Genomic DNA, 112,571 nt, shown 5'->3' on the forward strand with positions numbered 1-112,571 from the left:
CTGAAACAATCAATTATTTTTTGAGGTTGTAGAACGACTTGATGCCGTCGTATTTCGCTACATCGCCGAGCATGTCTTCGATGCGGAGAAGTTGGTTGTATTTCGCGATACGATCTGTACGTGAAAGTGAACCAGTTTTGATTTGTCCAGCGTTTGTCGCAACAGCGATGTCCGCGATTGTCGCGTCTTCTGTTTCACCAGAACGGTGTGAGACAACTGCTGTGTAACCAGCTTTTTTAGCCATTTCGATCGCGTCGAATGTTTCTGTGAGCGTACCGATTTGGTTAACTTTGATGAGGATCGAGTTTGCGATTCCTTTTTCGATACCTTCAGCAAGTTTAGATGTGTTCGTTACGAAGAGGTCATCCCCAACGAGTTGAACTTTGTGTCCGATTTTGTCTGTGAGAAGCTTGTGGCCATCCCAGTCGTTTTCGTCACAACCATCTTCGATTGAGAGGATTGGATACTTGTCAACGAGCTCAGCGTAGAAGTCTACAAGCTCAGCAGTTGTGAGTGACTTACCTTCGCCAGCGAGTTCGTATTTACCAGTTGACTTGTCGTAGAACTCAGAAGATGCAACGTCCATTGCAAGGTAGACGTCTTCGCCTGGTTTGTAACCAGCTTTTTCGATCGCTTCAAGGATAACTGTGATCGCTTCTTCGTTCGATTTCAAGTTTGGTGCGAAACCACCTTCGTCACCAACAGCTGTGTTAAGACCCATACCAGAAAGAACTGATTTGAGGGCGTGGAATACTTCAGCACCCATACGGAGCGCTTCACGGAATGTTGGCGCGCCAACAGGCATGATCATGAACTCTTGGAAGTCCACGTTGTTGTCCGCGTGCGAACCACCGTTGATGATGTTCATCATTGGTGTTGGAAGTGTCTTCGCGTTGAATCCACCGAGGTATGTGTAAAGTGGGAGACCAAGCTCATCTGCTGCTGCATGAGCTGCTGCCATTGACACACCGAGAATTGCGTTTGCACCAAGTTTAGCTTTGTTTGGCGTACCGTCGAGTTCGATCATTTTCGCATCGATTGCGTTTTGGTCGAAAACATCGTAGCCGATGAGTTCTGGTGCAATCGTATCGTTTACGTTTGCAACTGCTTTCAAGACACCTTTACCGAGGTAACGTGACTTGTCGCCATCGCGAAGCTCAACTGCTTCGTGCTCACCTGTTGATGCGCCTGATGGGACGAGGGCACGGCCGAAACCGCCGTCTTCTGTGAAGACTTCTACTTCTACTGATGGGTTACCGCGTGAATCTAAAATCTCGCGTGCGTAAATTTCTGTAATCATTGACATGAAAAATCGCTCCTTTTCGTATGAAAAATAGTTTTATGATTTTGTAACGATTGATGAACCAGTCATTTCAGCTGGTTGCTCTCCACCTAGAAGGTCGAGAAGCGTTGGGGCGAGGTCGCAAAGTGCGCCTTCGAGAACTGGTTTCAGTTCGACTCCCTCTTTTGTGATGATACATGGAACAGGTTCCGTCGTATGCGCCGTCATCGGCGAGCCGTCCGGGTTCGTGACGATGTCTGCGTTCCCGTGGTCTGCTGTGATGATGGCCGCGCCACCTTTAGCAAGTAATGCGTCCACTACTTTACCGAGGCATTCATCGACTGCTTCGATCGCTTTCTTCGTCGGCTCAAGCTTACCTGAGTGACCAACCATATCCGGGTTCGCGAAGTTGATGATGTATGCATCATACTCATCCGACTCGATACGCTCGAGCAAGCCGTCTGTGAGTTCGTACGCACTCATTTCTGGTTGCAAGTCGTATGTCGCGACTTTCGGTGAAGGTACGAGGAGACGATCCTCGCCTTCGAATGGCTGTTCTTTTTGTCCATTCAAGAAGAACGTGACGTGTGGGTACTTCTCTGTTTCTGCGGCACGGAGCTGTTTATATCCTTGCGCAGAGAGTGTCTCCCCGAGTGTGTTTTTCAAATCTTCCGGTGGGAAGACGATGTCCGTGTCGATATCATCTGAGTACTTCGTCATCGAGACGAGAAGAAGGTTCTCAGGATGGTTTTCAGAGAGTTTAAAGCCTTCGAATCCAGCTTTCTCTTTGAATACTTTCGACAACTGGATCGCCCGGTCCGGACGGAAGTTGAAGAACATGATGGCATCGTTGTCTTGAATTGTTGCGACCGGCTTGCCATCTTTTTCGATGACTGTCGGTAAGACGAACTCATCCGTCAAGTCGTTCTCATACGACTTCTTGAGAACCTCGACTGGGTCCGTACCGACTTCACCTTTTCCGTTTACGAGGACGTCGTATACTTTCTCGACGCGCTCCCAACGGTTGTCGCGGTCCATGGCATAGTAGCGACCAGACACGCTAGCGACTTGACCGACACCGAGTTCAGCGAGCTTTTCTTCAGTTTCCTTGAGGAAACCAGCACCTGACTTCGGATCACAGTCACGGCCGTCCGTGAAAGCGTGAATGTACACTTTTTCGATGCCGTGGAGTTTTGCGAACTCAACGATGGCAAACATGTGTTTGATGTGCGAGTGAATCCCGCCATCTGACACGAGACCCATGATATGAAGGCTCGAGTCATGTTTCTTCACATGTCCTGCCAAATGGTTCATCGCTTGACGATCAAAAAGCGAACGGTCTTTGATTGCGTTGTTGACGCGTGAAAGTGACTGATAGACGACTCGACCGGCACCGATATTCAAGTGACCGACTTCCGAGTTCCCCATCTGTCCTTCTGGAAGACCGACGTACTCGCCTTTTGCGTTTAAGAGCGTATGTGGATACTGCTCCCAGTAGCGATCGAAGTTCGGTTTGTCCGCAGCCATGACCGCGTTACCGAACGATTCGTCACGCATCCCGAAACCATCTAAGATGATGAGTGCGACTGGTCTAGCCATTTAAATCGCCTCCAACAATTTGAGGAACGAAGCGGCTTCAAGTGAAGCACCGCCGACGAGTGCGCCGTCGATATCTTCTTGTGCCATGTACTCTTTGATGTTCTCAGGTTTGACAGATCCACCGTATTGGATGCGTACTGCAGCCGCTACGTCTTCACCGTAAAGACCTTTCACCACGTCGCGAACATACTTACAAGAGCTTTGTGCGTCAGCTTCGTCTGCTGATTTACCTGTACCGATTGCCCAAACTGGCTCGTACGCGATGACGAGTTGTTTGACTTGGTCAGCAGAGAGGTCAGCGAGACCGCCTTCGACTTGTGTTTTGATGACTTCTTCGAACTTGTCGCCTTCGCGCTCTTCAAGTGTTTCACCGACACAAACGATTGGCGTAAGACCGTGTTCGAACGCTTTTTTCGTTTTGCTGTTGATGAACGCATCTGATTCGCCGAAGTACTCGCGACGTTCTGAGTGACCGAGGATGACGTAAGTCACGCCGAGGTCAGCGACCATAGCTGGGCTGATTTCGCCAGTGTATGCACCGCTATCTTTGTCGTACATGTTTTGTGCACCGAGCTTCAAGTTTGACCCTTTAGCTGCTTCTACCATCGGTGCGAGGAAAAGTGCCGGAGCACCAATCGCTGCATCTACTTTGTCAGTAGACGGAATGTTGTTTTTAACTTCCTCTACGAAAGCGACAGCTTCCGAGAGTGTTTTGTTCATTTTCCAGTTACCTGCAATAATCGGTTTACGCATCGATAACCCTCCTCTAAATTACTTGTCGTTAAGCGCCTCGACACCTGGAAGTTTCTTGCCTTCCATGAATTCGAGTGACGCGCCACCACCAGTTGAAATGTGACTCATCTTGTCAGCAAGACCAAACTTGGCTGCTGCAGCGGCTGAGTCGCCACCACCGATGATTGAATATGCATCGCTATCCGCAAGTGCTTGAGCGACACCTTTCGTTCCGTTTGCGTATTTATCGAGTTCGAATACGCCCATCGGTCCGTTCCATACGACAAGTTTCGATTCGCGAATCGCATCCGCGTAAAGTTCGACTGTCTTCGGTCCGATATCAAGACTCATGTGATCCGCTGGGATCGAGTCGATATCGACTGGGCCGACATACGTTTCTTCGCCGAATTCTTTCGTGATGACGCAGTCGATTGGCATTAAGAATTTCACACCTTTGTCTTCTGCTTTCTTCATGAATTGACGAGCGAGGTCAAGCTTATCCTCTTCAAGGAGTGACGTTCCGACTTCGTGCCCGAGTGCTTTCGAGAACGTGTACGAGAGTCCGCCACCGATGATGAGTGTGTCAACGATGTCAAGAAGGTGGTCGATGACCCCGATCTTGTCCGCTACTTTCGACCCGCCGATAATCGCCGTGAACGGACGGTCTGGGTTAGAAAGAGCTTTACCGAGAACTTCAAGTTCTTTTTCCATCAAGAGACCAGCAACGGCTGTGTCCACGTGGTGTGCAATCCCTTCAGTTGAAGCGTGTGCACGGTGAGCCGCGCCGAACGCGTCATTGACGTATACGTCAGCAAGTGCTGCGAATCCTTTTGCAAGTTCAGGGTCGTTTTTCGTTTCACCTGGGTAGAAACGAACGTTCTCTAAAACGACGACATCGCCTTCAGAGAGTTTAGCGACCGCTTCTTCTGCGACCGGTCCGTATGCTTCTTCGACGAGCGGCACATCTTTTCCGAGGAGCTCAGCGAGACGCTTCGCTACTGGAGCAAGTGAGAACTCAGGGTTCTTCTCGCCTTTCGGACGGCCGAGGTGGCTCGCAAGGACGAGTTTCGCACCACCGTCAAGCAAGTGCTTGATCGTTGGAAGTGCGGCTTGGATCCGAGTTTCGTCTTGGATGACGCCATCTTTGAGTGGAACGTTGAAGTCAACGCGGCAAAAGACGCGTTTCCCTTTTACATCGATGTCACGAATAGACTGTTTGTTCATAACTTTCGCCTCCATATGTCGTGCGTGTCATTTCATAAATAGAGCGGAGAACAATCTCTTGTTTCCGCTCCTATTTGATTCTATTTAGTTCACGAAATTACTTCGCGATGTTAGCGAAGTGCTTAACTGTGCGAACCAATTGTGCAGTGTAAGACATTTCGTTGTCGTACCAAGAAACTGTTTTAACGAGTTGCTTGTCGCCAACTGTCATAACTTTTGTTTGAGTCGCATCGAAGAGTGAACCGTATGTGATTCCAACGATGTCAGAAGAAACGATTTCGTCTTCAGTGTAACCGAATGACTCGTTTGCTGCTGCTTTCATCGCTGCGTTTACTTCGTCAACAGATACTTGCTTGTCGAGTACAGTTACGAGCTCAGTGAGTGAACCTGTAGCAACTGGTACACGTTGTGCAGCACCGTCAAGTTTTCCTTGAAGTTCAGGGATTACGAGACCGATTGCTTTAGCAGCTCCTGTTGTGTTAGGAACGATGTTCGCTGCAGCTGCACGCGCACGACGGAAGTCACCTTTCGGGTGTGGAGCGTCAAGCGTGTTTTGGTCGCCAGTGTAAGCGTGGATTGTCGTCATGAGACCTTCAACGATTCCGAACTGGTCTTGAAGTACTTTAGCCATTGGAGCCAAGCAGTTTGTTGTACAAGAAGCACCTGAGATGACTGTTTCAGTACCATCGAGGATGTCGTGGTTTGTGTTGTAAACAACAGTCTTCATGTCACCTGTAGCAGGAGCCGAGATAACAACTTTCTTCGCGCCAGCTTTCAAGTGAAGCTCAGCTTTTTCTTTAGAAGTGAAGAATCCAGTACATTCGAGAACGATGTCTACACCGAGGTCTCCCCATGGAAGTTCTTCAGGGTTACGGTTAGCGAGCGTGATAACTTTCTCTCCGTTTACGAGGAAGTGATCGTCGTGTACTTCAACTTCTCCGTCGAAACGACCTTGAGTCGTGTCATACTTGAGAAGGTGCGCAAGCATCTTCGTGTCTGTCAAGTCGTTGATTGCAACAACTTCGATTCCTTCGTTTTTGATGATCTCGCGGAATGCCAAACGACCGATACGTCCAAATCCGTTAATACCAACTTTTACTGCCATGTTAATTTCCTCCTTAGGGTAGAAGCTATTTATTGAAGAGCCAACGGGGGGTCAACTCTTTAATAACAAGTTAATAATTCTTTCGCCGCACCTTCGTCTGTGACGAGGATGATGTTCGACGTGTGTTTCGCATAAGCGGCGATCGCCTGTGCCTTCGATTTTCCTCCGGCAACCGCGATGACGGTATCCATGTCATCCAGCTCTTCGAGTTGGATCCCGACCGTCTTGACGCGATGGACGATCTCACCTTCCGCATTGAAATAATATCCGAATGCTTCGGCGACGGCGTCATGCCGTTCAATCATCCGCAAATGCTCCGGTGATGCGTGACGGCGTTTTGCCATCGTTTCTGCCTCACCAATTCCATGTACCACAATTCGCGCCGCTCTAATCATTTCCAGTACATTTTTAATACTAGGTTCCTCCACCATCCGGTCGAATGTCTCTTGTGACACCTCATCCGGAATATGTAGAAGATGATAGTCTGCGTGGGCCCGGTCCGCCATGCGTGAACAGACGGTATTCGCTTGAAGTTCAAGCGTTTCTCCAAGACCTCCGCGTGCGGGCACAAAATGCATTGGGCGTTCTTTTTTATCGGGCGACATCATCGCCGCAACCGATGCCATTGTCGTTCCACCTGTTACCGCAATCACGTTATCATCCGGTGCGAGCCGCGCTTTTAACTGCGTGACCGCTGCCCGTCCGATATCGCGTTGGACCCAGAATGTCTCATCTGAATCACCCGGTACGATGACGACTTGGCGAACCCCTAATTTCTCTTCGAGCTCTCTTGCCACTTCTGAGATCCCGAGAAGTTCTCCCATGATCTCGTGCAAGTCCCGTAAGACGTTTCGTCCCGTCTCACTGAGGGAAATTCCTTGAGTAGCGACGTAAAGAAGACCTTGGTCTTTCAAAAAGTCGACTTCTCGTCTGAGTACCCGTTCGGTCAGTCCCAAACTCGTTGCGAGTGTCCTGCGGCCAATCGGCTGCATCAAGCGGACATAGTGTAAGATATCGTAACGATGTCGGAGCGTATCGAGCAGGTCAGGGACAATTTGCTTCTGAACGTGAATCAGTTGCTGGATCATGCTCTTACCCCCTCGACTTTCAGTGTGGACAATTTTTGTCCCACTTTTTTATTTGCGTCCCACCGCTACGAGTTCATCTTATCAATCACTTTTCCGTCTGGCAACCCCTTCAAACGTTTTTTTTCGATGTAAGCGTATACTTAACAAAATCTTCAACTTTGTTGTCATCATATCGCCCTTGACTGATGACTTCTCCTTCATGTATGAGAACGGGGATTTCAAAGAGGTACTTTGCCTCGAGATCCTCATCTCCCGTAATATCAATCTGTTCGAGTTCGATCGGATAATCCTCCTGTAGCCATTCGAGCATGACAAGCGCCTCGTCACAGAGCGAACAATTGTCACGTTTATATAAAGTTAGTTTCATTTTCGTCATCCCTTCCATAACTGGCGCTCGCGTTCTCGCGAGTTGCCGAATCCGAGTTCTTCCCGATAATTCGTCACGGTCCGTCTCGTCACTGGATAGCCGTATCGGGCGAGTTCGTCCGCCAGTGCCTGATCACTTTGCGGGGTCTTCTCTCGTTGAATCAGTTCTGCGAGCGTCCGCTTGATCATAAACGGTGAATGTCCATGACTCGTCGACCTTACGAAAAAGTGTTTCCATTCCATGATCCCGCCTTCAGTCTTCGCGAACTTCCCTTGAATGGCACGTCCGACCGTCGATTCGTGCTTGCCGATTTGTTGTGCGACGGTCCGACGGGTCAGCGGATTGAGGACAAGTTCTCCTTTCAGCCACTCGGTCTGACGTGACGCGATGATAGCCCATATCTCACGTAACGTCTCGTTCCGCATCGCAAGGGACGTCATCCACCATTTCGCCTCGCGGTCATTGCCGACTTTCGTCGCGTCAAGTTCCGGGCTGAGCCACGTCGTGACAAGCTCTCCATCTTCGTAACGTACTTCGACTTCGGGGAACACGTGCCCCGTTTCTTCATATAATAATGGACGTTTTGGTAGTGTCGCGACAATTCGCTCTAAACGGGCGAGCTCTTCATCTGAAATCGCGAGCACGCTCGCCATCTGTTTTTGGCTCACGCCACTCTCAATCGCATCAAATACATCGACGACGCGTGGGTCCTCATGTTCAATTGCATGGCGGTACTGACACTCTCGTTCCGTTCTCGCCCCGATTCCCGTCGGTTCAAGAAATAAGAGTGCCTGTCTCGCCTGTTCGATTTGAGTCACGTCGACACCGAACCGCTCCGCCAACACCTCATTCGTATCCGGCAATAATCCTCGATGGTCGAGCAACAAGACGAGTTGCCGTCTCAGCTCTTTCTCCGAGTCGCTGCCGCTTCCTTCTCGAATCTGGGTGAACAGCTTCTCTTCGAACGCGCTCGCCGCATCCGCTACCCATCCGAGATCCCCGCTCCCGATATGAATGTTTGGATTATGGCGCGCCAGACGTGCGAGACGAAACGAGAGCGCCAGACGGTCCGCCTCGAGCACCGGTAGCCGTTGCACAAGGTCTTGCGTCATCTGTTGCTGTTGTACCTGTTTTTGTTCTTGCCGTTGCATCGTTCTCCCCCCTCTTCTCTATTGTAACGAACCCGCTCCGCTTGCGCTCAAAAAAGGATAATGAACAGGATTGCTTTTTCAATAAAACAAATGTATAATAAATTCGTGTCACACACATGCACCCGTAGCTCAGGGGATAGAGCACTGGTTTCCGGTGCCAGGTGTCGGGAGTTCGAATCTCTCCGGGTGTATCAGATGTAGAGGTCAGGCAGATTGCCTGGCCTCTTTTTCGTTTCAGGACGCGAAAATCGTGGAATAGGTGAAAAACGATGACTATCGTTTGACCAACATTGACTATACAGGTATGATGAACTTACAACCTACATAAAGGAGGCAGATTCAATGTTAATTCCAACAGTTATCGAACAGACAGGCCGTGGGGAGCGCGCGTACGACATCTACTCACGCTTGCTCAAAGACCGTATCATCCTTCTCGGAAGTGCGATTGACGACAACGTCGCGAACTCAATCGTCGCACAGCTTCTCTTCCTCGCAGCTGAGGATCCAGAAAAGGACATCTCGCTCTACATCAACAGCCCAGGTGGTTCGATCACAGCGGGCATGGCGATTTACGACACGATGAACTTCATCAAGCCGAACGTGTCGACGATTTGTATCGGAATGGCTGCATCGATGGGTGCCTTCTTGCTCCAAGCCGGTGAAAAAGGAAAACGCTTCGCACTTCCGAACGCAGAAATCATGATTCACCAACCGCTCGGCGGCACACAAGGCCAAGCGTCAGACATTAAGATTCACGCAGAACGCATCATCAAAATGCGTGAGAAATTGAACCAAATCATGGCAGAGAACACTGGACAGCCACTTGAAGTCATCGAGCGCGACACAGAGCGTGACTACTTCATGGCAGCTGACCAAGCGAAAGACTACGGTCTCATCGACAAAGTCATGACACGCTAATCATACAAAAGACGTTTCCCGATCAATCGGGAAACGTCTTTTTCTATTCGATTGGCATCCAGACTTCAATCATGTCGTCCGCTCCACCTTGACCGTGAATGTAACGTTCAAAGTCGACCGCATCGCGAAGCGTCACGTCTGGAACGTTCAACAGTTGTTCGTACGTTGTAGGAATCATCGGGATCCCCCCTTCGACCGTCGCGACGATATAGTTCCCTTCGGTCAGTTCGACTTGTCGCGATCCTTCCCCACTCACAGGCTTCGTCATGCCAGCCACATAGCCGTTCTCTTGTGGGAGGCAGACGCCGTATGACTCATCTGTCGTCAATTCTGGTTGGAGTCTGGCCCAAACCTTCGGGATTTCTTCTAACGTACTCCCATATCCATAGACTGTAATCGGTTCACGTAATGTTTCGTATCGAATGTTCATGTCATCCCCTCCTGACTGCATCGACCGAATCTGTCTCTCGATTTGGCAAAGCTGTTCGATTTCTTTCCTGACTTCACATAACCGTGTTTCAAGTAGCGTATCAGTCGACTGACCTGATTGAATCTGCTCTAAACTGAGCCCGATTTGACGTAATCGTTTAATTTCACTCAAGCGTCGAATCTCTTCCATCCCGTACATCCGATACTGGTTGCCCGATCGTGTCGGTCGAATCAACCCGCGCCCTTCGTAAAATTTGATGGCTTTGACCGACAATCCGGTCACATGCGAAACTCTTCCAATCGGAATCACTGTGTTCCCACCTCCTATCTTCACTGTACAGCCGTCCCTAAGAGGCAGGTCAACCATTAGTTTTCAGGCACGCTGACACCGAATACGTATCGGCTATCCCCTTGCGCCCATTCCCCGCCGATTTTGAATAGATAAATCCCGGGTTCGTCCGGCACGACCGGTTCAGCCGGGACGAGCTCTCCGTCCTCAATCTGAAAGAAACTCGATTCCATCGGGTCGGCATGGTAGACGACGTCAATCGCATCACCCGGTTTGACCGTGATGAGTTGCAGGTCATCCGCTTCTGGCAAGCCATAGTCGGCGCACGTCGCACGACTGCCGGCTTCCCAACAATACGTCGATTGCTCCACTTCCGCCGTCACCGAACCGACACGAACCGTCGGGAGCGGCGGTTTGACGGGGTCCTCCCCCTCACCGAACCAAGACACGGCGACATAAATCACCCCCACACCGACAAGTAACCCAATCAATACAATCCAAAAATGTCGATTACGCTTCACGGTCTCATCTCCTTTCCTCACTCATTCCCTGTCGTGCAGTAAAATCCCTACTCCAACAAAAAAAGACCCACTTCCGTGAGTCTTGTGCGTCATTTCGGACGACGCAGTCCTTTCATCATATAGCCGCCTTTGAAGTCGATCGGGTCGAATGCGACGAGAAACGCCTTCGGTTCATGCTTCTCGACGAGTTCACGCAATTCTTTCATCCGTGTACGGGCTGCCAAAACGTCCAGACGATAACGGACACCGTCTCGCCCTTGTCCTTGGTAATGCGTCACCCCGTAACCATTGTCGCGCATCTGTTGAATGAGCTCTGCCGGATATTCTTTCGTGTGGACTTGGATCATGTTGTAGCCGATGGCGAGTTTACGTTCAACATAGCCACCGAGTAAAATCCCGAGTCCGAATCCGACCGCGTACACGATCATACCGAGCGTCGTCAAATCTTGGAATACGATTCCGAGTGCGAAGATGTAGATGAGTGTCTCAAGCGTCCCGAACAAACCCGCGATGACGGTCTTCCCTTTCACGAGCATGATTGTCCGGAGCGTGAGCACCGGGACGTAGATAAGTTGTAGCAATAGGATGAGTAAGATTTGACCCATTCGATCGACCTCCGTTCAAATTCATTACCACCACTATTCCAAATTTCAGAGTGAGATGCAACTAAAAAAGGCTGACCGAAGTCAACCTTATTATTTCGTATCTAGATTTTTCACGCTCGTGAGCAATTCATAGTCTTTACGAATCACTTCGTAGATCGCGTTCTTATCTCCGTTCAACAACTCTTCTGCACGAAGCTGGTTCAAGAGAAGGCTTGTTGCGAACGTGACGAGTGCACTCTTCGGAATTCCGATTTCTTTTGCGCGCTCCGTGATGACTTGGTCGAGCTTAGCGTCAATCGTGAGCGATAATCTTTTCTTTTCATTCGACATAGTGATGAAGCTCCTTTAATTCCTATTCAGTAAACCTATTCCAGTTGCTTATTATATAGGAAGAATGGTTTTGGTGCAACCGCGTCACGATGAGGCGATCTCGTCGCCACTCCGCACACGCTCGGCAATTTGGTCAATTTTACGAAGTCGATGGTTAATTCCAGACTTCGAGATCGGTCCTGACTCGAGCATCTCCCCGAGTTCTTGTAACGAGACGTCTTGATGCGTGACACGCAGTTCGGCGATTTCCCGGAGTTTTTTCGGCAAGACATCGAGTCCGACCGTCCGCTCCAAGAACTTGATGTTCTCCACTTGGCGTAACGCCGCCCCGACCGTCTTGTTCAAGTTGGCCGTCTCACAGTTGACGAGACGGTTGACGGAGTTGCGCATGTCCTTGATGATGCGTGCATCCTCAAATTCGAGCATTCCGCGTGTCGCACCAATCAACTTGAGGAAGTCGGATATTTTCTCGCTCTCCTTCATATAGAGAATGTGCCCTTTTTTCCGTTCGAGCGTCTTCGCATTCAAATCAAACCGATTCGCCAAATCGCGTAGCGCCTGGTTATGGTTTTCATATAAGCTGTAGACTTCGAGGTGATACGACGACGTCTTCGGATGGTTGATGGATCCTCCAGCGAGGAAAGCCCCACGCAAGTAGGCGCGTGCCAAGTTCTCGTCACGTGTCATATCCGAGTTCAGTGTTCGGATCATCTCATAATGTTCCCCGAGAATCTCGAGGTCACGAAGCATCGTCTCCGCGTGCTGTGACACCCGGACGATATAGACGTTATTCTTTTTCAGACGCATTTTCTTCCGTACGAACAAATCTAATGGATGGTCGTAGAGACGTTTCATCAACGAATACATCCGACGGGCGATTGAGGCGTTTTCGGTCGAGACGTCGAGCGTCATGCCTCGTCCTAGGGCGAGCGAGATGACCCCGTTCATCCGAACGAGTGCCGACAATTCCGCTTTCGCCTCGGCGTCATTCACTTCAAGTTGTGTCAGTTCTTTCTTCACATCTGATGCAAAGCTCATCGAGTCCCCCTCCTTTCTGTCTTTCAAACGATTCTTATTTCAATTCTAACTGTTGGAACGAGCGCGGCTTCTTGATTCGAAGCACCCGTTGCATGACGAGTCCAGCGATAGCGTCGGAGTCGTGACGGATATAATCCCGATTGTAATCGACGATATCTCCCGCAAGGACGTTCGTTCCATAGTTTCGGAGTTTCTTCCGGTCGAAGCGGACCTCTTCCGATCCGTCCTCGAGGTAACGCTCTAAATATTCTTCATCGATTGGCTCGTTATTGACGACAATCGTATCAATCGACGCCTTCCCGAGATAAGCTTCGATGGATTTTAAATGTTTCATGGCGTCATAGCCCTTCGTCTCGCCCGGTTGTGTCATGACGTTACAAATATAGACGACCGGGACTTGTGAACGGACGATGGCTTCTCGCACGTCTGGGATGAGTAGGTTCGGGATGATGCTCGTATAGAGACTCCCGGGACCGAGCACGATGACATCTGCCGACTCGATCGCTTCCACGACCCCTGGGGCCGGCTTGATGCCTTCTTCGAGTAAAAACAGGCGTTTGATTGGCTGCTGATGGAGTGGGATCTTCGATTCGCCTTTGACGATCGTCCCATCCTCAAACTCCGCCGCGAGCGTCATGAGCGTCTCCGTCACCGGCAACACTTTCCCTTGTGCGTTCAAGAGCTGCGACATGACGTCAATCGCTTTGACGAACGAGCCTTCACAAATATGTGTCGCCGCCGTCAGCATCAAGTTCCCGAGCGAGTGACCTTCTAGGCCATACCCCGTGTCGAAACGATACTGTAAGATTTTATCCATCAACGGCTCGACTTCTGACAGGGCCAAGATGACATTTCGGATGTCGCCCGGGGGCAACATATGAAATTCGTCACGAAGGCGTCCTGAGCTGCCTCCGTCGTCCCCGACCGTGACGATAGCGGTGATGTCGAGCGGATAATGCTTCAAGCCTCGGACGAGGGTGGACAAACCTGTCCCCCCACCGATGGCCACTACTTTCCGATCTCGTCTCATATCATTTCTCCTTCGTCGCGTGGGCAAGGTCACGGTGGACCGTCTTCACGTTGTAGCGCTCCGCGAAATGCTCCGACACTTTCTCGGCGAACGTGATCGAGCGGTGTTTCCCACCCGTACAACCGAACGCCACGACAATCTGTGTCTTCCCTTCCCGCTTATATTGTGGAAGCAGGAATTCGAGCATATCGATCAACTTCTTATAAAACGCCCGCGCTTCCGGGTGTGACATGACATAGTCTTGCACTTCCGTCGTCTGACCCGTGAGCGGCCGAAGCTCAGGGATATAGAACGGGTTCGTGATAAAGCGGACATCGAACAGTAAATCCACATCGAGTGGGACCCCGTGTTTGAATCCGAACGACATAAAGTTGACCGTGAACGGGATGCGTTCCTCGTTGAACTGTTGCAAGATGCGGTCCTTCAGCATCTGCGGCTTCAAATCACTCGTGTCATAAAGCGTATGGGCACGGTCGCGGAACCCTTCCAACAGTTCGCGCTCCATCTGGATGCCGACGAGTGGCGCGTCCTCTGGTGCGAGCGGATGTGAGCGTCGCGTCTCTTTGTAGCGACGAACGAGCACATCGTCACGCGTCTCTAAGTACAAAAGATGTGGGTGTACGTTCTTCTTTTCTAAATCGTCGATGACGATGAACAGGCTATCGATAAAATCTCTCGTACGTGTATCAATGGCGACCGCGATTTTCGGTCGGACCGAGCTGATGACATCAATCAATTGTGGCAAAAGAACCGGTGGCAAGTTATCGACACAGAAATAGCCGAGATCCTCGAAACTATTCATCGCGACCGACTTCCCAGCCCCGCTCATTCCGCTGATGATGATCAATTCTTCTAATCCTTTAAAATCTTCCATCTCGCTGACGCCCCCTTAAAATTGACAACCGAGCCGTGTGTGTAGCTCTCTCCATCTAGTATAACGAACGTCCGAAAAAAAGAGAAGGACCGCGGTTCCCCGCAGTCCTACCTTCTTGAATCATGCGTTTTGTTCTTGCAACGATTCGAGGAGCCCCTCGATGAAGTGCTGAGCGTTCTGAGCGGCAATCGATCCGTCGTTCGTCGCCGTGACGACTTGGCGGAGCGTTTTGTCACGAACGTCACCGGCAGCAAAGATTCCAGGAATCTTCGTTTCCATCGCCTCGTTCGTGACGATATAGCCTTGCTCGTTCGTGATCCCGAGGTCTTGGACGAATCCAGTGATCGGGTTCATGCCGATATAGATGAAGACGCCGTCGATTTCATGGTCTGTCTCTGTACCGTCAACCGTGCTGACGAGACGAGCGCCACCGACTTTACCGTCTTTCTCTGTGATTTCTTTCAATGTGTGGTTCCAAATGAAATCAATTTTCTCATTGTCGAACGCACGTTTTTGAAGAATCTTTTGAGCGCGGAGCTCATCTCGACGGTGAACGATCGTCACCTTGTTCGCGAAACGTGTCAAGAAGACACCTTCTTCAACGGCTGAGTCGCCACCACCGATGACGAAGAGATCTTTTCCTTTGAAGAATGCTCCGTCACATACCGCACAGTACGATACGCCACGGCCGCCGAGTTCTTCTTCACCCGGTACACCGATTTTCTTATACTGAGCACCAGAGGCGAGGATGATGGCACGCGCTTTATAGTCGCGGTTGTGCGCATGCACGATTTTGTATTCTGTTTCATCCGAGATGCTTTGTACGTCCCCATACGCATACTCCGCACCGAACGCTTTCGAATGGTCGAACATTTTTTGAGACAAGTCAGGACCGAGAATGCTGTCGTATCCTGGGTAGTTCTCGATGTCTTCCGTGTTGGCCATCTGACCACCAGGAATTCCGCGTTCGATCATAAGTGTTGAAAGGTTCGCACGTGAAGCATATAGCGCAGCGGTCATTCCGGCAGGGCCGGCACCGATGATAATGACGTCATAAATTTTTTCTTCTGTCATGTTGATTCCACCTCTGCAAAATATTGATTGCCTTTAGTATAAGAAACCTGTATGGGTATCGTCTATCTTTATGCTTGTTCGAGTGTCCGTTTGAACGAACGAACCGTCTCCGTCAACGTGTCGACCGGGAGATGGAAGGCGTTCGCACAGTCCTCGAGAATCAAGGCGTCTCGTTTCGTATAAAACATCCAGACGAGCGCAGCGGCCGATGCCGTTACGTCCATGAATGCTTCGTCCGATAACAGAAGCGTAGCAAATCGTTCATAAAAATCACCTTCTAAGCTCATCCGTTCCGCTTCCGAAACATGTGATTCGGCAAGGACAAGGGCATCAAACGCGCGTTTGACACGAGCGTCTCCTTGGAACGATTGCTGACAAAGGTCGGCACGACACATTTCCGCAAACGCACGGACCGTCTCGTTCTCCGTCACGGCGTTCGTCAGCGCGAGCGCTTCAAACGCCTCATCGTCTTTCAAGTTAGAAATGATTCGAATGATCTCGACCCGGGCCAAGTCCGTCTCTTGACGAAGTCCTTGGACGAGCGCCGAACGAAACTCGAGGTTTTCTCGAATATCGAAACTTTGCTTCTCTTCAAACCGTTTCATCTCATCTTTGTTCAAGTAGGTGGCTGCCTCTTCTAATCGTCCTGTCTTATAGGCAGACACGCTGAGCCAATGCCCGAACAATGCGTCACCGCGAAACCCGCGTTCTTTCAATAGACGTAACTCTTCATACGCACGGTCATAATGACCGACGAGCGCGAGTGTCGTCGCCAATTTGTAACGTAAATCAAACTGGAGTGGACGAACACGTGTGAGTGGCGTCGATAATTGCATCGCCGCTTCGGATTGTCCTGCTTCATGCAGCAAGAGAATCGTGTTCAAGATCGCATGCAAGTTGCCAGGGTTTTGGTCGAGCACGTACTCGAGCGTCCGAAACGCCGCTTGGTCGTCGCCGAGATAAAAACTGACGACGGATAGATTATTATAGGCCGGCCAAAACGATGGATACTGCCCGATTAAACGCTCGAGCGTCGCCTTTGCCGCAAATAGCCGTCCTTTGTCGATTTGACGCTGCGCCTCTGAATGCCATGTGATCAATTCGTCTTCTTCCTCGTCCTCGAGCTCTTGTTCGAGTTCGATTAGTTCGAGAAGGGATTGCACGGCTTCCGCGTAGTGACCTTTCGTGTCACGTGCGAGATATTCAGATGCATAGTTCGCCGCTTCTTCATATTGAGAGACATAGGCACAGTTGCTCGCTAAGTGATAGAGCGCCTCTGTCGCGGTCTCGTCGAGCTCTAATACTCGTTTCCACACGTCATTGGCGTGGTAGACCTCCCCTACTTCAAATAACAGTTCTGCGTACTGTTTATGATAGTCGACGCGATGCGTGGCTGCCGCTGTCGCTTCAGCCATGAAAAAAGTCGCTTCATCTAGGCGACCTTCCCGTAACGCACGACGACCTCTATAGTAGTGGAGCTCCGCAGCGAGCGGAGATTCTGGTTCGGGTAGCGTCATTACTGCTTCATAGTTCGCTTCCATATTCTAAATCCTCCACATCATCTCTAAATCTTTTTTTAGTTGCAGGGATAAGAATACCGCACTCGAACAACGAGGGCAACTGAAAAAGTTAAAAAAAATTGCGACTATATTCCCTCTATAATGAATATTTTTTACTAGGTTCAAAAATTGTTTTTGAGCGAAAATATGATTCCTTCATTTCGGTTCATTTTCCCATTAAAAAGCGGTATCCCTTTTAAAAAAAGTGATACCGCTCAAGTATTCTTTCATGTCTCTATACAAAAGAGGCATAAAAACATTTTGCGAAAAATTGTGTCAAATATGTGTCAGCGACTGGAGTTTCGAACCGACGACCCGCTCTCCCGGCAAGACGTCGCGATGCACGACCGCTCCTGCACCGACGACGGCTCCGTCGCCGATTGTCACGCCCGGTAAGATGGTCACGTTCGCTCCAATCAAGACTTCATTTCCGATGACGACATCTCCGATTCGATACTCATCGACGAGATACTCATGACAGAGAATCGTCGAGTTGAATCCGATGACCGTGTTCCGACCGATGGTGATCCGTTCCGGGAACATGACGTCCGGCGTGACCATGAGGGCGAGAGCACTATACTCTCCGATGTTCATCCCGAGAAACGTCCGGTACAACCACCGCTTCGCCTTCACCGAAGGGAAGTAACGCCCGACGAGCACGACCGCCGTGTTTTTGAAGACACTTAGGAAGCGAATCGTCCGATACATCTGCCAAAGTGGGTTCGGTCCGTCGATGCGAAACCGTTTCGTCTTACGCATGGACGCTGACCTCATCAAGCCATGCCTCGAAATGTTCCATCGAGTCGATGATGACGTCCGGCTCGAGTGACTCGAGGAACGGGCGACCTTTTAGCGCCCACCCGACAGCGACCGTCTTCGTCCCAGCATTCTTTCCGCTGAAGATGTCCGTATCGTTGTCACCGACCATGACCGCTCGTTCCGGAGACGAGCCGAGCGCTTGAAGAGCACGTTCGACCGGTTCAGCGTGCGGCTTTTCATTCTCGACATCGTCAGCTGTCACGACGACATCAAACAAGTGGTCGATTTTGAACAACCGAAGGCCCCGTTCGACGACCGGACGCCCTTTCGATGTGACGACGCCCATCTTGTACCCTTTCGCATGAAGACGATATAGTCCTTCGATGACACCCGGGTACTCAGCGACGAGTTGGTCGTGCATGGCGATGTTGAAACTCCGATAGAACGCCTGCATCTCTTTCCATTCTGCTTCGTTCAATTCACGGAACGACTTCTCGAGCGTCGGTCCGATGAAGCGATAGATGTCCTCATCCCGATACGTATGTTCCGGGAAATAATAGTCGAACGTATGACGGAAGCTGGCGATGATGAGCGGGTTCGTATCGAGTAACGTACCGTCTAAGTCAAATAAGAGCGTATCCATTAATCAAACAATCCTTTCTCTGATGGGTCATTGTATCGTTTCGCATTGCGGCGAAGGACCATCATGACGATACCGAAGAGGATCAAAGCGATCGACACCATTTGGGCCGCACGCAAATCGCCTGACATGAGACTATCCGTCCGGAGTCCCTCGATATAGAAGCGACCGATCGAATACCAGACGAGATACGACAAGAAGATGTATCCGCGACGTGGGTTTCCAATCATACGCCATGCGACGAGGAGGATGACCCCGATGATGTTCCATACACTTTCATAGAGGAACGTCGGGATATAGTATGCCCCGTCGATATACATCTGATTGACGATCCAATCCGGTAGCATGAGCGTGTCTTGTAAGAAGCTACGCGTCGTTTCGCCACCATGGGCCTCTTGGTTCATGAAGTTCCCCCAGCGCCCGATGGCTTGTCCGAGGAGAAGTGATGGTGCCAGGATGTCTGTGACTTTCCAGAACGACATCGATTTTCGCATACAATAGACGATGACGACAAGGAGTGCCCCGAAGATGGCACCGTGAATGGCAATCCCGCCTTGACGGATATCGATGATCTGTCCGAGATTCTCTGAGTAGTAATCCCATTGGAACGTCACGTAGTAAATACGCGCGAAGATGATACTAATTGGAATCGACCAGATGACGACGTCAACGAGTCGTTCCGAATCATAGTTGATGCGCTTCGCTTCGTAAAGGGCAAGAACGAGTCCGAGCATTGCCCCGAAGGCGATAATCATACCATACCAGTAAATCGGCAGAGACCCGATTTCAAACGCTACACGATCAAATGTCGGTTCTACCATGATCACAAGTCTCCTTCAGTGTCCTGAATCGCGTTTGCGAGACGTTCCGCAAACTCTTCAGCCGTATTGATGCCCATGTTTTGCAGACGATAGTTCATCGCTGCGACCTCGATGATGACCGCTAAGTTTCGACCTGGGCGGACAGGGATCGTGAGGAGCGGGACTTCACTGTCGATGATTTTCATCGTGTTGTGATCGAGTCCGACGCGGTCATACACTTTTCCAGCGTCCCAGTTCTCTAAGTTGACGATGAGACTGATCTTCTTATGTGACCGGACCGCACCTGCGCCGAACAAGGTCATGACATCGATGATGCCAATTCCACGAATCTCAAGCAAGTGGCGAATCAGCTTCGGTGCTGAACCGACGAGGAGCTGGTCGCCCGTTTGACGAATCTCGACCGAGTCATCGGCGACGAGACGGTGCCCTCGTTTGACGAGTTCAAGCGCGGTCTCCGATTTCCCGACACCGCTCTGTCCTTTGATGAGGACGCCGACGCCGTAAATGTCGACAAGGACGCCGTGCATCGCTGTCATCGGTGCAAGTTCCATCTCGAGGAAGTTCGTGATTTGCGACTCGATTGATGTCGTCACCGCATTCGTCCGCATGAGTGGGACGTTTGCCGCTTCCGCTTCTTCTTCGATTTCTGTCGGAATATCAAATCCACGTGTGATTAAAATCCCAGGTGTCGATTCCGTACATAAAATACGGGCACGCTCGCGACGCTTTTCTTCCGATAAGCTCGCATAGAAAGTCAACTCCGTCTTCCCGAGCACTTGAAGACGATTTTTCGCATAGTGCGTGTAATAACCGGCGAGGACGAGTCCTGGTCGACTAAGGTCAGGTGTGGCGACCGGACGATGAAGGCCCTCTTCTCCCGCAATGACTTGAAGTTTAAAACGCTCAACGACTTGAGCTGTACGTACGATATTCTGCATCAGTATCTGCCCCTTTCACGCTCATTATTGTATCATAGCTCTTTCTCGGAAGCGTTAGGGAAGTGATGAAGAACGTGTCAAAAAATTGTTGAAACTTTCATACATGGCGTTCGTAGGAAGGGTATAGGCAAATAGAGGAGGTGAAATGATGGATACTTGGATTTGGTTGATTTTTATATTTGCGTTTATCATCGGAATCGGTACGCTCGTGTATTTGATCAAGTCATTGATTGATATGTGGAAAGAGTATGCGGCGACGAAAAACGAGACGGTCTTGCTCTTGTTCATTTTGAATATCATCGGATTCTTCTTATCCGGTGCGCTCATCTCGATGATTGTCGGGATCATCTTCTACTGGAATCGCTCGAAATCGATGCGACTTCTCGGAATCATCTTGTTGATTGCCGGTCCCGTTCTCTTTATCGTCTTTGCGATTAGTGCATTCACGATGTTTGATACACAGATGATGGATTGGCAACAGATGGAGTATGAAATGAATTTGTAATCAAAAAAATCCCGAAGGCAGCGCCTTCGGGATTTGCTTATTGTTGATGGAACGGATTATTCAAATCGGCTGGGTCGACGGGATCGACCGGATCCGACGGCTCCGTCTGTTCTTCCTCAAGGAAAGTCGACGGTGTATACACCGATCCGTGTTCCAAATCGATTGTACCGGTACGTGTACCCGCTTCGACTTCGATGCGAGGCGTTTGACCTCGACCGGACAAGAATTCGAGACGACGCTGCGCAACGTCTTTTCGGTCACGAATGATCTCGAGTTCGTCGAGTAAGCAGTGGAGTCCCCCGAAGTTCGTCTCGAGTTCTCCTTCCACCTCGACGCCGTGTGGCAACACGAGTCGAATATTTCCGGCGAGCGAAGCGAGTTCGAACTTGGCCGGACGTGCTGTCGCGAGTTCCGCGCGGATGTTGCCGTTCCCTGTCTTGAGGGATGCTTTATCGTACTTCCCTCCGACGATGACGGCCCCGTTTCCGGTACGGACGTGCACGAGCTCCGCCTCAACGCCTTCCACCTCGACTGTCCCGTTTCCGGTATTGAGAAGGAGTTCAGACGCGTGTACTTCATGTAGGACAACGCGACCGTTCGCCGTTTGCACGCGGACGTTCTCAACGTCCAAACCATCGGCACGGACTTCCCCGTTCAACGTCTGAATATGAAGATGGTTGAAATGGTGGTGCGGGACGTACAGTTCCACGTGGGCCCGGACGAGCTTGTCACGCAAGGAGACGACGAGACGGTCACCAATGACGGAATGCTTGACCGCCGATTGCAACTGTTCGAGCGCTTTGTCCGCGTCTTGTTGGCGAAGCGGACGACCGGTCACGATGAGCTCACAATCTTCTGCATCTGACGAGACGATGGTCGCCGATGCGTTGAAGAGATCGAGTGAGATGTCGCTACCCGTGAATGGGAATGATTTCGAATACGTCACTTCTGGTCCGAAGTTCGAGCTGAAGGAGAAGTCGCTGTCACGAAGCTTCGTGACGAGTCCTTCTACCGCAGACGTCAGTTTCGTCGTGAGCGATTCGACCGAATAGGCATCGACCTTCTCCGTGTCTTGTCGCTCTTCTAACGCCTGGACTTGTTCTGGTTCGAGGCGCTCGAGACGCTCGAGTTGCGTCATCGCCTCCTCGATTGTCATCTTGCCTTCCTTCACTTGCTGGAGAATCAGTTCACGCATTTCTTGTTTCACGTTCGTTTTCCCCCTTCAATTTGGTTGCACGTCAATTACCTTCCCGTTTCTCACCATTTCTATACTTATTTCTTTTTTCCTGCTTTTGGTTTCACGCGAGCCGCATCTCGTTCGAGGACCGGCTTCAAATACTTGCCGGTATACGACCCAGACACTTCGGCAACTTCTTCCGGCGTTCCCGTCGCGACGATGAGTCCGCCGCCGTCCCCGCCTTCTGGTCCGAGGTCAATCAAATAATCGGCTGACTTGATGACGTCAAGGTTATGTTCGATGACGAGCACCGTGTCCCCGTTCTCGACGAGGCGCTGCAACACTTTCAACAAGCGTGCGATGTCGTCGACATGAAGACCTGTCGTCGGTTCGTCCAAAATATAAATCGTCTTCCCGGTCGAACGTTTATGAAGCTCCGAAGCGAGTTTGACACGCTGGGCTTCCCCGCCGGAAAGTTCAGTCGCTGGCTGACCGAGTTTCATATAGCCAAGACCGACGTCATAGATGGTCTGAATCTTTCGCTTGATTTTCGGAATTTTGTCAAAGAATTCGAGCCCTTCCTCAATCGTCATATCGAGGACATCGGCAATCGTCTTCCCTTTATACTTCACTTCGAGCGTCTCGCGGTTATAGCGTTTCCCGTGACAGACTTCACATGGCACGTACACGTCCGGCAAGAAGTGCATCTCGATTTTGATGATTCCGTCCCCACGGCACGCTTCACAGCGTCCGCCTTTCACGTTGAAACTGAAGCGCCCTTTCTTATAGCCGCGCATCTTCGCTTCGTTCGTCGAGGCGAAGACGTCACGGATGTCGTCGAAGACGCCCGTATACGTCGCCGGGTTTGAACGCGGTGTACGCCCGATTGGAGATTGGTCGATATCGATGACTTTATCGATATGCTCAAGACCTTCAATCTTCTTATGTTTCCCTGGCTTCGCTTTGGCACGGTTCATGTTGTGTGCGAGCGATTTATAGAGAATCTCGTTGATGAGTGTCGATTTCCCAGAACCGGATACACCCGTCACGGCGACGAACATCCCGAGCGGAATCGAGACGTCGACATCTTTCAAGTTGTTCTCTTCCGCCTTGACGATCTTCAAGAACCGTTCGTCCGGCATCTTCCGTTCAGCCGGGAGCGGGATGAACTTCTTCCCGGCAAGGTATTGACCCGTGAGCGAGTTCTTGTTTTTCATCAGTTGCTTCGGCGTCCCGGCAGCGATGACTTGTCCACCGTGCTCCCCGGCACCGGGTCCGATATCGATCAAATAGTCGGCTTCCATCATCGTATCTTCATCATGCTCGACGACGATGAGCGTGTTGCCGATGTCTCGCATCTGTTTGAGCGTGGCAATCAAACGGTCGTTGTCTCGTTGGTGAAGACCGATCGACGGTTCATCGAGGACGTACAAGACACCTGTGAGACGTGAACCGATTTGCGTCGCAAGTCGAATCCGCTGGGCTTCTCCACCTGAGAGGGTTCCCGCGGCACGAGACAGCGTCAAATAGTCGAGACCGACGTTATTCAAGAAGCTGAGTCGCTCTCGAATCTCCTGCAAGATAAGACGGGCGATGGCGATATCTTTTTCACTGAGCTGTTCATTCAGTCCTTCGAAGAACGCGAGTGCATTCACGACAGACTTTTCCGTCACTTGTCCGACGTGCTGGCCGGTGATCTTGACGGCGAGTGACTCTTCTTTCAAGCGATAGCCGTGACATGTCGGGCAGGCGTGGGTCGCCATATACATCTCCATCTGTTCGCGGATGTAGTCGGACGTTGTCTCCCGGTAGCGTCGCTCGATGTTACGGAGCACCCCTTCAAAGAAGATTGTGTTCGTCCGGACCTGACCGAAGTCGTTCTCATAACGGAAGAGGAATGACTCTTCCGAAGAACCGTTCAAGACGAGGTCCTGGTCACGTTTTGACAGACGTTCGAACGGCACGTCCATGTCGATGTTGAAATGCTGGCACATCGCCGCCAACAGTTGCGGATAGTACTGGGAACTCGTCGGTTGCCATGCAGCGACCGCCCCTTCTTTTAACGTCTTCGATGGATCAGGGATGACGAGTTCTGGGTCGACGTCTAGTTTCGTCCCAAGACCATCACACGTCGGGCAAGCCCCGAACGGTGAGTTGAAAGAGAACATACGTGGCTCGAGTTCTCCAATCGAGAATCCACAAATCGGGCAAGCGTGGTGTTCGCTGAAAAGAAGCTCGGTCCCGTCCATCTTGTCGATGATGACACGTCCGTCGGCGAGGCGTAACGCCGTCTCGAGAGAGTCGGCAAGGCGCCCTTCGACGTCAGGTCGGACGACAAGACGGTCGACGACGACTTCGATCGAGTGCTTCTTGTTTTTGTCGAGCTCGATCTCATCTGTCAATTCGATGGTCTCTCCGTTCACGCGGACACGGACGAATCCTTCTTTCTTCAACGAATCGAACACTTTGACGTGCGTTCCTTTACGACCTGACACGATCGGTGCCAAAATCTGAAGTCGCGTCCGTTCCGGCAATTCCATCACCTGGTCGACCATCTGCGAAATCGTCTGACTCGAGATCTCGATACCGTGGTTCGGACAGACCGGTTTCCCGATTCGTGCGAACAAGAGTCGGAGATAGTCGTAAATCTCTGTCACCGTTCCGACGGTCGAGCGCGGGTTTCGGCTCGTTGTCTTCTGGTCGATCGAGATGGCCGGACTTAAGCCTTCAATCGTATCGACGTCCGGCTTATCCATCTGTCCGAGGAACTGACGAGCGTACGCAGATAAACTCTCGACGTAGCGTCGCTGCCCTTCCGCATAAATCGTGTCGAACGCGAGCGACGACTTCCCGGAGCCGGACAAGCCCGTCAAGACGACGAGCTGGTCACGTGGGATATCGATGTCGATATTTTTTAAATTGTTGACGCGTGCCCCTTTGATGACAATCGCATTTTTCTTTTCAGCCATTTAATTCCCTACCTTCAACTCCAAGATTAAGTCACGCAATTCGGCCGCACGCTCGAACTGGAGATCGCGCGCCGCTTGCTTCATTTCTTCTTCTAGTTTGGCAATCGCCGCCTCGCGTTCGGCCGGCTTCATCGTACTGAGCGATTCGAGTGCCTCTTCTTCGGCCTCGACCGTCGCTCGGATGACACCACGGACGTCTTTTCGAATCGTCTGTGGCGTAATGCCATGTTCTTCATTATATGCTTGTTGGATTGTCCGACGACGATCCGTCTCTTCGATGGCTCGTGCCATCGAATCGGTCATCTTGTCCGCAAATAGGATGACGTGTCCGTTCGCATTACGGGCCGCCCGTCCAATCGTCTGGATGAGCGAACGGTCGGAACGGAGGAATCCTTCCTTATCGGCATCGAGAATCGTCACGAGACTGACTTCCGGAATGTCGAGCCCTTCTCGTAACAAGTTGATTCCGACGAGCACGTCATATTTCCCGAGACGAAGGTCACGGATGATCTCAATCCGTTCGAGCGTCTTGATCTCGGAGTGCATATAGTTGACCTTGATTCCCGCTTCACGCAAGTAGTCGGACAAGTCTTCTGCCATTTTCTTCGTGAGTGTCGTCACGAGAACGCGCTCGTCTCGCTTGATGCGTTCGCGAATCTGGTCCATCAAGTAGTCGATTTGTCCTTTGATCGGATGAATCTCGATGGTCGGGTCGAGTAACCCTGTCGGACGAATGATCTGCTCGATCATGTTCGGTGTATGTTCGAGCTCGTACGGACCTGGTGTCGCCGAGATGAAGATCGCTTGTGACAATTTTTTCTCGAACTCATCGAATTTGAGCGGACGGTTGTCCTTCGCAGAAGGAAGACGGAACCCGTGGTCGACGAGCACTTGTTTCCGCGCCTGGTCCCCGTTATACATCCCGCGCACTTGCGGGAGCGTCACGTGTGACTCATCGGCGACGAGGAGGAAGTCTTCCGGGAAGTAGTCGATCAATGTATACGGGGTCGAGCCCTCCGGCATCAAGTTCAAGTGTCGCGAATAGTTCTCGATGCCTGAACAATACCCCATTTCACGCATCATCTCCAAATCGTAATGCGTTCGCTGCTCAAGACGCTGTGCCTCAAGTAGCTTCCCTTCTTCACGGAACTTCTCGAGCTGCTCCTCGAGTTCCGCTTCGATGTTGACGATTGCTTTTTGCAGTTTCTCGTCACGCGTGACGAAGTGGGATGCCGGGAAGATGGCGACATGATCACGGTCCGCGATGATTTCACCCGTCAACGGGTCCATCTCACGGATCCGGTCAATCTCGTCCCCGAAAAATTCGATGCGCATGCAGTGTTCGTCACGTGACGCCGGGAAGATTTCGACGACGTCCCCACGTACACGGAAACGTCCACGCTGGAAGTCGATATCGTTTCGTTCATATTGAATGTCGATGAGCTTACGAAGCATCTCATCACGACCCATCTCTTTACCGACGCGGAGACTCAATACGAGACTGCGATATTCTTCCGGGTTACCGAGACCATATATACAGGAAACGGATGCAACGATGATGACGTCATCCCGCTCGAAGAGAGCCGACGTCGCCGAGTGACGCAGCTTATCAATTTCATCGTTGATAGAGGCATCCTTCTCGATGAACGTATCGGTCGAAGGCACGTACGCTTCTGGTTGATAATAGTCATAGTAACTGACAAAATATTCGACCGCGTTGTTCGGGAAGAACTCTTTGAACTCGGAATACAATTGACCAGCGAGCGTCTTGTTGTGAGCCAGGACGAGTGTCGGCTTCTTCACTTCTTGGATGACGTTCGAGACGGTGAACGTCTTCCCTGTTCCGGTCGCCCCGAGGAGTGTCTGATAACGGTCACCCCGATTGACGCCTTCGACAAGTTGTCGAATCGCTTCAGGCTGGTCACCTCCTGGTTGAAATTCAGATTGTAATGCAAACGGAATCGATTCCATAAGATACTCCTCACCTTCTCATTTCATAGTGTCTTGATTATACCATAGACACGAACAAATATTCGCTTATTAGCTTGCATACGGATTTAAGCCTTTTCTCTTATATATCATCATTTCTTTTTCCTTTACTGTCTCAAAAGAAACATCAAATCTTGTTGTGTTCAACCTTCGAGAAACGCTTCACAATCGTTTTTGTAGCATAGAACACGAAAAGTCGGATCCTGGACCTTGTTCCTATTCGATTGAAATTCCCGTGATTTTTTTTAAAGGATGTCAAAATCGTATACTTCTCGCTCTCCATCTGACTCTTTATGTGAAGTTTACAGGTGTAAATGTGAACATTTGTAGGAAAAAAGTAGGATTTTTGAAAAACACTGTTTTAAAACGCTTACATTTTGGGCATATAATGAAGTGGTAAGTCAAATTGCATAAGGGAGAAAGGGGAGTATCACATGTCAGCATTTGTAAGTGAAATTATCGGTACGATGCTATTGATTCTGCTCGGTAACGGTGTCGTCGCCGGCGTCGTCCTCCGCCATTCCAAAGCGGAAAACTCTGGCTGGATTGTTATCACCATGGGTTGGGGTCTTGCCGTTATGGTCGGGGTCTACGCAGCCGGTATTTACGGAGGCGCACACATCAACCCTGCCGTCACGATTGGTCTCGCGACAGCAGGCGAATTCCCATGGGCCGATGTCCCACTCTACATCCTTGCTCAGTTTATCGGAGCGTTCATCGGGGCATGTTTGGTATATGTCCACTACAAGCCGCATTACGATGCGACGGACGATCCAGGCTTGAAACTCGCAACGTTCTCTACTGCACCAGGTATCCGAAGCACACCGTACAACTTGATTGGTGAGATTATCGGAACATTCGTCCTCTTGTTCGCGTTGTTGTCATTCGGGGCAAACACATTCGCAGATGGACTCAATCCGCTCATCGTTGGTTTCTTGATCGTCTCAATCGGTCTCTCGCTCGGTGGTACGACGGGATATGCGATCAACCCGGCACGTGACCTTGGGCCACGTATCGCGCACGCCATTCTTCCGATTAAAGGAAAAGGATCTTCAGACTGGGGCTATTCATGGATTCCAGTTGTCGGTCCGATTATCGGTGCTGTCATCGCCGCACTCGTTTACGGCATTCTCGTCCCTTAACACATAATTTTGAAGGAGGAAATCACATATGGCGAAAGAAAAACGTTATATTTTAGCATTGGACCAAGGAACGACAAGTTCACGGGCAATCATTTTTGATCATGATGGAAAAATCGTCACAGTCGCACAGCGCGAATTCAAACAATACTTCCCAAAACCAGGCTGGGTTGAGCATAACGCCAATGAGATCTGGGGTTCTGTCCTCGCCGTTATGGCGGAAGCGTTCGGTTCGGCGGATATCGACCCGAATGAAATCGCAGGAATCGGGATCACGAACCAACGTGAGACTGCGGTCGTTTGGGAGAAAGAAACAGGACGTCCTGTTTATAACGCGGTTGTTTGGCAATCACGTCAAACGGCTGATATCTGTGAAGAGCTAAAAGCGGCAGGTCACTCGGACATGGTTCGTGACAAAACGGGTCTTCTCATCGACGCCTACTTCTCAGGTACGAAAGTCAAATGGATTTTGGATAACGTCGAAGGCGCTCGTGAGAAAGCCGAGAACGGTGAACTTCTCTTCGGAACAATCGACACATGGCTCATCTGGAAACTCTCAGGTGGTAAAGCCCACGTGACAGATTATTCGAACGCATCACGTACACTCATGTATAACATTTACGAACAGAAGTGGGATGACGAGTTACTCGACATCTTGACGGTACCGAAATCGATGCTTCCTGAAGTCAAGCCTTCGAGTGAAGTCTATGCGAATACGATCCCGTATCACTTCTTCGGATTTGAAGTACCGATTGCCGGAGCCGCAGGTGACCAACAGGCTGCCTTGTTCGGTCAGACGTGCTTCGAAAAAGGTGAAGGAAAGAACACGTACGGAACGGGTTGCTTCATGCTCATGAACACGGGTGAAGAAGCCGTCAAATCGGATCACGGTCTATTGACGACAATCGCGTGGGGCTATAACGGAAAAGTCGAATACGCGCTCGAAGGTTCAATCTTCGTCGCCGGTTCGGCAATTCAGTGGCTCCGTGACGGATTGCGGATGTTGAAATCCGCGAAAGACTCGGAACAGTATGCGACGCGAATCGAATCGACAGAGGGCGTCTATGTCGTACCTGCCTTCGTTGGTCTCGGTGCACCATATTGGAACTCTGACGTACGTGGTGCCATCTTCGGTCTCACACGCGGAACGGAGAAAGAACAATTGGTCCGTGCGACGATCGAATCACTCGCTTATCAGACACGTGATGTCCTCACGTCAATGGAGAACGATTCAGGCATCAACTTGAAGACACTCCGCGTCGATGGTGGAGCCGTCAGCAACAACTTCCTCATGCAGTTCCAATCGGACATCCTCGATGTACCGGTCGAACGTCCTGAAGTAAGTGAAACGACTGCACTCGGTGCCGCCTACTTGGCAGGTCTCGCCGTTGGTTTCTGGAAAGACCAAGCAGAAATCAAAGACCAGTGGAAACTCGACAAGAAGTTCGAGCCAAACATGGACGAGTCTCATCGCGAAGCACTGTACAAAGGTTGGCAACACGCTGTCGAAGCAACGATGGCATTCAAACCATCAAAACTTGACGTATAAGTGGCAAGGGCATCCTCATGGGTGCCCTTTTTGTATGCAAAAAAAGAGTACCCGTATGGATACTCTTACAATTTACGAAGTCGGACACGTGGGCTCGTCGGCTCCCCGACGAACAAGATACCGAGTTCGTGTGGATCGGTCTCATACATCGCCCGTTGAACGAAACGGATATCTCCGTTCAGATTCAACACCTCGAGCTTGATGTACGGTTTATGTTGCTGGAGCGCCTCATAAAAACTGTGCCCTCCCGTGATGATCGTCCCATTCACTTTATAGATGGATTCACCTGGGATAAGCTGCATCGCCTCTCCTGGTGAATTCGGAAGCGTGTCCACGATGACCGCCCCACGATTTCCATTGATGAAGACAGGTGTCGTACCGCGATTCTCTCGTTTGATCCACTGAAGCCCAAGTTCATAAAGAACGAACAAGGCGAACAGCGCATAGTCGACATACGGGATCTCCCATACATACGAGAGACCGAATAGACCGAGAGCGATCAAGGCGAGTACCCCGCGATAGTTGCTCAATCGTGCGAGAAGCGTCCCCGGTAAGGCACCGGTCGACAGTAAACTGACCCCGATCGGAATCGGAAGAATGATCGGCACCATGGGCCAGTCGAGGCCGAACGTCGGTGGCAAGAAGACGACGAGCGGGAAAAACCAAATGCGTTTGACGACATGCCCCCCGATGAACTGACCACGTTTCGATAAGATCAGCGTCGGCGACGTCTCTTTGGGTCCGTTCCAGCGCAAGAGAATCGCTTCCGCGAGTGTGACGAGTCCGAACGTGAGCGCGTAGACCGTCCAATCGACCCGAGCGAGCTCTCTCACCCAATCACTGAGCGCCCCGTAAGAGACGACATCTCGCAACATGACGACCGCGAACAAGACAAGGAGCGGAAGCACCGGATTGAAGAATCGCGGATGCATCGTCAACACCACGAGCGTATAGAGCACCGTGAACGAGACGGCCCATTCAAACGTGATGGTCGTCTCAAGTAGAATCGTCGCGGCCGATGAGAGGACCGCTAGAAGAAGACTCGGCCAGATGAAATGCTTCCATTCCGACTTCGGCGAGCGTCGTCTCGAACGAAACATGGCTCGTTCTCGTTTGACTCGTGTCATCGATATGTATGTAAGGGCGACGAGTGTCACCCAAAACAGCGGACTACCTAACAACGTCAATAAAGCCGTAACACTCATTCGTACAACTTCCACGCGGTCCAACCCTTTCTTTCATTCAACGTTATTTTGCGGCTTCTTCGAGCGCCCGGTTCAATTGGGCATCGTTCGCCTCATCTTGAATCGCCTCGAGCAATTTCGATTCGAGCGCCGAAGCGGTCTCTTCATCGACTGTCCCAGAAGCCTCGAGACCATTGTCTGTCTGGAATGCTTTCACGGCGTCTGCCATCGTGTCACCATAGTACCCTGGTTGACCGCCTGGCTCATAACCGATTCCTGTCAAGATTTTATGCAAGTTCGAGACGGCATCGCCGTAATCCCCGACTTTCAGTGACTCATCTTCTGTCAACACACGGGTCACATTGAAGAAGTCCGGTTGTTTCACTTCGATGTCCGGCTCAATCCCTTTTTTATTGATCCAGTTCCCGTCCGGCGTGAGCCATTTGCTCGTCGTCAACTTCAAGTTGCTGCCGTCCTCCAAATCGAACGCCGTCTGGACGACGCCTTTTCCGAACGTTTTCGTCCCGATAATCGTTGCGCCTGCCCCTTCTTTCATCGCACCCGTCAAAATCTCGGATGCCGAGGCAGAGCCCTCATCCGTCAAGACGAATAACTCATACGGCTTCGCTTCGCGGGCGCGTCCATTCTGTGCGTCACGGTCCCCGTCCGCATTTTCGATTTGAACGACCGGTTTTGATGTCGGTACGAATCCTTCCGACATCTCGATGACGGCCGGCAAGAGACCTCCCGGGTTCCCACGTACGTCGATGATCAAGCTGTCGATATCTTCTGACTCGAGTTGCTCGAGTTGTTCAAGGAACTCATCGGCCGTCGGTTCTGAGAACTGCGTCACTTGAAGATAACCGATTTTTTTACCGTCTTGCTCCTTCACTTCTGAGAACACCGTCTCAATCGGAATCGTGTCACGCGTGATCTCATAGTCCGCCGTCTGACTGCCACGGCGAATCGTCAACGTGACGGTCGTCCCTTTTTCCCCACGGATGAGCTGAACGGCTTCTTGTACATCCATCCCTTCGATCGACTCCCCGTCGACTGCCGTGATGATATCACCGGGACGAAGACCCGCCTCCTCGGCTGGAGCGCCTTTGATTGGAGCGACGATTAAGATGTCTTCTCCTTTCTTCTCCAAAGTCGCGCCGATTCCTTCAAAACTCGATTCAATCGAGTCGGTAAATTGCGATGTTTCTTCCGCGTCCAAGAAATCCGAATACGGGTCATTGAGTGCTGCCGTCATACCATCGAGCGCACCGGTCAATAAATCCTCTTCCGAGATGTCTTGTAACGAATGTTCTTCAATCAAATCACGCACTTGGTCGACTTTATCCCAGCCTTCCGCATTCGTCTGAATCGGAAGTGATGTGTCTGTAAACGCCATCGTCGCAAGGCCTGCACCGGCCCCAGCCACGAACGTTGTGCCAGCGAGTAGTCCTGCGGTTGAATTTTTCACGGGTTGGTCCCTCATTTCTCTTTGTAAGTCTTTTCATTAGTATAGCAAAAACGAGAGGAAAAGCGGACGCGTTCCACATATTTGGGACGCGTCCGCTTTAGTCAGTATCCAATATACGGGGCTGGGTCAATCGCATTCGGTTGTCCCGGTGCCCATTTTCCTCGATGTAGCTCAAAATGGAGATGCGGCCCAGTCGACCAGCCGGTGTTGCCGAGCGTCCCGACCGTTTGCCCTGCTGCGACTTGTTGACCGGCGCCGACCGTGATTGCATCCAGATGGGCGTAGACGGTCGTCCAAATTTCTCCGTTCATGACGTGGGAGACGAAGACGACGTTCCCATATCCTGTCGCCGGAGCCGCCTTGATGACCACGCCTGGCGCACTCGCGACGATTGGTGTCCCTGGGGCGTTAACGAGGTCAATCCCCTTATGAATCTCAGGGACACCTGTCAACGGATTGTTCCGTGGACCGAACGGGCTCGAGACGTAACCAGAAACGGGACGGACGAATCCAGTCGAGGTGGACACGTTCGTCGGCGTTTCAGCCGACTGTGCTGGCGGTGGCGTCACTTCAGGTGCCGCGACTTCCGTCTCCGCTTCCTGCGCCTCTCTTTCGGCGCGTGCCCGTTCTTCAGCTGCGCGTGCCTCGGCTTCCCGCTTCGCACGTTCTGCCGCTTCAGCGGCTTCTCGTTCAGCTGTCGCGATTGCCTCAAGCTGTTCACTGATGATCCGGTTCTGTTCGGCCATGACGGCTTGTTCTTCGCTGCGCGTCATTTTTTCGAGTTCGAGCTGCTCGACTTGTTCGTTCAGTTCGACCAACAAGTCACGTTTCTTTTCGGCCGTCCGGTCAAGGTCTTGTTTCGTAATGACGAGCTCACGCTCTTTTTGTTTGATGAAGGAGAGCTGGGTACGCTGTGTCGTCTCTAACGACTCGAGACGTTCCATCTCACTCATATAATTATGTATGAGCTCCCGGTCCTGCTCAGCGATCGTGCGGGCCGTCATGACCCGAGTCACGAAATCGCCGAAGGAACGGGACTCAAAAATGACTTGTAAATAAGAAGAATCTTCATGCACTTGTAAGACGCGAAGGCGTTCGTTCAACAGTTCCTTCTGACTTTCCAAGTATTCTTCCTGAACGGAAAGTTGTTGGCGGGTCGCCTCAAGCTCTTCACGGGCCGTATCGACCTCGTGCTGTTGAATCGCGATTTGTTCACTCAAATCATTCAAGCGGTCATCGACGACGAGAATTTCCGTCTGCACGGCATCCCGTTCTGCCTCGGTGACCTCGAGCTCGGCATCCGTCTCGGCCTGCGCTTTTTTCGACTCCTCCAATTCATTGGACAGTCGGTCTTGTCGAGCTTTTAACGTGTCTTTCTCTGTCGCCATGACCGGCATGGCAAGTAACGATACACACAACCCTAGCGCAAGCGAACGTTTCATCCGCCAACTCCTCCTTATTTAAGTTAGATTTTCAAGAAGCGACCGAGCGATGTCGTCGATCCCCAGATTCCGATGAACGCACCGAGTGCAAGTAAGACGAGCGATACTTGTACCGTGAGGGTCGATGGATCAATCAACTTAAATATATCACTATTCAATTGATCAAGCGATGGTTGTAAAGCACTATATGCGACGTCATATCCGAAATAAATGACGAGAATCGGGACGAGAGCACCAAGCATACCGAGAAGCAGTCCTTCGATAAAGAACGGCCAGCGGATGAAGCTGTTCTTCGCTCCGACGAGTCGCATGATTTCAATCTCGCGACGACGTGAGAAGATGGTCATCTTGATCGTGTTCGAGATCAAGAACATCGCCATCAATGTCAGTCCGACGATCAACGCGAGTCCACCGATGCGAATCCCGTTGAAGAAGGCAAACATTTTGTCGATGTAGTCTTTTCCGTACTTCACATCATCTACATTTTCGAGTGAACCGACCGACTTGGCCACTTCCTCTAATTCTGTCGGGTCTTGCGCTTTGACGATATAACGGGCGTGGAGCGGGTTGTCTTTCTCAACCGTTCCGTATGCCGCCGCATCGTCCCCGAGTTGAGTCTGGAACTTCTGCAATTCATCCTCTTTCGAGCTGAACGTGACCGTCGAGACGCCCGGCACCTGTTCAATGTTCTGTCCGAGTTTCTCTACCGAGTTCTCATCCGCTGTCCGGGTGATGAACACTTGAATCTCGACATCGTTCTCGACGTTGTCCGAGATCTCATTGACGTTGAACATGACGAGTGCGAAGACACCGACAAGCAACAAGGTGATTGTCACGGCACTGATCGCCGCGAACGACATCCATCCATTACGAAGTGTTCCTTTGAACCCTTCACGCAAATGGCGCAATCCAGTCTTAAACATCATAGCCATATGCTCCTTTCTCTTCATCGCGAACTACTTTCCCATTCTCAATCGCGATGACGCGGTGACGAATCTTATCGACGATGTCACGGTTGTGCGTCGCCATGACGATTGTCGCCCCGCGGCGGTGAATTTCTTCAAACACTTCCATAATGCCCCATGCCGTTTCCGGGTCCAAGTTCCCCGTCGGCTCATCGGCGATGATGAGTTTTGGTTTATTCACAATCGCCCGTGCGATTGAGACACGTTGCTGCTCTCCACCTGAGAGTTCATCTGGATAGTTGCGTGCCTTGTTTTTCAATCCGACAAGGTTCAACACATCCATGACTTGTTTACGAATCGACGTCGCGTCTGCCCCGACGACTTCTAATGCGAACGCAACGTTCTCATAGACAGTGAGTGTCGGAAGCAACTTGAAGTCTTGGAAGATGACGCCGAGTTGGCGGCGCAGCTTCGGTACGTGCCGGTCTTTAATTTTTCCGACATCTAGTCCGTCAATCAACAATTGACCGGCCGTCGGTTTCTCCTCACGATAAATCATCTTCATGAAGGTCGACTTTCCGGCACCGGAAGGCCCGACCACATAAAGGAACTCGCCGTCGCGAATCTCTAGATCGAGGTCATCCATGGCTACGACACCGTTTGGATATACTTTACTGACTTTTTGCATCGAGATCATAACGTATTCCCTACCCTTTTTTTATATTTGTATGCATCTATGACGAAGTTGAATCAATTGTTTTAGTTACTGTATATTTCGCCTAGAGTCTTTTTTACAGGAAACGACTCCCGCTGTCAAGGTGTCGTTTTTCATATTCGCCTGGTCAAAAATTCATCTAGGGCATAGTTGAAGCGACTACAATTATATCAATCCAACTTTTAAAAGACCATTACAGGAGTGTTTCAGTTCGATTGAGTTCGGTGGGAAAATGTCGCGAAGAACCTCGCCTTCTCTATATGTAAGAAAAAGTTGAAACCGCACTTCAAAAAGGGTGCTCCCGTAGGAACACCCTTCACGATATCGTCAATAATTAGTCATGTGGTTTTTCTTTCAATGCGTCAAACGGAGACTTTTTCCGTTTCCGATATTTGATATGAATCGTCGACGATTCATAATCATCGGAGGCTCGGATATCCCGACTCGACACTCGGACGAACGACCAGGCCAGGAGGAACATGATAAAGATCAGCGGGAATCCACCTACGATACTCGCCGTCTGTAGCGTATCAAGTCCGCCGAGGAACATGAGCGTGAGTGGCATGATCGCAAGTGCGAACGCCCAGAAGAGACGGTTCCAGACGATCGGCTCGTCCTCGACATGTTTCTGTGTGACCGATGCCAAAATGTAAGACGATGAATCGAACGTCGTCGCCAAGAAGATGATGGCGAGAAGCGTGAAGACGCCGACGACAACCTTACCGAATGGCAACTGGCTGATGATGGCGATGATGGTCGGAGCTGGTCCGTTCGCCGCCATATAGCCGACGACATCGAACGTGCCACTCAAGTGGAGGTACAGTCCGTAGTTCCCGAGAATCCCGAAGAACAGGATACATCCGAGCGTCCCGTACACCATTGTCCCGAAGATCATATTCCGAATCGTCCGGCCGCGCGAGATGCGGGCGACGAACAGTCCGACGAACGGTGCGTACACGAGCCACCATGCCCAATAGAATACAGTCCATGATTCAGGGAACCCCGTTGTCGTGAATCCGCCGAAGTCACCGAACGGTTCCATCCACGTCGCCATGCGGAAGAAGTTGTCCATGACAATCCCGACTCCGTTGAATGTCGTCTCCAAAATGAAGCGTGTCGGTCCAAAGATGAAGACGAACGTTAAAATCCCGAGCGCGAGCCAGATGTTCAAGTCACTCAGTACTTTAATCCCGCCCTTCAGTCCGACATACGAGCTGACGGCGAAGATGACGGTACAAACCAACATGATGGCGGCCTGCATCCCGAGTGTGACCGGAATCCCGGTCAGTTCGTTGACCCCTTCGGCAATCATCGGTGTCCCGAGCGCGAGCGTCGTCCCGGCACCGCCTAATAACCCAAAAATAAATAAGATATCAATCAATTTACCGAGTGGTCCATCCGCCCATTTGCCGATCACGGGACGTACCGCTTCACTGACTTTAAGTACTGACTTTTTACGCACATAGAAGAAATAGGCGATCGGCAGTGCCGGTAACGTATAGATTGCCCAGGCTATCGGTCCCCAATGGAACATGCCGTATGCCGTCGACCACTGAATCGCTTCAGGTGACTCAGGTGTCAACCCGAACGGCGGTCCTTGATAATAGTAGACCCATTCGATGACTGACCAATACAGGATACTCGACCCGATACCGGCAGCAAACAACATCGCCGCCCACGAGAACGTGCTGAACTCGGGTTCTTCATCTTCACGACCTAACTTGATATGACCATTCTTACTGAAGGCAATGAAAATCAAAAATCCGAATGCACCTAAGCCCATCGCTAAGTACAATACTCCGAAGTTAGAGGTCATGTATTCGTTCGCCGCCCCGACCCACGCCTTACCAGTCTCCGGGAAGAAAATGAGCGGTAACGTCACCCCTAACAGTAGTACAAACGAGCCAATAAAAGTCGGCCAGTCAATCAACTTCGTCTTCAATTGTCCTCACTCCATTTCCATAACTTCTGCAATCCCTTACATATTTCCCTTAAGAACATACCCACAAACAAAAAAGCACGGGGTGAATAGTCACTCCATGCTCCGATGTCTTATTTTTTCTCAGCGAGCCAAGCGGCGACCGCCATGATCTCTTCATCGTCTTCGATAACGTTCGCAGGCATTGCGCCTTGACCGTTACGGATGACGTTTTCAATCTCTTCTGCCGACAGACGAGCACCGACTTGCTCGAGTGACGGACCACTCATTCCTTCAAGGTTCGCACCGTGACATGCCGCACAGTTTTGTGCGTATACCGCTTCCGCGTCAACCGATGCCGTGTTCGAGCCCGAATCCCCGTTGCTCGACGTGTCCTCTTCTTCGCCGCCGCCACATGCGCCGAGTGTCAGCATGGCGCCGAGGCCGATGGCCATCATCCATTTTTTCATAACCACGTTCCCCTCCTAAGTTGTAGAAATGACCTACATTTACCATTATAGCCGTTCACGTGTACTTTCTAACCTAATCTCACGAAAAGTACACAAAGATTCCACAACTTACGGAACGTTGATATAGCGTTTATCCGACGTGAACCCTTGTCCGAGCACCTCGTGCGCCTCGCTGAAGACGAGGAACGCCTCCGGGTCGATCCGACGGATGATCTCTTTCAGACGGCTCACCTCGCTCTGACGGACGACAATCATGAGCATCGGACGGTCGAGACGAGAATACGCCCCGATCGCCTGAATCTCCGTCGCGCCACGGTCTAGCTCCTCAAAGACGGCCCGAACGATGAAGTCCCGTTTCTCCGATATGACATACGCCATCTTGTCCTGTGTGAACCCGAGCTGGACGAAGTCGATCATCTTGACCGTAATGAATAACGCGATAAGTGCATAGAGCCCGGTCGAGAACGAGAACGTGACAGCAGCGGTCAAAACGACCATACCGTCGAGGATGGCGATACAGAGATAGAGCGGGATGTGCGTGAACTTATGTAAGATCTGTGCGATCAAGTCCATTCCACCTGTCGAGGCACGTCCTCGGAAGATGAGACCGAGTCCGACACCGACGCCGACTCCACCGAAGATGGCGGCGAGTAACGTGTCGTTCACGGCAGCTCCCGCATCGATTGCCTCATAAAAGAGGATGACACCCGGTAAAAAGATGGAGCCGACGAGCGACTTCACGCCGAAGCCGAGACCGAGGATGGCCCATCCGATGATAAGTAGCAACACGTTCGCCACGAGCTGGAACGCCCCCGGCGAGATGCCGAACAGTTCATACGTGATGACCGAGATCCCGCTCACCCCGCCCGACGCGAGGTTGTTCGGCAACAGGAACAAGCTGAAGGCCGAGGCGACGAACACCGAGCCCGTCAACAAATATAGATAGTCTTTGACGATTTGCTTCATTAAAGAAATTCTCCTTTACAGACAACGTGGCCCAAAGACAGGAGTCTTTGAGCCACATGCATCACATATTTGTTTTACGAAGGTAAGCATCGATGAACGGCATGACGTCACCATCCATGACACCACTTGTGTTTCCGACCTCGTGGTTCGTACGGTGGTCTTTGACCATCGAATACGGGTGGAAGACGTATGAACGGATTTGGCTACCCCAACCGATGTCCGTTTTCTCTCCACGGATCTCGTCGAGCTTACGTTGTTGCTCGTCGAGTTCGCGTTGGTACAATTTCGCTTTCAACATCTTCATCGCCGACTCACGGTTCTTGATCTGTGAACGTTCCGTCTGACAAGAGACGACAACGCCTGTCGGCACGTGCGTGATCCGGACGGCAGAGTCTGTCGTGTTGATGTGCTGTCCGCCGGCACCTGACGCGCGGTACGTGTCGATGCGGAGGTCTTCTGTCCGTACTTCGATCTCGATGTCGTCATCGAATTCTGGCATGACGTCACATGACACGAATGATGTGTGACGACGGCCTGACGAGTCGAACGGCGAGATGCGGACCAAACGGTGAATCCCTTTCTCTGCTTTCAAGTAGCCGTACGCGTTGTGCCCGACGATACGGAGCGTGACCGACTTGACGCCCGCTTCTTCACCAGGAAGGTAGTCGACCGTCTCGACTTTCCAGCCTTGCTTGTCTGCGAAGCGCTGATACATCCGAAGGAGCATCGATGCCCAGTCCTGTGACTCGGTACCGCCCGCACCCGGGTGTAATTCCAAGATTGCGTTGTTCGCATCGTACGGTCCGTTCAAGAGGATCTCGAGCTCGAAATCATCGAACTCTTTCTTGAGCGATTGAATCGTCTCTGCGAGCTCTTCTTGCATCTCGGCATCCGGCTCTTCTTTAATGAGTTCGAGCGTCACTTCGCCGTCCTCATGTTGCGTCGCGAGGTCTTGGTATTTGTCGACCATCGCTTTCAGTCCGTTCGACTCGTCGATGACTTTTTGTGCCTTCTCTTGGTTGTCCCAAAAGTCAGGGTACGTCATCTCGTTCTCGAGCTCGGCGATGCGTGCTTCCTTCTCCGTTAAGTTGAGCGAAGCTCTGTAGTTCTCGAGGCGCTTCGCCATCGCCTCAAGTTCGTTCCGAATATCTGAAATTTCCATAGTGTTGATTCACCTTTCCGTAGGAAAGAGGCGAGCGGACCCGCCTCTTCAATAATTAAGCCTGTTGTCTACCGTGACAGTTCTTGAACTTCTTACCAGACCCACACCAGCACGGATCGTTCCGGCCGATGCTGTCTTCTTTCGAACGACGGACCGGTTTTTTCTTGACCGGTGCGTCTTCCTTGCCTGAGACGGCGACTTCCTCTTCGACGACTTTCTCACGTCGGAGGTTGTCCCCGACTTCGGCACGAAGCACGAAGCCTGTCACTTCTTCTGAAATGGCTGCGTTCATCGCATCGAACATGTTGATCCCTTCCGCCTGATACTCGCGGAGCGGGTCGTTCTGTCCGTATGCACGGAGATGAATCCCTTGACGCAACTGATCCATATGGTCGATGTGAGACATCCAGTGCGAGTCGACGGCACGGAGCACGATGATCTTCTCGAACTCGTTGAAGCGCTCAGGCGGTGCGAGTTGACGTTTCGCCTCGTACTGTTCGTTCACGCGCTCCATGAGGAGTTCGATGATCTCTTCGCGTTCTTTGCCGAAGAAGTCTTTGCCTTCGACTGTACGCTCGAGCGCGAGCGTCTGGTTCGCCCAGTGCGCGAGCTCGTCGATGTTCCACTCTTCCGGCACGAGTTCAATCGGTGTGTATTGACCGACACCGAGTTCGACCGTCTGTGCCATCATCGAGCGGACGATGTCTGTGACCGACTCGTTCTCGAGGATGCTCGAGCGGTCTTTATACATGACCTTCCGTTGGTCGGCCATGACGTTATCGTAACCGAGAAGCTGTTTACGTGCATCGTAGTTGTTTCCTTCGACACGTTTTTGAGCCGATTCGACCGCTTTCGAGACCATGCGGCTCTCAATCGGTTGCGTATCGTCCATCCCGAGACGCTCCATCATGTTCTGGAGGCTGTCCGTTCCGAAGCGACGCATGAGCTCATCTTCGAGCGACAAGTAGAACTGGGATTTACCCGGGTCCCCTTGACGACCTGAACGACCACGGAGCTGGTTATCGATCCGGCGTGACTCGTGACGCTCTGTCCCGATGATATAGAGACCACCGAGGTCGATGACACCTTCGCCAAGCTTGATGTCGGTACCACGACCGGCCATGTTCGTCGCGATCGTGACCGAGCCTTTTTGACCGGCGTTCTCGATGATTTCCGCCTCACGCGCGTGGTTCTTCGCGTTCAAGACGTCATGACGAATCTTCTTCTTCGTCAAGAGCTTGCTCAAGTATTCAGACGTTTCGACGGCGACCGTACCGACAAGGATCGGTTGACCAGTCGCGTGGACCGTTGCGATTTCCTCGACGACGGCTTTAAACTTCCCTTCCATCGACTTGAAGATGAGGTCCGAACGGTCCTCACGAAGAATCGGTTTGTTCGTCGGAATCGTCACGACTTGCATGTTGTAGATGTTGCGGAACTCTTCTTCCTCTGTCTTCGCAGTACCGGTCATCCCGGCAAGCTTCTCGTACATACGGAAGTAGTTCTGATACGTGATTGTCGCGAGCGTCATCGATTCACGTTGAATCTCGACGCCTTCTTTCGCCTCGATGGCCTGGTGAAGACCTTCCGAGTAGCGACGTCCGTCCATGACACGACCGGTGAACTGGTCGATGATCATGACTTGTCCGTCACGCACCATATAGTCGATGTCGTGATGCATGACCGCGTTCGCACGAAGGGCGAGCCCGACGTGGTGGTTGACCGCGACGTGCTCGATTGCGAACAAGTTGTCGATGCCGAAGAACTTCTCGGCGAGGTCGACCCCTTGGTCCGTCAAGAGGACCGATTTCGTTTTCACGTCGACCGTGTAATCGTCTTCCTCTTTTAACGTACGCACGAATGCATCGGCACGCGTATAGAGTTCCGTCGATTTTTGAGCCGATCCTGAGATGATGAGCGGGGTACGCGCCTCATCGACGAGGATCGAGTCGACTTCATCGACGATCGTATAATAGAGCTCGCGTTGTACACGGTCTTCCTTATAAAGGACCATGTTGTCACGGAGGTAGTCGAATCCGAGCTCGTTGTTCGTCGAATACGTGATATCACAGTTGTAGGCAGCCTGTTTCTCGACACGGTCCATGTTCGACACGTTGAGGCCGACCGAGAGACCAAGTGCGAAATAGAGCGGCTCCATGAGTTCTTTATCTCGCTTCGCCAAGTATTCGTTGACCGTTACGACGTGTACGCCACGGCCCGTGAGCGCATTCAAGTAGACTGGAAGTGTCGCGACGAGCGTCTTTCCTTCCCCGGTCTTCATCTCAGAGATGTCACCGTTGTGGAGCACGTAACCCCCGATGAGCTGGACACGATAGTGACGCATGCCGAGCACACGCTCTGATGCCTCACGACAGACCGCGAACGCCTCTGGCAAGATATCGTCGAGCGTCTCACCTTTCTCTAGGCGTGCACGGAACTCTTCCGTCTTCGCTTGAAGCTGTTCGTCTGACAATGCTTTGATTGGTTCGGCGAACGACTCGATCAAGTCGGCCGCTTTCTCTGCTTTTTTCAATACTCGTTTCTGTGGAGCAAATAACTCTTTCAAAAAGTTCGCCATACTCATATCTCCTCTGCACTCACTAAAAAATGCATGTTTTTTCCCTAATGTACAGTTTAACCGAAGTGGTGCCACCTTTCAAGGAAAGGCAAAACGAAACGACCCCCCGAAGCCGGAGGGTCGTGTAAGGTCAAGTATATTATTCTGGTTCGATCAAGCCATACTTCCCATCTTTACGACGGTAGACGACGTTCGTATTGCCCGTTTCCGCGTCAGAGAAGACGAAGAAGCTGTGACCGAGCATGTCCATTTGAAGAATCGCCTCTTCCGTGTCCATCGGTTTCAATGTGAAGCGTTTCGTCCGTACAAGTTCGAGTTCTGCCTCGTCCTCATCGTAGACGGCCGGTGCATCATCAGGTCCTTCGAGGGACTTGAAGTACTCGCCGACGCCACCTTCTTTTCCGCGTCCTTTACGGTTGAGTTTCGTTTTGTGTTTACGGATTTGACGTTCCAATTTATCGACGACGAGGTCGATTGCCGCGTACATGTCGAGGTTGATGTCCTCGGCACGGAGCAACAAGTTCGGCATCGGGATCGTCACTTCCACTTTTTGTTTCTCGTTATACACTTTTAAGTTGACGTAAGCCGTCTGTGCATCCGTAGGAGTTGTGAAATACCGAGTCAACTTCTCCAGCTTTTTCTCGACATAGTCTTTGATTGCTGGTGTGACCTCAATGTTTTCGCCGCGAATGTTATAAATCATCTGAACTCCTCCTTAAAATAACCGCTTGAACCAATGATTCGTCGAACGTGACGGAATCTCCTGCTTCATTTCTAAAAGAAAGTGGAACCAGGTGGCTCACTAATATTATACCCCGAAATCGCTATGTTTGAAAACGTTATCATCAGAAAATAATGACAATTTTGTTCCGAATTCAACATTTCCTACAACGAGCGAAAGGTATAGAAAGAAAATACCCATTCCACCCATTTTTAAACGCGTTTTTTTATTATATAGACAAAATAAAAAGCCGACTCCCGAGGGAGCCGGCTTCACGGTTTGAAATTATAATTTTACAACGTTAGCCGCTTGTGGGCCACGCTCGCCATCAACGATTTCAAACTCTACGTCTTGACCTTCGTCAAGTGATTTGTAGCCTTCAGATTGGATTGCTGAGAAGTGTACGAACACGTCTTTGCCGCCTTCTACTTCGATGAATCCAAAACCTTTTTCTGAGTTAAACCATTTTACTTTACCTACCATGTGTAAATCCATTCCTTTCACCATTGGAGAATACAGAGGGTTGTCCTCTACGGCTAATCTTACCACCTTCTTGTAAGCGTGACAAACACTTTCTCAAATATTTGTAAACGTTTCGTCATTTGGCTTTCATTGGAATTCTATTTCCCTACTTTTCATATTGTCTTGTTGAATTTACATTTTTTGTGATATATCATTGAAGGGATGATTTAGGTTTGTGCCGTTTGTCATTTAGCCGATCCTGAAAATCTAATACGAGGAGGATGGTGCAGCGTATGCGCTCCTACTATTCTGAGGAAAAATATCGCATCACAAAGCGAACCGTGGCGATTCTCCCTTGCTTTGACATTATGAAGCAGTCACGGATCATTCTCGAGGATGGCACCGAGATTTCAACCCCGCTCCGGCCGTACCAGTTGTTGCAACTTTCTTGCCGCCAGTACAACAGCTCGATCGAGGAAAGAATCTTCATCGCCAAACGCGTCGCCGGCGTAAAAGGGAAAGTCCCTGTCGTAATCGAACCGACAACCGGACTCGTCTTCTTCCCGACGAAGTCTCCAAAGCGAGACGATTGTGAATGGTATGCCTGGTCCCATATTCGAGACATACTGAATATCGAGGAGGAGCCGAACGGCCTCGTCCTCACAAAAGATGGACATCAAATTCAGACGAACGCGACACCGTACGTCCTTCGGAACCAACTGAAAGCGACAGGTGAACTCGTCGCCCGGTTCCAACAATTGAATGCGAGCCCAGCGCTTGAATCATGACACGCCTTCCGTCGAAAAGACGGAAGGTTTTTTTCGTTTGTTTTGCTTCATTTTTTGAAAAAGAGGTCGATATTATGGTCGAGGTGACAAACATGCAAATTCAAGCCCAAGCGACCGCCGTCAGTTCGGTCTTACCAGGCATCCAGACGAACCGGACCTATAAGGCCGAACTCGTCAAACAGACAGGACCCGACTCCGCCATCGTCAAGATCAACGGCGAAGAAGTCGAGGTCACATTCAAAGACGGGCTTCCGAAGACGAACCCGTTCCATGTGACGCTTGCCGAACAGGACGGCGTCTTGCTCGCGACCGTCGTTCCACAAAAGGAAGAGACGCTTGAACCCGCACCACCTGCATCGTCAAAGCTCGACGCGAAGATTCAGACGCTCCTCGCTTCCCTTCCGCCCGAAGTTCGAAGCGCCGTCAGCCGTCTGCTCCAGTCCGGGCGTTTGCCGATGAACGAAGATACGGTGCGCCTGCTCGAAACGGCCTTTAAAGGAGACATGCGTGACGTCATTCTTCATCTAAAGACGCTCGATACTCAGGCTGTCCCGCGTGAGGTCGCACGGGAGATTGCCGTCCTTTCTTTAAATGAGGCAAGACAACTCCTCACAACACCATCACCAGACGCGCCGTATCCTCAAAAAGAGCGATACGTCGAACTCGTCAACTTGTCACGTCCCGTGAGCGAACGGGTGACACCGACGCCGGAGACAATTGACCGGGTCATCCGAGACTTCCCTGCCCCACCGAAGATGGAGCGCACCGAACCGTTGCCGCTCCCACCGGTGAACGGAAGACAGGTGATGGTCAAGGAAGTGACAAGCCATCTCGCGAACGTGACGAACACGTTCCGGAACGAACAGGCGACGGTGACGAAACAACTCGGACAGGTCTCAGCACTCATCGAGACGAATCCTCATGCGGCACGTCCCGCGCTTGAGACCGTCTCGACCCGCTTGACGCAACTCGTCCAAAAGACGGACGCGCTCCTTCACACAGATGTGACGCAGGAGAAACAACTCGTCGCCATGACCGCGAAGCTCGACCTCGCCTTGTCGTTACTCTCGACAAAGCCACAAGAGAGCGCGGCACTCGTCAAAGACGTCCGGGCGACGTTGAACGACTTCCGTTACGCACCGAACCAGGCACGGATTGAATATATCCCTCACGGTGCAATGCGCGCGGGGGAGGTCCCGAACGTCACGCCGCTGAAACTTGACGCGACACTATCCGGTCGGCACGTCCAGGAAGTGACGCAACGCGTCCAGGCACAGGCTCAGCTCGCGCAGGCGAACAACACGCCGACGTCCGCCCTGTCCGTACGAAGCGACACGACAAACCCTGAAGCGCAGCGACTCGCATCATTCCTTCAGGTCCAACAGACGCTCAACCGCCTCGATGGCGGGCAGCTCCACCAGCTCCTCTTCGCCCTTCCGGCGAAAGTACAGGAGATCGACACCGGGGTCCACGTCCACATCCAAAACCGCGAGGCCGGTGACGTCGTCGACTGGGAGAACAGCGTCCTCTATATCCGCTTAGAGACACCTCGCCTCGGCGAAATCGGTGTCAAACTCGAAGCGAAAGACCGGAACCTCCGCCTCACGCTCGAGCATGACGATGCGACGGTCGAACGACTCGCCCGCCCGCTCCTCGGCAAAATCGAACAGACGCTCGAGACGATCGGCTATAAGAGCGTGACGACCCAGTTCAAACCGCTCACGAAAGCCGAACGCGTCGTCGATGAGCCGAAGCCGGCCCCGACGACCGGCTATGACTTTAGAATTTAGGAGGCCACGATGTACCAACGCATGGATTTGACGAAACGAAAGACGGCCGCGGTCGTCCGCTATGACGAATCGACGGACAAAGCGCCCGTCGTCGTCGCCCGCGGAACGGGAGCCGTCGCTGAAAAGATTCTACAAGAGGCACGTGCCCGAGGCGTGGCGGTCGAGAATGACCATTCCTTGCTCGGACACCTGCTCGACCTCGACTTAGGGGACGCCATTCCCCCTCAGCTGTATGACGTGATGGCAGAAGTGTTGCTGTTAATAGAAGAACTCGATTCCATTAAAGGAGAACCAAGATGAACCCAACCCAGTTATATGAAATGAGGCCTGAAGAACTGACACAGGCGATGTTACACGCGCTCACGTATCATTACGAACGCGCCCAAGGCTCGACGATTGCCGAACGAAATCGTCACCTGCGCCAAGCGCGCGAACTGTTGGTCAAGCTCCACCAAGGACTTCATGACGGCGGTGGCATCATCGCGGCGCAACTTGATGAAATCTATCTCTATATGGCGAACGCCAGCATCGAGGCGATCATCGACCAGGATCAGCAAAAGATCGCAGAACTACATACGCTCGCTAGTGACCTCGACAAGACGTGGAGCGAGGCGATGGAACGCGCGAAAACACAATCTGTCCCGACTGGAGGAAACCGCTATGAAAATTACCAATAACGTCCAAGCGTTGAAGGCCTATACGTCACTCTCGTTGAATCAGGCGTCGATGAAGAAGACGATGGACCGTCTCTCGAGCGGGGTCCGGATCAATAAGGCGTCAGATGACGCGGCAGGACTCGCCATCTCCGAGAAGATGCGGATGCGCCTCGACTCGCTCTCAATGGCCGAGCGCAACACGCTCGACGGCATCTCACTCACCCAGACGCTCGAAGGCGGGATGAACGAGACGCATTCCCTCCTCCAACGCATGCGTGAACTATCCGTCCAAGCGGCGAACGGAACGCTCAGCGAGGACGATGCGAAAGCCGTCCAAGAAGAGATCAACGCCTTGACGGAAGAAGTGACACGAATCGCTGAGACGACGGAGTTCAACTCGAAGAAGATCATGAACGGGGAATACATGCAGGGTGCGAGCACGCTCTTCTTCCAAATCGGTGCCGGCAATAACGAGGCCGTCGTCTTGAACGTCGAAGACATGCGCGCGCACGCGCTAGGCATCACAACGACGACAGCGGGAGGCGGAGCGTTATCTCCTCTCGACCATGACAACAATCAAACAACAGCAGATGTTTCTTACTACTCCCTCAGCGTATTGACGCCAGACAAAGCGGGAGAAGCAATCGCGAAGTTCGATGCGGCCATCAACCGTGTGTCACTCGAGCGCTCGAAGCTCGGGGCGATCCAAAACCGGCTTGAGGCGAACGTCAGCGTCGTCGCCATCGGTTCTGAGAACTTGACGGCGTCCGAGTCACGAATCCGTGATGCCGATATGGCCCGTGAAATGATGGACTTCGCCCGACTCAATATCTTGAATCAGTCCGGCATGGCGATGATTGCGCAGTCGAACGCATTGCCACAAGGCGTGTTACAATTATTGAACTAACCTAAAGAAAGGACGGTTGCCCATATGGACATTCGTCGCATCATGGAGACGCAATCGCTCCTCGGCTCAAATAAGGCGAAACGCCCCGAGGTCGAACCTGGCGTCTCCTTCCAAAACGTCATCGGTCAAAAGCGTGAAGACCGCGAACATGAGCGGTTCCATCGCCAAATCGCCGCGATCCAGGAACAAGGAGAGCTTCTTGCCGAGAGCCAGACGGTCGAGGCGCTAACCGACTATAAGAAAATGATTAAAGACTTTATGAAAGAGGCCGTTGACGCGGCACTCCGCCTCGAGGACAAACGCGGGTTCAACCGCCGGGGACGTGCGAAGATCTACAAGGTCGTCGAACAAGTCGATCAGAAACTTCTCGCGCTGACGGACCAGGTCATCTCCGGGGAAGCCTCTCGCCTCTCCCTCCTCGACCAGGTCGGTGAGATTCGCGGATTGCTCGTCAACGTCTATGTGTGAGGTGTCGAGATGGCAGAACATTTGTTTTTGAAGAAAGTCAAATGTCCGTATTGTTTACAGGAAAGTAAGACCCAGCGTGTCTTGTCGCGTCACATCCGTCCGCTCGAGGTCGAAAAGGACGGCTATACGACGTATGACGGACCGAATCCGTATTTGTATGAGCCGACCGTCTGCGGTCATTGTCACCTCGTCTTCCATGACTCGTTCGACAAGGTGCGAAAGCATAACCGGGAGGCACTGGAGACGCACTACTTCAAACAAGTGAACCCGGATGTCCTAAAAGGTGACCGGACACATGAGCACGTCATTCTCTTATATAAATTTGCGGTCATGACGGCCCAGTTGAGCGGACAAAAGCCGTCCGTCGTCGCCATGCTCGGGATGCGAATCGTCTGGATGTATCGGTTGATGGGAGATACGGCATCTGAGAAGGAATGGATGCAGCGGACGCTCGATAAATACAACGAGGTGCAAGAGGCATACACGGACCCGATTCGAACCGGATTACCGTACGATCAACTTATGCTTCGGATTGCCGACCTTTCGGCTTCGCTCGATTACTATGAGGATGCTCGTCGCTGGTACGGGATCCTCCTCAGCAGTAAGGAAGTATCGGAGCGGATTCGGAATCAGGCACGGACGCATTGGGAAGATTTTCGATTGGAACATGCGTAAACGAAAGCGTAGGACATTAAATCCTACGCTTTTTCGTAGTCATCATTGAGAAATTCGATGATGGGGTATAAACAAATAGCTTACATATTAAAGGAGGTTTTTTCATGTTTGAAACACAATATCCCGATACCGTACGCGCCACGTTCAAAAGCCAGAAACAACTCGCCGAGCGCGCACTCGTCCAAGTGAGTGACGAGGACCTTCACAAGACGCTTGCACCCGATACGCTCTCCCTCGCCCTCATCATCCAACATGTGGCGAACAATATGAAGTCGCGCTGGACCGACTTCTTGACGACGGACGGCGAGAAGCCGGACCGGAATCGCGACGCCGAGTTCGAGGACCAGCAGTTGTCCCGGGACGAACTCATGCAGGTGTGGGACGAGCGCTGGCAACTGTTGGATGACGTCTTGGCCGACCTGACACCAGAGGATTTAGGGAAAAACGTCATGATTCGTGGGGAAGCCCACTCCGTGATCGATGCGATTGAGCGACAAGTGTCGCATTACGGCTATCACGTCGGTCAGATCGTCTACCTTTCGAAACTATTTGCTGGTAGCGACTGGGACGTGTTGTCGATCCCGCTACCGCATCAGCGGAAGTGAGACGTCTCTCTTTGAGCGAGTTCGATGAGACGACGCTCTAGCGAACCGTCAAACGGAAATTGCTGATGCTCGATTCGTCGTTTCACCTCAGCGACGGTGTGCCATACTTGTTCAACCAATGCATCTGGATAACCGTATCGTATCCGGTTGATGTCGAACTCCTCTTCATCGACGAGCTGCCATTCTCCTGGTTCTCTCGCAACGAGGTCCACATCCAAGTCAATGAAATGAATCTCCTCATCCGTAACGGTTGGGGGCAGGCCAATATTGGAGTACCCGCGCATCGTGCCGTCCTGTTCTAAATCGAGTTGCAGCGTGAAGCCTTCATGTCGCATAAAGCACTCCAGTGAGTGAGAATCGTATGTATAACAGGCACCTCGCGTATGATGTTGGAGCGTCCGCCCCGGTCCCGCATACAACAATACGTAATCGTCCGTTTCTTCCAAGACATGACTCGACCATTCATAATGGAGCTGTTGGTCATATTTGAGTAGAGAGACGTTCTTCATCACTGACCTCCTAAAAGATGGGATATCTTCATTATCCTCTATCGTTTAGGTTTAGACTAGACAGATAGGGCGTGCCGCTACTCATTCGGCACGCCCTCTATTTATTTCGATACGTCGATTGTGTATTCATAACGTTCTTCTGCGATTTTATTGAATTGCTCATTATAAGGACCCTCTACGACGAAACGCACCTCGGTCAACTCTGCTGGCATCGAATCTACATGAAAGAGTACCCCGCCCTCTTTCTTCACTTTACCTAAAAATTCTCCTCCGACATCTTCCGAAATGATTAGATCAGCGTCTACCTGTTCTCCTGTGTTCGTTACAAGGCGGGCCTGATTCGGATGAAATGAGACCGTGTCGTCACTCGTATTTTCGACAATCACGTTGAACGAAACAATGGTCACTTCTTTTTTTTCATCGAACATGAAACGAAAATCAGAAGCAACCTGTAATCGGAGGGTTTGCACTTTATCAATCTGAAAAATGATTGGACCAATCTTTTCTTCAATACCTAGGTTACGATTTTTCATGTAAATTTGACTGATGCCAAGCTCATTCTCTTCTACTTCAAACTCTTCGGAGCCACCAATACCTTCTGACGTGTCTTCACCCTTGCTCGATTCACTTCCTTCTGATGAAGAAGTGGTTTCTTCATCAGTCGCCTGCTCGGTTTGCTCGGTAGTTTCAGAACTCGTCGCCTCGTCCGTCTCCCCGCATCCAATCAGAAATACGAGAGGCAATGTGAACAACCAATGTCGAACCTTCATGACACGCTCCCTCCTATTCGAAAATCTCGTCGGACAATGACTTATATTGAATATGTACCCATCTAATTAGAAATAATCATTTGTTTTATGATAATTCCTCTACTCATTTTCCAATGACCATACAAAAAACGTGCCGACACTCGTTCGGCACGCTTAATCTTATTTCGTCACGTTGATCGTATATTCGTAGCGTTCTTCAGCCACTTTGTCGAAGTTTTCATTAAACGGTCCATCGATGACGACTTTCAAGTCCGTCAGCTCTTCTGGCTTCGCCTTCACGAAGAAGAGCACGTTTCCTTCTTTCTTCACTTTCCCCATGAATTCGCCACCGACGTCATCCGAGAACCATAAATCCGAAGACACCTGCTCCCCCGTGTTCGTCACGAGCGTCGCCTGGTTCGGATGGAAACTCATCGTCTCATCGACTGTATTCTCGACAATCATGTTCATCGCGACGACCGTCACCTCTTCTTGTCCATCGAATGAGTCGCTATAAGCTTCTGCGACCGTGAGGCGTGACGTCTGTACTTTGTCGATGGCGAACTGAATCGGTCCCATCGTCTCCGTGATCGTGAGTGCCTTATTCTTCATGTAGATCTTGTTCGTCCCGAGTTCGCTTTCTTGGACGTCCGTCTCTTCAACAGTCGTCTCTTCAACAGTCGTCTCCTCCGGCGCACCCGTTTCCGCCTCTGCCACTTCTTCCGTGTCCGTCGCTGTCGTCTTCAGTTCATCTGCTTCCCCGCATCCGACGAGTAGTGCGAGCGGTACCGCCACCAGTAAGCCAAATCGTTTCATGTTCATCTTCATCTCTCCCTTTTCATAATCCAAGTGTTGTGGTTAAGACGAATATAACGAATTGGTAATCCATACCGGGACAAGAAAACATTCCAGGCAAAATAAAAGTCAAGGTTCACAATCGGACCTTGACATATACACTTATCCTCTTGATTTCAGCTCTTCTTCTTCGTATGGGTCGGGACGATCTTCAAGCGGCGTATCGTCCTCGACATATGCCTCGAGTTTCGGGTCCCGTTCCACATACTCATCGTACGCTCCCTCTGGACCATAGACGAAATAACGGCGTTTCCGTGACGATACCGGTTTTGACTCTTTCTCACGCATCTCGTTTCCCTCCTCTTTCCAGAAAAGAAGCAACGGCTACAATGATATTTACCCGATTATAGCGGAAAACAGACGTGATTTCATCCTCGCTTTTTATCCGAAACCTTTTTGCATGATGTTCGTATATATTCATAACAATTAATAAAGGATGATACATATGCAATTAGTGAAGAAAGGGTTCGTACGGAGCCTCTTATGGTCGCTTCCGTTCGCGATCCTCGCGCTCTATCAGGGCGTGTCAGAAAGTACAGGCGCCGTACATGCCATGCTCGTCTACGCTGGAGTCGCCTTCTTTCTCGGGCTCACGAGCGTCATTTATGAAGTCCGACCATGGTCGTTCAAAAAGCAGATTTTCATTCACTGGTGCGTCATGCACGTGACAATCCTGCCACTCCTTTGGTTCGGTGGGTCTACACCGGTCACATCACTTCAAGATGCCGTCAGCCTCTATTTAAACTTTACGGTAAGTGGCCTGATCTTGTTTACGGTCTCTTATTTCATCATTCGCATGCGTCGCCAAGTCAAAACCTCTTAACGCACAAAAGCTCGAAGGCATATGCCTCCGAGCTTTTTTTACGTCTGTTGGTCGAATAGTCCAGAAAAGTTAGAATCGACGTCCTCATACGGATCGACGTACGATTTGACCGTCTTCCGTTCCATCCGGGCCGTCCCGAGCGTCATTCCGAGACGCTGATGTTCGGCCTCAATAAGACGCGCAATCTTTTGGCTGTCGTCGACGAGCTGCCGCAGGACCGTCTGATCGGCTTTCTCCAAGTCAGGACCGTGTGCCGCGAGTAACTGTTCCCGGTCGTCCAAGAGCTCATGGATTTGTTCCATCCACGTGTCGTACGTCGGCTCTTCCGGGACTTGTGCCAGCAACTCTTTCAGGCGTTGCGTCTTTAAGATGATCTCATCAATCGGCATCATGACTGCTTCGCGAGTTTCATCGCTTCCTTCCACGTGTCACGGAGTTCCGTCGTGAAATCGAGCACCTCATCGAGGATCGTCGTATCGTTCTTGACGTTCGCATCGACGAGACGGCGCCACATGTACTCATAGAGCGAGTCCAGGTTCGCCGAGATGGCGATATCTTTATTCAATGTGAGACGAAGCTCTTGGAAGATGGCTTGCGTCTTTTGGATGTTGATGTTCTTTAAGTCAGGATTGCCCTGGTCGATCGCAAGCTTGGCGAGGCGCATGAACTTGAGCGCCCCGTCATAAAGCATAAGCGTCAGTTCCTGTGGGTTCGCGGTCGTGACCGCATTGTTTTGATAAGCTGCGTATGGATTGGCTACCATTTAAATTCCTCCTCTTACATGCCTCCGCCTAAAAACTGTTGAAGTGAAGCGGCTTGCGAGTTCGCCTGGTTCATCGCCGTTTCCATCGCCGCGAAGCGACGGTAGTAGGCATTTTCTTTATCGATCAATAAATCGTTTAGTCGTTTGATTCTTGTATCCATCTGCGTCATTTCGCGACCCATTGAATATGTCGGAGCCCCCGCCCCGTCCGCACCGGCGATACGCGTGATCGTCTCACGTGAGTCTTTTGCCGTATCACGAATTTGCGGGAGGAGTCCCGTCTCTTCATCTGTGAACAGTTTATATACTTGTTCCGGGTCTTTCTCGATAGCGGCTTTTAACTTCTCTTCATTTAGCTCGATCTTTCCACCGTTCGTGAAGTCAGATCCGGTCGAGAGACCGATTTGGAACAAGCGAGACATATCTAAATCATTCGTAGTAGATGTCGCGCCTGACCATTTGCTACGAAGCGTGTCCATCGTTCCGCGGAGGATGGTATCCCCACGGAGCATCCCGCTCATCGCCTTCTCTTCCCACTTTTTGATTTCGTCTTCAGACAACTCATCGCGCTGTGCCTGTGTGAGCGGTGCGAACGAACGGAATCGTTCTTCGCGTGTCTTCTTGTTCATGAGATCAATCGTCTCATTGTATTTATCGACGAATCCTTTGATGTTGTCAAAGATTTTTTGGGTGTCGGTGGCAGCGGAGAGTGTGACAGGTCCACTCGCAAATGTCGATTTTAATGTCAACGTCATATTGTCAATCGTCGTCGTGTTCGAAGCTCGTTCAACTTCAATCCCATTCACTTCGAACTTCGCATTTTGTCCAGTCGGAGCAACCGCCCCCATACTAAAGGCAGATTTGAAGTTGGTATCAAATTGAATAGTAGAAGTTGCCCCGGTCTCCTTCGTCGACAAAGAGATTTTTCCTGTAGACGATTCAAAGAACGCAGAGAGTCCTGTCTCTTTACTATTTAACTGACTCATCAAATCTTGTACCGTTGCGTCCGCACCTAATTCGATCTTTTGATACGTCCCGGTTGTACTAGATTTGTACTGAACTTCAAAACCAGTCCCAGAGGTGAACGAAGCAGAAACATCTTTTGGAATGACTCCACCAGGATAGTTCGTTGTATTGGTGGCAGTGATTTTGCCAGTCGCTGCGTCATACGCAAAGTCCGTAGAATCTAAAACATTTCCTGCCGCATCTTTTAAGACGACTGTCGAAAAGTCCAAATCTTTCGGAATCGTTAACTCGGTTCCAGACGTCTCTTGAATGACCCGCTTTTGACCGGAAACGAATCCATTCATGTCTGATAATTTTGTTGTATTCGTCAACTTCTGTCCATTACGATCGACAGTATCTAAAATGGTTGTCGCCGAACTGGCCAACTGTGTCACCGAGTCAATCCGAACCGCACTATTTCCACTTGATGGTCCGGCAGTCACGCTGATTTTTGACTCATCCGATGAGCTCGATGTCTTCGCATAGAAGTTTCGGCTGAACATCAAGTCGACCGCACTGTTCCGCAGGGTCATGAGGGAGCGGTTGATTTCGCGATATGCATCGCGTTTCCATTCCGTCGTTTGTTTCTTTTGTTCGAGTTTATCAACCGGTGCACGCTCGGCCTGCATCAATTGCTTAATAATCGTATCCGTATCGATTCCACTGGCGAGTCCGCCAAATCGGATCGGTGTCGTCATGAGAATCCTCCTTTATACCCGTTCATCAAAGAGTTGGTTGAACTCCATGAACGCCGCAAAGAAATCGAGGGATTTCTTGCTTGGGATTTCGCGGATGACTTCGTTGTTCGTATCCACGATTTGAATATAATAGTCGTTCAATTTTTCATGTTTCATAAACTTTAAGCCGGTACGTTGTTGCTCGAGCACTTGATTCGCCTTCTCGACGGCCGCCTCTAACTTGGTGACGTGTTGAGGCGTCGGAAGAATGACGATGCCTTCGTCAGCGAGTTTCGCTTGATTCGCTTCGACGAACACGTTTTTCGTTTGTTCATACGGCAAGACGGAAGAAGGTAGGTGAAGCCGGACTTCTGAAATGGTCGGGTTCATATATGTCTACTCCTCTTAAAATGTTCTCAATTCATATATCGGTTATTCTATTGAATTATTAAGAACTTCTGGGAAACTAACCGAAATCTTCGATTCGAGATAGACTAATTGGTTTTGTAAATCTTGAAACGATTGATTTAATACTATTCTTCTCGAATCTCCGGCGTTCATCGCTTCAAGTGCGATAGATTTCATCGTCCGTAATAGCTCTTCTTTTTCATCAAGGATTTCTCTCAACGCTTTAACTTGATGTAGTTGCTCCAACACTTCTTCACGAATCATAAACCTCAATCCCTTCTCTTTTTTTATATCGGTCAAATGAATGAGCTTCATAAGGAACGGGAATTAAATAATGTATGATTACTAAAATAGGGAGTGGTTGAAGTGAAGTGGGAAGAGTTGACGTTTTTTGAGAAAAGCTTATTACTCGGCACACTATTAGGGGATGGAACAATCGCAAGAACAAAGTCAAAAAGTATTCCAAAGAAAGGTCTTCAGTACCGAGAACATTTTTCCGTGAAACAGATGGAGTATCGAGAGTGGAAGTTAAAAGCGGCTCCCCGTATTTTTAGCGGAATTCAAATTCGGAAATCAGGAACGAGCGCAGAACTGTATTCAGAGAAAGATGAATTATTCGCATGGCTTTGGGAGCAATGTTACGTTGATCGAAAAAAGCACATCCCTATCCACCTGTTAGAAGATTGTACCCACCCTGTCTTTTTGCTTGCACTTTACTTAGATGACGGAAGTTTATCCTTGACCAAGTCTTCACGGTCTAAATTAAACCAAATCATCATCACACCCCATATCTATTTGTATCTTCAAGCATTTTATCCTGAAGAGCTTGAGCAATTGAGTGCATTTATTGCTCGCACATTTCATCATCAGTTTGTGTTAAGCAAACGATCCGATGGTCATTTCTATACGTTACGTATTCAAAAAACAGAAGAAGCGCTTCGATTTTTGAATGACTTTGAACCTTATTCTTATGCAATCCCTTCAATGCGAAAAAAATTGGATTGGGAATACCGACTCAATTTGGAGAAAGCGAAACATCCAGACCTATCTGTCATTGTCTCCAAAGCAAAAAATGATTATACAGACGAAGAGATTCAATTCATCATTCAAGCCAAACAAGAAGGAATGACGGATGCTAAGATTGCCGAGGCATTGAATCGTACGTATTGGTCAATCGTCTATAAATGGCAAGATATCAAGAAAAATATTTTAAAAGAAGAGTTTGTTTTATATGTGATATGACAAAAGAACCCGTCACTCGATAAGCGAGAGACGGGTTCAATTATATGTTCAGTAACTTGTGTGTAATGATTAGAAATCCGAAAGAAAATCTTAACGAAGAAGTTGAAGAACCGCTTGCGGCTGCTGATTAGCTTGACTGAGCATTGCTTGTGCAGCTTGGTTAAGAATGTTGTTCTTCGTGAAGTTCATCATTTCTTTTGCCATGTCAACGTCACGGATACGTGATTCAGCAGCTTGGAGGTTTTCTCCAGAAGTACTCAAGTTATTGATTGTGTGCTCAAGACGATTTTGTGAAGCTCCTAATTTAGAACGTTCTGCAGATACTTTTTCAATCGCATTTTGAATGACAGTTGCAGCATTTCCAGCATTTTCAGCTGTTGAAACATCAAGAGCATTTTCAACGCTTGTATTGTTAGTACCATCAGTAACGTTTGCTGCACCTGAGAACCCAGTACCTGTTCCAGTAATCCCCAAAGCAGCTGCACGCATATCAGTGAATGATACTGTCATTGTTTGGTTCTCGTTTGCACCAATCTGTAATTTGAGTTCAGAGCTTGAAGTTGCTGGAGCAGCTGTTACTCCTGCAGTCAATGCAACACTGAATGATGCTGTTTCAGTTGCTGTTCCTCCCGTTACTCCAGAAACATCAATTGTTAAACCATCTACAGTCACTGTTGATCCAGTGATTGCATTATTCGTTGTGCCACCATCAGTACTATATGTCCAAGTCCCAGCGTCTACATCGTGAGCTACTGATAATGTTGCGTCTGCTGCTCCAGAGTAAGTTCCTTGAACAGTGACATTTCCAGTAGTACCTGCAGCATTATCAACAGTTAAGTTTGTTGGAGTTGCGAAAGTAGAAGCAGTTACTCCTGGAACAGCAGGAGTTACTACTACATCACCTGATGTAGCATTGAGAAGTTTTTGGTTGTTAAATTCAGTCGTGTTACCAACACGGTTAATTTCAGATGTCAATGAGTTGATCTCTTTTTGAATTTCACCACGGTCTGTAGTTGTGTTTGTATCGTTACCTGCCTGAACCGCAAGTTCGCGCATACGTTGAAGGATTGAGTGCGTTTCATTTAATGCACCTTCTGCTGTTTGAATCATTGAGATTCCGTCTTGTGCGTTACGCGAAGCCTGATCGAGACCACGAATTTGTCCACGCATTTTTTCAGAGATTGCAAGACCAGCAGCATCATCACCTGCACGGTTGATACGAAGACCTGAAGACAATTTCTCCATTGCCTTACCAGTTTGCGTTGTGTTGAACGACATATTACGGTGTGCGTTCATTGCATTCATGTTATTGTTGATAATCATTGTAATTTCCCTCCATAGGTTTAAGTTTTTCCGCTCTTCCAAATCCATTTGTCCGAGCATGCAAGGTTTAGGCCGGCCCCTCACCTTGCATTTGTTGGAACGTTTTATCGTTTCCATACTCTATATCGGAGTCATCCCATATCTGTTTAGTGTTTTTTACAACTTTCTATTCAAAACCTGTAGATTTCTACTTTTGAACAGAAAAAACGCCCCATCACCGGGACGTCTCCTCTTATCTCTTACACTTCCACCTTCATCTGTTCCGTCTCATTCTGCAAACTTTCCGCGACACGAACGAGCTCTGTCATCGCCCCGTTCACTTCGCCAAGGCTTGCCGCTTGCTGGCTTGCCGCTGACGTCACTTCATTCGCATAACGCGACGCTTCTTCGACCATGCCGACGATGCCTGCCGAGTTCGTCACGACCGAATCGATCTGACCACGTGACTCGTCAAGCAATGAATCGACCGAATGGACATGGCTGTATACTTCATTTGCCGAATTGTGGATCGATGCGAACGCACCACCTGCTTTTTCAACCAAGCCGACGCCTGTCTCGACTTCCGCTTTCACGTTCGCCATCGAAGACGATGTATCGCCGACGAGACGTTTCACGTCTACGATGAGATCTGTGATTTCTTGTGTCGAGTTCGCCGTTTGTTCGGCGAGCTTTTTCACTTCTGCCGCTACGACAGCGAATCCACGACCATGCTCCCCGGCACGTGCCGCTTCAATCGACGCGTTCAAGGCAAGCAAGTTCGTCTGTGCCGAGATGTCACTGATGACATCCGTAATGCGTGAGATCTCGCCTGTCATCTCTGTCAACTGGCTGTTGAGTGTCGAGGATTGCTCCACTTTTCCAGCAATCGCATGCATCGCATTGACGGAAGACGACGCGAGGCCTTTCCCGCTCTCCGCTTCCTGTTGCATCTCGCTCGCTGAATCAAGCGCTGATGACATTTCTTGACGGATGCTCTCCATCGTCCGTGCGACCGCTCCAAGCAAGTCCATCGAGTTGTATGTCGCACTGACATTGTCTTCTAACATCTTGTTGAGGGAATCCATCGCGACACGAATGTTCTCGCTCGCCACGTTTCCTTCTTGGACCGCTGCCGCAATCTCTTGCGCCGAACCCGTCAATTGATCCGCCGTGTAACGCATGTTCGTCCCTTGTTCCCGAAGGTGTTCGACCATGTTGTCCATCGACAAGAGCAAACGCCCCATCTCCGAACGGTCTGTCGTCTTCTCGTCCGCGAAGTGGACCGTCAAGTCACCGTTCCCGACTTCGACGGCTTTTTCAGAAGCCATCTCGACCGCTTTGAGTGGACGACGGGCGATCAAGTAAATGACAATACCGCCGAGTGACGAGATGAGTAACGCCACGACCGTACCGACGAGCATGACCTGACCTTGTTCCATCTCGAGTTCTGTCAAAAGTAATAGGGTGATGTAGCCGACCGCTCCGCCCGTGATAAAGGACGTGACCAAAATCCACGCGAGCAATTGCGTCGTAAAGTTTTTAAATACTTTCACTGTGTTGTTCCTCCTCATTGTGTTCATCACTCCCTATATCGTCCGATTTCCAATGAATGTACAGCGTTTTCAGTTGAACGTTTGGTCAATGAAAAAACGCACCCCAGAAAGGAGTACGTTTCGTTAAAATGCTTCATCGTCACGTTCGACACGCGTCACCCGTCGCGGAGTCGTCGCCGCGTCGATCGCGAGCGTGATCGCTGCCGCCCAGTGGAGCATCATCCCGACGATCGGAATGAACCCGAGGACCGAGGCCGTGATCCCGACAGCCGCACCATACGAGAATCGGTTCAGTCGGCTGAACGAGAGAATCAACACGATGACGTGATAGACGAACATGAATCCGAGGGGCGAATACCCCATCCCGATGATGAAAAGACCACCGAGAATCGGGATCCCAAGAAATGCTTCAAACGCCGCACCGAGCCATTTCAAATTTTTCACCATGTGGGTCACCTCATAATTCGATCATATAAAACTCGTAACCGCCATTCTCTGCGAAGCCCGCGCGCTTATAGATTTCGAGCGCTGCCTTGTTTTCTGTCTCGACATCGAGCTCGACTTTCGTTCGGCCCATTCGGAATAATTGTTGCACCATCTGCTTCAACATTTTCGTGCCGTAACCTTTGCCTTGCTCTCCTGCTTTGACACCGAACGCATGGATGCTTGCCGCATCATCGCCGACGAGAAGGGCACGGATGACGCCGACCGGTTTGCCGTCGACTTCGCCGATATACGTCACGCGGTCCGGTGTGTCGATTTGCTGATAGATGTTATCTGTCACATCGACCGGATCACCGAACGCCTCGCTGAGTGTCGCGATGATGAGCGGGCGGTCGTCTGCCGTCGCCTCACGGAGCGATACCTCGTCCGGCTTCAAGAACAGCTCCGCCTTCTTCAAGACGAGATTGTATTCCGAGAACTGATACGCTGCCTGTAGGTGTTCGAGCACCGCCTTCCCAGACGCTGAGTTCCGGTCGATGACGAACGTGAACGCCTCACAGCCATTCAGTTTCGCATCCTGTTTCGCCGTCTCGAGCAGCGCCGTGAAGACGCCTTGCTTCCGATATTCCGGATGAACGAGTGCGTTCACCTCATACTCGTTCGGTAGATATGGGAAGAGCATGAGATACCCGACGAGCGTCTCGCCGTCGTATACCGCATAGTCGTTCTGTCCGACCGACTCGTGACCGACTTTGACGTCAATCTTGTCGTTCGTGTTGACCGCCTGTTCTAACGTTTTCACATCATCCACTTGTTTGACTTCTTCTACTGTCCAATTCATGTACATCACCTCATTTGTATTGTAGCACAAAGGAAAAAGCCCGCCGTAGCGAGCCAACTTACGAGATTATAACGTCCGGAACTCCAACTCAGGGAGCGTCTCGATCAATTCAGCGATCTCGTCCGTATGCGCCTCCGCACCCGGGACGGCCTCTGTCGGTTCGACCCAGAAGAACGTCTTGTCGTTCGTGCCGAGATAGTTGCCGTAACCGACCTCTGTCGCGAACGCCTCTTCCGTCAACTCACGGTCGATCAAGTCCAAGTGGAACAAGAGTTGGTCGTCCCCATCCTCGACGTTATAGTACAAATCGAACGTGCTGTAGCTCTTCGTGTCGCCGATGTCGATGACGTCCTGTGCCTTCTCGATATAGACGTCACCGCGCTCAATCGCCGCAACGATTTTTGACGGCAAGATGATCTCGTATCCGAGCTCCCGGTCACGAATCGTCTGCGTCGTATCCTCTGTCCGTCCCCGGGACGAGACGACACCGACCGTTGCCACCAATGCACCCGTCACACCGAGCGCGAGCGCCCATTTCATCGATTTGTTCACAAGAACCACTCCCTAGTTGTTGATGTCTTCACTTGATTATCCCACAAGTTGATGACTTTTCATCAAATATTCTGAAAAAATGTTTCCCCTTACATTGACGACCGTCCGCCAATCCCATACGATGGTAATAACGTACTAGAGAAAAGAGGAACTGACATGTCTAACGAAACTACTTTGACGCGCGCTCAGCTCGACGCGCTCTTGAAAAACGTCTTCGCCCTTCAAATCCCGGTCATCGAGAAATTCATGACGGATTTGTTTAAACAATACGTCTCGACGGCTTCCACGTTCAAACAAGATATGGACACGATGAAAGCGACAGATTGGCACAAGCACTTCTTCGGTCAAAAGGTCATGCCGCACCTCTTCATCGAGAACCTCGGCTTCGGCGCATCGTTCCGCCACCAAGGTCAAGAGAAGGTCGTCAGCATCCCGGAGAACATGACGGTCGTCAAACCGGATTCGGACGCTCAGATCAAAGAGATTTTAGAGAACCTCGACAAGACGCTCGCGTCGATGGACGGGATCAAAAACAAAGGACTCGTCAAAAAGTTCTATAAAGAAACGCTCGAACTCATCTGTCAGCTCGGTAGCCGTACTGGTATGATGGATGACTTCTACGACAAAGTCAAAGGCAGTTTGACAACAAGTTCATGAAAATACCTCGCTCGAAGGAGCGAGGTATTTTTTATGCCTCTTTTTCAATCGCCATCGGGAGCTCGATGAATTGGCTCCGACTATGGAAGACGACTCCAATCATGACGAGCGTGATCCCGGTTAAGGCAATCGGGGACGGCATCACCGCGTGGAGGAACAGGAGCTCGCCGATGAGGGCGAACAACACCTCGAGCGCCTGCGTCGCCTCGACGGACGCCAGTCTCCCCATGTCGTGTTTGACGAGGTCCGTCGCTTTGAAAAATAGGACGGTCGCGACAATCCCTGACAACAAGGCGACGAGGAACGTCTGCCCGAGCTGGCTCGATGAGGGACGCCCCGTCGTCAACCCGTACCCGAACAGTAAGAACCAGACCGGGAGCGACCCGAGACACATGCCGAGGATGCGTTCGAATACGTCGAGGTCTGTATGTTGCATCATCTTGCGGTTGCCGAGCGGATATGCGAAGGCCGCAATCACGACCGGGACGACACCGAGCCATAGGAAGCGAGGCTCGAACGACTCGAAGAACTCGACTTGCATCAAGACAACACCGATCAAGATCAGGCTCGAGAACCGAAGGCCTCGCCACGGGATCTGTTCGCGTGAGCCGTCCGCTTTCTTAAAGAGTGGCGACAACAGTGCCCCGGCAACGATTGTCACTTGCCACGTGCCCGCGATGAGCCACGGTGGTGCGACTTCAGCCGCGAGACAGATAGGAACGTAAAAGAGCCCGAACCCGATCGTCCCCCAGACGATCCACGCCCGCGGATTGTCTTTAAGCGCCGAGATGACACGCTTGAGTCCACCACGTAAGGCGACAACGAGCATCAACAGCGGGATCATCCATAAAAAGCGGAGCGAGGCACTATAGGCGAAGCTACCTCCCCCGACTTGCATCACTTCGTTCAACACGAACGTGCTCGCAAAAAACAAGGCCGCGAAGACCCCGAGTATGAGTGGGCGCATACGTTCCCTCCTTTCCGAATCCTGTCTTGTTCTCGGTATCCATCTGTTTCTCCTGCAAAAAGACGGACGACACATGGTCATCCGTCTCTTCATTCAATCCGTCACGTCCGCAGTTCGAGCGCGGCAATCCGCTCCATCCTCTCGAGGATGGGCTTCGCCTGATCGATGTATGCCCTCACTTCAGCAAGCGACAATGACGCCGCATGCGCATCCTCACTCCGCCACACTTCATAGACGAACACCGTGTCCGCCTCGTCGAGCGATACGTGGACCCTATACGATTCACAATCTGACGTCGCCTCCATCTCCCGTGCCGCTTCCGATAAAATCGCCACGAGTCGGTCCCGTTGTCCCGCTTTCGTGACGAGCTTTCCGATCAGTGCATACATGCTCCATCCTCCCCTTTCCCTTGCCTCGTCTCATTCCACTTTTTGCGTCCGATTTCCTGCCTTATCGCTTCATGCGTATGGAATGTTTTCACGCCACATGTATAAAAAAAAACGGACGGCACGTGGCCGTCCGTCAGTGAATATCGCGTTTTTGGAAATTCCCGCCTTTGACCTCTGTCACCTCATACACGACGACGAACGCTTTCGGGTCGACTTGGTCGATGATGTCCTTGATCTTTCGTTCTTCGAGCCGGTTGATGACACATGTGATTTCATAATAGCTCTCTTTTGAATACGCACCTTGGATCTGATTCAAGGTGGCGCTCCGTCCGAGACGATCCCGAATCGTCTCGACCATTTCATGCGGTTCACTCGTGATGATCTTGAACGTCTTCGCTCCGCTCAATCCCTCTTCGACGATATGAATCACTTTTGAGGCGATGAAATAGGCGATCGCCGACAAGACGGCTCCTTGAAGCCCGAACACCGTCGAGACGACGATGAAGACGAACGTATTCAAAAATAGAATCAAGTCACTCGTCCCGAACGGCAGTTTACGGGACAAGAGGACGGCCAGCATATCGATCCCGTCAAGCGCACCCCCGTTACGGAGGGAAATCCCCATCCCGAACCCGAGGATGATTCCGCCGACTACGGTGATGAGGAGCGCGTCGCCCTCGATGATGGTCGGGACATGGTGCATGATCACCGTACCGACAGACAACGACGCGATCCCTGTGACGGAAAGGATGGCGAAGCTTTTCCCGATCTGTTTATACCCGAGATAGATGAACGGGATATTGAGAATCCCGATAAAGATCCCGAGCGGTAATCCTGTTAGCTGCGACCCGACGATACTGATGCCGGTGACGCCCCCGTCCGATACGTTGTTTGGGATGAGGACGGACTCCAACCCATACGCCGCGATGAGTCCGCCGATGATGTTCATGATGATCTGAAACCCCATCAACCAGGCTTTATTCTCTCGTTTCATGATTCATTGACCTCCTTCTCATGTTCAACAACCTTCTAAGCCTACCACAAAATAATACTGAAATAATTTACAGGGAATCATCAATCTATTCTGAATATTCATGTCAGATTCTCTGTCTCAAAGGATTTTGTATCGGCTCGTTTTGGTATACTTAAGAAAATGGAAAGGGGGCACCACGTATGCAGCGTACACCCATGCCTTCTCCGACACTGGAGGAAGTGCAGCGCTTAAGGCGCGAACATAACCCGATCAAAGCGTCCGAACTGTTTGCGAAAGCCGTCCTCTTACTGCTCGGTTCTCTCGTCTTCGCGGTCGGCCTGGAGGCGTTCCTCGTTCCGAACCAGATCATCGACGGTGGGATCGTCGGGGTCTCGATCATCGTCTCGTATTTGACGGAGACGAAACTCGCCATCTGGCTCGTCCTCTTCAACTTGCCGTTCATCTATTTCGGCTATCGGCAAATCGGGAAGACGTTCGCCGTCGTCACGTTGACGGCAATCCTACTCATGTCGGCGTTTACGATCGTCCTGCATGACATCCAACCGTTCACAGATGACCTCTTGTTGTCGACTGTCTTCGGCGGCTTCTTGCTCGGGGCCGGCATCGGTCTCGTCATCCGCGCCGGTGGGTCGCTCGACGGGACGGAGATTCTCGCCGTCGCCTTCACGAACCGCTTACCGTTCTCGGTCGGAGAGATCGTCATGTTTTTCAACATCTTCATCCTCGGGACGGCCGGTTTCGTCTTCAGCTGGGACCGGGCGATGTACTCGCTCCTCACGTATTTCATCGCGTTCAAGACGATCGATGTCGTCTTGGAAGGGATCGATCAGTCGAAGGCGGCGTGGATCATCACGAACGCACCGGAAGAAATCGGTCAGGCGATCATGGACCGGCTCGGTCGGGGCGTGACATATCTCCACGGAGAAGGAGCCTATACCGGGGACGGGAAGAAGGTCGTCTTCACGGTCATCAGCCGACTCGAGGAGACGAAACTAAAGGACATCCTCGACGACTATGACGAGAAGGCGTTTCTCGCCATCGGCAACATTCACGACGTCCGGGGTGGACAGTTCAAGAAGAAAAACATTCACTAAACGTGAAATCCCCTATAACCGCTGGACACCATTTGCCAACGGTTATAGGGGATTTTTTAGGCGAAGCGGACCTGGTCCCGTCCATTCCGTTTCGCATCATATAAAGCCTCGTCCGCTCGTTCGAACACGACCATGCTCGGTTCGTGCCCGGCGACCGCGGCACCGATCGAGACGGTCATCGGGATGACCTCACCCTGGCATTCGAACGTCGTGTGGCGCACCGTCTCAACTAACGACTCGGCCACTTCTTTCGCCTGTTCATACCCTTCAATCACAAGCAAGAACTCTTCCCCGCCGTAACGACCGACGAACCCGCCTGGCGGACAGTGCCGCTCGAGCGTCTGACCGATATGTCGGAGCGCGGCGTCTCCTGCCAGATGACCATATGTATCGTTCAACTGCTTGAAGTGATCGACATCGATGACGAGTAACGTCCATGGCTTCCCGGTCATCTCCAAATCGTTCATCTGTTCGAGCGTCCGGTAACGGTTCGGGAGTCCCGTCAATTCATCGACGGTCGCCCGATGCGTATGCAGGAGGAACATCCATAGATGCGTCTCGAGCTTTTTCGCCCCCCAATAACAGAGCCACGCCCCGAGCGACAGCATAAGGAAGTACGGGATGAAGACGTTCACGAACACCATCGTATCCACACTGCCGGTCACGCGAATCAAGACGAGGAGCGCACCGAATCCGACATAGACGGCATATCCTCGTGAGCGATGCATCGGGACACGCGAGAGGAGAAGCGAAAAGATGTAAAAAACGACGAACATGAGAATCGAATCGACGAACGGGGCACTCATCCCATGCAGCGTCATGCGTCCGATAAAGATGAGCGCGAGCGTGACGACTGCACCGAACGGTCCGGCGTACGTTGCCGACAAGGCAATCGGGATGAGACGGAGATCAATCCTCGCATCGCCAAGCTCGATGGCGTTTAAGGTCAGCAAAATCGCCGTCAATCCGTTCGATACCCCGAACCAAAAACGGACGAACAGCGGGGAGGACGGTTGAATCGGCAAGACCGTCCGCATCACATAGAACGTGAGCGACATGAGTAAAAAGATGATACTGATATTAATAAAAAACTGGTTGATGACCGTTCCCATCGATTCGCCTCCTTCCCTTTCCGTTTCCATCCTATCCCAACTAGGTGAAAAATGTCACCCTTACATTCTATATTTACAAAAAAAGTCGAAAGCTCACGCTTCCGACTGCTTCTTAATCATCTGTTTCATCAAGTTGGCACTGTTCCGTGCCGACTCATTCTCTTCTTGCATCTGAATGTATACTTCATGTCGATGGATATCGATATGGCGCGGGGCATCGATGCCGAGTTTTACCTGGTCACCCTCGATGGCGAGCACCGTGAGCGTCACGTCATCCCCGATATGGATCGCCTCGCCTTGTTTTCGTTTCAATACGAGCATTAGCGCACCTCCGCCTTCGTGCCGCCGAGCGGATAACGGGCCGGGTAGGCATCGTCTAAAATGACCTGCTTCCCGCGACGTTCTTTCGTCTCGATGACGATCGGTGCCTTCAAGTTGAGCGTCGATGCATCAAACGGCTCACGGAGCGTGACGATCGAGTAGACAGAGACGTGTTCCGCTTCTTCAATCCCGAGCTGGTCCTTCGCCCCGTCCGACAGTTCGAACGAATAGTCCGACTTGTGCCAGAACGGATTCGTCACGACGAACGCGCACGCCTTCTCTTCGATCGACTGGAGCGACCAAAATGGCAGCTCTTCCCCGTACGGAATCAAGACGAACGTCTTCGAGTCCGGGAATCCTGGAATCTCACTGACGAACGAGATCGTCTCCGCTTCATTTATTTCAATCTTGCCAAAGTAGTCTGTTTCAATGAACATGGATTGTCCTCACTTTCAACGCGTTTCATCATACATCCCACCGACCGGCCACATCTCGAGCGACGCCTGTTGACGGAGGGAAATGTCCGTCGTCCATGGCGTGAACGAGATGTCTGCCGGTGTGAGCGATACATCAATCTGTGGCGGTGTGATATTCCATTCGATTTTCACATCCGCCGGTGTATACGTCAACTTGACACGGTCAATCGATTTCGGCATATAGCCCATCTCGACGATCGGATACGGGTCGTTCACTTTCTCTGCCGCCATCGAGGCAATCGGGTTGCCGTTCTCGATGCGCATCATGCGGTCCCCTTCACGGGCGATGTTCATCATCGCCTCGCGGGCCCCTTGTTCGCCCATCTGTCCGAACGACTTACCGAGTTCGAGTGCCCCTTTCAGGTTGCTCTCACTCCGTGCCACCGACGAGTCGATCTCAAGTTTCCCTTGAGTCGTCTGTTGCGTCATCTCGGCTTTCCCTTGCTGCATCGACATGTCCGCCCGACCTTGACGCATCTCGAGCACCGGTCGGTTCGAGGTCATCTGGATGGCAGCAAACGTTTGCCGCATTTCAAGTCTCGCGAGATTCATGACCGATTACCGGAGGAAGTCAAGGAGCGTCGGTTGGATGATCCGAGCCCCGGCAGAAAGTGCGGCGCGGTGTACCGTCTCATGCGACTTCAACTCCATGATGACTTTCTCGACGTCGATGTCTTCGTTGTCAGACATGATTGTCTTCGCGATGATCTCGTGGTCTTGTAGACGATTGTCGACGAGCTCCAAACGGTTCGCACGGGCACCGAGCTCAGACCGCTCCGTGATCAAGTTCTGTCCAATCGTATCAAGTGTCTCAAGCTGGGCTGATAAGTCAGCACCACCCGTATTTTCATCGGCGAGCAGACCGCTCAGCTGTTTCAATCCTTCAAAAAGCTCTCGTCCGAAGACGGTCTCCGGCTGCATGTTCACTTGCATCGTGATGCCTTTTGAGACTTCGAACTCAATTTTCCCGCTCGCCGTCGGAGAACCGTCCGTTCCATAAATCGACTCGAGCGTCGCCCCTGGCGCTTCATTCAAATAGTCTTTCAGCGCCTGCATGTCAATGAGCGGTTGATCCGTTTTCGTCCCGTTATAAATATACTTCTCGCCCGCCTTCGAGTTGGCGAGTGAGCCGATATGTTCGATCAACTGGTCGACCTCACTCTTGATGATTGCGCGCTGTGACGACTCGTACGTGTCGTTCGCGGCTTGCGTCGTCAATTCACGAATCCGTTTGACGGCTTCCGTGACCTCGTTCAAGGTCGAGTCTGTCATGTCCATCCAGCTCGTCGCCTCGCTGACATTACGGCGGAATTGGTCGACTTCCCGTACCTCGGTCCGGTACCGGATCCCTTGCATCGCGACGACCGGGTCCTCCGATGCCTTTTGGATCCGCTTCCCGCTGATCAGTTGTTCCTGGACGCGGGCGAGCGTGTTATAGCTACTCGATAAGTGTTTCAAGTTCGTCTGTGTGAGCATCGTCTGTGTGACACGCATCAGTCATTACCTCCCAACGACACCCATGCCGTTAATGATTTTGTCGAGCATCTCGTCGACGGCCGTGATGTTCCGTGCCGCCGCATTGTATGCATGTTGATATTGGATCATCATCGTCATCTCTTCATCGAGCGACACCGCGCTTACCGACTGGCGGCGCTGGTCCGAGCTACTCAAGAGGGCGAACGTGCTCTTCGCGAGGTTCGCGTTCTGGCTCGCCTCGACCGCCATGTTCCCGATGACGTTTTGATAGTATTTCCCAATCGATGTCGTCGTCGTGGCCGACCCGGCAAAACTTAAGGCCATCTCTTTTAAGCGTGCGAGTTCGAGTGCCCCGCTCCCATCCCCGATATTGCCGTCTTTTGAGGCAGCGATCAAGTCAAGGTTACTCATGAACGTCTCGTTCACTTCGATGTTCGACGCTTTGATGTCGGTGTTCGTGTTCGTCCCTGCGTTCACGAAGAAATCGTTTCGTCCGTCCGTCCCTGATGCATCTTTGTTCGTCATGTGTGCGTCGTTGAACGCCGTCGCGAACACGCTCGCCATCTCGTCTAAGTCTTTGAGCATCTTCGTATACGCCCCATCCGCCGCTTCAGGACCCGATTGGCTTCCGTACATCTCAACGAGTGCTCGTAATTTGCCGTTCGGCATGTCTTGGAGCGTCATCGTCTCAGCTGTCGCAGCATCTGCCGCGCGATACGCCGACTCGGTCATTTCCCCGACGCCACCCGTGATGCCATCGACCAATTTGATCGGATTCGGATTTCCTGGCACGGTGATCTGGATGTCGATCCGTCCTTCTGCGACACGTTGCGAGTTCCCACGTGTCTCCCCGTTTAAGTAATCGACGGGTACACGCTCGAACTCGATATATTGCGAGAGCTCGTCCATGTAACGGTCACGCTCGTCATATAGTTCGTTCGGCAAGACGCCAAGTGGTTCCGCGTCCCCGATTTGACGGTTCACGTTATTGATCTTCGTCAACAGGTCGTTAATCTTTTTCGATACGACGCCCGCTTCCGCTTTCAAGTCGTCTTGTACTTTCGTCAGCGACGAAGACATGTAGTTGAACGTCTCGGCGAGCGTCATCGCCCGCTGGCGAACGACGCTTCGTGCGCCCGTATCGTCCGGGTTGACCGACAAGTCCTGAAGTGACGCCCAGAACAAGTCGAGCGACTTGGCAAGACCGTTCTCAGACGGTTCGTTGATGATGTCCTCCATCCGCCCGAACGCCGCCTCTTTCGTCGCATAGAACGCGTTCTTCACCGACTCGTCGCGATACTGTTGGTCGATCATGAGATCGCGAATCCGGGCGAGCGTCTCCCCGCGTACCCCGGTCCCGAATTGTCCGGCTTTCGTCCCGCCGAAGTTGACCGAGAGTTGTTCCGTCATTCCGAGGGTGAGGCGTTGGCGTGAATAGCCAGGGTTTGAGGCGTTCGCCACGTTGTTCCCCGTCGCCTGTAACGCCCATTGGTGTGTCGTCAGGCTGCGGCGCGCCGTCTCTAGTCCCATAAATGTTGAGCCCATTCTGTACTTCCTCCTTAAACGTCACGGCTGAACGAGCGTGTTTCTAACGCCTGTTGTCCGTATGTGAAATCATCTGCTTCTGGCAAGAGCATATCCAAGTGCCAGGTAATATAACGAAGGGACTGTTCGAGAAGCGATGCGTTCAATTCGTTCTGACGCTTCAACTCGAACAAGACCGGTCTCAGTTCCTCTATCTCTTCATCGTCCAATTCATACGTCCCTTGAAGTCGTTCCGCTTCTTTTTGTGAGATTTGTCGGACGAGTTTCGCCTCTTCTTTGAGGAGCGCGCTAAAAGCGGCCATGTCATTTTGGACGAGTAGCTGTTCTTTCGTATAGGCCAATTCGAGTAAACGTTTATGTAATGTGAGCATGAGTCTCTCCTTTTTCCAAAAAAAGAGCCGACTAAAGAAAGGGGTACCCCTTATTTAGTCAGCTTCCGTGCCGTGTTATTCAGTGCGAAGGCCTCAAACGGACCTCGCTTCCATTCATCCTTGTAGAAAGCGTTTGGCGATTTCACGCGCGTCCCGTGAATACGTGCCCGCATCAATCTCTGCTTTCAAAGCGTCGATTTTTGCGAGACGGTCCGGATGTTTCACCGGTTCTTCAAACCGGGCGCGGGCTTCCGCCGAGATTGACAATTGGTCCGTTTGGCGTGATGGCGCGGGCTTCGGCTCGACTTGCGTTTTCTTTTCATAAGTGTTCGGTAAATGTACCCACTTGGCTGAATCGATGCGCATGCGTCTTCCCCCTCTTCATGATGTTAATCCAAACGATAAGCGCGAGCACTTGACGACTTCGTCAAGCTCTCTTGTAGACTAGACAGTTCCTTCTGCATATCTCTCTGGCAGTTCGAACAGACTTTCCCTTCGTTCGTCGGTTGACCACAACGTACGCAGCCGACGAGGAGTTCCGGGTTGTCCTTGATGATCAGGCGTCCTTCATGGATATATCGCGTGATATCAAGTTCCGACACACCCGTCGCTTCGACGAGGGCGCCGATGTTCGTTGATTTGTTTTCTGGTTCACGAATGAAGTCACGGACTTTCAAGAAGTTTTGGAAGTCGACTTCACTACATGATGGGCAATAAGGCGAGCGACCTTGTTTCATAAACAAGCGTCCGCACATTTGGCAAGATGCTGCATCCATTGGTTTCACCTCTGCCTTTTATATCGGACGGGTTTTTGATTTGTTTAGCGCCCGAAATAAGCAAATCGCAGAAACTTCTGTCGCACCTGCCTGTTTCAACGAAAATGCCGCCTGATGGAGCGTCGTCCCTGTCGTATAAACGTCGTCTACAAGAATGATTTTCCCACATTTCACTGAAGTTGGTACAGTGAAAGGATTCGTTCGGTGTCGTCTTTCTTCTTTCCCGAGTTCGCGTTGACTCGAAACCTCGGTTTTCTCGATCAGTTGCCGGGTCGGACCAATCTTTCGTGCGAGCACATCCGCTTGGTTGAAGCGACGCAATTGGAGTCGTTCGTCACTGAGCGGGACGGGAACATATGTCGCACCAGGTTCTCGCAGTGCCCGAAGTTTTAGTGCGACCGATGCGGCGATGACGACGTCGCCACTGAATTTGAAGCGATGTAGCCACTCGATTCCCGCCTCGTCATAGGCGTACAGGCAACGGACGGTCAAATCAGAGCCGAGCGCGAGCCAGCGGATGCAATCTGAGCACGTCTCCCCCGTCTCGTTCGGTTGACCGCAGCGCGGACAGCCTTTCCCGAGTGGCGTCAGTCGGTCCTCACATGACGGGCACACCCAGTCGCGTCGCCATAACGTGGCCGGTGTCCAAGGGACGGTCATCGGTTGGTGACAGAGAAGGCATTTCATCGACTGTTCGCCTTCACGATCGCCCGGATGGCGAGATCTTGCCGAAACGTCCGTTCTTGATAAAAGAAACAGACCTCCCCTGTCGGCGCATCCGACTTTCGTCCGGCTCGCCCTGCCATTTGGATGAGCCCCCGTGTCGTGAAGAGTCGATGTTCGCTCTCTAGCACCCCGACCTGCACGTCCCGGATCGTCATCCCCCGCTCCCAGATCGATGTCGCGAGGACGATTCCCTTCGTTTCTTGGAGCCAGTGCAGCGCGTCGGTCCGCTCCTCGGTCTCGGCCGATACCGTCCGACATGTAAACCCTGCGTCTTCTAGCGTCTTACGATATTGCTCGAGGTGAGGCTTTGTCGGCACGAACAGGAGACGCGGTTTTGCGGCGTGACGTCGACAGAAGTCAAAAACCCGTTCGTCCGACTGTTTGACGAGTGTCGGCACCGGCAAATCGAACCCGTGATAGCGACGGGACAGATGCACCGTCGAAACCATCTGTTGCCAAGCGGTCGGGGTCGCCGTGATGAAGACAAACACCCCTTTTCCGACCCGATAGATGGTGCGCCATAACGTCATGTCAAAAGCGAACGGGAAGGCATCGGACTCATCGATGAGCACATAATCAAATACGTCTCGTAGATTCAACAACAACGGTGCGGTCGCCACCGTGATCATCCCGATGGAACCTTTCTCCCCACCCCCGTAACGTCTCGTGACGGGCACGGTGAATGCTTGTTCGAGCCGTTCCACCCATTCGATGGCGACATCTTTCCTCGGGGAGACGATCAATACCCGCTTCCCTTCATTGACGACCCGCTCGATCACAGGGAACGTCATCTCGGTCTTCCCGGCTCCACACACCGCATGGACGAGACCGGTCTTCCGTTCGTCCCACCACGTGAGTAACTGACTTGCGACCCGCATTTGGGCTGGTGCGAGCTCGAACGGCATCGTCAATTCGGTCGTTTCGAGTGGTGTCGTGATGTCCCGTTCTTGTAGAAAATCACATCGGCAGATACGTCCAAGATAAAGACAGTTCCGGCAGTAGGCACACGACCCGTGATGACAGGTGAACGTCCGGACGTCCGTGCTGAGACAGCGTTGGCAGATGCCAAAACGGATGGCGCGCGACCCGTTTGATGCGACGATGAGTTCCCCCATATTCCTTTGCTCCTTTTTTCCTTTCACGCTAACAGAGTGGACGTCTGAGTACGACTCGGCTTATGGAAGACAACCGATTGACTAAACACAAATAGGACCCGACGAAAAGGTCGGGTCCTACCTGCTTATTTCTGTTTGTAGAACATGATCGCCTCGTACGGACGAAGGGACAACGTCGTCCCGTCGAGCTCAGGCACGTCGTAGTTGTGACTGACGACGCTCACCCGCTCGAAACCTTCCGGAATGGTATACGTCGTTTCCGTTCCATAGAAGTTGGCGACGACGAGGAGCTCCTCGCGGTCCGTCTTCCGTGTATATGCCCAAACGTCTAACGAATCAGGCGTGAGGAGCGTATAGTCCCCGTCCGTCAAGACGTCAAGTTCTTTTCGTAATGAAATCAAGTTCTTGTAGTGGTAGAACACCGAGTTCGGGTCATCGAGCGCCGCTTCGACGTTCACGTCCTGGTAGTTCGGTGCCACGTTGATCCACGGTGTGCCGTTCGTGAAGCCGGCATGTGTCGTCGCATCCCACTGCATCGGCGTCCGCGAGTTGTCGCGTGACTTTTGTTTGATGGCTGCCATCATGTCTTCATGCGACACACCCTCTTCGCGTTTCAACCTATAGTTGTTGAGCGTCTCGATGTCACGATACTCGTTCAAATCATCGAAGCCAGGATTCGTCATCCCGATCTCTTCTCCTTGATAAATGTACGGTGTTCCTTGGAGTCCGTGGAGCACGGTCGCAAGCATCTTCGCACTCTCGACGCGATGGTTCGTGTCGTTCCCGAAACGGCTGACGACGCGCGGTTGGTCATGGTTGCACCAGAAGATGGCGTTCCATCCCTTCCCGTGCATCCCTTGTTGCCACGTCGACATGATGTCTTTCAACTGGATGAAGTCGAACGGGGAGGCGACGAACTTCTCGCCGTTCGGGTAGTCGACTTTCAAGTGGTGGAAGCTGAACGTCATGCTGAGCTCGTTCTCGTCCGGGTTCGAATAGCGCACGCAATGGTCGAGCGTCGTCGACGACATCTCCCCGACCGTGATGACGTCATGCCCGTCAAATACTTCTCGGTTCATCTCTTTCAAATATTCATGGATGTGTGGCCCGTCCGTGTAGAACTTCCGACCGTCCGACTCGTCTTCCGGGAAATCTTGTTCTTTTGAGATCAAGTTGATGACGTCGAGACGGAACCCTTTGATTCCTTTCTCGCGCCAGAAGCGCATCATCTCATAGACGTCTTCACGCATCTGTTCGTTCTCCCAGTTCAGGTCGGCCTGAGTCACGTCGAACAAGTGGAGATAGTATTGCCCGCTCTTCTCGTCATATTCCCACGCGTTCCCACCGAACTTCGATTCCCAGTTCGTCGGCTCGTCGCGCCAGATGTAGTAGTCACGGTACCGCTCGTCTCCCGCCAATGATTTCTGGAACCATTCATGGTCTGTCGACGAGTGGTTGACGACGATGTCCATCATGAGGCCAATGCCCCGCGCCTCTGCCTCACGGATCAATTCGTCGAGGTCTTCCATCGTGCCGTAAGACGGATCGATGGCATAGTAATCACTCACGTCATAGCCGTTGTCGTGTTGAGGTGACTGATAGACAGGCGTCATCCAAATGTATTCGATGCCGAGTTCTGCCAAGTAATCTAGCTTCGCCGTCACCCCTTTGATCGATCCGGTCGCGTTTCCTTCCGGACTGTAAAAGCTTTTCGGGTAAATTTGATAGACGACTGATTTGCGCCAATTTTTCTGTGTCATCAACGACATCTCCTTTTTTGTAAGAGTTTTCATTTCAATAGGAAAGAGGGAAGAACTGCCGTCCCTCCCTCCCGAGTCAATGCTTATGCGACTTTATTTTCTTCGATTTCACCTTTCTTCATGTAACGCTTCGACAAGATGAATGTGAGCGCGAACGGTACGATGATCGCGATGATCATCCCGACGATGAAGAGAAGGATTTTGTCTGTGAAGATTGAGAGGAATCCAGGGAGTCCTCCGACACCGATTGCGATTGCTTGAACATCATTCAATGTGATGAAGATGGCTGCGATCGCTGACCCGATCATCGCAGAATAGAACGGGAATTTATTCGGCAAGTTGACCCCGAACATCGCCGGCTCCGTGATCCCGAAGTAAGCCGAGATTGCTGAAGTCGATGCCATGCTCTTTTGTTTCGCGTTGTGCTTGTAGACGAAGAACATCGCGAGTGCAGCAGAACCTTGCGCGATATTTGAGAGTGCGATCATCGGCCAGATGAACGTACCGCCTGTATCTGCGATCAACTGAAGGTCGATGGCGATGAACAAGTGGTGCATCCCTGTGACGACGAGTGGTGCGTAGAACAATCCGAAGAGGAGTGCCCCAACGACCGGTACGGCTTCAAACGTGTTGACGAGTCCTGTCGCAATCACATTACCAATTCCACGTGTGATTGGTCCAACGATTGCGAGTGCGAGGAATCCAGTGACGACTATTGTCGTGATCGGAACGACCAAGAGTTGAATTGCGTTCGGTACACGTTTTTTCAAGAACATCTCAATTTGGCTCAAAATATAAGCCGCAGCGAGAACCGGCAAGATTTGACCTTGATATCCGACTTTCTCAATCTCGAACAATCCGAGGATATCGAACGTCGGTACTTCTCCTTCAAGTGCCGCTGTCCCGTAGCCCCAAGCGTTTAAGAGGTCCGGGTGGACAAGCAAGAGACCCATGACAATCCCGAGCACTTCGCTTCCGCCGAAACGTTTCGTCGCCGACCATCCGACAAGTGCCGGTAAGAAGACGAATGACGTGTTCGCCATCATGTTGATGAGGTCCCAAAGTCCTTGTAAGTTCGGATAAGCCTCGATAAGCGTTTGCCCGTCGATGAAGAGACCTTCAGAAGCAAGTAAGTTGTTGATCCCCATGAGGAGACCGGCCACGATGATGGCTGGAATGATTGGCATAAAGACGTCAGAGAAGACTTTGACGAGTTTTTGAAGCGGATTCATTTTTTTGCCGCCTGCGGATTTGACCTCGGCGACCGTTGCCGCTTCGAGTCCTGCGAGTTTAATGAACTCGGCATAGACACGGTCGACATCACCGGCTCCGATGACGATTTGATACACGCCCGAGTTCTCGAACGCCCCTTTGACGAGATCGACTTCTTTCACACGCGCCTCATCGACTTTTGACTGGTCTTTGAGGGAGAGACGGAGACGTGTCACACAGTGTGCGGCTTTGTCCACGTTGTCTTTGCCGCCGATCGCTTCAAGGATGTCTGCGGCAATTTGACGATAATCTGCCTTCATGTTTATTGTCCTCCTTTGTTTGAAAACTTCAAATGAAAACGGTTACTTATGAGTACAAACAAAGTATAACTTATCTATATAAGTTAAGTCAACAACTTATATATACAAGTTTAAGTGAAGGTACTGTGACTAGATTCATTGTAAAAAATTCCCTTAATCGAGTTCACGTAAACAAAAAACCTCTTCCTGTTCGAAAGAGGTTTTAGCGCCGGGCGACGTCACTGAACTGGAACTTGTCCAAGCGGTGACGCGATTCCGTATATTCGAATTGTTGTCCTTCATATAAGAACGTATCGTTCGTGATGACGATGACATATTCATAGTCATGCAAATCAAGACGCATCCGGTCGAGCTCGGTCACGTCCTCCGCCGCAATCTTTCGTTTGGCGTAGCTGATCTGTAAGCCGAGCTCTCCTTCGATATAGCCATAAATCGAACGAGCAGCGATTTCTTCTGTCAATCCAGGAACGAGGTCTTTGACGAAATAGTTGATATCGAGGATGACGTTCTCCCCGTCAAAGTTTCGGACGCGTTCGATGCGAAACACATGCGTTCCCGGTTTCAAGTTCATCCGTTCGACGAGCCAAGATGGGGCCTCCATCTCTTCGAACGCCGCAACGTGCGTCTGGATGGAGCGACCGAGCATGCTGGCGTACACTTCTGAGAAACTGACGATTCCATTGAATTGAAACTCGATCTGGTCGCGCTTCAACACAAAGACACCTTTCCCGTGGTGCTTCCGGACGTACCCGTTTTCCTGTAAGAGATCGAGTGCCTTTCGGACCGTCCCCCGACTTGCCTCGAACTGATGCATCAGCTCCGTCTCCGACGGGAGTTTCGAGTCTGCAGGTCTCGTGCCGTTCCGCATCTCTTCTGCCAACCGCTCAAATATTTGGCGATATTTCGCCATCGCATTCCCTCCTCCATTGAAAAAGACGACCAAAAACGGTCGTCTTGTGGTTTACCATTCGCGACGATACCAAGTGATGCCGATTGCACCAGGTCCGAGATGCGTTCCGATGACCGGACCGAAATGGCTTCCCGAGATGTGTGCTTTCGGGAACTTCTGTTTCATCGAAGCGATTTCTTCCGCCTGACGCTCCGGGCAGTTGGCGTGAATGATTCCGATACAGTATCCCTCACCGTCACCTGCGATCGACTCGTCCATCATTTCTTCGATTCGACGTACAGCCTTCTTATACGTACGAATCTTCTCAAATGGGACAATCAACTTGTCTTGGAAGTGAAGGACCGGCTTGATTTGTAAGAACGAGCCGACGAGCGCTTGCGCGGCGCTCAATCGTCCACCACGTTGTAGATGATCAAGATCATCGACGACGAAATAGGCGCGAATCGAATCACGGACCGTCTCGAGTCGGGCGATGATTTCTTCCGGCGTGGCGCCTTTGTCACGGAGGTTTAACGCCTCTTCGACCATGAACGCTTGCGGCATACAAGAAATCTCAGAGTCAAACGCATGAACGGTCACGTCGACCATATCATTTAACGCGACCATCGACTGGTATGTTCCGCTGATGCCACTTGAGAGTGTGATGGCAATCACGTCCGTCACATTATCCGGCAAATTCTCAATCAACTCGACCGTCTCACCGATGACCGGTTGTGACGTTGTCGGCAGTTTCCCTGCCTCGATTCGCTCATAGAACGCCTCCGTCGACATATCGATCGACTCGCGGTACGACGCGCCATCGAAGATGACACTGAGTGGAGCGACATGGACGTCATGTCGTGCCAAAAAATCATCCGACAGATAGGCGGTACTGTCGGTTAAAATCGCAATGTTTCCCATACTATATCCTCACTTTACGTCGTTTCATTTTTCCAATTATGTTAGGATTCCATTCCATATTGTAACACAAAAACGAGGTAAAGCATCGGTGACGCTCAAATCTCGACCCATCCCCGGCGAATCGCATCGACGACCGCTTGCGTCCGGTCGTTCACATCCATCTTACGGAGGACAGAGGACACATGGTTTTTAACCGTTTTTTCACTGATGAACAACATGTCACTGATGTCTCGGTTCGACCGACCATCCGCGAGAAGGTGCAGCACCTCGACCTCACGACGTGATAACAGTTGATACACCGGGTCATCCGTGCGACTCTCGACGCCACGACCCGCTTGTTCCCCTTTGAATTGTAAAAGGCGACGGTATTCTTTCAAGACGTTCGTCGTCACTTTCGGGTGTAGGTAAGCCCCGTCCCGAGCGACGGCACGGACCGCCGAAATCAATTCGGTCGACGCCACTTCTTTTAAGAGAAAACCAGACGCGCCCGCTTCGAGCGCATGCGTGATATACGACTCATCATCGTGGATCGAGAGGATGAGGACGCGTGTCTCCGGTGACAGGAGCGACAGTTGCTTTGTCGCCTCGATCCCGTTCATGTCCGGCATGTTGATGTCTAAGATCATAATCTCCGGTTTTTGTTCGCCGGCGATGCGAATCGCCTCGCGACCCGTCCGTCCTTCTGCGACGACCGTAAATTCATCTTCTAAATCAAAAATCCGCTTCAATCCTTCGCGGAACAGTTCGTGATCATCCACGATTGCAATGCGTGTCTGTGTCATTTCCATGTATGTCTTCCCCCTTGTTCTCTCACGGAATCGGAATCGACATGCGGACGACCGTCCCCTTGCCGACTTCCGAGTCAATGGTGATACTTCCGTTCACCAACTCAATTCGCTCACGCATCCCGACGATCCCAAACGACTCTTCGCCAATCGAACTCGGTTCGAAACCGATGCCATAGTCGCGGATGTGAAGGTGAATCACATCGCTCGCCTGTTCGACATTGACGATGATTTCTGGCGTCTTGGCATGCTTGATCGCATTTTGTACCGCTTCCTGCACGAGACGGAACACGTTGATTTCTAACTTCTCCGGCAGACGGGCACGTGACCCGCGATAGTTGAGACGCGTCTTGATGGCTGTATACTCTTCCGTTTGGTGGAGATAGCGCTCGAGCGTCGGTAAAAAGCCTAAATCGTCAAGCGACATCGGACGCAAATCGTAAATCAGGCGACGTACGTCAACGAGTGCTCCACGAATCAACTTTTTCAATTCATGTAATTCGGCAAACGCTTCATCTTTCCCTCGTTTATCAAACGTCTTTTCAATCAAGTCGGCACGAATCAAAATGTGGGCAAGCGATTGCGCCGGTCCGTCGTGCATCTCGCGAGCGAGGTGACGTCGTTCACGCTCGGCCGCTTCGAATACACCGATGGCCATCTCCTGCTTTTTCATCATATCCGAATATTCTTGTTGCAGGTCGTCCCGTAAGAAGTTCAAGACGACGCTGACACGACCAATCAACTTTTCGGCACGTTCGATCGTGTCCTCTAAAATAAGAAGACGTCGTTCTAGATCGTTACGACGTTGCTGGGCCGCCATCTCTTCTTTTTGAACGAGAAACCGCTCCAGTTGCATCTGATTCGCCCGTTCATAGGCGTCACGAATTTCTTGCTCACTATGTATATGAAACTTTTTGCTGACTTGAACGAGCTTGGCTTTCGCGGCTTTCACGAGTCGGTCGAGTCGATCGGACTCCTCGATGTAGAACTCGATTTTATCCGTCAATTCTTTCAACTCGTTTTGAATCGCAGAATATTCAGTTGATGAACTTTCGGTTATACGGACAATCTCCTCTTTACTTTCCGTCACCGTATCAATCATATTTGTTATGATATGTTCTAAAGCTGTCCGATCGGTAATATGATTCACGATGCCATCCCCTAATAGTTCGGTAGTTAATCCTCATCTATCCTTATATATCGTCCACTTGAAAACAGGTTTACAGTGAACATGAGAGATTTTCTATAAATTGCATTCGCCAATTGAAGCGTGTGTGCCTACTTGAATTCTAAAAAAAATATTTAAAAATAGAAAGGAGAATTTTCAGAAATGTCTATTGAGTCAAATTATACTATAAAACAAAGTGGAACATACGAAGTCGTCATACAAAAGTCAAAATTTATCGCCCACTTCAAACGTGTCGAAACCGAGGAAGAGGCGCAGTCGTTTATCCAAGGCATCAAAAAAGAGCATTGGAACGCGAACCACAACTGCTCTGCCTACATCATTGGGGAACGAAACGAGCACCAGAAAGCGAACGATGACGGGGAGCCGAGTGGTACAGCGGGCATGCCGATGCTCGAGGTGTTGCGGAAACGTCACCTCAAAGACACGGTCGTCGTCGTGACACGTTATTTCGGAGGCATCAAATTAGGCGGAGGCGGACTCATCCGGGCATACGGTGGGACCGTCAGCGAAGGACTCGATGCGATTGGGATTGTCGAACGCTTGCAAATGCAGCAATTGACGCTCACCGTCGACTACACCTGGATCGGCAAAGTCGAGAATGAATTGCGTCAGTCCACCTACTTGCTCGACGATATCTCGTACGCCGACCTCGTCACGTTTCACGTTTCAGTACCCGTGGAAGAGACAACTGTAGCGCTCGATTGGCTGACAGATATGACGAACGGTCAAGGTGCGCTACAAACCCACGATATCCGCATCATCGAACGTGATTTCAAACGCTGAAACGCCTATACTAAAAGAAACAACTGAAATGAGGAATCCACATGGAAACACCCCCACGCAAGAAAAAGTCACCTTGGAAAATCGTCCTCATCGTGTTGGGTGTCGTCTTGCTGATCGGCGGTTCTGCTTTCGGCTATTTTGTCTTCAAAGCGAACGAGACCGCCGAGAACGCGAACAAAGAGTTGGATCGTGGCGACAAGTCAGAGCGTCGCGACGAGACAATCGATTTGACGAAAGACCACTTCTCCGTCCTGTTAGCAGGGGTCGATGGCGGCGCCTCGCTTGAAGAAGGTCGAAGTGATTCGTTGATGGTCGCGACATTCAACAAAGAATCACGTCAAGTGACACTCGTCAGCATCCCGCGCGACTCGTATGTCGACATCATCCTTGATGAAGGAGAACCATTCAAAGACAAAATCAATCATGCGTATGCTTACGGCGGCATCGATACGACGATCGCGACCGTCGAGAACTTGCTCGACATCCCCATCGACTACTATGCGACCATCAACTTTGATGGCATCGAAGACCTCGTCGATGCGGTCGGAGGCGTCGAGATTGACGTCCTTATCCCCATCTCCGGAAAAGCGACCGGAAACGTCGAGTTAGAACCAGGCGTTCAAGTGTTGAACGGAAAAGAAGCACTTGCCTACGCCCGCATGCGAAAACAAGACCCTGCCGGTGACATCGGTCGGGCCGGTCGACAGCAACAAGTCATCGAGGCCATCATCAACGAGGCGACGACGATCAACTCGTTCACCAAGTTGAACCGGATCATGAACGCGGTCGGCGAGAACATTCGAACGAACATGTCCTTGTCGGAAGCCTCACAGCTTCAACCGTATACAAAATCGCTCAAGTCGTTCAATCGCGAAACACTTGAAGGAACCGATTTGACGTTGAACGGTGTCTATTATTATGAGCTCGACCCCGCTGACTTACGGGACGCGCAAGCCCTTCTCCAAACGGAGCTTGGAATGCCCGTCACGGCGGACGAACCATCCACCGATGAGACAGACGACTCGATGACCGAGACGACGATTTACTAAAGAAAACGGCCGATATCGCTAGGCGATACCGGCCGTTTGTTTATGTCCTTGGTCGACCGAGGAGTCGCCGGGACGTTCGGATGATGGGTTTATAGTTCGGATGAATGAGTTCTGTCGATTCGACAATCAATTCGATGACGATCAGGACCACGACGAACGTGATGACAGCACCGAGCATTGTCGTCTTCGCAAACAAGATCGATGAGATGCCGAAGAATAGCGTCATCCCATACATGAGCAAGACCGCTTGGCGCGTCGTGAAGCCCATGTCGATCAACTGGTGGTGCATATGCGACTTGTCCGGTGACATCGGCGGTCGACCTTGGACGAGCCGACGAACGATCGCGAAAATCGTATCCGAGATCGGCAACCCGAGCAAGAGGACCGGGACGACGAGAGAAAACAACGTCACGTTTTTAAAACCGATTAGTGAGAACACGGCGAGCATATAGCCGAGAAACAGCGCTCCTGTGTCCCCCATGAAAATCTTCGCCGGGTAAAAGTTGTGGACGAGAAAGCCGAGCGTACTCGCAAGTAACAATAAAGCCATCATCGTCAAATAGACGTTCCCTTGAATGATTGCCAAGACGGCAATCGTTCCGAGGGCAATACTCGAGACACCCGCGGCGAGCCCGTCGAGTCCGTCAATCAAGTTGATCGCGTTCGTGATTCCAATCAACCAGAGAACCGTGACCGGGATACTCCATGACCCGAGGTACAGTTGCTGATCAAACGGGAGATTGACGAGCTCGATGCGCATCCCAGAGTTCAAGACGACGACCGTCGCAATCATCTGCCCCATCAACTTCACACGGGCAGAGAGCTGGAAACGGTCATCAATCAGTCCGGTCAGGAGAATCACGACGGCCCCGATCAAGATGGCGTCATTATAACGACTCGTCGGGAGCAGCAGCGCATAGCCGATGAAGAAGGCGATAAAGATCGCCAGACCACCGATTCGTGGCATCGTCCGTAAATGTACTTTTCGTGCGTTCGGATGATCGACTGCACCGATAAAGAATGCGAATCGACGAACGAGCGGTGTAATCAAGATGGCCATTACAAAACTGACCAACATGGCAATCCATAGCATGGGCCGACAGTTCCTCTCTCAAAAAAATAGACTCTGGCGAATTATATCATATTTTGAATCGATGAGTTGTTATCAGTCCGTTTACAACAAAAAGCCGATGGGGCGTTCCCCATCGGCTCAAGCTTATGAAAATGTCACGGCTACTTCTTCTGCTGGTTCATATGTATAGAGGCCGCGGCCAATCTTTTTGATCTCTGGGTTGACCCCTTCAATCTTCACCATCAATTGGTAAATGTTGCTAATGTGATGGCGGTAACGAAGTTCGAGTTCCATTTGGATATCACGTACGCTCATCGTCTGACGCTCTTTCAAAAGATCCGTCACTTGATGAACATATACTTCGAGCGGATAACGCTGATTTACACGACGTGGACGTAGGCGTTTTGATGCATCAGCCGTTGAGTCTATGTCCTCTTTGTCTCGACTCAGTTCCGCAATCAAATATTCCGCACGACGTTGCAATTGACGGTACGATTCTTCGATTTCCATCAATTCTCGATAAATGTGTTCATTCACATTCGTAGATTCCATACACAAATCCCCTTCTACATCCAATTAATTTTAGGAATTCCCTATTTTAAATCAGTAATTCCTAATAATCCCTTGATATCTTCTATAAAAGTGTAACGGATTTGTAATGTACTTGTCATCTCTTTTTGGGCAATATTGTCTATTCGGGACTTTTGGACTATAAAAAGACGGCGACTGTTCGGGGCAGTCGCCGTCTCACGGAAGATGATTGTAGTCCATTACACGCGAGCGCATTCGAGGATGCGATCGAGTGAAAGTTCGTCGGTAGAAGCGACGATGAGGTCTGCATGACCAAGCATCGATTCTTCCCCGACGGCGACAGCAAACATGTTTGCCGCTTTGATTGCAGTTACGCCGGCAGCCGCGTCTTCAACGCCGATGGCGAGTTCGGGTTTCACGCCAAGGGCAGAAGCGGCTTTCAAAAACACTTCGGGGTGTGGTTTTGACTGGGCGACAGTTGCTGCATCGACAATATGGTCGAAGTAATGACGGACACCTAGTGCGTCAACGACCGCAAATGCGTTCTTTGAAGCAGACGCCATTCCGATTTTAAGTCCCGCCTCTTTGATTTCATCAAGGAATGAAACGATGCCAGGAAGAAGATCGTCAGATGAGATATGTTGAATGAGTTCAACGTAATGCTCGTTTTTCTTTTGGGCGAGTTCTTCTTTCTCTTCCGGCGTGAAATCGTTCTGTTTTCCGCCGAGCGTAAGGATCCGCTCGAGCGATTCAGTCCGACTCACCCCTTTGAGCGTTTCGTTGAATTCGCGGTCAAATGGAATTCCGAGCTCTTCACCGAGCTGCTTCCAAGCGAGGTAATGGTACTCTGCCGTGTCAGTGATGACACCGTCCAAATCGAAAATCACTGCTTCAATCGTTGACATACATGCTTTCCGCCTTTCCTTCAAATGCTTGTGTCGTCAGACTACATTTAGGGAACTTGACAAGTACCCGTCGCACGTTTGGTCAATGATGCAAACGGTTGCACTTGTTCGATTTCTATTATAAATGAAAACGTTATCTTGATGCAACCGTTTTCGCAAAAATCAAAAAAAGAGAAGAGCTCTCTGCTCTCCCCTCTCTTTTACAGTTGAATCCCTACGACTTTCACGTTCACCGAACGTGGTGTCATCGCAAGCATCGTATCCATATCTTGCGTGATTCGCTCTTGAACCGCCGTCACCGTTTTGATGATTGACTGCCCATATGCGATATAAAGTGACAAGTTGATCGTGATGCCTTCTTCTGACTCATCGACTTTCACATGCTTCATGAGCGCACGCTCTGACAATTTCGTGTCTTCTTGCGTGAACGATACGTGTTTCGTTTCTTTGACCGCGACTGCGGCGATCATTTCTACGACGTGACGTGAGACGTTCACGTCACCTTCTGTACTGTGCATTCCATTTTCGTATGGCATAGGGTCACTTCCTTAACTCTAGTTTCGTTTCCTCTTTATAAAGTGTAGCGGAAATGGAGCGTTTAGAAAAGACTTTACCCTTTCACACCCTTTGTATTTTGTACGCGCCTCACGTCAATCTCGACGAGCGGACGTAAAAGACGGACCATCGGCGGACTGATAATCACAAGCACCATCACGAATGCGACACCAAACAAGACAAGCAATTGCATCCAGGACGTCGGCATGAATCCAGCCGGCACGAACGCCTTCCAGGCGACGACAAAGAATACGTGAACGAGATAGACATATAAGCTATATCGACCAGCCCTCGAGAAGACTGGTAATTTTCGTCCCGGAATGATGAGCGCGAAACTGATCGACATGAGGAGCGACACCGTATAGACGATCAAGAATGCGAACGGTCCACTCCACATTGCTTCCGGCACCGCCGTATCATAGGCGAAGCGGAACTTGAACAAGTTTCCGATGTGATAGAACGCGTCGGCCTGTTGGACGCGCATGGAAATCAACAGGCCAATCGTCAAGGTGACAAAGACGATCGCTCCCCCAATCCGGTAGCGGTTCCGTTGTTCGGCCCGTTTCGGCAATTCAAAGAAATTGAGTGTGTTCCGTTCGGACATCCAGTTCCCAATCAAGAAGAACGGATAGAACATGATCACTTTTCGTAACGCGAAATAGCCGGTCGCCTCAGCCTGGAACCCGAACAAGAGCGCAAATAGAAGCGCGTATAGGACATACCCTTTCAGCTGCGTCACGTACGGGGTAATGATGTACCAGAAGATAATCGCCATCAAATACCAGAGTGCCCAATACGGTTTCAACAGATTCAGTCCCGGATTCTCCAGCGAGAAAATCGGGATGCCTTCTGTGAAAGCGAACCATGACCCGAGAATGACTTGCCAGATGACGTAGACGACGAACAATTGGATCACACGTAAATAACGGTTCTCCCGATAGAAGTAACCGCTTAGCATAATAAATAACGGCATATGGAAGGTGTACAGGAACAAATACACCCATTTCGGAAGAATATCGTCGTATACGCCGCGGACGTCCGTCAACAGGTGACCGAACACGACGAGCAAGACGAGTACTCCCTTAATATTGTCATACCAATAATTTCTCATAACATTCCCTCTAGTTCTTTATGATGATTGCGATGAAGCTGACCTTCATGTTTTCACGTTCAATTCGCACACGGACTGCATGGAAGGTCAGATGGAAAAATCCCTCACCTATCATAATCGATTCCCTCGCCAAGTGAAATTACGTTTCAACAAAATTTTCATGTCTTCACTGTCATCATTCCCATAATTCGCGTATTGCAAGCCGAAACGTCAAAAAATCCTCACGATTCAGCACGTTGTGTGCGTATTCAAATAGACGGGATTGGGTACAGTATAGTATAGTGGTGTTACTAAATATTCAGAATATTCTAATAAAAGGAGGTGGAGAGAATGGCTTCGATCATCCGGAATCGACATCATATGGTGCACGACCCGAAACGTTCATTCTCTAACTTCGGATTCTGGTGGTTAATCAGCAGTTTTTCCGTCGGGCTTCTGATGGTGGCCTTTGAGTCGGTCCGCAACGGGTTCTCTGCCATTCATCCTGTGTTGTCTAGTATGGCCTTCCTCGGTCTCACATTCGCGCTCGGTGTCTGCGCCAAATTGGTCCGTGACGTCTGGTGGCTCAACTATCTGCTCGAGCGCACCCAAAACCGATACTTATACATCGGTGGCGACACGCTTCAGAGCTGGCAGTATACGCTCGACTCGATTTGGTTGCTCACGCGAACCTCACAAAAAAAGCTCGGCCGATTGTATATCCAAATCGACCGAACCGTGCATGCTGAGGAAGCGAAACGTTTATTCGCCGCCTATTTGATTGACCGAGGTGTCCTCGTCGTCTATTCTCGTCCGAACAAACCGAAAAAAATGGCTTGAACGAATTAGTCGAGGTGAGCGGCGATCCATGTCCGTGCCGCCTCAACTTCTTCCATGCGCACTTCATGCCCACCCGTATGATAGAAGAGCTCGACGTCTGCTCCGGCATTGCGGAGTGTCGATGTCAGCTCTTCTGTTTCTGCTTTCGGACAAATCGGGTCGCGCTCTCCTGCCGAGATGAATACGTTCGTACCTGACAAGTCAGGCAATGTGAGCGAACGGTCCGGGACCATCGGATGGAACAAGAGTGAAGCGGCGAATGCTGGTTGACGGTATAGTGCCGAACCAATCAAGTTCGCCCCGTTCGAATATCCGATTGGGATCATCTTGTCGCGTTTGATGTCATATTCCGCTGCCGCATCATCTAAAAACTGAAGGAAGCGCTCCGTCTGTTTCTTTAAATCTTCGAGGTCGAGCACGCCTTCCGCGTGACGACGGAAGAAGCGGGTCATCCCATTCTCAAGGACATCCCCTCGTAGCGTCAGGACGTTCGATTCCGGTGATAACTCTTTTGCGAGCGGGATCAAGTCTTGCTCGCTCCCCCCTGTTCCGTGCAATAAGACGAGCGTCGTCTCTTTCGTTCCTTGAATGAATTGATGAATCATATCCGTTCTCCTTTCGGGATTGTAATCGTTGGTAGCGTGCGGACAATCTTGTCACGGTCCGCTTCAAGCCATGGTGGTAGGCGTAACGTCTCACCGAGCGTGTCGATGGATTCGTCCACGGTGAACCCAGGTACGTCTGTCGCGAGTTCGTGTAAGATCCGTCCGGCATCATGGAAATAGACCGAACGGAAATAGTTTCGTTCCTTCACTTCGGTCGGTCTAAGCCCAAGGTCAAAGATGGCGTCTTGCCAAGTCTGATAGTGTTCACCGTCTGAGACCCGCCAAGCGATGTGGTGGACCGTCCCCGTTCCAGGCACACCGTTCGGAAGAATCGTCTTTTTGACGTCGATGACGTTCCCATAGTCAGCCGTCCCTTTCAGACGTATCCATTCCTCGTCTTCTCCGACTCGTTCAAATCCAAACAGTTCCGTCAACAAACGTACGGTCTCATTTGGTTCTTTTGATAATAATGTCGCACCCGCGAATCCGACGATCGCCTCCTTCTTCGTGACGCCTTGGATTACCCAGCGCGTCTGTTTCGTCGTCAACCGCGCGACGAGTTCGACGACGAGTCCGTCCGGGTCTTCAAACAGAAGTGACGGTTCCTCGAACCGTTCCGTAGCGACGGTCGCAATTCCATGCTGTTGTAATCTTTCTTCCCAGAACGGTAAACTTCCTGCCGGCACGAGATACGTCGTCACGCCGACTTGACCGCTCCCGACCTGTCCTTTCCCTAACCCAGGGATCGGGAAGAAGGTGATGACGGTTCCCGGTGTGCCGACCTCATCCCCGAAATAGAGATGATACGTACCCGGGTCATCAAAATTGACGGTCTGCTTCACAAAGCGAAGACCGAGTACTTGTCCATAAAAATCAAGCGTACGTTGTGGGTCTTGTACCATCGATGAAATATGATGAATGCCTGTAGACTGCGTGTTCATTGTCATCCTCCTTTATTATCTTGATTTCAAGATAAATCATTTGCCAGAAAAAGTGAAACTTTTTGCTCACGGTGGCGTACGATAAGAAGAGAGACATTCTAAGGAGGTATAAGAACATGGCATTACAGATTGAACGAGTCACCAAAGAATTCGGTGACTTCACCGCTGTCGACGATCTCACGTTCCGCGTGCCACAAGGAGAGATGTTTGGTCTTCTCGGAGCGAACGGTGCCGGCAAGACGACGACGTTCCGAATGATCCTCGACATTTTGAAACCGACCGATGGAAGCATCACGTGGAACGACAAAGCGGTCGACCATCGGATTGTCGGATACTTACCCGAGGAACGAGGACTGTACCCGAAGTCACAAGTGCGCGAACAACTCGTCTTTTTAGCCAGTTTGAAAGGCATGCGTTCAAGCGATGCCAAACGTGCGGTCAAATCTTGGCTCGAACGGTTAGAGATTCCCCAGTATGAGACGATGCGCGTCGAACAACTGTCAAAAGGGAATCAGCAGAAGATTCAACTCGTTGCCGCCCTGCTCCACAACCCCGAGCTCGTCATCTTAGATGAGCCGTTCAGTGGACTCGACCCGGTCAACGTCGAGATTCTGAAACGCGAGGTGCTCGCTTTGCGTGACGCTGGAACGACCATCGTCTTCTCGAGTCACCGAATGGAACATGTCGAAGAGCTCTGTCAACATGTCGGGATCTTAAAAGGTGGACGTGCCGTCGTCAGTGGTGACGTGCCGTCTATCAAGTCGCGTTACGCCGAGCCGGCCCTCTTCATCGAGACGGACCAGATTCAAGTGCTCGAATCACTTCCGATCATCGAGACGATCGAACCGTATAAGTCCGGTCATTTAGTACGTCTACATTCATTTGATGATAGCGACGTCGTCCTATCGACACTCGTTCGCCATCAGGCGAACGTGAAGACGTTCATGCGCCAACCGGTATCGCTCAATGACATCTTTATCAAGGAGGTCGGACAGCATGTTTCATAACTTTGGACCGCTCTATGCATTCACCCTCAAATCGAGGATCCGTTCGAAAGCGTTCGTCATCTCGACGGCGTTGACGATTCTATTCATCTTCGGATTCACGAACATCGACCGCATCATGTCCTCGTTCGAGGATTCAGAACAAGCGAGCGCCCTCGTCATAACGGAAAACACAGCGCTCGTCGATACGATTCAGTCGCTCGGCTATGAAGACGTTGCCACGAGTGACATCACCGAAGAGGAGGCACGCGCCGGAATCAATGACGGCGAATACGGAGTCGTTGCTTTTGTCGACGGTTACGACGCCCGTGTCATCTCGGAACGACCAGAGCAGGAATTCACGACCATCTTGCAAACGTCGCTTCAGCAATTGCGTAATGCGGAATTAATTGAATCAGCCGATGTCGACCCGGCCGTCATCACGGCTCTCAGTGAACCAATCCAGCTCGATGAGTCGTATCTCGGGCGCGGAGGCGAGAACTCGGATGAGCTGCTTTCGTCTTCGGCACTCGTCTATGTCATGTTGATGCTCCTTTACATCTCGATCATTACGTACGGATCGATGATTTCGACAGAAGTGACGACCGAGAAGTCGTCGCGTGTCATGGAACTGATCATCTCGACGACGCATCCGGTGACGCACATGCTCGCCAAGGTGTCCGCCATCGGAACGCTCGCCCTCATCCAGATTGGAATCTTCCTCGGGTTTGGTTATGTCAGCGCGAGCGGCAGTGAGTTAGCGACGACCGTCATCGAAAACGCCGGGAATGCGCGAGCTGTCATCTACTTACTCGTCTTCTTCCTACTCGGCTACTTGTTGTACGCATCACTCTTCGCCGTCCTCGGCTCACTCGTCAGCCGCGTCGAAGAATCCCAACAGATGGTCATGCCGGTCATCATGCTTCTCGTCGCAGCATTCTTAGTGGCGATGTTCGGCTTGAACAATCCAGACGCGACCATCGTGACAGTTCTCTCGTTCGTTCCCTTCTTTGCCCCGATGCTCATGTTCCTTCGGGTCATGCTCGTCGATGTGGCCGTGTGGGAAGTCGCCCTCTCAATCGGCTTACTCATCGGAACGATTGGCGTGACGCTTTGGATTGGCTCGAAATTCTACCGTGGCGGTGTCTTATTCTATGGAACGAACGCCATTAAACAATGGCGACAAATATTACAAAACCGCCAATAACGTTTACAGCAAATTCGTTTTCGTTTACTCTAAAGAATGTGCAAAATGAGGAGGAAAACGAACTATGCGATCACGATTACTCGCGGCCTTAATCTTTACGTTTATGACGACGCTCACGACGTTCATCTGTTATACCGTCTTCTTAGACGCGGATGCGTTATGGCAAATCCTGCTTGCGTATGCAGGTAGTACATTTATCGGAACGCTCGCGTTTTGGTATCCGGTCAGCAGACGTCCACAAACGTCTCGCTTCGGTGGCGCATGGATCGGCATCATGATTACTGCAACGACACTCATTGGCTTCACCGTCATCCGCTTCACATTCCGCGGCGACGCAGCAGCTCTGCTCGACTGGCAAACGGTGCTAGCGAGTCTCGCTTACACGTTCGGGTATGTCGGATGGGTGCTCACAATCTTGAATATCGTGCTCGGCTTTTTACTTGCCGGCACACGTCCGAAAGTACGCTACGAAGCGCGTCCGATGCGCTGATCAATGAAAATGACCAGGAGAATCATTCTCCTGGTCATTTTTTTAGATTCATACCTGTCTCACTCATTGTAATTTATATGATTTGTCCACGACGCTGTACTCTGCATACTGGAACGAGTTGTCCGCGAACTGATCGGGGACGAGTCGTTCCACGTAACGAGCGAACGGGACGATGTGACGATTTGGATTTGAATCATGGGAGCGTCCGAGGTCAAGGACGGCGTCGACGAGTGCTTCGAGCGCATGGTGCGACGTCGGCTCTTCGTCCTCTTCAAAGATTCGTTGTAATTCTTCTTCGTGCATCAGGTCGAAGATGCGCATCCGCTCCTCGAGTTGTCGCTGCATCTCCTCGACGGACTTTCCGTGCATCGCCTCCTCATAGGCGAGCTTCATCTGTTCGATTTCGGGTACTTTCCCTCGCATCAACACTTTGAGCGACTCTCCCGTCCAAATGTGACGCGCCAAATAATTGGAATCGATGCGCAGAGCTTCTGCGAGCGCCTCTATGTAAGGCATCGTCGGATAGACCTCACTCAGTTCCGTACGTCGAATAAAATACGGGGCGACGCCGATTTGTTCCGCAAGCGTCTCAATCGATAATCCAGCCCGCTCTCGCAAGATTCGAATCCGGTCCCCGTATCCCCGGTATGGTGCATTTTTACCATCCATCTCATTTCCCCCTTCCCTCTCTTCATTATAATTCCCGAATTCACAAAAAAATACTCGGAAGCGTAGGCTCCCGAGTCATGAATCGTTCTCTTATTTCTTCGTCAATTCGACGACTTCTGAAGATCCAGCTGTCACCGTGTCGCCTTCAGCGACAAGTTTGTTCACGCCGAAGCTGTCATGGTTCGTGATGATGATCGGAGTGATTGTAGATGGAGCGTTCGCTTTGATGAAGTCGAGGTCGAACGTGACGAGCGGGTCGCCTGCTTTGACAGACTGACCTTCTGTGACGTGTGTCTCGAAGCCTTCACCTTTAAGGTTTACCGTATCCAAACCGATGTGGATCAAGTACTCTGCACCGTTGTCAGCGTTGATGCCGATCGCGTGTTTCGTCGGGAATACCGTTGCGATTGTTCCGCTAACTGGTGAAACGACTTTGCCTTCAGTCGGCTCGATCGCAATTCCGTCACCCATCATTTTTTGTGAGAATACTTGGTCCGGTACGTTCGTGATGTCGACGACCTTTCCTGTAAGCGGTGAAACCGCGTTGAGTTGTTCTTCTTTACCACCAAATAGTTTTTTAAAGAATCCCATAGCTTAATCCCTCCAACATGTTCTATTGAATCGAAGTCTTCACTTTTATACCCGAAAAGCTAAAACTTCAATCCCTACCTTATTAACGGTATAGTAGATATAAGGTAGTGCGAAATCGTTTTACACATCGTAAGAATACGAGTGTGCAATCGCTTTTGCAAGCCCTTTTTACACTTTATAAAAATTTCACACGATGGAGGCGCTTACAATGACGACTTTCACAAAATTGTCATATGAACGGCCCGACTTGGACGCTTTGAACAGCAGATTGTCGGACTATTCTGCCGAATTACAGCAAGCGAGCACACTAGAGGAAGCGAATGAACTCATTCGTCAAATCAACAAGGAACGGAACGACTTTGAGACACAAAGTCAACTCGTCGCGATCCGACACTCGGTCGACACACGCGACGCTTTTTATGAAGAAGAACAATCTTTCTTCGACGATGCACTACCGGTTTATGAGAAAGAGATTCAAGCATACTACCGCGTCTTGACGAACCACGAGCTTCGTTCTGAACTCGAAGCGGAATGGGGTAGCCAGTTGTTTTCTCTCGCCGAGCGTGCACTCGAGACATTCGAGGAGTCGCTCATCCCGAAATTGCAGGAAGAGAACCGCCTTGCGACGGCATACCAAAAGGTCATGTCAGCGGCACAGATTGAATTTGACGGCAAGACACTCAACTTGTCACAGTTCGGTCCATACCTTCAGTCACCTGACCGTGATGTCCGTAAAGCCGCATCCGTTGCCCGCTATACATACCTTTCTGACAACGGTGACGAGCTCGACCGGATTTACGGAGAACTCGTACGGGTTCGGACAGAGATCGCACACGCGCTCGGCTTCCCATCATTCGTTGAACTCGGTTATGCACGCATGCAACGCGTCGGATATGACGAGTCGATGGTCGACAACTTCCGCAAACAAGTCCGCGACGTTATCGTCCCGCTCGCTTCTGCGTTAAAAGAGAAGCAGGCGAAACGCATCGGTGTCGATCATCTTTACTATTACGACGAGTCATTCGTTTTCCCGGACGGTAACGCGACACCTCAAGGGGATGAGTCGTTCATCATCGAAGGCGGCAACAAGATGTATCAGGAACTCTCGAACGAGACAGACGAGTTCTTCCAATACATGCAAGAACGCGGCGCCCTCGATTTGACGGCGAAACCAGGTAAAGCTGGCGGCGGATATTGCACGTACTTGCCGTCTGAAGGTCTCCCGTTCATCTTCTCGAACTTCAATGGGACAGCTGGAGACATCGACGTCCTCACACACGAAGTCGGTCATGCCTTCCAAGTGTACGAGAGCCGCCATTTGACGACTCCGGAATACGCTTTCCCGACATATGAGGCGTGCGAAATTCATTCGATGTCGATGGAGTTCTTCTGTTGGCCATGGATGGAACTCTTCTTCGGCGACCAAGTCGACAAGTACAAGTTCAACCACTTGGCTGGTAGCATGACGTTCCTTCCGTACGGTGTGCTCGTCGATGAGTTCCAACACGTCGTCTACCGCAACCCGGACATGACAGCTGCCGACCGTCGTCAAGCATGGCGCGACTTGGAGAAGGTGTACCTTCCGCATCGTGACTACGAGACGAACGACTATCTCGAATCAGGTGCATGGTGGCACCAACAAGGGCATATCTTCCAAAGTCCGTTCTATTATATCGACTACACGCTCGCGCAAGTGTGTGCGTTCCAGTTCTGGGTACGCATGCATGAAGACCGCGAAGCGGCATGGAACGATTACCTCACACTCTGTCAGGCAGGCGGAAGCCGCTCGTTCCTCGAACTCGTTGAACTGGCTGGTCTCAAATCGCCATTCGCAGACGGCGTGTTGAAAGAAACGATTGATCAAATCGAAGACTATCTCTTGAAACACCCGCTCGCGAACTAACAAGAAAGACCATCGAAGAATCGATGGTCTTTTAGTTTGGATTGATTTCGTTCTGCAGTTCGAACGGCAAGTCCTCTAAATCAATTTGACGGCTGTCGAACAGGTTGAACTGTTGGAGGCGACTTTCCAAATATTTTTGAAGTAGTTCAGCTACCTTCTCCCCGGACAATCCGTTCAAGTCCGGAACCTGTGTCACCGAGAGTTCAATAGTGCGAAGCCCATAGTCAGGCAACCGTGATTCGATGTCGGCAAGCTCCTCTTCGGTCAACCGTTTCCCTGTCGTCGTCACGAGAAGCAAATCATCATCTTCCTGATAGTCCTGACTAATAATGATGGCGTCTGAAAATTCTTCTTCGATGAAATTGTTGATCCCCGTCCGGACGATGCTGTCTTGAACGAGCGTTGCGGCCGAAAAGATACTCGGAACGACGATGAGGACAGATAAACCGATGAGAAGTCGATTGATTTTTTTATGGTTCGCATCTTGTTTCGTCAACACTTGAGAGATGCCCATAAACTTGACCCCGATGAACGTGGCGATGGCAATGAACGCACAGTTGATGACGAACAGGTAGCTCGACCCAATCAAGTAGTCGAGATTGCGTGTTGCAATCGAATAGCCGACCGTACAGAGCGGTGGCATCAAGGCGGTCGCGATGGCGACACCTGGAACGATGTTGTTACTCATTTTCTTTTGCGCCCCGATAATCCCGGCGGTTCCCCCGGCGAAGGCGATGATGACATCCCAAATCGTCGGTTCGGTCCGTGCGATGATTTCATTACTCGCATAGGTGACTGGGGAGATGGCGAAATAGATGGTCGCGACGGTGAGACTGACCGCAACTTGGACGAGCAGTAAACGAACACCTGCCCGCAATAACTTCATGTCATAAAGTGACAAAGCTAGACCGATACTCAAGATTGGTGTCATGAGTGGCGAGATTAACATCGCCCCGATAATAATGGGAATGGAGTTCATATTGAGTCCAATGGATGCGATAAAGATGGAACACATCAAAATGACGGAATCACTTGGTCGTACCTTTAAATTCGTGTACATCTTGTCTTTGAATTCTTCGGCGGTATACGTCTGTTCCATTTGGTCTTCAGCTCCCTTGTCGGATCAGTCTCCCCTACACAAGCAAGTCCTTTCTTTATTTACCCGCAACACGAAAGCGACAATCGATTTCAGCAAAAGAAAAACTGGACCTTTGATCGGTCCAGTTCACATCATTAAATGACATCTAGCGGTTGTTTCGTCGTCGGTGGTGGGAATGCTTCATCGAGCGCCTCGAAGTCTTCCTCATTCAAATCGAGCAAGAGGGCTGCCGCATTCTCCTCGACGTGCTCGGCCTGTCCCGCTTTCGGAATCGCGATGACGTGTCCACTGCGAATCGTCCAGGCGAGTAAAACTTGGGCGACCGAGGCGCTATACGCCTCTGCGATTCGATTGACCGTCTCGTTTTCGAACACGTCTTTTTTCACGTCACTTCCTTCAGCGAGCGGTGCGTACGCCATGACCGGAATCCCTTGTTCTTTTAGATATGGAAGCAGGTCATACTCGATCCCTCGACTGCCAAGATGATAGAGCACCTGGTTGACCGCGCAGTTGTCTCCGTTCGGTAATGCGAGAAGTTCTTTCATATCCTCGACATCGAAGTTCGAGACACCCCATGCCCGAATCTTACCGTCTGCCTTTAGCTGCTCCATCCCTTGAATCGTCTCCTCGAGCGGGGCATCCCCTCGCCAGTGAAGCAAGTAAAGGTCGAGATAGTCTGTCCCGAGTCGTTCGAGTGACGCGTCGCATGCTTTGACGAGTTTGTCGCCGTACGCATTGTATGGATATACCTTCGAGACAAGGAAGACGTCTTCGCGTCGGTCTCGAATGGCTTCGCCGACCAACTTTTCCGACTCCCCTTCCCCGTACATCTCGGCTGTATCGATGACATGAAGTCCACAGTCGAGTCCTGTCTGAAGTGCTTCTACCTCAGCGTCATGCTTCGACTTCTCTTCCCCCATACGCCACGTCCCTTGCCCAAGAGCACGCATCTCCCGTCCGTCTTTCAATTCGACGACATTTTGTTTCAATGCCGCGAGTAATAAAGAATGTGGTAGTCGTTGATTCATAACGTTTCCTCCTTTGTCCATGCTTCATGTAACGGTCCCGTCGTCCCGAAGACAGGGTCGTATGTCGGTTTCTCGACTTGTTCGATTCGCTTTATATTGTCCGGTCGCTCTTCCGTCTTCCCGGTCAACGTGTCATAGTCACGACCGTCCGGGTATGCCCCGACGACTTGAAAGTCTCTGCTCGCCTCGATGCGCCGATGTCCTGTTCCCGCCGGCAAGACGAGGACATCACCTGCACTGACGCGTACGAGATCACCGTTCGTTCCTCCGAGTTGAAGGGTCGCCTCGCCGTTTAATACGCCCAACACTTCATGCGTGTTGCTGTGATAGTGATGATAATCGAACACCCCGTTCACCCAACTGTTCGTCCATTCATTATGAGCGAACGTTTCCTGCATCCCGCTCGGGTCATCAAAGACACCACGATAGAGAAGCGCCGGATAATCGGGATGATTCGGGATAGAGCCGTCATCTGTAAACAAAAAAGTTTTCAAGTCCATTCTAAAAACCCTCCTTGTCTCTGTCCCTGTACCCGACTTCCCCACACAGAAAACGGTCGCCCTCTATGGACGACCGTGATTGTTATGAAATGACCTCTTCTCCAGACTGGTCGATATGGCACTCGCCCCAGGCGCACATGGCGTCTAAAATCGGTTTAAGTGACCATCCATACTCTGAGAGTGAGTAGATGACTTTCGGTGGAACTTGTTCGTACACCGTACGCACGACGACCCCGTCCGCTTCAAGCTCACGCAATTGTTGGGTGAGCATCTTCTGGGTGATGTTCGGCATGAGTTTACGCAGCTCACTCGTCCGACGCTCTCCTTTGATCAAGTGACACATGATGACGACTTTCCATTTACCGCCGATGACGTCAAGTGTCGCTTCGACCGGAATATTATATGGCATATCATTTCCTCCATTTCTCCCATAGGCACTTTTTGGTGCCTACCGCACTTAAAAGTACGTACTTCTCAAACTGTTTTCATGCCCTTATGATAACGACTATAGCAAATCAATACAAGTTCATTTCGCTCGTAGCACCCTCTTGAGACGGTAAGGTACTTTTTCGACCGTACTGAACAAATAGAGGAAAGTGAGATGTCTTTGCTATCCGGAGACGAAGGGCCCTCGTCTTCCACACCATTTTTCATCAACTAGGAGGAACTACTCATGAATCAACCTATTTCACAACCTGTTGAAGAACAGGCACCTAAAAATGGAGGATTGGCGTTACTCGCCCTCGCCATTAGCGCTTTCGGCATCGGGACGACCGAGTTCGTCCCTGTCGGACTGCTCGCATCCATCGCAAGTGACTTAAACATCGGGATCACACTAGCAGGTCTCATTATTTCGGGATATGCCATTGGTGTCGCCGTCGGTGCACCGATTTTAACGGCACTGACGAACCGGATGAACCGCAAGACGTTACTCATGGCACTGATGGTCGTCTTTATCGGCGGAAACTTGGTCTCTGCCATGTCGACCAGCTTTGAACTTTTGATTGTCGCCCGATTTATCACCGCGTTCTCACATGGTGTCTTCTTCTCAATCGGAGCCACAATTGCCGTACAACTCGTACCACCGCATAAAAAAGCGAGTGCCATCGCACTCATGTTCACAGGTTTAACTGTCGCGACCGTCACAGGTGTCCCACTCGGTACTTTCATCGGTCAAGCGTTCGGATGGCGCGCCACATTCTTCGCCGTCGCAGCACTCGGTGTCGTTTCAATCATCGCCAGCTTCTTTTTGATTCCGAAAGATTTGAAACAGTCACCACCGGCGAAGTTCTCAGATATGAAGAAACTGCTCACGAATAGTCGTCTCATGCTCGGATTCTTGATCACAGCACTCGGTTACGGCGGAACGTTCGTCGCGTTTACGTACTTGACACCCATCATGCAAGACGTGACAAAAATTAGCCCGAGCTTAATCAGCGTCGTCTTACTCGTTTACGGAATCGCAGTCGCCATCGGGAACGCGGTCGGCGGAAAACTCGCCAACGAAAACCCGGCGAAAGCATTGTTCTATATGTTCATCGTTCACGCAGCGGTCATGATCATCATGTCGTTCATGATTCCTTTCAAAGTGGCTGGTCTCATTGCCATCGTCTTGATGGGACTTCTCGCCTTCATGAACGTGCCTGGACTCCAACTGTATATCGTACAATTGGCTGAAAAATATGTACCAGCTGCTGTCGATGTCGCATCCGCACTCAACATCGCGGCCTTTAACATCGGGATCGCCCTCGGTGCGACAATCGGCGGACTCGTCGCTGATTCAATCGGACTCGTCCACACACCGTGGGTCGGTGGGATCATGGTCATCATCGCCGTCATCTTGACAGCCATCTCTCGTCGTTTGGAAGCAAACTAAGGAGGAGCTTATGTTCAACAACCATAAAAGCTACAACCGGATGTATCGGGAGGGCGAGCTTACGCTCGGTCTCCACATCCCTTTAGAAAATTTTAAAATGCGTACACCGACACTCGAACGTCAAGTCGAACTCGCTCAAAAAGCAGACGACTACGGCTTCACGGCGCTCTGGTTGCGGGATGTCTTACTCAAAGACCCGAACTTCTTAGACCCTGCCGTCGGTCAGATTTATGACATGTTGATCTACGGGACCCATTTACTCGGTCAAACGAAAAACATCGCGCTCGGTACGTCCGCGCTCGTCTTACCGCTCCGCCATCCCCTTCGCTCAGCAAAAGAAGTCGCGACGATTGAAGCGTTATTCCCAGAACGATTGATTCTTGGGATCTCATCAGGCGACCGTCGTGCCGACTTCAAAGGACTCGGCGTCGATCACCCGACACGTGGCGACCAGTTCAAAGAATCGCTTCGTGTCATGGAGCAGGCACTCTATTACAACTACCCAACGATTGACTCACCTTACGGGGAAGTTGAACAGGCAACGCTCGTACCACGTCCGAAGAAACGAATTCCGACGATGATCACAGGCTTCGCACAACAAGATATGGACTGGCTCGGGGCGAACGGGGACGGATGGATGTACTACCCACAGGCACCTTTCGCGCAGCAGCAAGTGCTCGACGCTTGGCGTGAAAGCGGTGAAGCGCACGGTCGTGCTTTCCGTCCCTTCTCGATGCCGATGCATCTTGACTTGACGCATGACCCAGATGAGCCACCGACGCCAATTCGCCTCGGTTTCCGCCTCGGTCGCAACCACTTAATCAAATTGCTCGAAGCGTATCGTGCCATCGGCGTGAATCACCTCTTCTTCGCCCTCTTCGACGGAGAACGTCCGGCTGAAGAAGTGATCGATGAATTAGGAGAATATGTGTTGCCGCATTTCCCACCCCTTGATTGAGGTTTGCCCTTCATTTATAAAATGAAGGGTTTTTTGTGAATCGGACGGGTAAATAAAAAGGAATCTATGAAAAGGAGTCCTCTCATGCCTTCTCATCATGAAAAGGTAGAAAAGATTGAACTGTTTTTTGACTTGGTATTTGTATTTACGTTCATCCAACTCACATTGAAACTCGAACATCATTTGAGTGTTCATACGTTTTTAGAAGTTCTCGTCCTCATGGCTCTCATTTGGTACATCTTCGAAGGGTATATTTGGTTGACGAACACGACCAAACTGACAAGAAGGAACCATCAAATCTTCATGACGCTCGGGATGATTGGCTTTATGCTCATTTCCGTCGCCATCCCAAAAGCATATGTTCAAGATGGCTTCATTTTCGGGCTTGGCTTTTTAGTGATTGTCGCCGTGCATTCGACGCTATTCTTGTTGCACAGTAATGATGATACGAAAAAAGCGATGCTTGCCATCGTACCGTACAACGTCTCCTTTAGCATCATCATCCTCGTCGCTTCGCTGTTTGAGGGGAACGTACGCCTGATTGTATGGGGAATTGTCGCGATTGTCGCGGTATTAGGTCCTCTTGTACAGAAAAACAGAGGGCAGTTCGAAGTGTCGTCCTGGCACTTCCTTGAGCGTCATTACTTGATTCTCGTCATCGCCCTTGGCGAAACGATTGCATCGACCGGTCGAGCTGCGATTGATGAGGATTTAACCTCGGATGTCGTTCTGACAATGATTCTTGCCCTTATGCTGACCGTTCTGCTTTGGTACTCCTACGTGAAGGACGATGAAGCAAGAGAAAATCGTTTTCAAGACATGCATACGGATAAACGAGATCAGACAGCCAAAGCCGGGTTCTATTGGTCGCATCTTTCAATGTTCCTCGGCATCATCTTACTCGCCGTCGTCAAAATCACCATCGTGCACGATCCGATGCAGACACTCGATTTAGCACATCGGATCACGTTGTATGTCGCCATCGTCTTGTTTGGATATGGTGTCATTTACTTTAATCGCCTGTTCTTCAAAGTGTCGTGGAAGCGACTCGTGGTTCTTGCGGTCCTACTCGTCATCCCACTCATCGCACCCTATTTACCGGCAATCATACTTTTACTCGTGATCGCCTTGCTTTATTTCATCGCCATGATTGCTCCACTTCCATTCTTGAAAACAAAACAGAAAGAAACGTAAAACAAGCCAGAACCGTGATTCGGTTCTGGCTTGTTTGTTATCGGACTTCATTCTCCAGTTGTTTCAACTTTGACGAATAATACTCGATGATGTCACGGCGTCGGATGATGCCGATGAAGTATTTGCCGTCATCGACGACCGGCACGAAGTTTTGATCCGTGATCGCATCGACGAGTTCTTCGATTTGGGCCGTAATGGATACCGGCTTATAGCGAACGCGTTGCTTGATATCTTTTAGACGTGTCCGGAGCACTTTTTCATAGTCTTCTTCCCCACGAAGCTGTTCTGCGAGTGCCCAGAGTAAATCCCCCTCTGTCATCGTCCCGGCGTAAAATCCGTTTTCCGAAACGAGTGGGACAGACGTGAATCGATGATGCTTCATCTTTTCAAGTGCTTGTCGTACCGTTGATTCGGGGTCCAAATATTTGACGTCTTCTTTCGGATATAAAAAGAAAGCGATGTTCATTTAAATCTCTCCTCAATCTGTTAATCCACCCCGCTATTGTACCATGAATGGTAAGACAGGTTGAACTAAATCCATGTTCCTATTCTCTCTAATCATCCCCTTTCTCCTAAACGACACAAAAAAACATCGTGATTCTTGTCACAGCGATGTTTCGGTGCTTCAAAAGATTTGGAAGGGAACTCCAATTGATTTATACCCGTTTTAGTTGGAACTTATCCGTCCGGACACACAAAAGGCCCCCATGAGGAGGCCACAGATTATTGAACAAACTGCAACAATGTATCGTTAAATTTCTCTCGTTCATCGAGAACTGTCCCATGCCCGCTCTCTTCAAAACGTTCAATCCGAGCATTTGAAATGCCCTGCTCCATCTGTTCGGCAAACTCAAACGGACAGATTTTATCATGTACACCGTGAATGATTAACGTCTCTACGTCAATCTTCGGCAAGGCATCGCGCAAATCTTCGTCTCGGAGCGCTTTTGCCGAGGCAATCGTCCCGTGACTCGAAGCAACGAGCGCAAGATGGTGGAACCAATTTTGCATCGGTTTCGAATGTTCTTTCTCGAAGAAGATTTCCCCGAATCCTTCGAGCATCTTCGGCCGGTCGGCTTGCGTATCTTCGATCAACGCATCGACCTCGTCCGTCGTCATCCCGTATGGATAGTCTGGACGTTGTGTGAAAATTGGTGCCGCTGCTCCCGCTAACACTAACTTTTTCAGACCGTCTTCTTTATAGTCTGCTGCATATCGCACTGCAATTGCCCCACCCATCGAGAATCCAACGAGTGTAAAGTCTTTCAGGCCTAGACCGTAAACGACCATATGCACGTCGGATGCCATTGTCTCATAATCATAGCCTGTCGCCGGGGCATCAGACTTACCATATCCCCTATAGTCAATCCCGACATAACGATAGCCTGCCTCAACGAGTGCATTCTTCTGATACTCGAACATGTTGTTGTTCGCCGGCCAACCGTGTAAGAAGACAATCGGCTCCCCAGAACCGACATCCTCCACATATAAGTTTGTTCCGTCATGTGCTGTAATATATCCCATCATCCAACCTCCACATTTTTAATTGATTGTAAATACTCACAACCTACTTGTTCCCGTTTTCAAGCCTTAAAAACCTTCTCATGTGTCACGCCAGAGCGATTCTCCTTTTACATATCCTTCGATGGCTTTCGCCCCTTCTCGTAAAACCGCCTCTCGCCAGGATAGATCTTCCGGATAAAACATCGCCATGAACTCATTCTGAATCCCGTTACGCGCTTCGGGATCTTTCGTTCCTTCGAAGTAGAGACGATTCTCTAAAATAATTGTCAAAAATTCTCGAATCGAGGCTTTCGTCGATGTTCCGAACGTCCCGAATTCAAATAAGGCGGAGACAAGTCCCTTGTCCGGATATTCTGTGTCACGGACATAATAAAAATGGTTCGTCGAGTCCCCGAGCACCTCATCCGGGTCATATACCTTGACGTTATCGAGACCGTACGCCTGTTTTAACTCATCTTCTGATCGTCCGTCCCGCTTGCTGATGACCATCGTCACTTCGTTCGTCGGACCGAGCGCCGTATGCCAATCGAGATGGACCACTTTCTCGTAGCGCTCCAGTAAATCGTGTTGAATTCCTTTCAAGAAGATGGCGGACGGTTCGTCTTCATCTCCCCCGTAATACACCCCTTTCGGGAATTGATATTGCCCCATCCCTTTCGCCTCACTCATCGCTTTGAAGCCATCGAGCTTAATTCCGGAACCAAGGAATGAATAAATCTGTTCACGCGCCTCATGATAGTCGTCAATCACACCGTCTGGGACGAACAAATGGCGCATGAGTTCGTATTCACGATTCACGTTATATGGAACAGACTCACGATCAATGACGTAGTTTCGGTTCAAGTCGACGTTGTGCTCATTGACCCGACGGAAGTGTTTCATCCCCCACGGATTGACAGCGTGTATGAGACAGATGCCTGTCGTTTCATGTCGTACTTGGCCGAGTTGTATCTGTACGAATTGCTGTGTCACCGCGGCACCCGCATAGCCTTCGATCCCATGTTCCCCAATGGTCATGAGAAGCATCGCTCTCCGCTCTCGTTTCGGTTCACCTAGAATGATGTCGATGCTTTCGTCCCCAATCGAATGCGTCAAGAGCTCCGCTTTCGGATAAAATCGTTTCACCTCCGGCAACAAGTTGATGAACTTCTCTCGCGACTCTTCATAGGATGATGAAAAATAATGGCTCATCGCACTCTCCTCCAATTCTTTTCTCTTTACTCCATTCCCATCCTACGACAATCTAAAAACGCCTCCTGAAAGAGGAGACGTTTCGAGTCAAGGTGTCCGGATCCGTTTCGTATGTTGCCGTCGGAATGCCATCACGTAGAAAAGCGGCCCAATCAAGACGGCACCGAATAACCAATAGAGACCCGCGTTCGCATACAATCCTTCAAACGAACGGAACACCCAGGCGAAGACCGTGAACGCGACAATCAACTCGACGGTCCACAACAATCCGCGACGAACCGCTAGAAGAATCGTATTCGTTTTTTGGAAAAAGGCTGCGACAAAAGCAATCAGAAATGCTGGGAAACTCGAGAGCCACAACATGCGATTGAGTGAGGACTCAGCAAAGTATGAGTTTCCGAGAGAGACGGTGATGAGGAAGTGCACCAATATAACGAGCAAGACGACCATCCATCCGACGAAGACATCACGTTCCATTTTTCTCATCACAACCAGCTCCCTTTCTAAAGAGTTGAATACTAAGTATTTACCCGCTTTTTCAGCCTTCTCTTCCGCTTCCACTAAAAAAACGCATCCTGATTCCAGAATGCGTTTCACGTATTATCCGACCAACTCCCGTGCCCATGCTTTCGCACGTTCGAGCTCGCCTTCCTTCAGCATCTCCGTCTTCCCATCAACCAAGAACGATTCTTTTTGAACGTTCGTCGCGCCTTTTTCAATCATTTCCCCTTCGACGCGATTGACCGCATGACCGAACCAGTCGATGATTTTACCGAGAATCGGATTCTGTTTTTCTTTGACGACACTCGTATCAAATGCGGCCGTCCGCTTCCCGCGAAGCGCATTGTCCGAGATTCCGTCTAGAAACACTTTAATGTCCTCTGTCTCATAACCCCCATGTGTCGGTGAACCGATGACGACAAGGTCGACATGCGCCAAGTCACCAAGGCCGATGTTCAACACATGTTCCATGCGCGCCTCATGCTCTTTCGAAAGTTCTTCCTGCATCGCATGGGCAATCTTTTCTGTATGACCATACAACGAATCAAAGATAATCAAAATGTTCATGATGAATCCCCCTTTGCCTAACGTCTCTTTATCCCCTTCCCATTCCAACGTTCGTTCATGCTTCTTTTTTGTACAGTGAACTTCGCTTAAAGAGCGTCCAACTCACGATAACAATGCCGAGTACGAGCAAGATGTAGCCGAAGAATGTGACAAAGTCGCGCGTGTGATAGGGTGCTTCGAATCGGTATTCCGCCCGCTTCCATTTCGAGCCGTCCTCGACCGCAATGACGTCTTCAACGGGCTCCCCAACAACTTCACGGTAAGCGGTCCCAATCGGATAGCCATTTGAGGCATTCCCGTAGTAACGTCCCGTCTCGTCGTTGACCGTTGTTTCTACTTCACCGATCACGTCACCGAGCGTATCTTCATCTAATGTCGTATCAAGTACTTCATATGCATTTCGGTCGAACACGACAAACGTATAGGCCCAGGAAAGAGCGGATACGGGAAGCGCAATCGATATAGCGAAAAGAGTCAGGATCATGGATCGCCTCATTTGAGACTCCAGACGAATGTCGCCGAATCACTGACATTGATGTCATCTGGTTCGAGTTCAGGCATCCGTGATTCAGAAAAGTCGATTTCATGACCATAGCGAATGTCAGTTGCAGAGAAGAGGTGAATATCGCTCCATGTATAGTCAATTTGAATCAACTCTCCTAACGTTGCGCCCGCTCCTGTCGCGAGGAGTTCCGCTCTTTTTTTTGCATTTTCCGCAGCGTTCACTAACAGCTGATCTTCAATCGCGTTCGGATCTTTCATCGTGAAACGAATCGATAGTAGCGGATTCGCACGACATTGACTGATTTGTTCGATGGCATCAGACAGTTTGGATGTATCTAGCGGGAACTCCACTTTCATTTTTTGTCTACAAGCATATCCAATTAACCGTGAACGGTAATTCTTATCTTTATCACGATACTGGTCGTATAATGTGTCAATCGAAAAATCACTCGTCTTCAAATCCTTCTTTTCAAATCCTGCGCGTACGATGGCCTTTTGAAGTTGCACCACGGCGTTCGCTGCCTCAGTCATCGTCTCTTCATATCGTGGTGCTTTTGTGACAAGGTCCATGTGAATCACAATCAAATCTGGTCGAGACGAGACATTTCCTGTTCCTTTTACCGTAATCGTACGTTCCATATCGTTCGCCCTCCTAATAATATGAGATGTAGATCATTCTGACTCTTTAAATCGTGAGATCATCCAACGTTCTATTCCATCTAAAGAATGCATATCTTGCAATGACGGATAGGCGTCCCGTTCAAACAACAGTCCGTCCGGGGTATCTAAAAACAGATAACGTTCCCCGTCTGGAAAACCATAATCCGCAATATCTTTCAGTCGAAGTGTCGCCCCGTTTTGTTCCCAGATGAATTCGTCATCATATGGAATCGGCATAAAGATGCCCTCTATCCCTTGACGTACGTGTGAGATGACGCTCCTATGCTCTGTCTGTTCCGCTCTTCCGATTACATCGGCACGAACAACCAGTTCTTGCCCGACTTGCACATCTCCCCGATACACATCTGACACATGGATCGTGATGAGGGACTGATATTCGGTCTCCCCGTTGAAATCAATCTCAATGTGCTGGATGTTCGAGACCGTTCCTCTGATCACGACCGGACTCCACCGCGAAAAAAGTTCATCCTCTGTCATGTCCATCAAGTTTTCCTGGGAAGTACCTTGCCTTATTTCTGATTTATCGACGATATGAACCGAGTTTGCCGTCGAATCCGTGGATAACGGCATACGTTCATTCCAAATATTCGATGTGAAGAGCATGAATCCCGCAGCGGTGGCGAGTACCAGTCCTGCCCCCCATTTGAGTCGTTGATAAGGTCTTCGCTCTATCATCATGGATTCCTCTATAAAGCGGTCATCCACTTCTCCAAGTAGTCGAAGCAACTGTTCATTCTTCATACGCGAATCCCTTCTGCTTCAAGCGCTCGCTGTAATGCATCACGCGTTCGCTTCAGCGTCATTTTGACATGACTCTCCCCGAGTTGATGGTTTTTCGCAATTTCTTGAATCGAGTGAAGATAAAAATAACGCTGCATGAACATCATTCTCGTCTGTCGAGGAAGGTCTGCAAGAAATACGTTCAATAGGTCGACGATGTCTTCGTCTTTCATCGACACCGTGAGGACATGTTCTAGTTCTTCATAGACGAGCGGTACTTGTCCACCACCCCGTTTTTTCGCATGATTCTTCCTATAGCGTTGCAGCGAGAGATTCCGAACAATCTTCGTCAAATACGCCCCTAGTCGAAACGGACGTGTCGGCGGTATTGATTCCCATGCTTTCATATATAAATCATTCAGACACTCTTCCGTATCTTCATGATTTTGTAGAATGTTGTAGGAAACACGATGACAATAGTTTCCGTATTTCTTCTTTGTCGCGACAATCGCATACTCCGATCGCTCCCAGTACCAATCGATGATGACCTGGTCATCCATCCAGTTACCCCCTTCGTATAACCCCTCTATAACTATAGATCCCAATCGACTATACTTCGTCACAACGTGCTAAAAAAACCTCGTCGTTGAGACGAGGAATCGAAACGCTTATCCATCATTTCTTCAAAATCGATACGGCAAGTCCTCCGATATAGCCAACCATCGCTCCGCTCGCGATGCCGTATGTCAGCTGTATATCGAAGAAAAACGAGAGGATTACACCGAGTGTTGTCCCCGTAATCAATCCAAAACAAATGATACAGTCCTTCCATTCTCGTGAATCCATCTTGCTCCTCCTTACCAATTCGCTCAATCTGACGACTTCATTTCCCCTATTGCTTTAAGACCTTTCAACGTTCTCATTTTCCGTGTGTGATGCTGGACGGCATAAGCCAACATGGCGACAACAACTATATTTAAAAGGATTGTCCATTTTGCAACCGGATTCGAGAAGTTTGCTAAGACGACCACAAAATTGGCGAACAAAACGGTTCCATACAGTTGGATGATTCGATTTTCACGCTGAATCATCGAGTCAAAATCCGAATACAATCGGAACGGTCCGTCGCTCGTTCGTTTTCTTAAAAAGACCCAGCGATAGGATGTGTCGACGACCTCAATCCCAACTTCATCCATGAAAGCCATGTAAGCTTTCGAATCAGGATGAGAGGGCAGTTCTCGTAACAATTCAATTCGATATGTATACATCCCTGGTTCGACTGAACGAAAGCGATATCGCATGAAGCGAAACGACTCGAGAGCCCATCCCTTTTCTGCCATCTCATTGAGCCATTTTTCTTCTTTTTCATAGTCGACAAATATACGGTATTTGGTCTTCGTCTTCATGTTTCCAACTCCTTCGTCCACTCATGACCGTGCCGCACTAATTCTTCCAATCGTTTTAATTCGATCTGAAGTGCTTCTCGACCAGCATCGGTGATCTCGTACTCTTTTTTCCGTGCCGTTCCTTCAAGTGCTTGAATCCAACCTCTTTCAACTAAACTACTGAGAGCTCCATATAACGTACCGGGCGCGAGCTGAACTCGCCCATGGCTCAACTCCTGGACAAACTGCATCATGCCGTACCCGTGCCTCGGGACTTGAAGGGACAATAATATATAATAAACCGCCTCGGTTAGTGCGCCTGTACTCGACTGTTGTGTCACGTATCCTACTCCTTTATATCGTGTTTCGTTATATCGTCATCCGATATATCAAAATTATCCTATTTTGGTCACAAAAGCAATAAAATCCTGTCTGCATCCATCGCAGACAGGATTATGTTTTAAATAATGTAAGGGCAAGATCACGTTGTTGATCCGATTGCATAAGCGATGATCGGGCATCCGAACGAAACAGTCCCATGACTGTCGACTGAAAGTCCCAATACGTAAATCCGATGCCCGCTTCATTTAATAACGTGATAACATCATTCACGTAAGCCAAACCACCTCGCCCATCTTCAAAACAATGATGAATCAAACCGAACTCGCTGATGAAAATCGGGACCTCATGCATCATTCGTAATTGAAGAAGTGGTTCGAGCTGTTTAGCAAGATATGATTGACAGCGCGGCATATAACCTTCAAGTGTAGGCTCTAAAAGAGAACGATCCGGATAAACGCCACCCTCTTCATGAACACCAACCCACTCCGCATACTGATGGGTATACGAAAAAGGATCGTAAAAATGAAGGTCATAAATCACGTTCGGATTATCCAGCAAAAACCAATTTCTCAATAGGTCTTCGTGTTTCATACCATTCGTACCATAACATGGCGCGATAACGAAAATACGGTTTGAATCGAGAGCATATAATTCGTTCACAGTCGACTGAAGTAATTGACGATATGTTTCTCCATTCCCATCGATTGTGGCGGGAGCATTGAATAAATCGAACGCTGCTATCGCCTTACCACATGTCGTTCCTTTATAACGTGTCAGTAACGTCCGCCAAATCCAACGAAATCGTTCCTGTTTCGAGAGATCGCTCCATAGAGAATAATCCGGTTCGGGACGATCGTCCATCCAGTCCGCTCCCGGCGGCAAAATTAGACAAAGGATGACGTACAACCCGTTCGCTTGAGCGAAATCAAGTTGTCGATCTAACCATTCCAGGCCGGCTGTTTCCTCTAAAAACGGTTCACGTTCAATCAGGCGAGCGTGGAACGTGAGACGCACGACATTTGCTCCTACTTCTCGCATGACACGATATGGCTCGTCCGTTGGATACAGTTCCGTAACTACTTGTGTCGGCTCCCAATATAAAGCCGTCAACGTGAAACCACGCAACCGAACAACGTCTCCTGCCGCATTGACTAAATGTTGTCCTTGAACGTGTAGCATTCGCTTTCCTCCCTTTTTCACTCTCCTGTTCTCATTCGTCCCATAAATAACTTTTCCTGCAAAAAAAAAGATACGAGTACGCCTCGTATCCAATAAGCTTATTCGGCAGCCAGCGCTGCCTCTTCTTCGTGATATTTCTCGACGAAGGCATCAAGCAACGCCCGTACCTCGTCCGTCGATTTCGTTTCCATCAGATTATGACGGAGTTCGCTCGCCCCGCGGAATCCTTTGACATAAATCTTGAAGAAACGATGCAAGTTCGAAATCGAACGTGGCACGTCTTCTTGGAATTTGTCTTGAAGGTCCAGTTGCAAACGCAATAGATCGAGATGTTCTTCCATCGAGTGTTCGCGTGGCTCTTTCTCAAATGCGAACGGGTTCTTGAAAATCCCACGACCAATCATGACACCATCGACCCCGTACTTCTCAACGAGCTCGAGTCCCATTTGACGGTCGAGGATATCTCCGTTGATGGTGATGAGCGTATCCGGTGCAATCTCGTCACGCAACTTCACGATATCCGGGATCATCTCCCAGTGCGCGTCAACTTTACTCATCTCGTTGCGCGTGCGCAGATGAATCGACAAGTTGGCGATGTCTTGATTCAAAAGATGCGTCAACCAGTCGCGCCACTCGTCGAGCTTCGCGAAACCGAGACGCGTCTTGACACTGACCGGGATGCCGCCGGCTTTCGCCGCTTGAATGAGCTCAGCCGCAACGTCAGGACGGAGAATGAGTCCGCTCCCTTTTCCTCGTTTTGCAACGTTTGGAACCGGGCAACCCATGTTGATGTCGAGACCTTTATAGCCCATCTCGGCCATACCGATACTCATCTGACGGAAATATTCCGGATTGTCTCCCCAGATGTGGGCGACCATCGGCTGCTCGTCTTCCGTGAATGTCAAACGGCCACGAAGGCTGCCTTTCCCTTCAGGATGGCAATAACTGTCCGAGTTCGCAAATTCTGTGAAGAAGACGTCCGGGCGTCCCGCATGGGCGACGACATGACGGAAGACGACATCGGTCACATCTTCCATCGGGGCAAGTATAAAGAATGGACGCGGAAGGTCGCGCCAAAAGTTTTCTTTCATCGTAAAATCAGTTCCTTTCATCCATACAGTCCAACAAAATCACTCATCTATTCTATTATGTCTGTCGGATTGTATCAACTGACATTACTCATGATTCGTTTCTTTCGAACGAATGAGCTGAAAAAAGTGTGGGAATCCTTCAGTCAACAAATAATGAAGCACACGATTCGTGTATTCCGGTTCGATCGTTCCCGTCCGGAGTAGCGTCTGGAGGACCATTCCATCAATCCCGGCCATCGTCCACGTGGCGACCGCCCGAGTCATCGGTCCTTGTTCGACATCATAGGCTCGTACAAAAATTGCCTCAATTCGTGTGATCCAGTCTTCATACTTCTCTTTGAATTTCTGTTGAATGTCCTCATTCCCAATCATCGCTTCATGGGCGAGATAAAACTGGAGTCGGCTCTCCGCATCTTTTTGAAGGCGCTCCTGCATGCCTTCGTAGATTTCTTGGATGATCACCGCCGCCTCTTTTCGATCGTCATGGGAAACGGTCTCAATGCGTTTGACTTCTCCAAGCCCCTCATCCATTACGTCATAAAGAATCGCTTCTTTGGACGTATAGTAATGATAAATCGCGCCCGTACTGAATCCGGCTCGCTCAGCGATTCCTCGAAGCGTCGTGCCTTTGATGCCTTGTTCGACGATGATTTCACGCGCGGCTTGTAAGATTTTTAACTTCCCTTCGTTCATCATCATCCAGCACCCTCCTCTGTTCTCATCGCTCATTATATCATAATGATGTGGCGAACTTTCGACACTTCCCTGTGAGCTACCAACTCATATTGACAGCGCTTACAATATATTGTTACACTTTTCACATAAACATAACGAACGTTCGGTATGTTTAGTCATTGCATTTATTTCTGGTCATTTCATTTCTGAAAGGAGCGTTGTTTTATGTTTTTCTTCGAGTCGATTCCTTGGTATAACGTCGTCATGTGGTTCGTCGTACTTGGTCTTTTAATGGGTTTGAACGAGTTCGTCCGCTCTGGAAAACGGGCGAGTCAACTCATGTTCATGGCGTTACCGATTGCGTTGACCCCGATCTGGTTGTTTGTCGTCGATTCCGAGATTACATCATGGTTCCACTGGGTGAAGGTGTATTCGGCACTCGCCGGCGCACTCATCTACATGGTCATCCGCTTCACAAACTACCATAAGAAACATCCTTGGTATTTAGTACTCGTCCCGGCTATTCTTGCCATCAATATCATGGAGGCCGTCATTCGGGAGTTTCAAGTCGGCTTCGTGGGATTTGATGGAGTCGTCGATGGAATGACTTACATCTCCGGTGGTTGGAACTATATCAACGCCTTCGCCGGGATTTTGAACATCCTCACGATTTGCGGATGGTTCGGTATCTTCGCGACGTCCGGTAGACGAGTCGATATGATTTGGCCAGACCAGACGAAACTGTGGATCATCGCGTATGGTATTTGGAACATCTCCTACGTCTACTCTTGTGCACCGGGCAATGCATTCTATTCCGGCTTCGCCTTGAACATTGCCGCAACGATTCCTGCTCTTCTTTGGGCGAAAGGGACATGGATGCAAAACCGTGCCCAGACACTATCGATTTGGATGATGTGGGTCATGACCTTCCCTTACTTCTTTG

General features: G+C 50.6%; 125 protein-coding genes and 1 tRNA gene (1 of these 126 only partly in view). 28 read left to right on the top strand and 98 right to left on the bottom strand.

Annotated features, from left to right (window positions below):
* Positions 1-13 precede the first annotated feature (13 nt).
* The 8 genes from eno to KNP62_RS13225 all read right to left on the bottom strand — a co-directional run bounded on the left by eno (position 14) and on the right by KNP62_RS13225 (position 8,548).
* Positions 14-1,306 (bottom strand): phosphopyruvate hydratase, encoded by a 1,293-nt coding sequence (eno, locus tag KNP62_RS13190; RefSeq protein WP_012726908.1) that lies wholly within the window; start codon positions 1,304-1,306, stop codon positions 14-16.
* 33 nt (positions 1,307-1,339) lie between these two features.
* On the bottom strand, positions 1,340-2,881 hold the full coding sequence (gene gpmI / locus KNP62_RS13195) for a 2,3-bisphosphoglycerate-independent phosphoglycerate mutase (protein WP_214785836.1): 1,542 nt from the start codon (positions 2,879-2,881) through the stop codon (positions 1,340-1,342).
* Entirely contained in the window at positions 2,882-3,634 is a 753-nt protein-coding gene (gene tpiA / locus KNP62_RS13200; protein ID WP_034778525.1) for a triose-phosphate isomerase, read from the bottom strand. It lies immediately after the preceding gene.
* Between the two features lie 18 nt (positions 3,635-3,652).
* Positions 3,653-4,837, bottom strand: coding sequence for a phosphoglycerate kinase (locus tag KNP62_RS13205; protein WP_214785838.1), 1,185 nt, complete (start codon positions 4,835-4,837; stop codon positions 3,653-3,655).
* Between the two features lie 97 nt (positions 4,838-4,934).
* On the bottom strand, positions 4,935-5,942 hold the full coding sequence (gap, locus tag KNP62_RS13210; protein WP_012726912.1) for a type I glyceraldehyde-3-phosphate dehydrogenase: 1,008 nt from the start codon (positions 5,940-5,942) through the stop codon (positions 4,935-4,937).
* Between the two features lie 59 nt (positions 5,943-6,001).
* A complete protein-coding gene (locus KNP62_RS13215) occupies positions 6,002-7,030 on the bottom strand; it encodes a sugar-binding transcriptional regulator (RefSeq protein WP_012726913.1) in 1,029 nt (342 codons plus the stop codon).
* Positions 7,031-7,139: 109 nt separating this feature from the next.
* A complete protein-coding gene (locus tag KNP62_RS13220; RefSeq protein WP_074033610.1) occupies positions 7,140-7,397 on the bottom strand; it encodes a glutaredoxin family protein in 258 nt (85 codons plus the stop codon).
* Positions 7,398-7,402: 5 nt separating this feature from the next.
* Entirely contained in the window at positions 7,403-8,548 is a 1,146-nt protein-coding gene (locus KNP62_RS13225) for an RNA polymerase factor sigma-54 (protein ID WP_214785840.1), read from the bottom strand.
* A gap of 118 nt (positions 8,549-8,666) precedes the next feature.
* Here KNP62_RS13225 and KNP62_RS13230 point away from each other — a divergent pair.
* Both KNP62_RS13230 and clpP read left to right on the top strand, forming a co-directional pair.
* Positions 8,667-8,739 (top strand) — tRNA-Arg (locus tag KNP62_RS13230).
* Positions 8,740-8,890: 151 nt separating this feature from the next.
* Positions 8,891-9,466 carry an ATP-dependent Clp endopeptidase proteolytic subunit ClpP gene (gene clpP, locus KNP62_RS13235; RefSeq protein WP_012726916.1) on the top strand — a complete coding sequence of 192 codons (576 nt, stop codon included), beginning with the start codon at positions 8,891-8,893 and terminating at the stop codon, positions 9,464-9,466.
* Positions 9,467-9,509: 43 nt separating this feature from the next.
* Here the strand turns inward: clpP and KNP62_RS13240 are convergent, their stop codons facing one another.
* From KNP62_RS13240 to hprK, 13 genes are all read right to left on the bottom strand, one after another.
* On the bottom strand, positions 9,510-10,205 hold the full coding sequence (locus tag KNP62_RS13240) for a MerR family transcriptional regulator (protein ID WP_214785841.1): 696 nt from the start codon (positions 10,203-10,205) through the stop codon (positions 9,510-9,512).
* A 56-nt stretch (positions 10,206-10,261) separates the two neighbouring features.
* Positions 10,262-10,705 (bottom strand): hypothetical protein, encoded by a 444-nt coding sequence (locus KNP62_RS13245; RefSeq protein WP_353047536.1) that lies wholly within the window; start codon positions 10,703-10,705, stop codon positions 10,262-10,264.
* Positions 10,706-10,794: 89 nt separating this feature from the next.
* On the bottom strand, positions 10,795-11,310 hold the full coding sequence (locus KNP62_RS13250; protein ID WP_074033625.1) for a DUF2179 domain-containing protein: 516 nt from the start codon (positions 11,308-11,310) through the stop codon (positions 10,795-10,797).
* A gap of 90 nt (positions 11,311-11,400) precedes the next feature.
* Positions 11,401-11,640 carry a CopG family transcriptional regulator gene (locus tag KNP62_RS13255; protein WP_074033629.1) on the bottom strand — a complete coding sequence of 80 codons (240 nt, stop codon included), beginning with the start codon at positions 11,638-11,640 and terminating at the stop codon, positions 11,401-11,403.
* Positions 11,641-11,724: 84 nt separating this feature from the next.
* Positions 11,725-12,678, bottom strand: a complete 954-nt coding sequence (gene whiA, locus KNP62_RS13260) for a DNA-binding protein WhiA (RefSeq protein ID WP_074033630.1) — start codon at positions 12,676-12,678, stop codon at positions 11,725-11,727.
* A gap of 34 nt (positions 12,679-12,712) precedes the next feature.
* On the bottom strand, positions 12,713-13,708 hold the full coding sequence (locus tag KNP62_RS13265; protein ID WP_214693569.1) for a gluconeogenesis factor YvcK family protein: 996 nt from the start codon (positions 13,706-13,708) through the stop codon (positions 12,713-12,715).
* Position 13,709: 1 nt separating this feature from the next.
* On the bottom strand, positions 13,710-14,582 hold the full coding sequence (gene rapZ, locus KNP62_RS13270) for an RNase adapter RapZ (protein WP_074033636.1): 873 nt from the start codon (positions 14,580-14,582) through the stop codon (positions 13,710-13,712).
* Positions 14,583-14,702: 120 nt separating this feature from the next.
* Positions 14,703-15,656: a thioredoxin-disulfide reductase gene (trxB, locus tag KNP62_RS13275; RefSeq protein ID WP_074033640.1), complete on the bottom strand. Its 954-nt coding sequence runs from the start codon at positions 15,654-15,656 to the stop codon at positions 14,703-14,705.
* 68 nt (positions 15,657-15,724) lie between these two features.
* Entirely contained in the window at positions 15,725-17,197 is a 1,473-nt protein-coding gene (locus tag KNP62_RS13280; protein WP_214785845.1) for a tetratricopeptide repeat protein, read from the bottom strand.
* Between the two features lie 294 nt (positions 17,198-17,491).
* Entirely contained in the window at positions 17,492-17,974 is a 483-nt protein-coding gene (locus KNP62_RS13285) for an acyltransferase (RefSeq protein ID WP_214785847.1), read from the bottom strand.
* Positions 17,967-18,617, bottom strand: coding sequence for a pyrophosphatase PpaX (gene ppaX / locus KNP62_RS13290; protein ID WP_214693572.1), 651 nt, complete (start codon positions 18,615-18,617; stop codon positions 17,967-17,969). The genes KNP62_RS13285 and ppaX overlap by 8 nt, the downstream gene beginning before the upstream one ends.
* Positions 18,617-19,435 carry a prolipoprotein diacylglyceryl transferase gene (gene lgt, locus KNP62_RS13295; RefSeq protein ID WP_074033649.1) on the bottom strand — a complete coding sequence of 273 codons (819 nt, stop codon included), beginning with the start codon at positions 19,433-19,435 and terminating at the stop codon, positions 18,617-18,619. The genes ppaX and lgt overlap by 1 nt, the downstream gene beginning before the upstream one ends.
* A gap of 2 nt (positions 19,436-19,437) precedes the next feature.
* Positions 19,438-20,373: an HPr(Ser) kinase/phosphatase gene (hprK, locus tag KNP62_RS13300; protein WP_214693573.1), complete on the bottom strand. Its 936-nt coding sequence runs from the start codon at positions 20,371-20,373 to the stop codon at positions 19,438-19,440.
* Between the two features lie 148 nt (positions 20,374-20,521).
* Between hprK and KNP62_RS13305 the strand changes: the two genes are divergently transcribed.
* Positions 20,522-20,878 carry a hypothetical protein gene (locus tag KNP62_RS13305; RefSeq protein ID WP_214785849.1) on the top strand — a complete coding sequence of 119 codons (357 nt, stop codon included), beginning with the start codon at positions 20,522-20,524 and terminating at the stop codon, positions 20,876-20,878.
* Between the two features lie 37 nt (positions 20,879-20,915).
* Here KNP62_RS13305 and KNP62_RS13310 read toward each other — a convergent pair whose 3' ends face one another.
* The 3 genes from KNP62_RS13310 to uvrB all read right to left on the bottom strand — a co-directional run bounded on the left by KNP62_RS13310 (position 20,916) and on the right by uvrB (position 26,995).
* Complete coding sequence (locus KNP62_RS13310; protein WP_214785851.1) at positions 20,916-22,085, bottom strand: DUF4097 family beta strand repeat-containing protein; 1,170 nt, start codon at positions 22,083-22,085, stop codon at positions 20,916-20,918.
* 65 nt (positions 22,086-22,150) lie between these two features.
* Positions 22,151-25,024, bottom strand: coding sequence for an excinuclease ABC subunit UvrA (uvrA, locus tag KNP62_RS13315; protein ID WP_214785853.1), 2,874 nt, complete (start codon positions 25,022-25,024; stop codon positions 22,151-22,153).
* On the bottom strand, positions 25,025-26,995 hold the full coding sequence (gene uvrB / locus KNP62_RS13320; protein WP_214746005.1) for an excinuclease ABC subunit UvrB: 1,971 nt from the start codon (positions 26,993-26,995) through the stop codon (positions 25,025-25,027).
* A gap of 452 nt (positions 26,996-27,447) precedes the next feature.
* On the opposite strand from uvrB, the gene KNP62_RS13325 reads away from it, so the two are divergent.
* Complete coding sequence (locus KNP62_RS13325; RefSeq protein WP_214746002.1) at positions 27,448-28,155, top strand: MIP/aquaporin family protein; 708 nt, start codon at positions 27,448-27,450, stop codon at positions 28,153-28,155.
* 28 nt (positions 28,156-28,183) lie between these two features.
* On the top strand, positions 28,184-29,701 hold the full coding sequence (gene glpK / locus KNP62_RS13330) for a glycerol kinase GlpK (protein ID WP_214785855.1): 1,518 nt from the start codon (positions 28,184-28,186) through the stop codon (positions 29,699-29,701).
* 65 nt (positions 29,702-29,766) lie between these two features.
* On the opposite strand, the gene KNP62_RS13335 is transcribed toward glpK, so the two are convergent.
* From KNP62_RS13335 to cspD, 12 genes are all read right to left on the bottom strand, one after another.
* Positions 29,767-30,906, bottom strand: a complete 1,140-nt coding sequence (locus KNP62_RS13335) for a PDZ domain-containing protein (RefSeq protein ID WP_214785857.1) — start codon at positions 30,904-30,906, stop codon at positions 29,767-29,769.
* Between the two features lie 43 nt (positions 30,907-30,949).
* Positions 30,950-32,353, bottom strand: a complete 1,404-nt coding sequence (locus tag KNP62_RS13340) for a S41 family peptidase (protein ID WP_214785859.1) — start codon at positions 32,351-32,353, stop codon at positions 30,950-30,952.
* A 101-nt stretch (positions 32,354-32,454) separates the two neighbouring features.
* Positions 32,455-33,795: a murein hydrolase activator EnvC family protein gene (locus KNP62_RS13345; RefSeq protein ID WP_214785861.1), complete on the bottom strand. Its 1,341-nt coding sequence runs from the start codon at positions 33,793-33,795 to the stop codon at positions 32,455-32,457.
* 23 nt (positions 33,796-33,818) lie between these two features.
* Positions 33,819-34,721 (bottom strand): permease-like cell division protein FtsX, encoded by a 903-nt coding sequence (gene ftsX, locus KNP62_RS13350; protein WP_214760056.1) that lies wholly within the window; start codon positions 34,719-34,721, stop codon positions 33,819-33,821.
* The gene (gene ftsE, locus KNP62_RS13355) at positions 34,711-35,397 is read right to left on the bottom strand and encodes a cell division ATP-binding protein FtsE (RefSeq protein ID WP_074033670.1); all 687 of its coding nucleotides are present in this window, start codon (positions 35,395-35,397) and stop codon (positions 34,711-34,713) included. Before ftsE ends, ftsX begins: the two co-directional genes overlap by 11 nt.
* 352 nt (positions 35,398-35,749) lie before the next feature.
* Positions 35,750-37,357 (bottom strand): BCCT family transporter, encoded by a 1,608-nt coding sequence (locus KNP62_RS13360; RefSeq protein WP_214785863.1) that lies wholly within the window; start codon positions 37,355-37,357, stop codon positions 35,750-35,752.
* Between the two features lie 110 nt (positions 37,358-37,467).
* Positions 37,468-37,803 (bottom strand): cytochrome c551, encoded by a 336-nt coding sequence (cccB, locus tag KNP62_RS13365; RefSeq protein WP_214785865.1) that lies wholly within the window; start codon positions 37,801-37,803, stop codon positions 37,468-37,470.
* A gap of 108 nt (positions 37,804-37,911) precedes the next feature.
* Complete coding sequence (locus tag KNP62_RS13370) at positions 37,912-38,769, bottom strand: YitT family protein (protein ID WP_214693594.1); 858 nt, start codon at positions 38,767-38,769, stop codon at positions 37,912-37,914.
* A gap of 61 nt (positions 38,770-38,830) precedes the next feature.
* Positions 38,831-39,931, bottom strand: a complete 1,101-nt coding sequence (gene prfB, locus KNP62_RS13375) for a peptide chain release factor 2 (RefSeq protein WP_214693596.1) — start codon at positions 39,929-39,931, stop codon at positions 38,831-38,833.
* A gap of 55 nt (positions 39,932-39,986) precedes the next feature.
* The gene (gene secA, locus KNP62_RS13380; protein ID WP_214693597.1) at positions 39,987-42,509 is read right to left on the bottom strand and encodes a preprotein translocase subunit SecA; all 2,523 of its coding nucleotides are present in this window, start codon (positions 42,507-42,509) and stop codon (positions 39,987-39,989) included.
* Positions 42,510-42,648: 139 nt separating this feature from the next.
* Positions 42,649-43,212: a ribosome hibernation-promoting factor, HPF/YfiA family gene (gene hpf, locus KNP62_RS13385; protein ID WP_214687196.1), complete on the bottom strand. Its 564-nt coding sequence runs from the start codon at positions 43,210-43,212 to the stop codon at positions 42,649-42,651.
* Positions 43,213-43,515: 303 nt separating this feature from the next.
* Positions 43,516-43,713, bottom strand: coding sequence for a cold-shock protein CspD (gene cspD, locus KNP62_RS13390; RefSeq protein WP_012726946.1), 198 nt, complete (start codon positions 43,711-43,713; stop codon positions 43,516-43,518).
* 272 nt (positions 43,714-43,985) lie between these two features.
* Between cspD and KNP62_RS13395 the strand changes: the two genes are divergently transcribed.
* The 8 genes from KNP62_RS13395 (at position 43,986) to KNP62_RS13430 (ending at position 49,581) form a co-directional block, all read left to right on the top strand.
* The gene (locus tag KNP62_RS13395; protein ID WP_214745974.1) at positions 43,986-44,480 is read left to right on the top strand and encodes a competence protein ComK; all 495 of its coding nucleotides are present in this window, start codon (positions 43,986-43,988) and stop codon (positions 44,478-44,480) included.
* 74 nt (positions 44,481-44,554) lie between these two features.
* Positions 44,555-46,270 (top strand): hypothetical protein, encoded by a 1,716-nt coding sequence (locus KNP62_RS13400; RefSeq protein ID WP_214785867.1) that lies wholly within the window; start codon positions 44,555-44,557, stop codon positions 46,268-46,270.
* Between the two features lie 9 nt (positions 46,271-46,279).
* Positions 46,280-46,570, top strand: coding sequence for an EscU/YscU/HrcU family type III secretion system export apparatus switch protein (locus KNP62_RS13405; RefSeq protein WP_074033686.1), 291 nt, complete (start codon positions 46,280-46,282; stop codon positions 46,568-46,570).
* On the top strand, positions 46,567-46,947 hold the full coding sequence (locus tag KNP62_RS13410; RefSeq protein ID WP_214785869.1) for a flagellar export chaperone FliS: 381 nt from the start codon (positions 46,567-46,569) through the stop codon (positions 46,945-46,947). Before KNP62_RS13405 ends, KNP62_RS13410 begins: the two co-directional genes overlap by 4 nt.
* On the top strand, positions 46,931-47,833 hold the full coding sequence (locus KNP62_RS13415; protein WP_214785871.1) for a flagellin N-terminal helical domain-containing protein: 903 nt from the start codon (positions 46,931-46,933) through the stop codon (positions 47,831-47,833). Before KNP62_RS13410 ends, KNP62_RS13415 begins: the two co-directional genes overlap by 17 nt.
* Before the next feature lie 24 nt (positions 47,834-47,857).
* Positions 47,858-48,301 (top strand): YaaR family protein, encoded by a 444-nt coding sequence (locus tag KNP62_RS13420; RefSeq protein ID WP_214785873.1) that lies wholly within the window; start codon positions 47,858-47,860, stop codon positions 48,299-48,301.
* Positions 48,302-48,310: 9 nt separating this feature from the next.
* The gene (locus tag KNP62_RS13425) at positions 48,311-48,976 is read left to right on the top strand and encodes a DUF2225 domain-containing protein (protein ID WP_214785875.1); all 666 of its coding nucleotides are present in this window, start codon (positions 48,311-48,313) and stop codon (positions 48,974-48,976) included.
* A 104-nt stretch (positions 48,977-49,080) separates the two neighbouring features.
* On the top strand, positions 49,081-49,581 hold the full coding sequence (locus tag KNP62_RS13430) for a DUF1572 family protein (protein ID WP_214785877.1): 501 nt from the start codon (positions 49,081-49,083) through the stop codon (positions 49,579-49,581).
* Here the strand turns inward: KNP62_RS13430 and KNP62_RS13435 are convergent.
* The 4 genes from KNP62_RS13435 to KNP62_RS13450 all read right to left on the bottom strand — a co-directional run bounded on the left by KNP62_RS13435 (position 49,569) and on the right by KNP62_RS13450 (position 51,982).
* Positions 49,569-50,090, bottom strand: a complete 522-nt coding sequence (locus KNP62_RS13435) for a DUF402 domain-containing protein (protein ID WP_214785879.1) — start codon at positions 50,088-50,090, stop codon at positions 49,569-49,571. The genes KNP62_RS13430 and KNP62_RS13435 overlap by 13 nt on opposite strands.
* A gap of 101 nt (positions 50,091-50,191) precedes the next feature.
* Positions 50,192-50,860 (bottom strand): DUF4352 domain-containing protein, encoded by a 669-nt coding sequence (locus KNP62_RS13440; RefSeq protein WP_214785881.1) that lies wholly within the window; start codon positions 50,858-50,860, stop codon positions 50,192-50,194.
* A 159-nt stretch (positions 50,861-51,019) separates the two neighbouring features.
* Positions 51,020-51,661, bottom strand: a complete 642-nt coding sequence (locus tag KNP62_RS13445) for a hypothetical protein (protein WP_214785883.1) — start codon at positions 51,659-51,661, stop codon at positions 51,020-51,022.
* A gap of 135 nt (positions 51,662-51,796) precedes the next feature.
* The gene (locus KNP62_RS13450; protein ID WP_214693614.1) at positions 51,797-51,982 is read right to left on the bottom strand and encodes a hypothetical protein; all 186 of its coding nucleotides are present in this window, start codon (positions 51,980-51,982) and stop codon (positions 51,797-51,799) included.
* 157 nt (positions 51,983-52,139) lie between these two features.
* Here KNP62_RS13450 and KNP62_RS13455 point away from each other — a divergent pair, with 157 nt between their 5' ends.
* Complete coding sequence (locus KNP62_RS13455) at positions 52,140-52,517, top strand: DUF3021 family protein (RefSeq protein ID WP_214785885.1); 378 nt, start codon at positions 52,140-52,142, stop codon at positions 52,515-52,517.
* A gap of 38 nt (positions 52,518-52,555) precedes the next feature.
* On the opposite strand, the gene KNP62_RS13460 is transcribed toward KNP62_RS13455, so the two are convergent.
* From KNP62_RS13460 to KNP62_RS13480, 5 genes are read right to left on the bottom strand one after another with little or no spacing between them, the layout of a single operon-like run.
* The gene (locus tag KNP62_RS13460) at positions 52,556-52,906 is read right to left on the bottom strand and encodes a flagellar protein FliT (protein WP_251125722.1); all 351 of its coding nucleotides are present in this window, start codon (positions 52,904-52,906) and stop codon (positions 52,556-52,558) included.
* Positions 52,906-53,280 carry a flagellar export chaperone FliS gene (gene fliS / locus KNP62_RS13465; RefSeq protein WP_214758342.1) on the bottom strand — a complete coding sequence of 125 codons (375 nt, stop codon included), beginning with the start codon at positions 53,278-53,280 and terminating at the stop codon, positions 52,906-52,908. Before fliS ends, KNP62_RS13460 begins: the two co-directional genes overlap by 1 nt.
* 14 nt (positions 53,281-53,294) lie before the next feature.
* Positions 53,295-54,983, bottom strand: coding sequence for a flagellar filament capping protein FliD (gene fliD, locus KNP62_RS13470; RefSeq protein ID WP_214785887.1), 1,689 nt, complete (start codon positions 54,981-54,983; stop codon positions 53,295-53,297).
* 12 nt (positions 54,984-54,995) lie between these two features.
* Complete coding sequence (locus tag KNP62_RS13475; RefSeq protein ID WP_114165849.1) at positions 54,996-55,352, bottom strand: flagellar protein FlaG; 357 nt, start codon at positions 55,350-55,352, stop codon at positions 54,996-54,998.
* Between the two features lie 42 nt (positions 55,353-55,394).
* Entirely contained in the window at positions 55,395-55,634 is a 240-nt protein-coding gene (locus KNP62_RS13480; RefSeq protein ID WP_214785889.1) for a hypothetical protein, read from the bottom strand.
* A gap of 102 nt (positions 55,635-55,736) precedes the next feature.
* On the opposite strand from KNP62_RS13480, the gene KNP62_RS13485 reads away from it, so the two are divergent.
* A complete protein-coding gene (locus KNP62_RS13485) occupies positions 55,737-56,612 on the top strand; it encodes an endonuclease (RefSeq protein ID WP_214785891.1) in 876 nt (291 codons plus the stop codon).
* 90 nt (positions 56,613-56,702) lie between these two features.
* On the opposite strand, the gene KNP62_RS13490 is transcribed toward KNP62_RS13485, so the two are convergent.
* From KNP62_RS13490 to KNP62_RS13510, 5 genes are all read right to left on the bottom strand, one after another.
* A complete protein-coding gene (locus tag KNP62_RS13490) occupies positions 56,703-57,935 on the bottom strand; it encodes a flagellin N-terminal helical domain-containing protein (protein WP_214785893.1) in 1,233 nt (410 codons plus the stop codon).
* Positions 57,936-58,174: 239 nt separating this feature from the next.
* A complete protein-coding gene (locus KNP62_RS13495) occupies positions 58,175-59,467 on the bottom strand; it encodes a methyl-accepting chemotaxis protein (protein WP_214785894.1) in 1,293 nt (430 codons plus the stop codon).
* A gap of 123 nt (positions 59,468-59,590) precedes the next feature.
* Complete coding sequence (locus tag KNP62_RS13500; protein WP_214745921.1) at positions 59,591-59,914, bottom strand: hypothetical protein; 324 nt, start codon at positions 59,912-59,914, stop codon at positions 59,591-59,593.
* 10 nt (positions 59,915-59,924) lie between these two features.
* Positions 59,925-60,752 carry a GNAT family N-acetyltransferase gene (locus KNP62_RS13505; protein WP_214785896.1) on the bottom strand — a complete coding sequence of 276 codons (828 nt, stop codon included), beginning with the start codon at positions 60,750-60,752 and terminating at the stop codon, positions 59,925-59,927.
* A 66-nt stretch (positions 60,753-60,818) separates the two neighbouring features.
* Positions 60,819-61,304 (bottom strand): hypothetical protein, encoded by a 486-nt coding sequence (locus KNP62_RS13510; RefSeq protein WP_214785898.1) that lies wholly within the window; start codon positions 61,302-61,304, stop codon positions 60,819-60,821.
* A 156-nt stretch (positions 61,305-61,460) separates the two neighbouring features.
* On the opposite strand from KNP62_RS13510, the gene KNP62_RS13515 reads away from it, so the two are divergent.
* Positions 61,461-61,961: a hypothetical protein gene (locus KNP62_RS13515; RefSeq protein WP_074033734.1), complete on the top strand. Its 501-nt coding sequence runs from the start codon at positions 61,461-61,463 to the stop codon at positions 61,959-61,961.
* A gap of 31 nt (positions 61,962-61,992) precedes the next feature.
* On the opposite strand, the gene KNP62_RS13520 is transcribed toward KNP62_RS13515, so the two are convergent.
* The 3 genes from KNP62_RS13520 to KNP62_RS13530 all read right to left on the bottom strand — a co-directional run bounded on the left by KNP62_RS13520 (position 61,993) and on the right by KNP62_RS13530 (position 64,311).
* Positions 61,993-62,928: a DMT family transporter gene (locus KNP62_RS13520; RefSeq protein WP_214785900.1), complete on the bottom strand. Its 936-nt coding sequence runs from the start codon at positions 62,926-62,928 to the stop codon at positions 61,993-61,995.
* A gap of 101 nt (positions 62,929-63,029) precedes the next feature.
* Positions 63,030-63,317: a putative quinol monooxygenase gene (locus KNP62_RS13525; protein WP_074033738.1), complete on the bottom strand. Its 288-nt coding sequence runs from the start codon at positions 63,315-63,317 to the stop codon at positions 63,030-63,032.
* 133 nt (positions 63,318-63,450) lie between these two features.
* Positions 63,451-64,311: a YitT family protein gene (locus KNP62_RS13530; protein WP_214785902.1), complete on the bottom strand. Its 861-nt coding sequence runs from the start codon at positions 64,309-64,311 to the stop codon at positions 63,451-63,453.
* 179 nt (positions 64,312-64,490) lie between these two features.
* On the opposite strand from KNP62_RS13530, the gene KNP62_RS13535 reads away from it, so the two are divergent.
* Complete coding sequence (locus tag KNP62_RS13535) at positions 64,491-65,405, top strand: YitT family protein (RefSeq protein WP_214785904.1); 915 nt, start codon at positions 64,491-64,493, stop codon at positions 65,403-65,405.
* Between the two features lie 56 nt (positions 65,406-65,461).
* Here KNP62_RS13535 and KNP62_RS13540 read toward each other — a convergent pair whose 3' ends face one another.
* The 17 genes from KNP62_RS13540 to KNP62_RS15755 all read right to left on the bottom strand — a co-directional run bounded on the left by KNP62_RS13540 (position 65,462) and on the right by KNP62_RS15755 (position 80,360).
* On the bottom strand, positions 65,462-66,517 hold the full coding sequence (locus KNP62_RS13540; protein ID WP_214785907.1) for a GGDEF domain-containing protein: 1,056 nt from the start codon (positions 66,515-66,517) through the stop codon (positions 65,462-65,464).
* A 93-nt stretch (positions 66,518-66,610) separates the two neighbouring features.
* A complete protein-coding gene (gene csrA, locus KNP62_RS13545; protein ID WP_214785909.1) occupies positions 66,611-66,838 on the bottom strand; it encodes a carbon storage regulator CsrA in 228 nt (75 codons plus the stop codon).
* The gene (fliW, locus tag KNP62_RS13550) at positions 66,838-67,275 is read right to left on the bottom strand and encodes a flagellar assembly protein FliW (protein ID WP_214785911.1); all 438 of its coding nucleotides are present in this window, start codon (positions 67,273-67,275) and stop codon (positions 66,838-66,840) included. Before fliW ends, csrA begins: the two co-directional genes overlap by 1 nt.
* A gap of 15 nt (positions 67,276-67,290) precedes the next feature.
* Positions 67,291-67,845: a DUF6470 family protein gene (locus KNP62_RS13555; protein ID WP_251125723.1), complete on the bottom strand. Its 555-nt coding sequence runs from the start codon at positions 67,843-67,845 to the stop codon at positions 67,291-67,293.
* Positions 67,846-67,872: 27 nt separating this feature from the next.
* Positions 67,873-68,808 (bottom strand): flagellar hook-associated protein FlgL, encoded by a 936-nt coding sequence (gene flgL / locus KNP62_RS13560; protein WP_214785915.1) that lies wholly within the window; start codon positions 68,806-68,808, stop codon positions 67,873-67,875.
* Positions 68,809-68,814: 6 nt separating this feature from the next.
* Complete coding sequence (flgK, locus tag KNP62_RS13565) at positions 68,815-70,335, bottom strand: flagellar hook-associated protein FlgK (RefSeq protein ID WP_214785917.1); 1,521 nt, start codon at positions 70,333-70,335, stop codon at positions 68,815-68,817.
* Positions 70,336-70,349: 14 nt separating this feature from the next.
* Complete coding sequence (gene flgN / locus KNP62_RS13570; RefSeq protein ID WP_214785919.1) at positions 70,350-70,706, bottom strand: flagellar export chaperone FlgN; 357 nt, start codon at positions 70,704-70,706, stop codon at positions 70,350-70,352.
* A gap of 114 nt (positions 70,707-70,820) precedes the next feature.
* Positions 70,821-71,072 carry a flagellar biosynthesis anti-sigma factor FlgM gene (locus tag KNP62_RS13575; RefSeq protein ID WP_074033759.1) on the bottom strand — a complete coding sequence of 84 codons (252 nt, stop codon included), beginning with the start codon at positions 71,070-71,072 and terminating at the stop codon, positions 70,821-70,823.
* A gap of 23 nt (positions 71,073-71,095) precedes the next feature.
* Entirely contained in the window at positions 71,096-71,482 is a 387-nt protein-coding gene (locus tag KNP62_RS13580) for a flagellar protein (RefSeq protein ID WP_074033761.1), read from the bottom strand.
* Between the two features lie 18 nt (positions 71,483-71,500).
* Entirely contained in the window at positions 71,501-72,169 is a 669-nt protein-coding gene (locus KNP62_RS13585) for a ComFC family protein (RefSeq protein ID WP_214785921.1), read from the bottom strand.
* Positions 72,166-73,323, bottom strand: a complete 1,158-nt coding sequence (locus KNP62_RS13590) for a DEAD/DEAH box helicase family protein (RefSeq protein ID WP_214785923.1) — start codon at positions 73,321-73,323, stop codon at positions 72,166-72,168. Before KNP62_RS13590 ends, KNP62_RS13585 begins: the two co-directional genes overlap by 4 nt.
* A 125-nt stretch (positions 73,324-73,448) precedes the next feature.
* Positions 73,449-75,083, bottom strand: a complete 1,635-nt coding sequence (gene treC / locus KNP62_RS13595; protein WP_214785925.1) for an alpha,alpha-phosphotrehalase — start codon at positions 75,081-75,083, stop codon at positions 73,449-73,451.
* Positions 75,084-75,166: 83 nt separating this feature from the next.
* The gene (gene treP / locus KNP62_RS13600; protein ID WP_214693690.1) at positions 75,167-76,615 is read right to left on the bottom strand and encodes a PTS system trehalose-specific EIIBC component; all 1,449 of its coding nucleotides are present in this window, start codon (positions 76,613-76,615) and stop codon (positions 75,167-75,169) included.
* Positions 76,616-76,817: 202 nt separating this feature from the next.
* Entirely contained in the window at positions 76,818-77,525 is a 708-nt protein-coding gene (gene treR / locus KNP62_RS13605; protein WP_214785927.1) for a trehalose operon repressor, read from the bottom strand.
* A 51-nt stretch (positions 77,526-77,576) separates the two neighbouring features.
* Positions 77,577-78,425: a DegV family protein gene (locus tag KNP62_RS13610; protein ID WP_214785929.1), complete on the bottom strand. Its 849-nt coding sequence runs from the start codon at positions 78,423-78,425 to the stop codon at positions 77,577-77,579.
* A 95-nt stretch (positions 78,426-78,520) separates the two neighbouring features.
* Positions 78,521-79,213 carry a response regulator transcription factor gene (locus tag KNP62_RS13615; RefSeq protein ID WP_271305325.1) on the bottom strand — a complete coding sequence of 231 codons (693 nt, stop codon included), beginning with the start codon at positions 79,211-79,213 and terminating at the stop codon, positions 78,521-78,523.
* A 22-nt stretch (positions 79,214-79,235) separates the two neighbouring features.
* Positions 79,236-80,360 (bottom strand): sensor histidine kinase, encoded by a 1,125-nt coding sequence (locus KNP62_RS15755; RefSeq protein ID WP_214785931.1) that lies wholly within the window; start codon positions 80,358-80,360, stop codon positions 79,236-79,238.
* Positions 80,361-80,540: 180 nt separating this feature from the next.
* Here KNP62_RS15755 and KNP62_RS13625 point away from each other — a divergent pair, with 180 nt between their 5' ends.
* Positions 80,541-81,182, top strand: coding sequence for a YigZ family protein (locus KNP62_RS13625; protein WP_214745866.1), 642 nt, complete (start codon positions 80,541-80,543; stop codon positions 81,180-81,182).
* Between the two features lie 41 nt (positions 81,183-81,223).
* Entirely contained in the window at positions 81,224-82,231 is a 1,008-nt protein-coding gene (locus KNP62_RS13630; RefSeq protein WP_214785933.1) for an LCP family protein, read from the top strand.
* 40 nt (positions 82,232-82,271) lie between these two features.
* On the opposite strand, the gene KNP62_RS13635 is transcribed toward KNP62_RS13630, so the two are convergent.
* From KNP62_RS13635 to KNP62_RS13655, 5 genes are all read right to left on the bottom strand, one after another.
* Positions 82,272-83,324, bottom strand: coding sequence for a glycosyltransferase family 4 protein (locus KNP62_RS13635; RefSeq protein WP_074033780.1), 1,053 nt, complete (start codon positions 83,322-83,324; stop codon positions 82,272-82,274).
* Positions 83,325-83,447: 123 nt separating this feature from the next.
* The gene (locus KNP62_RS13640) at positions 83,448-83,855 is read right to left on the bottom strand and encodes a Rok-like winged helix domain-containing protein (RefSeq protein WP_214785935.1); all 408 of its coding nucleotides are present in this window, start codon (positions 83,853-83,855) and stop codon (positions 83,448-83,450) included.
* A gap of 218 nt (positions 83,856-84,073) precedes the next feature.
* The gene (gene pgmB, locus KNP62_RS13645; protein ID WP_214785937.1) at positions 84,074-84,739 is read right to left on the bottom strand and encodes a beta-phosphoglucomutase; all 666 of its coding nucleotides are present in this window, start codon (positions 84,737-84,739) and stop codon (positions 84,074-84,076) included.
* 200 nt (positions 84,740-84,939) lie between these two features.
* The gene (locus KNP62_RS13650) at positions 84,940-85,275 is read right to left on the bottom strand and encodes an Asp23/Gls24 family envelope stress response protein (protein WP_074033784.1); all 336 of its coding nucleotides are present in this window, start codon (positions 85,273-85,275) and stop codon (positions 84,940-84,942) included.
* Positions 85,276-85,349: 74 nt separating this feature from the next.
* Positions 85,350-86,405, bottom strand: coding sequence for an acyltransferase family protein (locus tag KNP62_RS13655; RefSeq protein ID WP_214785939.1), 1,056 nt, complete (start codon positions 86,403-86,405; stop codon positions 85,350-85,352).
* 330 nt (positions 86,406-86,735) lie between these two features.
* Between KNP62_RS13655 and KNP62_RS13660 the strand changes: the two genes are divergently transcribed.
* Positions 86,736-87,224, top strand: a complete 489-nt coding sequence (locus KNP62_RS13660; protein WP_214693723.1) for a hypothetical protein — start codon at positions 86,736-86,738, stop codon at positions 87,222-87,224.
* Positions 87,225-87,229: 5 nt separating this feature from the next.
* Here the strand turns inward: KNP62_RS13660 and KNP62_RS13665 are convergent, their stop codons facing one another.
* Positions 87,230-87,829: an alpha/beta hydrolase gene (locus KNP62_RS13665; RefSeq protein ID WP_074033791.1), complete on the bottom strand. Its 600-nt coding sequence runs from the start codon at positions 87,827-87,829 to the stop codon at positions 87,230-87,232.
* Positions 87,826-88,770, bottom strand: coding sequence for a ring-cleaving dioxygenase (locus KNP62_RS13670; RefSeq protein ID WP_214785941.1), 945 nt, complete (start codon positions 88,768-88,770; stop codon positions 87,826-87,828). The genes KNP62_RS13665 and KNP62_RS13670 overlap by 4 nt, the downstream gene beginning before the upstream one ends.
* 116 nt (positions 88,771-88,886) lie before the next feature.
* On the opposite strand from KNP62_RS13670, the gene KNP62_RS13675 reads away from it, so the two are divergent.
* The 3 genes from KNP62_RS13675 to KNP62_RS13685 all read left to right on the top strand — a co-directional run bounded on the left by KNP62_RS13675 (position 88,887) and on the right by KNP62_RS13685 (position 91,450).
* Entirely contained in the window at positions 88,887-89,777 is an 891-nt protein-coding gene (locus KNP62_RS13675; RefSeq protein ID WP_214785943.1) for an ABC transporter ATP-binding protein, read from the top strand.
* The gene (locus tag KNP62_RS13680; protein WP_214785945.1) at positions 89,767-90,960 is read left to right on the top strand and encodes an ABC transporter permease; all 1,194 of its coding nucleotides are present in this window, start codon (positions 89,767-89,769) and stop codon (positions 90,958-90,960) included. The genes KNP62_RS13675 and KNP62_RS13680 overlap by 11 nt, the downstream gene beginning before the upstream one ends.
* A gap of 64 nt (positions 90,961-91,024) precedes the next feature.
* The gene (locus KNP62_RS13685) at positions 91,025-91,450 is read left to right on the top strand and encodes a hypothetical protein (protein ID WP_214693732.1); all 426 of its coding nucleotides are present in this window, start codon (positions 91,025-91,027) and stop codon (positions 91,448-91,450) included.
* 63 nt (positions 91,451-91,513) lie between these two features.
* Here KNP62_RS13685 and KNP62_RS13690 read toward each other — a convergent pair whose 3' ends face one another.
* Together KNP62_RS13690 and KNP62_RS13695 are read right to left on the bottom strand one after the other, a co-directional pair.
* Entirely contained in the window at positions 91,514-92,119 is a 606-nt protein-coding gene (locus KNP62_RS13690; protein ID WP_214785947.1) for a helix-turn-helix domain-containing protein, read from the bottom strand.
* Positions 92,120-92,209: 90 nt separating this feature from the next.
* Positions 92,210-92,710 carry a PTS sugar transporter subunit IIA gene (locus KNP62_RS13695; RefSeq protein ID WP_012727005.1) on the bottom strand — a complete coding sequence of 167 codons (501 nt, stop codon included), beginning with the start codon at positions 92,708-92,710 and terminating at the stop codon, positions 92,210-92,212.
* Positions 92,711-92,918: 208 nt separating this feature from the next.
* Here KNP62_RS13695 and KNP62_RS13700 point away from each other — a divergent pair, with 208 nt between their 5' ends.
* Positions 92,919-94,613, top strand: a complete 1,695-nt coding sequence (locus KNP62_RS13700; RefSeq protein ID WP_214785949.1) for a M3 family oligoendopeptidase — start codon at positions 92,919-92,921, stop codon at positions 94,611-94,613.
* Between the two features lie 31 nt (positions 94,614-94,644).
* On the opposite strand, the gene KNP62_RS13705 is transcribed toward KNP62_RS13700, so the two are convergent.
* The 4 genes from KNP62_RS13705 to KNP62_RS13720 all read right to left on the bottom strand — a co-directional run bounded on the left by KNP62_RS13705 (position 94,645) and on the right by KNP62_RS13720 (position 97,649).
* The gene (locus tag KNP62_RS13705; RefSeq protein ID WP_214785951.1) at positions 94,645-95,712 is read right to left on the bottom strand and encodes a DUF389 domain-containing protein; all 1,068 of its coding nucleotides are present in this window, start codon (positions 95,710-95,712) and stop codon (positions 94,645-94,647) included.
* Between the two features lie 134 nt (positions 95,713-95,846).
* On the bottom strand, positions 95,847-96,740 hold the full coding sequence (locus tag KNP62_RS13710; protein WP_285800620.1) for an aldo/keto reductase: 894 nt from the start codon (positions 96,738-96,740) through the stop codon (positions 95,847-95,849).
* Complete coding sequence (locus KNP62_RS13715) at positions 96,737-97,240, bottom strand: cupin domain-containing protein (RefSeq protein ID WP_214785954.1); 504 nt, start codon at positions 97,238-97,240, stop codon at positions 96,737-96,739. The genes KNP62_RS13710 and KNP62_RS13715 overlap by 4 nt, the downstream gene beginning before the upstream one ends.
* A gap of 82 nt (positions 97,241-97,322) precedes the next feature.
* Positions 97,323-97,649 carry a winged helix-turn-helix transcriptional regulator gene (locus KNP62_RS13720; protein WP_012727011.1) on the bottom strand — a complete coding sequence of 109 codons (327 nt, stop codon included), beginning with the start codon at positions 97,647-97,649 and terminating at the stop codon, positions 97,323-97,325.
* Positions 97,650-97,913: 264 nt separating this feature from the next.
* On the opposite strand from KNP62_RS13720, the gene KNP62_RS13725 reads away from it, so the two are divergent.
* The 3 genes from KNP62_RS13725 to KNP62_RS13735 all read left to right on the top strand — a co-directional run bounded on the left by KNP62_RS13725 (position 97,914) and on the right by KNP62_RS13735 (position 101,268).
* Positions 97,914-99,116, top strand: coding sequence for an MFS transporter (locus KNP62_RS13725; RefSeq protein ID WP_214785956.1), 1,203 nt, complete (start codon positions 97,914-97,916; stop codon positions 99,114-99,116).
* Positions 99,117-99,126: 10 nt separating this feature from the next.
* Complete coding sequence (locus KNP62_RS13730; protein WP_214785958.1) at positions 99,127-100,074, top strand: LLM class oxidoreductase; 948 nt, start codon at positions 99,127-99,129, stop codon at positions 100,072-100,074.
* A gap of 84 nt (positions 100,075-100,158) precedes the next feature.
* On the top strand, positions 100,159-101,268 hold the full coding sequence (locus KNP62_RS13735) for a low temperature requirement protein A (RefSeq protein WP_214785960.1): 1,110 nt from the start codon (positions 100,159-100,161) through the stop codon (positions 101,266-101,268).
* Positions 101,269-101,305: 37 nt separating this feature from the next.
* Here the strand turns inward: KNP62_RS13735 and KNP62_RS13740 are convergent, their stop codons facing one another.
* From KNP62_RS13740 to KNP62_RS13810, 15 genes are all read right to left on the bottom strand, one after another.
* Entirely contained in the window at positions 101,306-101,734 is a 429-nt protein-coding gene (locus KNP62_RS13740; RefSeq protein ID WP_074033810.1) for a CBS domain-containing protein, read from the bottom strand.
* A gap of 257 nt (positions 101,735-101,991) precedes the next feature.
* Positions 101,992-102,795 (bottom strand): alpha/beta fold hydrolase, encoded by an 804-nt coding sequence (locus KNP62_RS13745; RefSeq protein WP_214785962.1) that lies wholly within the window; start codon positions 102,793-102,795, stop codon positions 101,992-101,994.
* Between the two features lie 75 nt (positions 102,796-102,870).
* A complete protein-coding gene (locus KNP62_RS13750; RefSeq protein WP_214785964.1) occupies positions 102,871-103,983 on the bottom strand; it encodes a M14 family metallopeptidase in 1,113 nt (370 codons plus the stop codon).
* A gap of 87 nt (positions 103,984-104,070) precedes the next feature.
* A complete protein-coding gene (locus KNP62_RS13755) occupies positions 104,071-104,469 on the bottom strand; it encodes a hypothetical protein (protein WP_214785966.1) in 399 nt (132 codons plus the stop codon).
* Positions 104,470-104,583: 114 nt separating this feature from the next.
* Positions 104,584-105,051, bottom strand: a complete 468-nt coding sequence (locus tag KNP62_RS13760) for a flavodoxin family protein (RefSeq protein WP_214745811.1) — start codon at positions 105,049-105,051, stop codon at positions 104,584-104,586.
* Positions 105,052-105,106: 55 nt separating this feature from the next.
* Complete coding sequence (locus tag KNP62_RS13765; protein ID WP_251125724.1) at positions 105,107-105,535, bottom strand: hypothetical protein; 429 nt, start codon at positions 105,533-105,535, stop codon at positions 105,107-105,109.
* An 8-nt stretch (positions 105,536-105,543) separates the two neighbouring features.
* Positions 105,544-106,194, bottom strand: a complete 651-nt coding sequence (locus KNP62_RS13770) for an SIMPL domain-containing protein (protein WP_214785970.1) — start codon at positions 106,192-106,194, stop codon at positions 105,544-105,546.
* Between the two features lie 33 nt (positions 106,195-106,227).
* Positions 106,228-106,977, bottom strand: a complete 750-nt coding sequence (locus KNP62_RS13775) for a hypothetical protein (protein ID WP_214785972.1) — start codon at positions 106,975-106,977, stop codon at positions 106,228-106,230.
* Positions 106,974-107,516, bottom strand: coding sequence for an RNA polymerase sigma factor (locus KNP62_RS13780; RefSeq protein WP_214785974.1), 543 nt, complete (start codon positions 107,514-107,516; stop codon positions 106,974-106,976). The genes KNP62_RS13775 and KNP62_RS13780 overlap by 4 nt, the downstream gene beginning before the upstream one ends.
* Positions 107,517-107,631: 115 nt before the next feature.
* Positions 107,632-107,802, bottom strand: coding sequence for a hypothetical protein (locus KNP62_RS13785; protein WP_214785976.1), 171 nt, complete (start codon positions 107,800-107,802; stop codon positions 107,632-107,634).
* 23 nt (positions 107,803-107,825) lie between these two features.
* Positions 107,826-108,362: a DUF2812 domain-containing protein gene (locus KNP62_RS13790; RefSeq protein WP_214785978.1), complete on the bottom strand. Its 537-nt coding sequence runs from the start codon at positions 108,360-108,362 to the stop codon at positions 107,826-107,828.
* The gene (locus KNP62_RS13795) at positions 108,359-108,682 is read right to left on the bottom strand and encodes a PadR family transcriptional regulator (protein WP_214745790.1); all 324 of its coding nucleotides are present in this window, start codon (positions 108,680-108,682) and stop codon (positions 108,359-108,361) included. The genes KNP62_RS13790 and KNP62_RS13795 overlap by 4 nt, the downstream gene beginning before the upstream one ends.
* 112 nt (positions 108,683-108,794) lie before the next feature.
* A complete protein-coding gene (locus KNP62_RS13800) occupies positions 108,795-109,862 on the bottom strand; it encodes a glycoside hydrolase family 5 protein (RefSeq protein ID WP_214785980.1) in 1,068 nt (355 codons plus the stop codon).
* A gap of 98 nt (positions 109,863-109,960) precedes the next feature.
* Complete coding sequence (locus KNP62_RS13805) at positions 109,961-110,953, bottom strand: tRNA dihydrouridine synthase (RefSeq protein ID WP_483299217.1); 993 nt, start codon at positions 110,951-110,953, stop codon at positions 109,961-109,963.
* 84 nt (positions 110,954-111,037) lie between these two features.
* Positions 111,038-111,652, bottom strand: a complete 615-nt coding sequence (locus KNP62_RS13810) for a TetR/AcrR family transcriptional regulator (protein WP_214785984.1) — start codon at positions 111,650-111,652, stop codon at positions 111,038-111,040.
* A gap of 201 nt (positions 111,653-111,853) precedes the next feature.
* Between KNP62_RS13810 and KNP62_RS13815 the strand changes: the two genes are divergently transcribed.
* Positions 111,854-112,571: the 5' portion of a DUF5692 family protein gene (locus tag KNP62_RS13815; protein ID WP_214785986.1), read on the top strand. 227 nt of this gene lie beyond the right edge of the window; only the first 718 of its 945 coding nucleotides appear in the window; its start codon is at positions 111,854-111,856; its stop codon lies off the right edge, out of view.

This window comes from Exiguobacterium sp. s183 (assembly GCF_018617655.1).
In the GTDB taxonomy this organism is placed as follows: domain Bacteria; phylum Bacillota; class Bacilli; order Exiguobacteriales; family Exiguobacteriaceae; genus Exiguobacterium; species Exiguobacterium aestuarii_A.

Coding starts and splice junctions, on each gene's coding strand:
- KNP62_RS13460 (WP_251125722.1), bottom strand. CDS start 52,906: ATGCCGATTGATGAGATCATCTTAAAGACGCAACGCCTGAAAGAGTTG.
- KNP62_RS13805 (WP_483299217.1), bottom strand. CDS start 110,953: ATGAAAGAAAACTTTTGGCGCGACCTTCCGCGTCCATTCTTTATACTT.
- treR (WP_214785927.1), bottom strand. CDS start 77,525: ATGGCGAAATATCGCCAAATATTTGAGCGGTTGGCAGAAGAGATGCGG.
- KNP62_RS13680 (WP_214785945.1), top strand. CDS start 89,767: ATGTTTCATAACTTTGGACCGCTCTATGCATTCACCCTCAAATCGAGG.
- KNP62_RS13265 (WP_214693569.1), bottom strand. CDS start 13,708: ATGAGACGAGATCGGAAAGTAGTGGCCATCGGTGGGGGGACAGGTTTG.
- KNP62_RS13430 (WP_214785877.1), top strand. CDS start 49,081: ATGTTTGAAACACAATATCCCGATACCGTACGCGCCACGTTCAAAAGC.
- eno (WP_012726908.1), bottom strand. CDS start 1,306: ATGTCAATGATTACAGAAATTTACGCACGCGAGATTTTAGATTCACGC.
- KNP62_RS13515 (WP_074033734.1), top strand. CDS start 61,461: ATGTCTAACGAAACTACTTTGACGCGCGCTCAGCTCGACGCGCTCTTG.
- gap (WP_012726912.1), bottom strand. CDS start 5,942: ATGGCAGTAAAAGTTGGTATTAACGGATTTGGACGTATCGGTCGTTTG.
- flgK (WP_214785917.1), bottom strand. CDS start 70,335: ATGGGCTCAACATTTATGGGACTAGAGACGGCGCGCCGCAGCCTGACG.
- KNP62_RS13575 (WP_074033759.1), bottom strand. CDS start 71,072: ATGCGCATCGATTCAGCCAAGTGGGTACATTTACCGAACACTTATGAA.
- KNP62_RS13635 (WP_074033780.1), bottom strand. CDS start 83,324: ATGCTATGGATTGCCATGTTGGTCAGTTTTGTAATGGCCATCTTGATT.
- KNP62_RS13615 (WP_271305325.1), bottom strand. CDS start 79,213: ATGGAAATGACACAGACACGCATTGCAATCGTGGATGATCACGAACTG.
- treC (WP_214785925.1), bottom strand. CDS start 75,083: ATGACACAGAAAAATTGGCGCAAATCAGTCGTCTATCAAATTTACCCG.
- KNP62_RS13665 (WP_074033791.1), bottom strand. CDS start 87,829: ATGATTCATCAATTCATTCAAGGAACGAAAGAGACGACGCTCGTCTTA.
- KNP62_RS13370 (WP_214693594.1), bottom strand. CDS start 38,769: ATGAAGCAAATCGTCAAAGACTATCTATATTTGTTGACGGGCTCGGTG.
- KNP62_RS13585 (WP_214785921.1), bottom strand. CDS start 72,169: ATGAAATGCCTTCTCTGTCACCAACCGATGACCGTCCCTTGGACACCG.
- KNP62_RS13480 (WP_214785889.1), bottom strand. CDS start 55,634: ATGATTCGTGAAGAAGTGTTGGAGCAACTACATCAAGTTAAAGCGTTG.
- KNP62_RS13625 (WP_214745866.1), top strand. CDS start 80,541: ATGTCTATTGAGTCAAATTATACTATAAAACAAAGTGGAACATACGAA.
- KNP62_RS13660 (WP_214693723.1), top strand. CDS start 86,736: ATGGCTTCGATCATCCGGAATCGACATCATATGGTGCACGACCCGAAA.
- KNP62_RS13520 (WP_214785900.1), bottom strand. CDS start 62,928: ATGCGCCCACTCATACTCGGGGTCTTCGCGGCCTTGTTTTTTGCGAGC.
- trxB (WP_074033640.1), bottom strand. CDS start 15,656: ATGACAGAAGAAAAAATTTATGACGTCATTATCATCGGTGCCGGCCCT.
- KNP62_RS13475 (WP_114165849.1), bottom strand. CDS start 55,352: ATGAACCCGACCATTTCAGAAGTCCGGCTTCACCTACCTTCTTCCGTC.
- KNP62_RS13440 (WP_214785881.1), bottom strand. CDS start 50,860: ATGAAGGTTCGACATTGGTTGTTCACATTGCCTCTCGTATTTCTGATT.
- KNP62_RS13410 (WP_214785869.1), top strand. CDS start 46,567: ATGAACCCAACCCAGTTATATGAAATGAGGCCTGAAGAACTGACACAG.
- KNP62_RS13555 (WP_251125723.1), bottom strand. CDS start 67,845: ATGCGGCAAACGTTTGCTGCCATCCAGATGACCTCGAACCGACCGGTG.
- KNP62_RS13760 (WP_214745811.1), bottom strand. CDS start 105,051: ATGAACATTTTGATTATCTTTGATTCGTTGTATGGTCATACAGAAAAG.
- KNP62_RS13435 (WP_214785879.1), bottom strand. CDS start 50,090: ATGAAGAACGTCTCTCTACTCAAATATGACCAACAGCTCCATTATGAA.
- hpf (WP_214687196.1), bottom strand. CDS start 43,212: ATGATTTATAACATTCGCGGCGAAAACATTGAGGTCACACCAGCAATC.
- KNP62_RS13305 (WP_214785849.1), top strand. CDS start 20,522: ATGGATACTTGGATTTGGTTGATTTTTATATTTGCGTTTATCATCGGA.
- KNP62_RS13800 (WP_214785980.1), bottom strand. CDS start 109,862: ATGCTACACGTTCAAGGACAACATTTAGTCAATGCGGCAGGAGACGTT.
- KNP62_RS13700 (WP_214785949.1), top strand. CDS start 92,919: ATGACGACTTTCACAAAATTGTCATATGAACGGCCCGACTTGGACGCT.
- KNP62_RS13400 (WP_214785867.1), top strand. CDS start 44,555: ATGGTCGAGGTGACAAACATGCAAATTCAAGCCCAAGCGACCGCCGTC.
- flgN (WP_214785919.1), bottom strand. CDS start 70,706: ATGCTCACATTACATAAACGTTTACTCGAATTGGCCTATACGAAAGAA.
- KNP62_RS13450 (WP_214693614.1), bottom strand. CDS start 51,982: ATGCGTGAGAAAGAGTCAAAACCGGTATCGTCACGGAAACGCCGTTAT.
- fliW (WP_214785911.1), bottom strand. CDS start 67,275: ATGTTCATTGAAACAGACTACTTTGGCAAGATTGAAATAAATGAAGCG.
- KNP62_RS13255 (WP_074033629.1), bottom strand. CDS start 11,640: ATGTCGAATGAAAAGAAAAGATTATCGCTCACGATTGACGCTAAGCTC.
- KNP62_RS13280 (WP_214785845.1), bottom strand. CDS start 17,197: ATGGAAGCGAACTATGAAGCAGTAATGACGCTACCCGAACCAGAATCT.
- KNP62_RS13420 (WP_214785873.1), top strand. CDS start 47,858: ATGGACATTCGTCGCATCATGGAGACGCAATCGCTCCTCGGCTCAAAT.
- KNP62_RS13640 (WP_214785935.1), bottom strand. CDS start 83,855: ATGGAATCTACGAATGTGAATGAACACATTTATCGAGAATTGATGGAA.
- KNP62_RS13755 (WP_214785966.1), bottom strand. CDS start 104,469: ATGAGAAAAATGGAACGTGATGTCTTCGTCGGATGGATGGTCGTCTTG.
- KNP62_RS13690 (WP_214785947.1), bottom strand. CDS start 92,119: ATGGATGGTAAAAATGCACCATACCGGGGATACGGGGACCGGATTCGA.
- csrA (WP_214785909.1), bottom strand. CDS start 66,838: ATGCTCGTATTGAAACGAAAACAAGGCGAGGCGATCCATATCGGGGAT.
- uvrA (WP_214785853.1), bottom strand. CDS start 25,024: ATGGCTGAAAAGAAAAATGCGATTGTCATCAAAGGGGCACGCGTCAAC.
- lgt (WP_074033649.1), bottom strand. CDS start 19,435: ATGGTAGAACCGACATTTGATCGTGTAGCGTTTGAAATCGGGTCTCTG.
- KNP62_RS13250 (WP_074033625.1), bottom strand. CDS start 11,310: ATGGGTCAAATCTTACTCATCCTATTGCTACAACTTATCTACGTCCCG.
- ppaX (WP_214693572.1), bottom strand. CDS start 18,617: ATGGATACGCTCTTATTTGACTTAGACGGTACGTTACTCGATACGAAC.
- KNP62_RS13720 (WP_012727011.1), bottom strand. CDS start 97,649: ATGCCATATAATATTCCGGTCGAAGCGACACTTGACGTCATCGGCGGT.
- KNP62_RS13415 (WP_214785871.1), top strand. CDS start 46,931: ATGAAAATTACCAATAACGTCCAAGCGTTGAAGGCCTATACGTCACTC.
- KNP62_RS13735 (WP_214785960.1), top strand. CDS start 100,159: ATGCCTTCTCATCATGAAAAGGTAGAAAAGATTGAACTGTTTTTTGAC.
- KNP62_RS13695 (WP_012727005.1), bottom strand. CDS start 92,710: ATGGGATTCTTTAAAAAACTATTTGGTGGTAAAGAAGAACAACTCAAC.
- KNP62_RS13405 (WP_074033686.1), top strand. CDS start 46,280: ATGTACCAACGCATGGATTTGACGAAACGAAAGACGGCCGCGGTCGTC.
- KNP62_RS13710 (WP_285800620.1), bottom strand. CDS start 96,740: ATGAATCAACGACTACCACATTCTTTATTACTCGCGGCATTGAAACAA.
- KNP62_RS13395 (WP_214745974.1), top strand. CDS start 43,986: ATGCGCTCCTACTATTCTGAGGAAAAATATCGCATCACAAAGCGAACC.
- whiA (WP_074033630.1), bottom strand. CDS start 12,678: ATGAGCTTTGCATCAGATGTGAAGAAAGAACTGACACAACTTGAAGTG.
- KNP62_RS13345 (WP_214785861.1), bottom strand. CDS start 33,795: ATGAAACGTTCGCTTGCGCTAGGGTTGTGTGTATCGTTACTTGCCATG.
- glpK (WP_214785855.1), top strand. CDS start 28,184: ATGGCGAAAGAAAAACGTTATATTTTAGCATTGGACCAAGGAACGACA.
- KNP62_RS13590 (WP_214785923.1), bottom strand. CDS start 73,323: ATGGGGGAACTCATCGTCGCATCAAACGGGTCGCGCGCCATCCGTTTT.
- KNP62_RS13490 (WP_214785893.1), bottom strand. CDS start 57,935: ATGATTATCAACAATAACATGAATGCAATGAACGCACACCGTAATATG.
- KNP62_RS13675 (WP_214785943.1), top strand. CDS start 88,887: ATGGCATTACAGATTGAACGAGTCACCAAAGAATTCGGTGACTTCACC.
- prfB (WP_214693596.1), bottom strand. CDS start 39,931: ATGGAAATTTCAGATATTCGGAACGAACTTGAGGCGATGGCGAAGCGC.
- hprK (WP_214693573.1), bottom strand. CDS start 20,373: ATGCAGAATATCGTACGTACAGCTCAAGTCGTTGAGCGTTTTAAACTT.
- ftsE (WP_074033670.1), bottom strand. CDS start 35,397: ATGATCTCGATGCAAAAAGTCAGTAAAGTATATCCAAACGGTGTCGTA.
- clpP (WP_012726916.1), top strand. CDS start 8,891: ATGTTAATTCCAACAGTTATCGAACAGACAGGCCGTGGGGAGCGCGCG.
- KNP62_RS13325 (WP_214746002.1), top strand. CDS start 27,448: ATGTCAGCATTTGTAAGTGAAATTATCGGTACGATGCTATTGATTCTG.
- ftsX (WP_214760056.1), bottom strand. CDS start 34,721: ATGATGTTTAAGACTGGATTGCGCCATTTGCGTGAAGGGTTCAAAGGA.
- KNP62_RS13580 (WP_074033761.1), bottom strand. CDS start 71,482: ATGGATGCAGCATCTTGCCAAATGTGCGGACGCTTGTTTATGAAACAA.
- KNP62_RS13335 (WP_214785857.1), bottom strand. CDS start 30,906: ATGAGTGTTACGGCTTTATTGACGTTGTTAGGTAGTCCGCTGTTTTGG.
- fliS (WP_214758342.1), bottom strand. CDS start 53,280: ATGGTAGCCAATCCATACGCAGCTTATCAAAACAATGCGGTCACGACC.
- KNP62_RS13715 (WP_214785954.1), bottom strand. CDS start 97,240: ATGGACTTGAAAACTTTTTTGTTTACAGATGACGGCTCTATCCCGAAT.
- cccB (WP_214785865.1), bottom strand. CDS start 37,803: ATGAAAAAATGGATGATGGCCATCGGCCTCGGCGCCATGCTGACACTC.
- KNP62_RS13790 (WP_214785978.1), bottom strand. CDS start 108,362: ATGAAGACGAAGACCAAATACCGTATATTTGTCGACTATGAAAAAGAA.
- flgL (WP_214785915.1), bottom strand. CDS start 68,808: ATGCGTGTCACACAGACGATGCTCACACAGACGAACTTGAAACACTTA.
- cspD (WP_012726946.1), bottom strand. CDS start 43,713: ATGGTAGGTAAAGTAAAATGGTTTAACTCAGAAAAAGGTTTTGGATTC.
- KNP62_RS13530 (WP_214785902.1), bottom strand. CDS start 64,311: ATGAAACGAGAGAATAAAGCCTGGTTGATGGGGTTTCAGATCATCATG.
- KNP62_RS13205 (WP_214785838.1), bottom strand. CDS start 4,837: ATGAACAAACAGTCTATTCGTGACATCGATGTAAAAGGGAAACGCGTC.
- KNP62_RS13525 (WP_074033738.1), bottom strand. CDS start 63,317: ATGTATGCACTGATCGGAAAGCTCGTCACGAAAGCGGGACAACGGGAC.
- KNP62_RS13540 (WP_214785907.1), bottom strand. CDS start 66,517: ATGGGAACGGTCATCAACCAGTTTTTTATTAATATCAGTATCATCTTT.
- fliD (WP_214785887.1), bottom strand. CDS start 54,983: ATGACGACACCGATCCGATTTGGCGGACTCGCCAGTGGAATCGATACG.
- gpmI (WP_214785836.1), bottom strand. CDS start 2,881: ATGGCTAGACCAGTCGCACTCATCATCTTAGATGGTTTCGGGATGCGT.
- KNP62_RS13725 (WP_214785956.1), top strand. CDS start 97,914: ATGAATCAACCTATTTCACAACCTGTTGAAGAACAGGCACCTAAAAAT.
- KNP62_RS13445 (WP_214785883.1), bottom strand. CDS start 51,661: ATGAACATGAAACGATTTGGCTTACTGGTGGCGGTACCGCTCGCACTA.
- KNP62_RS13505 (WP_214785896.1), bottom strand. CDS start 60,752: ATGAATTGGACAGTAGAAGAAGTCAAACAAGTGGATGATGTGAAAACG.
- KNP62_RS13670 (WP_214785941.1), bottom strand. CDS start 88,770: ATGAACACGCAGTCTACAGGCATTCATCATATTTCATCGATGGTACAA.
- KNP62_RS13455 (WP_214785885.1), top strand. CDS start 52,140: ATGCAATTAGTGAAGAAAGGGTTCGTACGGAGCCTCTTATGGTCGCTT.
- secA (WP_214693597.1), bottom strand. CDS start 42,509: ATGGCGAACTTTTTGAAAGAGTTATTTGCTCCACAGAAACGAGTATTG.
- KNP62_RS13775 (WP_214785972.1), bottom strand. CDS start 106,977: ATGAAGAATGAACAGTTGCTTCGACTACTTGGAGAAGTGGATGACCGC.
- KNP62_RS13225 (WP_214785840.1), bottom strand. CDS start 8,548: ATGCAACGGCAAGAACAAAAACAGGTACAACAGCAACAGATGACGCAA.
- pgmB (WP_214785937.1), bottom strand. CDS start 84,739: ATGTCAACGATTGAAGCAGTGATTTTCGATTTGGACGGTGTCATCACT.
- KNP62_RS13810 (WP_214785984.1), bottom strand. CDS start 111,652: ATGATGATGAACGAAGGGAAGTTAAAAATCTTACAAGCCGCGCGTGAA.
- KNP62_RS13685 (WP_214693732.1), top strand. CDS start 91,025: ATGCGATCACGATTACTCGCGGCCTTAATCTTTACGTTTATGACGACG.
- rapZ (WP_074033636.1), bottom strand. CDS start 14,582: ATGGAAGATTTTAAAGGATTAGAAGAATTGATCATCATCAGCGGAATG.
- KNP62_RS13705 (WP_214785951.1), bottom strand. CDS start 95,712: ATGGAACAGACGTATACCGCCGAAGAATTCAAAGACAAGATGTACACG.
- KNP62_RS13220 (WP_074033610.1), bottom strand. CDS start 7,397: ATGAAACTAACTTTATATAAACGTGACAATTGTTCGCTCTGTGACGAG.
- KNP62_RS13745 (WP_214785962.1), bottom strand. CDS start 102,795: ATGATGGGATATATTACAGCACATGACGGAACAAACTTATATGTGGAG.
- treP (WP_214693690.1), bottom strand. CDS start 76,615: ATGAAGGCAGATTATCGTCAAATTGCCGCAGACATCCTTGAAGCGATC.
- KNP62_RS13425 (WP_214785875.1), top strand. CDS start 48,311: ATGGCAGAACATTTGTTTTTGAAGAAAGTCAAATGTCCGTATTGTTTA.
- KNP62_RS13780 (WP_214785974.1), bottom strand. CDS start 107,516: ATGGATGACCAGGTCATCATCGATTGGTACTGGGAGCGATCGGAGTAT.
- KNP62_RS13765 (WP_251125724.1), bottom strand. CDS start 105,535: ATGATCCTGACTCTTTTCGCTATATCGATTGCGCTTCCCGTATCCGCT.
- KNP62_RS13285 (WP_214785847.1), bottom strand. CDS start 17,974: ATGCGTAAGACGAAACGGTTTCGCATCGACGGACCGAACCCACTTTGG.
- tpiA (WP_034778525.1), bottom strand. CDS start 3,634: ATGCGTAAACCGATTATTGCAGGTAACTGGAAAATGAACAAAACACTC.
- KNP62_RS13610 (WP_214785929.1), bottom strand. CDS start 78,425: ATGGGAAACATTGCGATTTTAACCGACAGTACCGCCTATCTGTCGGAT.
- KNP62_RS13215 (WP_012726913.1), bottom strand. CDS start 7,030: ATGATCCAGCAACTGATTCACGTTCAGAAGCAAATTGTCCCTGACCTG.
- KNP62_RS13770 (WP_214785970.1), bottom strand. CDS start 106,194: ATGGAACGTACGATTACGGTAAAAGGAACAGGAAATGTCTCGTCTCGA.
- uvrB (WP_214746005.1), bottom strand. CDS start 26,995: ATGGAATCGATTCCGTTTGCATTACAATCTGAATTTCAACCAGGAGGT.
- KNP62_RS13655 (WP_214785939.1), bottom strand. CDS start 86,405: ATGAGAAATTATTGGTATGACAATATTAAGGGAGTACTCGTCTTGCTC.
- KNP62_RS13650 (WP_074033784.1), bottom strand. CDS start 85,275: ATGCCATACGAAAATGGAATGCACAGTACAGAAGGTGACGTGAACGTC.
- KNP62_RS13535 (WP_214785904.1), top strand. CDS start 64,491: ATGCAGCGTACACCCATGCCTTCTCCGACACTGGAGGAAGTGCAGCGC.
- KNP62_RS13500 (WP_214745921.1), bottom strand. CDS start 59,914: ATGGTGAAAAATTTGAAATGGCTCGGTGCGGCGTTTGAAGCATTTCTT.
- KNP62_RS13730 (WP_214785958.1), top strand. CDS start 99,127: ATGTTCAACAACCATAAAAGCTACAACCGGATGTATCGGGAGGGCGAG.
- KNP62_RS13740 (WP_074033810.1), bottom strand. CDS start 101,734: ATGAACATCGCTTTCTTTTTATATCCGAAAGAAGACGTCAAATATTTG.
- KNP62_RS13750 (WP_214785964.1), bottom strand. CDS start 103,983: ATGAGCCATTATTTTTCATCATCCTATGAAGAGTCGCGAGAGAAGTTC.
- KNP62_RS13630 (WP_214785933.1), top strand. CDS start 81,224: ATGGAAACACCCCCACGCAAGAAAAAGTCACCTTGGAAAATCGTCCTC.
- KNP62_RS13785 (WP_214785976.1), bottom strand. CDS start 107,802: ATGGATTCACGAGAATGGAAGGACTGTATCATTTGTTTTGGATTGATT.